The organism is Kitasatospora sp. NPDC015121 (assembly GCF_055562955.1).
On sequence record NZ_JBVHEH010000019.1, the window covers coordinates 1 to 115343 of the forward strand.

The 115343-nt window shown below is 62.1% G+C and carries 105 protein-coding genes (1 of these 105 running past the window's edge); 58 read left to right on the top strand and 47 right to left on the bottom strand.

Annotation, left to right across the window (positions count from 1 at the left end; all coding sequences use genetic code 11):
* The coding region (locus ACZ3J7_RS26795) for an HNH endonuclease signature motif containing protein (RefSeq protein WP_353799012.1) at positions 1 to 312 on the top strand (312 nt) is incomplete at its 5' end.
* Positions 313 to 404: 92 nt separating this feature from the next.
* Here ACZ3J7_RS26795 and ACZ3J7_RS26800 read toward each other — a convergent pair.
* The 5 genes from ACZ3J7_RS26800 to ACZ3J7_RS26820 form a co-directional block, all read right to left on the bottom strand.
* Positions 405 to 1694, bottom strand: coding sequence for a PucR family transcriptional regulator (locus tag ACZ3J7_RS26800; protein ID WP_124568158.1), 1290 nt, complete (start codon positions 1692 to 1694; stop codon positions 405 to 407).
* Between the two features lie 35 nt (positions 1695 to 1729).
* Positions 1730 to 3163, bottom strand: a complete 1434-nt coding sequence (locus ACZ3J7_RS26805; protein ID WP_298781903.1) for a phytoene desaturase family protein — start codon at positions 3161 to 3163, stop codon at positions 1730 to 1732.
* Positions 3160 to 5007: a DUF3556 domain-containing protein gene (locus ACZ3J7_RS26810; RefSeq protein ID WP_298781900.1), complete on the bottom strand. Its 1848-nt coding sequence runs from the start codon at positions 5005 to 5007 to the stop codon at positions 3160 to 3162. The genes ACZ3J7_RS26805 and ACZ3J7_RS26810 overlap by 4 nt, the downstream gene beginning before the upstream one ends.
* An 85-nt stretch (positions 5008 to 5092) precedes the next feature.
* Positions 5093 to 6565, bottom strand: a complete 1473-nt coding sequence (locus tag ACZ3J7_RS26815) for a class I adenylate-forming enzyme family protein (protein WP_298781897.1) — start codon at positions 6563 to 6565, stop codon at positions 5093 to 5095.
* A gap of 132 nt (positions 6566 to 6697) precedes the next feature.
* Positions 6698 to 7591, bottom strand: a complete 894-nt coding sequence (locus ACZ3J7_RS26820; protein WP_298781894.1) for a LysR family transcriptional regulator ArgP — start codon at positions 7589 to 7591, stop codon at positions 6698 to 6700.
* 75 nt (positions 7592 to 7666) lie between these two features.
* On the opposite strand from ACZ3J7_RS26820, the gene ACZ3J7_RS26825 reads away from it, so the two are divergent.
* From ACZ3J7_RS26825 to ACZ3J7_RS26835, 3 genes are all read left to right on the top strand, one after another.
* Positions 7667 to 8287: a LysE/ArgO family amino acid transporter gene (locus ACZ3J7_RS26825; protein WP_235170550.1), complete on the top strand. Its 621-nt coding sequence runs from the start codon at positions 7667 to 7669 to the stop codon at positions 8285 to 8287.
* A gap of 115 nt (positions 8288 to 8402) precedes the next feature.
* Entirely contained in the window at positions 8403 to 9725 is a 1323-nt protein-coding gene (locus ACZ3J7_RS26830) for a ClC family H(+)/Cl(-) exchange transporter (protein ID WP_298781889.1), read from the top strand.
* Positions 9722 to 10126, top strand: a complete 405-nt coding sequence (locus ACZ3J7_RS26835; protein WP_465625516.1) for a nuclear transport factor 2 family protein — start codon at positions 9722 to 9724, stop codon at positions 10124 to 10126. Before ACZ3J7_RS26830 ends, ACZ3J7_RS26835 begins: the two co-directional genes overlap by 4 nt.
* A 30-nt stretch (positions 10127 to 10156) precedes the next feature.
* Here ACZ3J7_RS26835 and ACZ3J7_RS26840 read toward each other — a convergent pair whose 3' ends face one another.
* The 3 genes from ACZ3J7_RS26840 to ACZ3J7_RS26850 form a co-directional block, all read right to left on the bottom strand.
* A complete protein-coding gene (locus tag ACZ3J7_RS26840) occupies positions 10157 to 11344 on the bottom strand; it encodes a 4-hydroxybenzoate 3-monooxygenase (protein WP_298781885.1) in 1188 nt (395 codons plus the stop codon).
* Between the two features lie 99 nt (positions 11345 to 11443).
* Positions 11444 to 12196, bottom strand: a complete 753-nt coding sequence (locus tag ACZ3J7_RS26845; RefSeq protein ID WP_095972373.1) for an IclR family transcriptional regulator — start codon at positions 12194 to 12196, stop codon at positions 11444 to 11446.
* A 79-nt stretch (positions 12197 to 12275) separates the two neighbouring features.
* A complete protein-coding gene (locus ACZ3J7_RS26850; RefSeq protein WP_465625518.1) occupies positions 12276 to 13580 on the bottom strand; it encodes an NAD(P)/FAD-dependent oxidoreductase in 1305 nt (434 codons plus the stop codon).
* 186 nt (positions 13581 to 13766) lie between these two features.
* Between ACZ3J7_RS26850 and ACZ3J7_RS26855 the strand changes: the two genes are divergently transcribed.
* From ACZ3J7_RS26855 to ACZ3J7_RS26875, 5 genes are all read left to right on the top strand, one after another.
* On the top strand, positions 13767 to 14657 hold the full coding sequence (locus ACZ3J7_RS26855) for a LysR family transcriptional regulator (RefSeq protein WP_095972371.1): 891 nt from the start codon (positions 13767 to 13769) through the stop codon (positions 14655 to 14657).
* Positions 14658 to 14749: 92 nt separating this feature from the next.
* On the top strand, positions 14750 to 16213 hold the full coding sequence (locus ACZ3J7_RS26860; protein ID WP_298781879.1) for a benzaldehyde dehydrogenase: 1464 nt from the start codon (positions 14750 to 14752) through the stop codon (positions 16211 to 16213).
* Between the two features lie 250 nt (positions 16214 to 16463).
* Entirely contained in the window at positions 16464 to 17873 is a 1410-nt protein-coding gene (locus ACZ3J7_RS26865) for an MFS transporter (RefSeq protein ID WP_465625567.1), read from the top strand.
* A 45-nt stretch (positions 17874 to 17918) separates the two neighbouring features.
* The gene (locus ACZ3J7_RS26870; RefSeq protein WP_235170555.1) at positions 17919 to 18266 is read left to right on the top strand and encodes a hypothetical protein; all 348 of its coding nucleotides are present in this window, start codon (positions 17919 to 17921) and stop codon (positions 18264 to 18266) included.
* Between the two features lie 10 nt (positions 18267 to 18276).
* Complete coding sequence (locus ACZ3J7_RS26875) at positions 18277 to 18930, top strand: Dabb family protein (protein ID WP_465625519.1); 654 nt, start codon at positions 18277 to 18279, stop codon at positions 18928 to 18930.
* On the opposite strand, the gene ACZ3J7_RS26880 is transcribed toward ACZ3J7_RS26875, so the two are convergent.
* Together ACZ3J7_RS26880 and ACZ3J7_RS26885 are read right to left on the bottom strand one after the other, a co-directional pair.
* Positions 18913 to 19842 (bottom strand): alpha/beta hydrolase, encoded by a 930-nt coding sequence (locus tag ACZ3J7_RS26880; RefSeq protein WP_298781865.1) that lies wholly within the window; start codon positions 19840 to 19842, stop codon positions 18913 to 18915. The two genes, ACZ3J7_RS26875 and ACZ3J7_RS26880, sit on opposite strands and share 18 nt — an antisense overlap.
* Before the next feature lie 175 nt (positions 19843 to 20017).
* Entirely contained in the window at positions 20018 to 21103 is a 1086-nt protein-coding gene (locus ACZ3J7_RS26885; protein ID WP_166809843.1) for a TerC family protein, read from the bottom strand.
* 225 nt (positions 21104 to 21328) lie between these two features.
* On the opposite strand from ACZ3J7_RS26885, the gene ACZ3J7_RS26890 reads away from it, so the two are divergent.
* Entirely contained in the window at positions 21329 to 21676 is a 348-nt protein-coding gene (locus tag ACZ3J7_RS26890) for a hypothetical protein (RefSeq protein ID WP_298781861.1), read from the top strand.
* A 4-nt stretch (positions 21677 to 21680) separates the two neighbouring features.
* On the opposite strand, the gene ACZ3J7_RS26895 is transcribed toward ACZ3J7_RS26890, so the two are convergent.
* Positions 21681 to 22913, bottom strand: coding sequence for a PucR family transcriptional regulator (locus ACZ3J7_RS26895; protein ID WP_095972364.1), 1233 nt, complete (start codon positions 22911 to 22913; stop codon positions 21681 to 21683).
* Positions 22914 to 23107: 194 nt separating this feature from the next.
* Here ACZ3J7_RS26895 and ACZ3J7_RS26900 point away from each other — a divergent pair, with 194 nt between their 5' ends.
* Positions 23108 to 23935, top strand: coding sequence for an SDR family oxidoreductase (locus ACZ3J7_RS26900; RefSeq protein WP_298781855.1), 828 nt, complete (start codon positions 23108 to 23110; stop codon positions 23933 to 23935).
* Here the strand turns inward: ACZ3J7_RS26900 and ACZ3J7_RS26905 are convergent, their stop codons facing one another.
* The 5 genes from ACZ3J7_RS26905 to ACZ3J7_RS26925 all read right to left on the bottom strand — a co-directional run bounded on the left by ACZ3J7_RS26905 (position 23936) and on the right by ACZ3J7_RS26925 (position 29996).
* On the bottom strand, positions 23936 to 25147 hold the full coding sequence (locus tag ACZ3J7_RS26905) for a PucR family transcriptional regulator (RefSeq protein WP_298781852.1): 1212 nt from the start codon (positions 25145 to 25147) through the stop codon (positions 23936 to 23938).
* A 37-nt stretch (positions 25148 to 25184) separates the two neighbouring features.
* Positions 25185 to 26738, bottom strand: a complete 1554-nt coding sequence (locus ACZ3J7_RS26910; protein WP_298781848.1) for an acetyl-CoA hydrolase/transferase family protein — start codon at positions 26736 to 26738, stop codon at positions 25185 to 25187.
* Between the two features lie 82 nt (positions 26739 to 26820).
* On the bottom strand, positions 26821 to 28464 hold the full coding sequence (locus ACZ3J7_RS26915; RefSeq protein WP_353799014.1) for an AMP-binding protein: 1644 nt from the start codon (positions 28462 to 28464) through the stop codon (positions 26821 to 26823).
* 14 nt (positions 28465 to 28478) lie between these two features.
* Entirely contained in the window at positions 28479 to 29357 is an 879-nt protein-coding gene (locus ACZ3J7_RS26920) for a crotonase/enoyl-CoA hydratase family protein (RefSeq protein WP_298781843.1), read from the bottom strand.
* A 45-nt stretch (positions 29358 to 29402) separates the two neighbouring features.
* Entirely contained in the window at positions 29403 to 29996 is a 594-nt protein-coding gene (locus ACZ3J7_RS26925) for a TetR/AcrR family transcriptional regulator (protein WP_095972387.1), read from the bottom strand.
* A 123-nt stretch (positions 29997 to 30119) separates the two neighbouring features.
* On the opposite strand from ACZ3J7_RS26925, the gene ACZ3J7_RS26930 reads away from it, so the two are divergent.
* Complete coding sequence (locus ACZ3J7_RS26930) at positions 30120 to 30761, top strand: nucleoside/nucleotide kinase family protein (protein WP_235170562.1); 642 nt, start codon at positions 30120 to 30122, stop codon at positions 30759 to 30761.
* Between the two features lie 178 nt (positions 30762 to 30939).
* On the opposite strand, the gene ACZ3J7_RS26935 is transcribed toward ACZ3J7_RS26930, so the two are convergent.
* Positions 30940 to 32574: a N,N-dimethylformamidase beta subunit family domain-containing protein gene (locus ACZ3J7_RS26935; RefSeq protein ID WP_298781839.1), complete on the bottom strand. Its 1635-nt coding sequence runs from the start codon at positions 32572 to 32574 to the stop codon at positions 30940 to 30942.
* A gap of 255 nt (positions 32575 to 32829) precedes the next feature.
* Between ACZ3J7_RS26935 and ACZ3J7_RS26940 the strand changes: the two genes are divergently transcribed.
* The 3 genes from ACZ3J7_RS26940 to ACZ3J7_RS26950 all read left to right on the top strand — a co-directional run bounded on the left by ACZ3J7_RS26940 (position 32830) and on the right by ACZ3J7_RS26950 (position 35535).
* Positions 32830 to 33876 (top strand): LacI family DNA-binding transcriptional regulator, encoded by a 1047-nt coding sequence (locus ACZ3J7_RS26940; protein WP_235170564.1) that lies wholly within the window; start codon positions 32830 to 32832, stop codon positions 33874 to 33876.
* Positions 33877 to 34059: 183 nt separating this feature from the next.
* On the top strand, positions 34060 to 34833 hold the full coding sequence (locus tag ACZ3J7_RS26945) for an alpha/beta hydrolase family protein (RefSeq protein ID WP_465625524.1): 774 nt from the start codon (positions 34060 to 34062) through the stop codon (positions 34831 to 34833).
* A 168-nt stretch (positions 34834 to 35001) separates the two neighbouring features.
* Positions 35002 to 35535 carry an ANTAR domain-containing protein gene (locus tag ACZ3J7_RS26950; RefSeq protein WP_232508961.1) on the top strand — a complete coding sequence of 178 codons (534 nt, stop codon included), beginning with the start codon at positions 35002 to 35004 and terminating at the stop codon, positions 35533 to 35535.
* 86 nt (positions 35536 to 35621) lie between these two features.
* Here ACZ3J7_RS26950 and ACZ3J7_RS26955 read toward each other — a convergent pair whose 3' ends face one another.
* Both ACZ3J7_RS26955 and ACZ3J7_RS26960 read right to left on the bottom strand, forming a co-directional pair.
* Positions 35622 to 36971: an MFS transporter gene (locus tag ACZ3J7_RS26955; protein ID WP_166809855.1), complete on the bottom strand. Its 1350-nt coding sequence runs from the start codon at positions 36969 to 36971 to the stop codon at positions 35622 to 35624.
* Positions 36971 to 38686: an amidohydrolase gene (locus tag ACZ3J7_RS26960; protein WP_298781811.1), complete on the bottom strand. Its 1716-nt coding sequence runs from the start codon at positions 38684 to 38686 to the stop codon at positions 36971 to 36973. Before ACZ3J7_RS26960 ends, ACZ3J7_RS26955 begins: the two co-directional genes overlap by 1 nt.
* Before the next feature lie 224 nt (positions 38687 to 38910).
* Between ACZ3J7_RS26960 and ACZ3J7_RS26965 the strand changes: the two genes are divergently transcribed.
* The 7 genes from ACZ3J7_RS26965 to ACZ3J7_RS26995 all read left to right on the top strand — a co-directional run bounded on the left by ACZ3J7_RS26965 (position 38911) and on the right by ACZ3J7_RS26995 (position 45178).
* Positions 38911 to 39813, top strand: a complete 903-nt coding sequence (locus tag ACZ3J7_RS26965; RefSeq protein WP_095972349.1) for an Lrp/AsnC family transcriptional regulator — start codon at positions 38911 to 38913, stop codon at positions 39811 to 39813.
* 78 nt (positions 39814 to 39891) lie between these two features.
* Entirely contained in the window at positions 39892 to 40548 is a 657-nt protein-coding gene (locus ACZ3J7_RS26970; protein ID WP_298781807.1) for a FadR/GntR family transcriptional regulator, read from the top strand.
* Entirely contained in the window at positions 40545 to 41348 is an 804-nt protein-coding gene (locus ACZ3J7_RS26975; protein ID WP_298781804.1) for a class I SAM-dependent methyltransferase, read from the top strand. The genes ACZ3J7_RS26970 and ACZ3J7_RS26975 overlap by 4 nt, the downstream gene beginning before the upstream one ends.
* A 56-nt stretch (positions 41349 to 41404) precedes the next feature.
* Entirely contained in the window at positions 41405 to 41956 is a 552-nt protein-coding gene (locus ACZ3J7_RS26980; protein WP_095972346.1) for an acyl-CoA thioesterase, read from the top strand.
* A gap of 46 nt (positions 41957 to 42002) precedes the next feature.
* On the top strand, positions 42003 to 43283 hold the full coding sequence (locus ACZ3J7_RS26985) for an NAD(P)/FAD-dependent oxidoreductase (protein ID WP_298781798.1): 1281 nt from the start codon (positions 42003 to 42005) through the stop codon (positions 43281 to 43283).
* A gap of 69 nt (positions 43284 to 43352) precedes the next feature.
* The gene (locus ACZ3J7_RS26990; protein WP_095972344.1) at positions 43353 to 43676 is read left to right on the top strand and encodes a DUF6292 family protein; all 324 of its coding nucleotides are present in this window, start codon (positions 43353 to 43355) and stop codon (positions 43674 to 43676) included.
* 80 nt (positions 43677 to 43756) lie between these two features.
* Positions 43757 to 45178, top strand: a complete 1422-nt coding sequence (locus tag ACZ3J7_RS26995) for a DUF2252 domain-containing protein (protein ID WP_298781794.1) — start codon at positions 43757 to 43759, stop codon at positions 45176 to 45178.
* 4 nt (positions 45179 to 45182) lie between these two features.
* Here ACZ3J7_RS26995 and ACZ3J7_RS27000 read toward each other — a convergent pair whose 3' ends face one another.
* Positions 45183 to 45440, bottom strand: a complete 258-nt coding sequence (locus ACZ3J7_RS27000; RefSeq protein ID WP_298781791.1) for a WhiB family transcriptional regulator — start codon at positions 45438 to 45440, stop codon at positions 45183 to 45185.
* 19 nt (positions 45441 to 45459) lie between these two features.
* Complete coding sequence (locus ACZ3J7_RS27005) at positions 45460 to 45954, bottom strand: HNH endonuclease (protein WP_366054718.1); 495 nt, start codon at positions 45952 to 45954, stop codon at positions 45460 to 45462.
* A gap of 380 nt (positions 45955 to 46334) precedes the next feature.
* On the opposite strand from ACZ3J7_RS27005, the gene ACZ3J7_RS27010 reads away from it, so the two are divergent.
* A complete protein-coding gene (locus tag ACZ3J7_RS27010; RefSeq protein WP_095972340.1) occupies positions 46335 to 47345 on the top strand; it encodes a threonine aldolase family protein in 1011 nt (336 codons plus the stop codon).
* 1 nt (position 47346) lies between these two features.
* On the opposite strand, the gene ACZ3J7_RS27015 is transcribed toward ACZ3J7_RS27010, so the two are convergent.
* Together ACZ3J7_RS27015 and ACZ3J7_RS27020 are read right to left on the bottom strand one after the other, a co-directional pair.
* The gene (locus ACZ3J7_RS27015) at positions 47347 to 48201 is read right to left on the bottom strand and encodes an LLM class flavin-dependent oxidoreductase (RefSeq protein WP_200313184.1); all 855 of its coding nucleotides are present in this window, start codon (positions 48199 to 48201) and stop codon (positions 47347 to 47349) included.
* Positions 48198 to 49061 (bottom strand): patatin-like phospholipase family protein, encoded by an 864-nt coding sequence (locus ACZ3J7_RS27020; protein ID WP_298781778.1) that lies wholly within the window; start codon positions 49059 to 49061, stop codon positions 48198 to 48200. Before ACZ3J7_RS27020 ends, ACZ3J7_RS27015 begins: the two co-directional genes overlap by 4 nt.
* A 54-nt stretch (positions 49062 to 49115) precedes the next feature.
* Here ACZ3J7_RS27020 and dhaL point away from each other — a divergent pair, with 54 nt between their 5' ends.
* Together dhaL and ACZ3J7_RS27030 are read left to right on the top strand one after the other, a co-directional pair.
* Positions 49116 to 50801, top strand: a complete 1686-nt coding sequence (gene dhaL, locus ACZ3J7_RS27025; protein ID WP_298781775.1) for a dihydroxyacetone kinase subunit DhaL — start codon at positions 49116 to 49118, stop codon at positions 50799 to 50801.
* Between the two features lie 101 nt (positions 50802 to 50902).
* Positions 50903 to 52525 (top strand): long-chain fatty acid--CoA ligase, encoded by a 1623-nt coding sequence (locus tag ACZ3J7_RS27030; protein WP_095972336.1) that lies wholly within the window; start codon positions 50903 to 50905, stop codon positions 52523 to 52525.
* Positions 52526 to 52611: 86 nt separating this feature from the next.
* Here ACZ3J7_RS27030 and ACZ3J7_RS27035 read toward each other — a convergent pair whose 3' ends face one another.
* From ACZ3J7_RS27035 to ACZ3J7_RS27050, 4 genes are all read right to left on the bottom strand, one after another.
* Positions 52612 to 53238, bottom strand: coding sequence for a TetR/AcrR family transcriptional regulator (locus ACZ3J7_RS27035; RefSeq protein WP_298781771.1), 627 nt, complete (start codon positions 53236 to 53238; stop codon positions 52612 to 52614).
* Positions 53239 to 53251: 13 nt separating this feature from the next.
* On the bottom strand, positions 53252 to 54013 hold the full coding sequence (locus ACZ3J7_RS27040; protein WP_095972334.1) for a 3-hydroxyacyl-CoA dehydrogenase: 762 nt from the start codon (positions 54011 to 54013) through the stop codon (positions 53252 to 53254).
* Between the two features lie 29 nt (positions 54014 to 54042).
* Positions 54043 to 55236, bottom strand: coding sequence for a thiolase family protein (locus tag ACZ3J7_RS27045; RefSeq protein WP_298781767.1), 1194 nt, complete (start codon positions 55234 to 55236; stop codon positions 54043 to 54045).
* A 308-nt stretch (positions 55237 to 55544) separates the two neighbouring features.
* The gene (locus ACZ3J7_RS27050; RefSeq protein ID WP_465625531.1) at positions 55545 to 56195 is read right to left on the bottom strand and encodes a hypothetical protein; all 651 of its coding nucleotides are present in this window, start codon (positions 56193 to 56195) and stop codon (positions 55545 to 55547) included.
* Positions 56196 to 57054: 859 nt separating this feature from the next.
* Between ACZ3J7_RS27050 and lanKC the strand changes: the two genes are divergently transcribed.
* From lanKC to ACZ3J7_RS27070, 4 genes are all read left to right on the top strand, one after another.
* A complete protein-coding gene (lanKC, locus tag ACZ3J7_RS27055) occupies positions 57055 to 59637 on the top strand; it encodes a class III lanthionine synthetase LanKC (protein WP_353799015.1) in 2583 nt (860 codons plus the stop codon).
* A gap of 62 nt (positions 59638 to 59699) precedes the next feature.
* The gene (locus tag ACZ3J7_RS27060) at positions 59700 to 59888 is read left to right on the top strand and encodes a hypothetical protein (RefSeq protein ID WP_366054867.1); all 189 of its coding nucleotides are present in this window, start codon (positions 59700 to 59702) and stop codon (positions 59886 to 59888) included.
* A 176-nt stretch (positions 59889 to 60064) separates the two neighbouring features.
* Positions 60065 to 61045, top strand: a complete 981-nt coding sequence (locus ACZ3J7_RS27065; RefSeq protein ID WP_298781758.1) for a hypothetical protein — start codon at positions 60065 to 60067, stop codon at positions 61043 to 61045.
* A gap of 62 nt (positions 61046 to 61107) precedes the next feature.
* Positions 61108 to 62346, top strand: coding sequence for an HNH endonuclease signature motif containing protein (locus tag ACZ3J7_RS27070; RefSeq protein ID WP_353799016.1), 1239 nt, complete (start codon positions 61108 to 61110; stop codon positions 62344 to 62346).
* An 81-nt stretch (positions 62347 to 62427) separates the two neighbouring features.
* Here ACZ3J7_RS27070 and ACZ3J7_RS27075 read toward each other — a convergent pair whose 3' ends face one another.
* The gene (locus ACZ3J7_RS27075; RefSeq protein WP_465625534.1) at positions 62428 to 63270 is read right to left on the bottom strand and encodes an SDR family oxidoreductase; all 843 of its coding nucleotides are present in this window, start codon (positions 63268 to 63270) and stop codon (positions 62428 to 62430) included.
* Between the two features lie 277 nt (positions 63271 to 63547).
* Here ACZ3J7_RS27075 and ACZ3J7_RS27080 point away from each other — a divergent pair, with 277 nt between their 5' ends.
* The 4 genes from ACZ3J7_RS27080 (at position 63548) to ACZ3J7_RS27095 (ending at position 68187) form a co-directional block, all read left to right on the top strand.
* Complete coding sequence (locus ACZ3J7_RS27080; RefSeq protein ID WP_124568020.1) at positions 63548 to 64555, top strand: AurF N-oxygenase family protein; 1008 nt, start codon at positions 63548 to 63550, stop codon at positions 64553 to 64555.
* Between the two features lie 33 nt (positions 64556 to 64588).
* Positions 64589 to 66316: an FAD-dependent oxidoreductase gene (locus tag ACZ3J7_RS27085; protein WP_298781747.1), complete on the top strand. Its 1728-nt coding sequence runs from the start codon at positions 64589 to 64591 to the stop codon at positions 66314 to 66316.
* Positions 66317 to 66526: 210 nt separating this feature from the next.
* Entirely contained in the window at positions 66527 to 67000 is a 474-nt protein-coding gene (locus ACZ3J7_RS27090; RefSeq protein ID WP_095972327.1) for a Zn-ribbon domain-containing OB-fold protein, read from the top strand.
* A complete protein-coding gene (locus ACZ3J7_RS27095) occupies positions 66997 to 68187 on the top strand; it encodes a lipid-transfer protein (RefSeq protein ID WP_095972326.1) in 1191 nt (396 codons plus the stop codon). The genes ACZ3J7_RS27090 and ACZ3J7_RS27095 overlap by 4 nt, the downstream gene beginning before the upstream one ends.
* A 31-nt stretch (positions 68188 to 68218) precedes the next feature.
* Here the strand turns inward: ACZ3J7_RS27095 and ACZ3J7_RS27100 are convergent, their stop codons facing one another.
* Positions 68219 to 69025 carry an alpha/beta fold hydrolase gene (locus tag ACZ3J7_RS27100; protein ID WP_095972325.1) on the bottom strand — a complete coding sequence of 269 codons (807 nt, stop codon included), beginning with the start codon at positions 69023 to 69025 and terminating at the stop codon, positions 68219 to 68221.
* A 168-nt stretch (positions 69026 to 69193) separates the two neighbouring features.
* Here ACZ3J7_RS27100 and ACZ3J7_RS27105 point away from each other — a divergent pair, with 168 nt between their 5' ends.
* Complete coding sequence (locus tag ACZ3J7_RS27105; RefSeq protein ID WP_298781735.1) at positions 69194 to 70141, top strand: helix-turn-helix domain-containing protein; 948 nt, start codon at positions 69194 to 69196, stop codon at positions 70139 to 70141.
* Here ACZ3J7_RS27105 and ACZ3J7_RS27110 read toward each other — a convergent pair.
* The 4 genes from ACZ3J7_RS27110 to ACZ3J7_RS27125 are packed head-to-tail and all read right to left on the bottom strand — an operon-like array spanning position 70126 to position 73743.
* On the bottom strand, positions 70126 to 70989 hold the full coding sequence (locus ACZ3J7_RS27110) for an ankyrin repeat domain-containing protein (protein WP_465625537.1): 864 nt from the start codon (positions 70987 to 70989) through the stop codon (positions 70126 to 70128). The two genes, ACZ3J7_RS27105 and ACZ3J7_RS27110, sit on opposite strands and share 16 nt — an antisense overlap.
* Positions 70923 to 71858, bottom strand: a complete 936-nt coding sequence (locus ACZ3J7_RS27115; protein ID WP_298781729.1) for an NAD-dependent epimerase/dehydratase family protein — start codon at positions 71856 to 71858, stop codon at positions 70923 to 70925. The genes ACZ3J7_RS27110 and ACZ3J7_RS27115 overlap by 67 nt, the downstream gene beginning before the upstream one ends.
* Positions 71855 to 72922, bottom strand: a complete 1068-nt coding sequence (locus ACZ3J7_RS27120; protein WP_124568012.1) for an NAD(P)H-dependent amine dehydrogenase family protein — start codon at positions 72920 to 72922, stop codon at positions 71855 to 71857. The genes ACZ3J7_RS27115 and ACZ3J7_RS27120 overlap by 4 nt, the downstream gene beginning before the upstream one ends.
* Positions 72923 to 72960: 38 nt before the next feature.
* Positions 72961 to 73743, bottom strand: a complete 783-nt coding sequence (locus tag ACZ3J7_RS27125; protein ID WP_298781720.1) for an SDR family oxidoreductase — start codon at positions 73741 to 73743, stop codon at positions 72961 to 72963.
* An 88-nt stretch (positions 73744 to 73831) separates the two neighbouring features.
* Between ACZ3J7_RS27125 and ACZ3J7_RS27130 the strand changes: the two genes are divergently transcribed.
* The 4 genes from ACZ3J7_RS27130 to ACZ3J7_RS27145 all read left to right on the top strand — a co-directional run bounded on the left by ACZ3J7_RS27130 (position 73832) and on the right by ACZ3J7_RS27145 (position 78457).
* A complete protein-coding gene (locus tag ACZ3J7_RS27130; protein ID WP_124568010.1) occupies positions 73832 to 74500 on the top strand; it encodes a TetR/AcrR family transcriptional regulator in 669 nt (222 codons plus the stop codon).
* On the top strand, positions 74497 to 74787 hold the full coding sequence (locus ACZ3J7_RS27135; RefSeq protein WP_298781715.1) for a cupin domain-containing protein: 291 nt from the start codon (positions 74497 to 74499) through the stop codon (positions 74785 to 74787). The genes ACZ3J7_RS27130 and ACZ3J7_RS27135 overlap by 4 nt, the downstream gene beginning before the upstream one ends.
* 134 nt (positions 74788 to 74921) lie before the next feature.
* Positions 74922 to 77621, top strand: coding sequence for a winged helix-turn-helix domain-containing protein (locus ACZ3J7_RS27140; RefSeq protein ID WP_298781712.1), 2700 nt, complete (start codon positions 74922 to 74924; stop codon positions 77619 to 77621).
* 14 nt (positions 77622 to 77635) lie between these two features.
* Positions 77636 to 78457, top strand: a complete 822-nt coding sequence (locus ACZ3J7_RS27145; protein WP_124568007.1) for a hypothetical protein — start codon at positions 77636 to 77638, stop codon at positions 78455 to 78457.
* Here ACZ3J7_RS27145 and ACZ3J7_RS27150 read toward each other — a convergent pair.
* The 3 genes from ACZ3J7_RS27150 to ACZ3J7_RS27160 are packed head-to-tail and all read right to left on the bottom strand — an operon-like array spanning position 78449 to position 81534.
* On the bottom strand, positions 78449 to 80149 hold the full coding sequence (locus tag ACZ3J7_RS27150) for a SulP family inorganic anion transporter (protein ID WP_298781708.1): 1701 nt from the start codon (positions 80147 to 80149) through the stop codon (positions 78449 to 78451). The two genes, ACZ3J7_RS27145 and ACZ3J7_RS27150, sit on opposite strands and share 9 nt — an antisense overlap.
* Positions 80146 to 80859, bottom strand: coding sequence for a GAP family protein (locus ACZ3J7_RS27155; protein ID WP_298781705.1), 714 nt, complete (start codon positions 80857 to 80859; stop codon positions 80146 to 80148). The genes ACZ3J7_RS27150 and ACZ3J7_RS27155 overlap by 4 nt, the downstream gene beginning before the upstream one ends.
* A gap of 15 nt (positions 80860 to 80874) precedes the next feature.
* Positions 80875 to 81534: a GAP family protein gene (locus ACZ3J7_RS27160; protein WP_095972315.1), complete on the bottom strand. Its 660-nt coding sequence runs from the start codon at positions 81532 to 81534 to the stop codon at positions 80875 to 80877.
* A 258-nt stretch (positions 81535 to 81792) separates the two neighbouring features.
* Between ACZ3J7_RS27160 and ACZ3J7_RS27165 the strand changes: the two genes are divergently transcribed.
* On the top strand, positions 81793 to 82005 hold the full coding sequence (locus tag ACZ3J7_RS27165; protein ID WP_095972384.1) for a hypothetical protein: 213 nt from the start codon (positions 81793 to 81795) through the stop codon (positions 82003 to 82005).
* A gap of 97 nt (positions 82006 to 82102) precedes the next feature.
* On the opposite strand, the gene ACZ3J7_RS27170 is transcribed toward ACZ3J7_RS27165, so the two are convergent.
* Positions 82103 to 82519, bottom strand: coding sequence for a DUF7144 family membrane protein (locus ACZ3J7_RS27170; RefSeq protein WP_166809873.1), 417 nt, complete (start codon positions 82517 to 82519; stop codon positions 82103 to 82105).
* 145 nt (positions 82520 to 82664) lie between these two features.
* On the opposite strand from ACZ3J7_RS27170, the gene ACZ3J7_RS27175 reads away from it, so the two are divergent.
* Positions 82665 to 83138, top strand: a complete 474-nt coding sequence (locus tag ACZ3J7_RS27175; RefSeq protein ID WP_298781697.1) for an SRPBCC family protein — start codon at positions 82665 to 82667, stop codon at positions 83136 to 83138.
* Positions 83139 to 83192: 54 nt separating this feature from the next.
* Here the strand turns inward: ACZ3J7_RS27175 and ACZ3J7_RS27180 are convergent, their stop codons facing one another.
* Both ACZ3J7_RS27180 and ACZ3J7_RS27185 read right to left on the bottom strand, forming a co-directional pair.
* Positions 83193 to 83864: a cation efflux transmembrane domain-containing protein gene (locus tag ACZ3J7_RS27180; RefSeq protein WP_298781694.1), complete on the bottom strand. Its 672-nt coding sequence runs from the start codon at positions 83862 to 83864 to the stop codon at positions 83193 to 83195.
* Positions 83864 to 84208, bottom strand: coding sequence for an ArsR/SmtB family transcription factor (locus ACZ3J7_RS27185; protein ID WP_235170590.1), 345 nt, complete (start codon positions 84206 to 84208; stop codon positions 83864 to 83866). The genes ACZ3J7_RS27180 and ACZ3J7_RS27185 overlap by 1 nt, the downstream gene beginning before the upstream one ends.
* 128 nt (positions 84209 to 84336) lie before the next feature.
* Between ACZ3J7_RS27185 and ACZ3J7_RS27190 the strand changes: the two genes are divergently transcribed.
* The gene (locus ACZ3J7_RS27190) at positions 84337 to 85107 is read left to right on the top strand and encodes an acyl-[acyl-carrier-protein] thioesterase (protein ID WP_298781686.1); all 771 of its coding nucleotides are present in this window, start codon (positions 84337 to 84339) and stop codon (positions 85105 to 85107) included.
* Here ACZ3J7_RS27190 and ACZ3J7_RS27195 read toward each other — a convergent pair.
* Complete coding sequence (locus tag ACZ3J7_RS27195) at positions 85098 to 85694, bottom strand: CHAP domain-containing protein (protein WP_298781683.1); 597 nt, start codon at positions 85692 to 85694, stop codon at positions 85098 to 85100. The two genes, ACZ3J7_RS27190 and ACZ3J7_RS27195, sit on opposite strands and share 10 nt — an antisense overlap.
* A 131-nt stretch (positions 85695 to 85825) precedes the next feature.
* Between ACZ3J7_RS27195 and ACZ3J7_RS27200 the strand changes: the two genes are divergently transcribed.
* From ACZ3J7_RS27200 to ACZ3J7_RS27215, 4 genes are all read left to right on the top strand, one after another.
* Positions 85826 to 86341: a toxin-antitoxin system HicB family antitoxin gene (locus ACZ3J7_RS27200; RefSeq protein ID WP_298781680.1), complete on the top strand. Its 516-nt coding sequence runs from the start codon at positions 85826 to 85828 to the stop codon at positions 86339 to 86341.
* 64 nt (positions 86342 to 86405) lie between these two features.
* Positions 86406 to 87281 carry a DUF4097 family beta strand repeat-containing protein gene (locus ACZ3J7_RS27205; RefSeq protein WP_298781677.1) on the top strand — a complete coding sequence of 292 codons (876 nt, stop codon included), beginning with the start codon at positions 86406 to 86408 and terminating at the stop codon, positions 87279 to 87281.
* Positions 87282 to 87295: 14 nt separating this feature from the next.
* On the top strand, positions 87296 to 88237 hold the full coding sequence (locus ACZ3J7_RS27210) for an ATP-binding cassette domain-containing protein (RefSeq protein ID WP_298781674.1): 942 nt from the start codon (positions 87296 to 87298) through the stop codon (positions 88235 to 88237).
* Positions 88234 to 89025, top strand: coding sequence for an ABC transporter permease (locus tag ACZ3J7_RS27215; RefSeq protein ID WP_124567998.1), 792 nt, complete (start codon positions 88234 to 88236; stop codon positions 89023 to 89025). The genes ACZ3J7_RS27210 and ACZ3J7_RS27215 overlap by 4 nt, the downstream gene beginning before the upstream one ends.
* Here the strand turns inward: ACZ3J7_RS27215 and ACZ3J7_RS27220 are convergent.
* Both ACZ3J7_RS27220 and ACZ3J7_RS27225 read right to left on the bottom strand, forming a co-directional pair.
* The gene (locus ACZ3J7_RS27220) at positions 88980 to 89774 is read right to left on the bottom strand and encodes a 2-phosphosulfolactate phosphatase (RefSeq protein ID WP_298781670.1); all 795 of its coding nucleotides are present in this window, start codon (positions 89772 to 89774) and stop codon (positions 88980 to 88982) included. The two genes, ACZ3J7_RS27215 and ACZ3J7_RS27220, sit on opposite strands and share 46 nt — an antisense overlap.
* A 13-nt stretch (positions 89775 to 89787) precedes the next feature.
* Positions 89788 to 90615: a transglutaminase domain-containing protein gene (locus ACZ3J7_RS27225; RefSeq protein ID WP_095972304.1), complete on the bottom strand. Its 828-nt coding sequence runs from the start codon at positions 90613 to 90615 to the stop codon at positions 89788 to 89790.
* 61 nt (positions 90616 to 90676) lie between these two features.
* Between ACZ3J7_RS27225 and ACZ3J7_RS27230 the strand changes: the two genes are divergently transcribed.
* Positions 90677 to 91717 (top strand): ABC transporter substrate-binding protein, encoded by a 1041-nt coding sequence (locus ACZ3J7_RS27230; RefSeq protein ID WP_166809881.1) that lies wholly within the window; start codon positions 90677 to 90679, stop codon positions 91715 to 91717.
* Here the strand turns inward: ACZ3J7_RS27230 and ACZ3J7_RS27235 are convergent.
* A complete protein-coding gene (locus ACZ3J7_RS27235; RefSeq protein ID WP_298781665.1) occupies positions 91692 to 92984 on the bottom strand; it encodes an MFS transporter in 1293 nt (430 codons plus the stop codon). The genes ACZ3J7_RS27230 and ACZ3J7_RS27235 overlap by 26 nt on opposite strands.
* A 132-nt stretch (positions 92985 to 93116) precedes the next feature.
* Between ACZ3J7_RS27235 and ACZ3J7_RS27240 the strand changes: the two genes are divergently transcribed.
* Positions 93117 to 94238 (top strand): endonuclease/exonuclease/phosphatase family protein, encoded by a 1122-nt coding sequence (locus ACZ3J7_RS27240; RefSeq protein ID WP_298781662.1) that lies wholly within the window; start codon positions 93117 to 93119, stop codon positions 94236 to 94238.
* Here ACZ3J7_RS27240 and ACZ3J7_RS27245 read toward each other — a convergent pair.
* Positions 94209 to 95288 (bottom strand): alpha/beta fold hydrolase, encoded by a 1080-nt coding sequence (locus tag ACZ3J7_RS27245; protein WP_298781659.1) that lies wholly within the window; start codon positions 95286 to 95288, stop codon positions 94209 to 94211. The genes ACZ3J7_RS27240 and ACZ3J7_RS27245 overlap by 30 nt on opposite strands.
* A gap of 106 nt (positions 95289 to 95394) precedes the next feature.
* Between ACZ3J7_RS27245 and ACZ3J7_RS27250 the strand changes: the two genes are divergently transcribed.
* On the top strand, positions 95395 to 95997 hold the full coding sequence (locus ACZ3J7_RS27250; protein ID WP_298781655.1) for a TetR/AcrR family transcriptional regulator: 603 nt from the start codon (positions 95395 to 95397) through the stop codon (positions 95995 to 95997).
* Here the strand turns inward: ACZ3J7_RS27250 and pip are convergent.
* On the bottom strand, positions 95985 to 96944 hold the full coding sequence (gene pip / locus ACZ3J7_RS27255; RefSeq protein WP_235170597.1) for a prolyl aminopeptidase: 960 nt from the start codon (positions 96942 to 96944) through the stop codon (positions 95985 to 95987). The genes ACZ3J7_RS27250 and pip overlap by 13 nt on opposite strands.
* Positions 96945 to 97044: 100 nt before the next feature.
* On the opposite strand from pip, the gene ACZ3J7_RS27260 reads away from it, so the two are divergent.
* The 10 genes from ACZ3J7_RS27260 (at position 97045) to ACZ3J7_RS27305 (ending at position 112586) form a co-directional block, all read left to right on the top strand.
* A complete protein-coding gene (locus tag ACZ3J7_RS27260) occupies positions 97045 to 97503 on the top strand; it encodes a hypothetical protein (protein WP_019745870.1) in 459 nt (152 codons plus the stop codon).
* A gap of 4 nt (positions 97504 to 97507) precedes the next feature.
* A complete protein-coding gene (locus ACZ3J7_RS27265; RefSeq protein WP_296554028.1) occupies positions 97508 to 98104 on the top strand; it encodes a hypothetical protein in 597 nt (198 codons plus the stop codon).
* Between the two features lie 84 nt (positions 98105 to 98188).
* Positions 98189 to 98803 (top strand): TetR/AcrR family transcriptional regulator, encoded by a 615-nt coding sequence (locus ACZ3J7_RS27270; protein ID WP_095972295.1) that lies wholly within the window; start codon positions 98189 to 98191, stop codon positions 98801 to 98803.
* Positions 98804 to 98818: 15 nt separating this feature from the next.
* On the top strand, positions 98819 to 99679 hold the full coding sequence (locus ACZ3J7_RS27275; RefSeq protein WP_095972294.1) for a 3-hydroxyacyl-CoA dehydrogenase: 861 nt from the start codon (positions 98819 to 98821) through the stop codon (positions 99677 to 99679).
* Positions 99680 to 99831: 152 nt separating this feature from the next.
* Positions 99832 to 100875, top strand: a complete 1044-nt coding sequence (locus tag ACZ3J7_RS27280) for a ParB/Srx family N-terminal domain-containing protein (RefSeq protein ID WP_124567988.1) — start codon at positions 99832 to 99834, stop codon at positions 100873 to 100875.
* Positions 100876 to 101058: 183 nt separating this feature from the next.
* Entirely contained in the window at positions 101059 to 106527 is a 5469-nt protein-coding gene (locus ACZ3J7_RS27285; RefSeq protein ID WP_298775789.1) for a glutamate synthase-related protein, read from the top strand.
* Between the two features lie 35 nt (positions 106528 to 106562).
* Positions 106563 to 108353 carry a sulfite reductase subunit alpha gene (locus ACZ3J7_RS27290; protein WP_298775787.1) on the top strand — a complete coding sequence of 597 codons (1791 nt, stop codon included), beginning with the start codon at positions 106563 to 106565 and terminating at the stop codon, positions 108351 to 108353.
* Between the two features lie 46 nt (positions 108354 to 108399).
* Positions 108400 to 109293: a ChuX/HutX family heme-like substrate-binding protein gene (locus tag ACZ3J7_RS27295; protein ID WP_298775785.1), complete on the top strand. Its 894-nt coding sequence runs from the start codon at positions 108400 to 108402 to the stop codon at positions 109291 to 109293.
* Positions 109294 to 109422: 129 nt separating this feature from the next.
* A complete protein-coding gene (locus ACZ3J7_RS27300) occupies positions 109423 to 111042 on the top strand; it encodes an ATP-binding cassette domain-containing protein (RefSeq protein WP_298775783.1) in 1620 nt (539 codons plus the stop codon).
* Positions 111039 to 112586 (top strand): ATP-binding cassette domain-containing protein, encoded by a 1548-nt coding sequence (locus tag ACZ3J7_RS27305; protein ID WP_298775781.1) that lies wholly within the window; start codon positions 111039 to 111041, stop codon positions 112584 to 112586. Before ACZ3J7_RS27300 ends, ACZ3J7_RS27305 begins: the two co-directional genes overlap by 4 nt.
* A gap of 60 nt (positions 112587 to 112646) precedes the next feature.
* Here ACZ3J7_RS27305 and ACZ3J7_RS27310 read toward each other — a convergent pair whose 3' ends face one another.
* Entirely contained in the window at positions 112647 to 113804 is a 1158-nt protein-coding gene (locus tag ACZ3J7_RS27310; RefSeq protein WP_298775779.1) for an acetyl-CoA C-acetyltransferase, read from the bottom strand.
* A gap of 1182 nt (positions 113805 to 114986) precedes the next feature.
* Positions 114987 to 115343, bottom strand: partial view of an ABC transporter substrate-binding protein gene (locus ACZ3J7_RS27315; RefSeq protein WP_298775774.1) — the end only. The gene runs 729 nt beyond the window's last position; the window shows 357 of its 1086 coding nt (coding positions 730–1086); its start codon lies beyond the right edge, outside the window; its stop codon occupies positions 114987 to 114989.

The window sequence follows — 115343 nt, forward strand, 5'->3', positions numbered from 1 at the left end:
CGGTTGCTCACCGCCGAACAACGCGTCGCGCTGATCGCGAGAGATAAAGGCTGTGCGTTCCCCGGATGCACGTGTGTGCCCGCCTGGACCGATGCACACCATATCCGGCACTGGGCCAACGGCGGCCCGACCGTGATGAACAACCTCGTCCTGCTGTGCCGTTCACATCACCGGCTGATGCACCGCAAATCCGGGTTCGTCGGCAAATGGGAAATCCGGATCGGCGTCGACAACAAACCCTGGTTCATCCCACCGCCCTCGATCGACCCGCAGCGGCACCCGCGGCCGGCGAACACCACATTCACAACCTGAGGACGAACCTCAGGCACAACAGAACACGGCCAGGCTCCGCATCGGACATCAAAACCCGATACGGAGCCCAGAGGCCGTGGAGCGTCCACAACTCACGACGTTCGGGCGGGGCGCAAGACCGATCTGCCCAACAACTCACAAACCTGCAGGGCCAGAGCGAGATCCAACTTGTCTCGGCCCGCAGCGACCGGATCGCCGAGCGCCTTGTTGATGCGATACTTCACCGTATTCCGGTGCAGATTCATATGATTGGCAGTGTGCAGATGGCTTTCTCCGTGGGCGAAGTACACACTCAACGTCGTCCTCAAGGACGCAGCAGAAGGCGTATCGTCCGCCAACGGGCCTAGCACCTCCCAGACCCATGACTTCGTAGAATCGATGTTCTCCGACAGAAGCGAAACCACGGCGACGCCGCGGTCCCCGAAACTCACCACGGGTCGCTGTGGCGTATCCGGGACGGCAGCAACTGAATAGGCGGCAGTGGCTTGTTCGTGAGATCGTTTGAAACCGTCGACCCCCGACCCCGGCAGTCCGATGGCCACCCGCGCTCCACCGTCCAACGGCACTGCGGCCGCGAGAACGTCCGCATCCGGCGCTGGAATCCGGCGACCGAAGGGCAGCCACGCCCACACCGTGCGTCGATCGATGGCGGTGATGATCGGCGGCTTGTCCGCTCCCGCCGCTGCGCCGAGATCACGTACGAGTCGATCCAGCGTGTTGATGCCCATGACGTCCGCATCCCACGTCGACCAGACCACCAAGGCGACGTGGTTTTGACCAAGGCGGTATCCGGTCTCCGCTTCGAAAGCAGCGGTATCTGCGTTGGTACCGGACAGAAGGGCATGGATCGCGGCCGAATGGAGGTTTCCCTGCGCTGCCATCCATCGACTGCGCTCCCGCTCGTACGCGTCGAAGACGTAGAGCGTGATCCAGTCGATGTAGCTGTAGACCACGTCCGAAGTGTGTTTCAGGACAGCCAAAGTCAGTCGCGCCGGAATATCCAGTGTGCTGATCTCGTCGTGACAGATCCGCATCAGATCGCCTTGGCCCATGTGATAGGCCCGAACGAGAGAGTTGGACGGAACGTCTCGCTGCGCCAGACGCAAAGCGTATTCAACTGCGGCAGTAGTCGGTTGGAGATGATCGATCGGAATGTCGTTGGCCAATACGTGGATGATCGTCGTGATGTTTCCCTGCACGCTGGCCTCGAGCATTTCGAGCAATTTGGCGTCTGCATCCAATTGGTCGATTTCGTGAGCCATCATGAAGGCCATCTCACGCGCGATATCGGCGCTGCGCTCGTCGAGTCGTCGCGCCAACTCGGCAACCACGGCAAGCACTTCCGGCTCTGCAGCTGCAGGCACTCGGGCGAGACGCCGCATTGCTCCGGCGCCTCGCTCCTTGTGCGATGGACTACTCACAGAACCTCTGCACCCTTCCGCCGCAGGTACTTCAGTGCCGATTCTGCCGCGTTGTACCCGCACATTCCATGTGCTCCGGCACCCGGCGGGGTCGAGGCCGAGCACAGGTAAGTGCCCTCGATCCCAGTGCTGTACGGATCGACTGCGACGCGCGGACGCAAGACAACCTGCAGTTCGGTGTTCGCACCTCCGATGATGTCGCCTCCTACCTGATTCGGATTGTCTTGTGCCAGATCAGCTGTACCACTGCTCGACGTCGCGACGATCTGATCCCGGAATCCTGGCGCAAACCTCTCGATCTGACGAATGACCGCCTCCGTCGCGTCGCCGCTGTAGCCGTGAGGCACGTGCGCATAGGCGTACAACGGATGGACGTTCCCGGCCGAGCGGGTGGGATCAGCCAGGTATTGCTGACCGAGGAGCACGAACGGTCGGTCCGGCATACGGCCTGAATTCGTCTCACGCTCAGCTGCCACGATTTCGTCGAAACCACCTGCCAGATGGACAGTTCCGGCCCGAGCGCAATCCTGATTGGTCCACGGTACATGACCTTCGATCGCAAAATCGACCTTGAATGCTCCGGGAGCCTGCTTGAACTTTCGATAGGCCTTCGCCACTCGGCCCGGGAGTCGATCGCCCAGGATTTCGAGCGCACCCCCCGGATTGACATCCAGCAGAACAACATCGGCGTCAGGAATCTCGGAGGCCGTACGTATCCGAACGCCGGTGTCGATCTTGCCGCCGTGATCGAGGAGCATCGCGGCCATGGCGTCGGTGATCGAACGCGAACCTCCCTCGGCAACCGGCCAACCGTAGCGGTGACCAGCCGCGGTGATCATCAATCCCACCGCCGATGTAGCCGGACGGTTGAGCGGATAGAAGGCGTGCGCGGCAACCCCGCCGAAGAGAGCCTTTCCTTTGTCGGTCTTCCACAACTTCGCGGTCACCGTAGCCGGAAGCAGCGCTCGCGGACCGAAAGCCGCAAGCCGCAGCGGATGGCGTGGAACGTTGACGATCGGACGCATCAGGTCGGACGCCAGAGCGTCGAACCCCGTCGACAAATCCTCGAACATGCGTTGCCATCGGGGTCCGTCCGCGCCGAGTCCCGCCGCCGTCTGCTCCAGCGAGCGGTACAGAACGCCGGCATCGCCGTTGTCGAGCGGATGCGCACAGTCCACCTCTGCCCAGCGCCAGATCAGCCCGTACCGCTCGAGGTCCAGTTTGGACAGGTACGGCGAGCCGATACCCATCGGGTGAAACGCCGAGCAGTGATCGTGGATCAACCCCGGCACGTCGAGCGGACCGGATCGGGTGCCTCCGCCGATCTGGTCGGCGGCCTCGAGTACCTGCACGTCAACACCACTACGTGCAAGGTGTACCGCGGCAGCGAGCCCATTGGGCCCGCTGCCGACGACTACGGCCTTTGTCACTTACTCACCTCTTGCTCGCTACCGCTGACCCTCGTACGCATCTTCGGCTCGGAGACAACCTGCGGATCTGTTGCCGCGCGGTCGGCCCGTACGTCCAGTGTCCACTGAACGTCGAACGGAATGGGCCCGTTCGGCAACCATGGCTGTTCGGCGACTGCGTCGGCGACCTTGAAAGTACCCCGTTCGATGACACCGAGAGCCGCATCGATCACCTGGTACTCCTGTGTTCCCTTGTGGATGGGCTGCGATTCGATCCAGGTCACCAGGAACTCACCGGGTGCGAAATTGCAGCGACGCTGAATAGCGGCGATCAGTTTCACGTCGTGCAAGTGGCCGTCACCGAAGTTGAATGCGACGATGGAGTTGCACATGAACTCGGCTTCGCGCAGCGAATACGTGTTGATGTCGTCGCCGAGGTGTCTGATCATCAGAGAGAACAGCGCACGCCCTTGGCTGTGCATGGAACGCCAGCCCAACAGCTGATGCAGAACGACGTCGGACACGTCCTCGGGGTACATCGTCATCAACTGATTGCGCGTATCCGGCGACGGACGCTTGATGTACTGGTCGATCTTGGCTTCGGCGCCCGGAGCGAATGCCCACGTCGCGGATGCCCAGTTGCCGGCGTACTGACGCATCGACGGCAGGAAGGACACCAGATCTGGTCGGAGGTTTCCGAGGATCGGGAAGAAGGCAAGGGCTGCAATGATTCCCGCGGTGATCCACGGAGAGGACATAGCGCCGAGGCCGTAGCCGTCCCACGCAGGGAAGCCCAGGAACAGGAAGACCGAGGCGTAGGCGAACAGAAGATTCCATTCGAGCGGAACGGCCAACGGGAAGGTCGACGCGATGAACAGGTGGAATCCGACCATGAGGATCACGGCAAGAATGGTGAGAGTCTTGTTCGTCGAGAACAGCAGTATCAACGGGGTGACGATTTCGACCATCGTTCCGGCCACGTGTGCGACGCCGCCGCCCAGGTGCGAGGGCCGAAGATCTTCCGGGAAGTTCCGGTAATGCGCGCGCTTGATCTTCTTCGACGGGATCCACGGTGTATTGCTGAGCATCGGGGGAACCACCAGCGAGAAATGGCGACCGAACTTCGAGACACCGGCTCCGATCCACACCATGACGATCAGCAGTTTGAGCGCCAGGATCATGTCGACGAAAGGCAGGAACGTGAAGAAGAAGATTGCCGGCAGGTACTGCTCGCTACGTGCAGCGATGAAGGGCACCTTGTCACGCAACCCGAGAATCACCATGAGCACCAGGAAGGAGTACAAGACCGTCGGACGTACGAGTCCGGCACTGTCAGCGAAGGCCGAATCGAGTCCTGTGGTGTGAACTCCCGGAAGAACCGCGGCAACAAGTAGATTGGCGACTGCGGCGACATAGATGAAAACGTCGAACACCGAGCGGGAGTCACCCGAGGTGAGCGGCACTTTGCCCGGCCACGGTGGCAGGCGAATCGTGCCGGGGCGAATCCAGTAGAGAACTCCACCGGTCATCGGCTTGAAGTGGCCGGCGAGCGGTCCCCAGGATCCTGCCAAGCCCAGCATCTCGAGCATCATCGTCCAGATGATGAGTTTCTGGTAGACGATCGGCTGGTTCCACCACGAACCGACGTCGAACCACGAGAGGCCGGAAGTCAAAGTGGCAACGGCTGTTCCAGCTGCCAGGTAGAGGAACAACAATTTCATGATGTAGACGGTGTGGACCATTTTCGGCGTACCGAAGCCGTAATCCACCCAGTGCGTGGACATGTCACGCAGACGCTCGAGAAACGGCTTGTCCATGAACGTTGCCGGATCGACGGGAGGGAAGTTTCCTTCTTTGAATCCCATGATGTGCTCCTGAAATACGGAATGTGGGCATGACGGATCGACTCGACGGACGTCGTCGAGTTGTGCTGGTACTACGGGGAAGTGACTAGTGAGCGGGAGTTGCGCTCAACGCTCGTCTCATTCCGGGTTTGTCGATCTTGCCCACCGGGTTTCGGGGAAGCGCATCGACGACGTAGATCGCCACTGGCACCTTTACTCGGGTGAGCAAGGCCGTGACATGTTCGAGCAGTTCGTCTTCGGTGACGGGTGCATCGGGGTAGGCAACGACATAGGCAACTGGCACCTCTCCGTAGACCTGGTGCGGAGCGCCGATGACGGCGGCCTCGAGCACGGAAGGATGTGTAGCGAGCGAGTTTTCGATCTCCTTCGGGTAGATGTTCTCTCCCCCACGGATGATCATGTCCTTGATGCGGTCGACGAGGGTCAGGTAGCCGTCCTCGTCGAGGACTCCGACGTCACCGGTGTACAACCAACCGTCCCTGACCGCCTTCGCGGTCTCGTCCGGCTTGCCGAGGTAGCCACGCATCACGTTGTCGCCCTTGATGACCACCTCTCCGGCAGTACCGACGGGAGCAAAGGTTCCGTCCTCGGCAAGAATGGCAATCTGCTGGCCCGGCAACGCCGGTCCGACCGTACCGAGTTTGCGCACGCCGTCCACAGGATTGCAGGCCGAAGCGCAAGTCCCCTCGGTAAGTCCGTAACCCTCCACGATCACGAAACCGAAGCGCTGCTCCGCGCGGTCGAGGAGTTCCTTGCTGATCGGCGCCGCACCGCACACGGCAAACCTCAAGGATGACGTGTCGATGGAGGAGTCTTCCGGCTGTGAGGTCAGCATCGCGTAGATTGCCGGCACTGCCGAGAAATACGTGGGGCGAAGCCTCGCAACGTCGTCGAAGAATCTCGAAACCGAGAACTTCCCGGTGACACTGACCTGTCCGCCGACAAGCAAGGGCGTCAAGACGCTGACGCAGATCGCGTTGACGTGGAACAGCGGCAGAATCAACAGACAGTGATCCGCGCCCGTGACTCCGATGTTCTTGCCCATCGACGAAGCCATGAACTGCAGGTTGGCGTGCGTGAGCATCACTCCCTTGGGCCGTCCGGTGGAGCCGCTGGTGTAGATGAGGAGAGCCAGATCGTCTGCTGCAACATCGATTCCGGGCCGAGGGTCCGTCGGCGGCGCTGTCGCAAGATCGTCGACGACCAACACCGCACGGCCACCCGAGGGCGCGTCGGCAGTGGCGGTGATGACCAACTCGGCCCCGGAGTCCGCGATCTGGTAATCCGCTTCGTTCGCGGTGAACATCGGATTGATGGGGGTAGCGGCAGCACCGATACGCCAGGCGGCCATGATCGCGATCAGCAACTCGACGCGATTGGGCAGCATGACCGCCACCACGTCGCCGAGTCCGATTCCGAGTCCGGCCAATTGCGCAGCAACAGCTTCCGTGCGATCTGCGAACTCCTCATACGTGAGTTCGACGTGGTCGTCCCGCAGGCACGGCTTCTTCCCGTACTTCTCTGCAAGATCCCAAGCCAGATATCCGATGTCCGCCACGAGAGTCAGCACCTTTCATTCGTGTGTGACTCAAAACACTATCGGCGTCCTGTGGCCGAAGAAACGGTCCCAGGGGATCAACTTATCCAGGTTCTTTGTTCCCCGAGCACAACACGGCAGGTGCGGTGCTCATCAGCTCGAGGGCTGATGCAACACCTCGTGGGCGCGGCGGGTCACCACCTCGGAGATCCGGCGCAAGACCGGTGACGACAGTTTCCACTGCTGCCAGTACAGCGGAACGTCGTCCACGAAGTCCGGATCGAATCCGATCAGCACCCCGGATCGATCGTCGTCGCCGCGCTGCAGGTCCGGTATCAATCCCCAGCCGTATCCCCGCCTGACGGCGTCCGCGAAGTCTGCCGATGACGGAACAAGATGGCGAGGCGGATCTGCCGGGTGGCCGATCTTTTGATCGAGGTACCGATCCTGCAGCAGATCCTTGCGATTGAACACAACCAGCGGTGCCTCCGAAAGGGATTCGGCCGTAACACCATCTGCGAACCAACGACGGCAGAACTCTGCGCTCGCCATCGGCCGATACCGCATGATGCCCAACCGACTGGAGGTACACCCTTGAATCGGTGACGCGACAGACGTGACGGCAGCCATGACCGAACCGTCGCGTAGCAGTTCGGTGGTGTGGTCTTGATCGTCGAGATGAAAATCGAAACTGACTTCTTGCGTGAACTCCGCGAGGGCCCCGAGAACCCACGTGGACAGCGAATCGGCATTGACCGCGATCGAGACGCGGGCGAAGCTGTTCGAACCGTTTTCCAAACCGAGTTCTCGCACGGTGTCACGCGACAGGGCGTCTATCTGACGGGCAAGCCGCAGGACTTCTCTCCCTGAATCTGTGACCTGGATGGGTTTGGTGCGCTGCACCAGGATCCGGCCAACCGAGGTCTCGAGAGATTTGATTCGTTGACTGACCGCCGAAGGCGTGATGTGTAACTTCCGCGCCGCCGCCTCGAAGGTTCCCTCGTCGACCGCAGCGTGCAATGCCCTCAACTGCTCGAAATCCAACATAATCTGAAGCTACTCTGATGCATCCTAAGAATCATTAGCTGGACTGATTGAAATCTGAGCGGCAGGCTCGACACCATGCTCAGCACCAACGACCCTGCGTCGGCCCTCGTCGGTTTCGGGGTCGGACTGTCCTTGATCGTCGCAATCGGCGCCCAGAATGCGTTTGTTCTTCGCCAAGGCCTGACTCGATCGCATCTACTCCCGATCGTCGCAGTGTGCGCGTTGTCAGACGCAATTCTGATTCTTGCAGGCATCAGCGGAATCGGGACCCTCCTCGAACACGCACCGTCGCTGATCACGTTCGTTCGTATCGCCGGCGCCGTTTTCCTCCTGAGCTATGCGATCTTCGCCGCCAAACGGGCGCTTCGACCCCAGACGTTGGCACCGGATCAACATGGAAACGGGTCGAGGCTTACCGCCGTCACGATGGCATTGGCCCTCACCTGGCTCAATCCACACGTGTACCTGGACACCGTGGTGCTCATGGGTTCAATTGCCAACGGTCGCGGCGAAATCGGACGTTGGTGGTTTGCGGCCGGTGCCATCACGGCAAGTGTGGTCTGGTTCGGCGCCCTCGGTTACGGCGCACGTCTACTCACGCCGCTCTTTGCGAAACCCAACGCCTGGCGGATTCTCGATGCTCTGATCGCCCTGATGATGGCAGTTCTCGGAATCAGCCTGCTTATCGAATTGTGACTCGGCCGCACAACCTCGATCCGACACTGCGGGTAGCGGGATGGGTTACCGTCCAACGTGAGGGAGGCTCAATTCACCTGTCGAGAGTTGTGACCATCAGGTAGGGCTGATCACGATGACCGAGGACGATGTCGGCACCGAACCGCGCGACTCCAACCGCGGACTGGGATTGCTGTGTCTACTCGCTGCGGTCGCCGGTGTCGGGGTCGGATTTGTCGGCGGCGCGTTCCGTTGGTGCCTGATCAGGGCCGACGAACTCCGTCGGACGATCGTCGACTGGGCGCATCACGTTCCGTACGTCGGGTGGCTCGTGCCGGTACTCCTGGTGGCCCTGTGCACCGTGCTTGCCGTACTGATCGTCAGACGAGTTCCCCTCGCGAAGGGAAGCGGTATCCAGCATGTCGAGGCGGTGTCCCGTGGCGAAGCGAAACCTCCGGGTATCAATCTCGTGCCTGCAAGATTCATCGGCGGTCTCTTGGCGATCGGCTCCGGTCTGGTTCTCGGCCGTGAAGGCCCCACCGTCCACATGGGCGCGGCGATCGGTGCAGAAGCGGGACGACGGGCCCGCCTTTCCGAACCGGATGTCGCCATGTTGCAAACATCCGCGGCCGGAGCAGGACTCGCTGTCGCATTCAACGCGCCGATCGCCGGCGCACTGTTCGTCTGCGAGGAAGTGACGCACTCGTTCCGGCTACGCACCGTGCTGCCAACGCTTTTCGGTGTTTCGGTCGCGGTGGGCTGTGCACGAATCGTCATCGGCGATCAGCCTGATTTCGAGGTCGGCACCGTGCCCACACCTCAACTCGCACTACTGCCGCTGTTCGTCGTCTTCGGAATACTGACGGGGTTGCTGGGCATCGCGTACAACCGCTTGATTCTGGGACTACTCGACGTCGTAGCGCGACTCGACAGGATCCCGCCGACCGTCATCGCCGCAACGATCGGCGCGGTCATCGGCCTGACGCTGTTCCTCGACCCGCTGGCCAGTGGAGGCGGCGACGTCCTTGCACAGATGATCGTCGGCGGAAGGACCTTCGTTCTGCCGATTCTGCTGCTGTACTTGGTGGTTCGGTTCTTCACCGGCCCGCTGTCGTACGCCGCCGGGACTCCCGGTGGACTGTTCGCTCCTCTACTCGCACTCGGTGCACTCTGGGGGTCGATCTTCACCGGGCTGTCGAGCTTCGTGCCCGGAGTGGACGCCGGACTCACGATCACCATGGCTACCGTCGGCATGGCTGCCTTCTTCGGCGCCGTAGTACGCGCTCCGTTCACCGGAATCGTGATCGTGGTCGAGATGACTGCGGTGACGTCGACGCTGGTTCCGATGCTCGCGGCCACTGCAGCAGCGGTTTTCGTAGCCACCTTGGCAGGTTCGGCTCCTATCTACGACAGCCTTCGAGAACGAATGTTGGGAACTCGACGTCCACCTCTGCGATGATCACGATCGACATCGTCCCCGACATGTGTGTACGCAGAGGAGCATTCATGACCCCAGGAACCGACGTCGGGGAGGTCCTCGCCCTGGAGCGGGAATTGCAAACTGTCGAATGCAGGCGCAGCAGTGCACGTGTACTTGCATTGCTTGCCGAGGACTTCGTCGAGATAGGCGCGTCGGGTAGCGTCTGGAATGTCGCGTCCACAGTTGAATCACTGCGGAACGAACCCATAGACGAGGGCATCGAAGTTCATAATCTGACCGGTCGAATCATCGACGACGGCTACGTCCTCACCCAGTGGGATTCAGTCCGAGGTAGGCGTCGCGCGCGGCGAACATCTTTGTGGCGTCGAACACCGATCGGATGGCAATTGGTACATCATCAAGGCACCCCGCTCCCCTGATTTCATCCAACTCGACCTGCGAACACCCCTCTACGCCAAGGGCGTTCCGACGTAGTTCTCGGCGATCAACGTTCGCCCGGCGACCGAACGCGTGACCATGTCCAGTTCGGCCAGCTGACGGCGATGCCCGAAACCGGTGTCGTCTGGCAAGCGATGGAGCATCGACGACATCCACCACGAAAAGTGCTGCGTCCGCCACACGCGCGGCAACACCGTTTCGGTATACCGGTCCAACATCTTTCGGTCGGACGAGGTGAAGAATTTGTCCATGGCGTTCGACAGCGCGTAGACGTCGGCGATCGCGAGATTCATACCCTTCGCGCCGGTCGGCGGCACGGTGTGCGCCGCATCGCCTGCAAGAAACAGGTTGCCGTGCTGCATCGGCTCGCACACGAAGCTGCGGAACTGGAGGATCGACTTCTGAAAGATCTTGCCGTCCTTGATCTCCGCCCCCTCACCGTCGACGCGCATGTGCAGCTCGTCCCAGATCCGATCGTCGGACCAGTTGTCCACGGAGTCGTTCGGATCGACCTGGAGGTAGTGACGCTGCACCTGGGGTGTCCGCGTGCTGATCAGCGCAAAGCCACGCTCGTGGTTGGCGTAGATCAATTCTTCCGATGACGGCGGCGCCTCGGCCAGGATGCCGAACCATGCAAAGGGGTACTGCCGGAAATGATCCGTGCGGATCGACGGTTCGGGAATCAGCTTTCGCGTTTCGGTACGTGATCCGTCGCAACCGGCCACCAGGGCGCACTCGAGCTTCTGCTCGGCTCCGTCCGAGTCGACGAAAGTAATACTCGGGCGATCCGATTCGTGATCGTGTACTTGTGCGCCGGACACTCCGAATCGAATGTCCCCGCCGTCAGCGAGGCGTCGCGCAATCAGATCCTTGAGCACCTCGTGTTGCGGATACACCGTGACTGCGCGCCCGTCGGTCAGTTCGTCGAAGGCGATGCGGTGCCCTCGCCCACCGAATCGCAACTCGATTCCGTGATGTTCGAGGCCCTCCCGCTTCAGTCGGTCACCGAGTCCTGTCTCGACCATGAGATCAACGGTGTTCTGTTCGAGCACACCGGCACGAATGGTGCCCTCTACCTCTTCGCGAGTGCGGCATTCCAGGACTACCGAATCGATTCCCTTCAGATGCAACAGATGCGAGAGCATCAACCCGGCGGGACCACCACCGACGATTCCGACCTGGGTGCGCGAAGAAGACATACAGTGAACTCCTGAGGTGAGTGACGATTGAGACCACCCTCGACCACGACCACTCCTCTGAACAGCTGCAATTTCACTCAGTGAAAGACCGAATACGAGCTATCCAAGTCCGCCGCCGCCAAGCCCGCGTGATATTCCACGGGCGGCCGCGACCAAAGCCGGCAGTAAAGGGGCCGGATCCTGCTCCACCGGAACAACTGTCGAGACCGCGGCGACGACATTGCCGCCGGATTCGCGGACCGGAGCGGCAACAGCAAGGGTCCCGACGTTCAGATACTCACGACAGACCACGAATCCGGTGCGTCTGATCTCGTCGAGAGTTGCTCGCAAGATTCGCTCGGAAGTAATGGTTTTGGGAGTGAACGACTCGAGACCGGCACGGAGGACGTCGTCGAGAAGCTCGGTTCCGCCGTGTGCGAGGAGAATCAATCCACCGCTCGACGCGTGCAGCGGCAATCTTCCGCCGGCGCGACCTACAACGGTGACAGCGCTACGCGAGGACAAGCGCTCGAGGTACAGAGCCTCGGTACCTTCACGAACGACCAACTGCACGTTCTCTCGGGTGACTTCGTAGAGGTCTTCGAGAAACGGCAACGCCACCTGCCTGAGCCCATGTGCCCCGGGCGCAAGAGCGCCGATCTCCCACAACCGCACTCCCACCTGGTACTTGCCGTCACTCCGACGCTCGAGTGCGCCCTCAGCCACCAACTGCCCACACAGTCGATGGACGGTGGGCAGTGGCAGATCGGTGCGACGACTGATCTCCGATTGCGTCAACCGCGGCGACGTCGCGTCGAAGGCACCGAGCACGATGAATGCCCGGCCGATCAACGAACGGTCGCCTGATGCCATTCACACAGTGTGACAGGGCAGTGCCACCAAGAATCCACTGTGACTGACATCAGGCGAAACGTGTTCAGGCGGTGCGGAGCTACGCGGAGTGCGCCAATTCCGGTTCGCGTTCGACCGCCGGCGGCGCGGCCTCGATCTTCATCGGCTCCTGCGCGTAGTGGAAGTGCGGACGACGGTGCCCGATGAACGAACCGAACCACGACATCACAGCGACGTACCGGTTGCGGAAGCCCACCAGATACATCACGTGGACGGCCAACCACATGAACCAGGCGATCGTGCCCTTGAACTCGACCTTGCGGACGCGACACACAGCGCTGAATCGGCTGATGATCGACATGCTGCCCTTGTCGAAGTACTTGAAAGGCGTTCCGGCCTTGACCTTTCCGTTCACGATCTTCGCGGCGTGACGGCCACCCTGCATCGCGACGGGCGACTGACCCGGCAGACCGTTCAGCGACGTCATGTCACCGATGGCAAAGACGTTGGCGAATCCGCCGACAGTCAAGTCCGGATTGATGAGCAGACGACCCGCGCGGTCGGTGTCACAACCGGTTGCCTCGCCGAGCACCGCGGCGAAGTCGTTGGCGCGAACACCGGCCGACCAGATGACGGTCTCGGCGTCGATGCGCTTCTCTTCCTTGGTCTTTGCCGAGGACACGGTGACACCGTGCTCGTCGATGGCGGTGACCATGGTGTTGAGGACAACCTCGACACCCGACTTCTCGAGCGAAGCCTGCGTGTACTCACTGAGCTTTCCACCGAAGGCCGGAAGGGCGACGCCGGCGCCTTCGACCATGGTGACCGTGACCTCGTCGGCGCTGATGTTGTTGATGGACTTGGCGAAGTAGCGACGCGCCAGTTCCTTGATCTGTCCGGCGAGCTCGACGCCGGTTGCGCCGGCACCGACGACAACGAAGCTGAGCAGGTTGCGACGAACCAGCGCGTCGTTGGTGGTGTGGGCCTCTTCGAAGCAACGCAGGATCTGCTTACGCAGGACCTCGGCATCCTCGACGGTCTTGAGCTTGTAGGTGACCTTCTCGAACTCGTCATGACCGAAGTACGCCTGCGTGGCACCGGTGGCTGCGATGAGCGAGCGGTACCCGAGCGTATGGCGGGTACCCGAGGCTTCGTAGACGACGGTGTTCTCTTCGGCGTTGACCTCGACGACGCGGCCGAGCCGGACGTCGGCGTTGGGGTACTTCTGCAGGATCGTGCGGATGGGCGGAGCCACCTCGCCTGCCGACAGAACACCCGTCGCCACCTGGTAGAGCAGCGGCTGGAAGAGGTGCTCGGTGGTGGCGGAGATGAGAACGAACGGCGTCTTGGACTTCGCGAGAGTCTTGGCCGCGGCGAGGGCTCCGAAGCCCGAACCGACGATCACTACCTGAGTCTTCTCGTGTCCAGTCGCGTCGATGTCGGCGCGACCCGCAGCTGTTCTATCCACAACAAACTCCTCAACCAAATTGAAAGTATGACTATTACGGTATGGACTGATCATGGGTCGGGTCCAGCTAGCTGGAGTATTCGCAAGACTGTTATCTCGATTGCTCATAAGTAAGCTGTCTTCATGGACTTCCGCCAACTCAAGTACTTCCTCGTCGTGAGCGAGGAACTGAGCTTCAGTCGCGCCGCCGAGCGCTGCTTCATCTCGCAGTCGGCGATCAGCCATCAGGTTGCACGGCTGGAGAAGGAGCTCGGGGCGACGCTCTTCGAACGCTCGACCCGAGCCGTCCGCCTGGCCCCGGCAGGATCGCGTCTGGTGCCCATCGCGCAGCAAGTCCTCAGCCTCGAAACGATGGCGTACTCGGTCGCCCGCGACCCGCGCGCCCGGATCCGGATCACCGGAAACATGAGCTTCGCCGCTCAGACGCTGGACGCCATCGCACACGTGCGCGAACGTCACCCCGACCTGGACGTCGAGTTCGTCATCAAGAGTTTTGCCCACCGCATGGACGCCGTGGCCTCCGGCGACGCGGACATCGCACTGATTCGCGGCGGCGTCGACCGCCCGGGGCTCGAACCACTGGACCTCGGCGTCGAGGACCTGCTGGTCGTCATGTCGAGCCGGCACCCCCTCGCCGGCCAGCAGAGCGTCGACCTCAACGACCTGGCTGCCTATCCCCTGCTCCTGCCGCCGCGCCAAAGCCAGGTGCTCATTCACAAGGTGGTCGAGGACGCGTTCCGCGAGATCGATCGACGCGTACAACTTGGCCCGGCAATTCCGAGCGATCACACCGCCACGCTGGACGTGATCACCAACCCTCGCGCCTGGACCCTGCTGTATTCGATCACCGCCGGCGAATCTCCACGCGCCGGAATCAGCTTCATGCGAGAATCGCACGGCCGCTTGCGAATTCCCGTCTCGGGGGTGACCCGCAGCGGCGCTACTCACTCCACCGAGTTCGCCGATCTGATTCAAGCACTCAAGGACGCCATGAACCCGTCTTTCACTGAGTGAAAGTGTGATGGCGGTCAGCCTCCTCACCGAGCAACGTGGTGGGCAACCATGTGATGCGGCGGGCAGTTGCATCCCTTTATCGAGGAGCGGCCATGACGAGTTTGCTGAACGAACCGGTGTGGGAATCGAAGATCTTCGACGGCGAATGGGTCCCGGGCAGCGCCGAAGATCGTTTGGTCGTCGAGCCGGCCACCGGCAAGCAGTTGACGACGGTCGGCATGGCAACTCCCGAAGACGTGGCCGCCGCTGCAACAAAAGCTACTGCAGCTCAGAAAGATTGGGCGGCACGCCCCTACACCGAACGGGCCGCCGTTCTACGCCGGGCCGGTCAACTGTTCGAGCAGTACGCCGACGAAATCGGCGAATGGGTGATCCGCGAGGCGGGCAGCATCCCCGCCAAGGCCGGGCTGGAAACACATACCGCAGCCGAAGAGTGCTACAACGCTTCGGCATTGGCCGCACACCCCGTCGGTGAGGTACTGCGCTCGGAGCAACCTCGGCTGAGCTTCTCTCGTCGCGTGCCCGTCGGAACCGTCGGCGTCATCGCACCGTTCAACTTCCCGATCATCCTGTCGATTCGTGCAGTCGCTCCCGCACTGGCACTGGGTAATTCGGTAATCCTCAAGCCTGATCCGCGGACGGCGATCTGTGGCGGCGTGGTTCTTGCCCGCATCTTCGAAGAAGCCGGCTTGCCCGCCGGAGTGTTCAGCATGCTCCCGGGTGGCGCTGACGCCGGTGAGGCGCTCGTGGTTCATCCGAGCGTTCGCGTCATCGCATTCACCGGGTCGACACGCGCAGGACGCGCTGTCGGCGAACTGGCAGGTCGCCACCTCAAGCGCGCGCACCTGGAACTCGGCGGCAACAACGCGCTGATCGTCATGGATGACGTCGATCTCGAAAAAGCCGCATCTGTCGGCGCTTTCGGCTCGTTCATGCACCAGGGACAGATCTGCATGACCACCGGCCGTCAACTGGTGCACGAAAGTATTGCCGCCGACTACACCGCACTCCTTGCCGAACACGCCGACAAGCTTCCGGTAGGTGACCCGTTCACCGGTCAGGTGGCACTCGGTCCCATCATCGACGCCAAGCAACGCGACCACATCCACTCGCTGGTCACCGGAAGCATCGCGGCCGGAGCGAAACTGGCTGCCGGTGGCACCTACGAGGATCTCTTCTACCGGCCCACCGTGCTGGCCGACACCCCGCTCACCGCGCCGGCCTTCGCCGACGAGGTCTTCGGGCCGGTCGCGCCGGTGACCTCGTTCGCCACCGTCGAACAAGCCGTCGCCATAGCCAACGATTCCGAGTACGGATTGTCGCTGGGCATTCTCACCTCCGATGCCATGCGCGGACTCGAGCTCGCTCAACAGATCCCCACCGGCCTGGTACACATCAACGACCAGACTGTCGGCGACGAAGCCGTCATCCCGTTCGGCGGCATGGCGTCTTCGGGTAACGGTGGCCGCGTCGGCGGCATCGGCGCAAACCTCGATGCCTTCACCGAAACACAGTGGGTGACCGCGCAGAGCGCACTCCCGGTCTACCCCTTCTAGTCCGAGACTCACCGAACTGGCCCGAACTACACCAAGCACGCTTCAGGGGCTCACTGACCAGCATTGACGGGATCGATCTCGCGGACTTACCATCCAGAGAAAATTACTTCGCCACATTAAGCATTTTCTCTTGTAATTCCCGAGAAGGACCCCCTTGACGAATTCAGTGACGACCGACAGTGCTGCGCAGCCAACCGTCTGCGACACCCCGGATACATCAGTCGTAGTATCACCGCGCCGCGAGGCCGTCATCATCGCGGCCCTCAGCCTGGCCGCGATGATCGTCTCGATGATGCAGACGTTGCCCGTTCCGATTTTGGGACGCATTCAGTCCGATCTGGGCGCATCCTCGGCCGGTATCAGCTGGGTGACCACGGCGACCCTGCTGTCGGCGGCCGTCTTCACTCCCCTGCTCGGCCGCTACGGTGATCAGCACGGCAAGAAGCGCACGCTGGTGGGCGTTCTGATCGTCATGGTGATCGGTTCTGTCGTCGCCGCGGTGGCACACAATCTGCCGCTACTCGTTCTCGGACGCGTCCTGCAAGGAACGGCCACCGCCATCTTCCCGCTGGCTCTGTCGGTACTGCGCGAAGAGGTCCGCCCACACAAGCTTCCCGGCGCGATGGCCTTGGTCAGCGGAACCCTTGCCTTCGGCAGCGGCCTCGCCCTCGTGGCCACCGGGCTGCTCACATCGGCTCCGGATGCCGACTACCGCAACGCCTTCTGGATGGCGACCGGATTCGCGTTGCTTGCCCTCGTCGCGGTCATCACGCTGGTGCCCGCAACCAAACACAAGAGCGGCGGCCGCGTCGACGTCATCGGTGCACTGAGCCTGGGCGCTGCACTCCTTCTACTCCTGTTGTCGATTTCTCAAGGCCACCAATGGGGTTGGTTCTCACCCTTGACCATCGGTGTTTTCCTTGCCTCGATCGTGATGTTCGCAGTGTGGGTCTGGATCGAGAAGATCGTCGACGAACCGCTGGTCGACATGCGGATGTTCGTCCACCGGCCCGTGATGATGGCGAACCTGGCCGGTGTCATGGTGGGCTTCGGGATGTTCGCCAACTTTCTCGGCATCTCCTACCTCGTGCAACTTCCGCGCTCTCTCACGGGATACGGATTCGACGCGAGCATTCTGCGCGCGTCGGTGGAATTCCTCCTGCCGGGAGCGATTGCCTCGCTGATCGCCGCACCGATCGCTGGGCGCCTCATCAGAGTGCGCGGACCACGCTTCGTTCTGGGACTCACCGCGATCTGTGGTGCGGTCCCGTTCGCCTGGCTCGCATACGACCACACGCATACCGCGTCCGTCATCGGTGCGGGCATCGTGATCGGCGCCGCCGTCAGCCTGGGTTACGCGGCCATGCCCGCGATCATCATGTCGAGTGTTCCGCATCGGCAGAGTGGAATAGCCAACGGAATCAACTCGATCTCCCGTTCCACCGGTAGCGCCATGGGCAGTGCCGTGGTGACCACGATTCTCGCCTCGATGACCATCGCCAACCTGCCCGAGGGCACACCCACGTTGCCCAGCGAGTCCGCCTTCACCGTCACGTTCGTCACCGCCGCAGTGGCCTTCGCCCTCGTCGGTTTGGTCGGCTGGCTGGGTCTGCGCCCCGTACCGTCCCCGGCCACCTCGGAACAATCTCCCGCTGCGTGAGATCGAAAGTACCGCAGAGACTTAAGCGCACCGTAGCCTGCGCAGATGGCAGGTGAGACGCTCTACGTGGTCGATCGGATAGTCACGAAACCCGGGTGCGGGAAGAAGTTCGTCGACGAATGGCGCACGGGCTACCTGCCCAACGCCGGCCGTCGAAACCTGACTCTCGACAATGTACTTGTCAGTCCGCCGCTGTGGTCCGAGGACGAGTCGAACGTCGTGACGATCACGTGGGCCGTCGAGGGTACCGCCGGTTGGTGGGCGATGACGCGTTCCAGTCGAGGCGACTCCGCCCTCGGACAATGGTGGGACGCAATGAATCCGCTCATTGCCGAACGAACGCGCACCATGGCTGCCACTGCCGATGACGTCGAGAGTCTTGCCGATGTATAACGTCACACGGGTGGTCTTCACTGCCGATGACACAGAATCGGACGGCTGGGCCGATGCGATGAACACCATTGCAGCAGCGGCGGAATCGTCGGGCGCAGTTCGCCATCTCGTCACCGCCACACTGCCCGGCGTCATCAACGGCGGAGATCTGATCGTGCATCTCCAGTTCGAGGACGAAGCTGCGTGGCAGGCCTCTCGAGGTGCCGTTGACGCCGGGCTTCACCACGCCGCCGTCGGACAAGTTCACGGCGCCGAGTACACGTCCGGGACCGCAGGTCGCTCGCGCGCCACCGGGCCGAACGGGGTGTACCGGGCGCTGCTGATCCGCGTCGCGCCCGATACTCCCGAGGACACGATCGAACGCTTCGAAAGCGACTTGCTGAAGATGCCCGGTCATATCTCCTCGATCGCGGCCTGGCGACTCAGTCGAGTGAGTGCGGCGACGGACGAGTGCCACGCATCCGACGAAGCACCGTGGACCCACGTGTGGGAGCAGGAATTCACCGACCTCGCGTCACTGCAGACCCAGTACCTCGACCATCCGATCCACTGGGGCGTCGTTGATCGATGGTTCGACCCCGAATGCACCGAAGTCATTGCGCGGGACAGGGTCTGCCACACCTTCGGCAAACTGGGCGACGAAGTCCTACCGAGCGGCGGCTGACGCCTCACGGATCATCGCCCAGGCTTTCCGGCGTGCCGGTTCTGTGAGTGACAACGACGGAATGGTGAGGAATCCGTGAAACAGCCCGTCGAAGCGATGATGCTGCACAGGGACGCCGGCCGAGGCAAGCAGTTTCGCGTACTCGTCGCCGGACGAGCACGGCGGGTCCAGCTCGGCTGTCAGAACGACGGCCGCTGGTAGATCCGCGAATGACTCTGCCCGAGTGGGTATCACCCGCGCGTCATCTCGGCGTTCGGGGGCATACTGGTCCCAGTACCACTTCATGGCCGTAGTCGTGTTGTAGTGATCGGTCCCGTAACGGCGGTAGGACTCGGTGTCGAAATCGTCGTCGATCACGGGATAGATGAGAACTTGCGCCGCGACCGCCGGGCCTCCACGATCGCGGGCTGCGATCGCAACTGTCGCAGCAAGATTGCCACCCGCACTGTCGCCGGCAAGCACGATCCGGTTCGGGTCTGCGCCGTACTCTTGCGCGTGCTTCGCCGCCCACTCCAATGCGACATAGACGTCGTCGTGTGCTGCCGGCGCGGGATGCTCAGGGGCCAGACGATAGTCGACGGAGACCACCACAGCGCCGACACCTTCCGCCATGGATCGGCAGAATTCGTCATGGCTGTCCAGGTCACAGAACACGAAGCCTCCGCCATGAGCGAAGACGACCAGCGGCACAGCGTCGGAGGACGTGTGCGGGCGGTAGACGCGGATCGACAGATCTCCCCCGGGTCCGTCGATTGCGAGATCTTCGACAGCACGCATATCGGGAAGCCGTTCCAGCGGGGCTCGTCGATTTCGAAGCAGAGCGCGCAGCTCCGACGGCTCGAAGCTGGTGACGTCCGGGAAAGCAGCGTTGAGCGTGGCCAGCATCGTGATGACTTCCGCGTGAATTGTCATGTGCACTCCTGATCTCGGACGTCGGGCATCCGCCAAGGTAGATCGCCTGCGGTCGAGTGAGAACACACCTTCCCGATCAGTGGTCTGTTTGGCCGCGAGAAGACGCGAGAAACGAAAAGGGAGACCACACCTCGTTGTGTGGTCTCCCTTTCGATTCGGTTCAGCCGATCAGGCGTCAGCCCCTAGTGCGAGCATCGACCTTGTCGTCATCGTCGTCGCGCTCACCGGCCGCGAGCTCGATTCCCGATTTCTCGCCGTCGGCGTCAGTGCCCGCCTTCTCGAGTTCCACCGGTGTGTCACCGGACGCAACCTCTTCGGCGTCAGGTTCCTCCGGTAGTGGTTTCTTGAGGCTCAGGATGATCGAGCCCGCCAACACCACGATGATCACTGCGAGGCTGACCAGCGAGGGGATCTCGGGGATCGACGTGCTGATCACCTTGTGGCTGGCCTGCATGATCAGCTTCACGCCGATGAAGGCGAGAATGATCGACAGACCCTTGGACAGGTAGTGGAACTTCTCGAGCAGACCCGAGAGCAGGAAGTACAGGGCACGCAGACCCAGGATCGCAAACGCGTTGCTGGAGTACACGATGAACGGATCGTCACTCACTGCGAGCACTGCCGGGACACTGTCGACTGCGAACACGAGGTCGGCGGCCTCGATGGCGACGACGACGGCGAACAGCGGTGTTGCGACGCGCTTTCCGGCTTCCTTGACGAAGAACTTGGTTCCTGCGTATTCCTCGCGGACCGGCATGATCTTGCGCAGCAGGCGAACTGCCAGCGAGGTTCCCGGATCGAAGCTCTCGTCGTCGTCCTTGAGCAGCTTGTAAGCGCTGTAGAGCAGGATGGCGGCGAAGACGAACAGTACGGCCGTGAACTTGCTGACCACTGCAACGCCCGCGGCGAGGAAGATACCGCGGAAGATCAGGGCGCCGATGACACCGAAGAACAACACGCGGTGCTGGTACTCACGGGGCACCTTGAAGTATCCGAAGATCAGGGCGAACACGAAGAGGTTGTCGACGGACAGACTCTTCTCCAACAGCCAGGCTGTTGTGAATTCGACGCCCGAGTTCACCCCCAAGGTCAGGGTGACGACCACCGCGAACACGAGAGACAAACCGACCCAGAGCGCACTCCACCAGGCCGCTTCCTTGAAGCCGATGACGTGCGCGCCGCGGTGGGCGAGCAGGTCGATGAGCAACATGACGACGATGACTGCGGCGAACGCGGCCCACGCCCACATGGGAACGTTCATCGCTGACCACCTACCCGAATGGCACTGATGACTGCGGTCACGGGGAGCTCCTTCACTGAGTTCGGACGGCCGTCTCGCCGTCTTCTCCAGTGTTCCTTGCCGACTTATCTCCATCCCGGTCGAAATATCGACGACTTTTGACCATAAAGTTGCCGAAACTCGGCAGTTTGGGCGGTTTGCAGCCGAAACCACTCTTGGAGGGCATCTTGTTCTAGCCTGGCAAGCATGAGCACCTCGTTGTACTACTCCGCCGTCCGCACCACACCGCTGACCGACGACGAGAAGGCCGAAGTCGACCGACTCATCGCCGTTCACAACGAAGAATTTCCGTTCGACGCCGAGGTCCTCGACCTCTACCCGTCGGATATCCCCGACACTCTGCTCAACGGTTCGACGAAGATCTCGAGCGATCCGACCGAGGTGATCCCTTCGCTCGTCTACTGGTTCAACGCTCTGACCGAACTCCGGCGAGCGGTGCCTGACGCCGACTGGGACGTTTCACTCGACGACACCCCCGCCGATTGGGATGACAACTCCGGCTACTCGCTCCCCGGGCTCGACGACATGCAGTAGCGAGTCATGGGTTCGGTAGGACGGCGGCTCCGTAGCTCTCCAGAGCGATGAGGGCCAACTCCGTCGGCAGTCGACGCTGGTCCACGCTGCGGCCTAGTAGTGTTTCGGCCTGATCGAGTCGATACCGCACGGTGTTCTTGTGCAGACCGAGGGCTGCGGCCGTAGCGGCTGCGGTGCAATTGTTCTCGTAGTAGACCCGGACCGTGTTCCGGATCCGCGACGTGACGCCGTCCGTGCCGGCCAAGCCCTTCAGTTCCCGAGCCACCAGCGCACGGAGTTCGTCCAGATCGTCGGTGAGCAGACAGGGAACCTGAACGTCCTCGTAGACGGTGACGCCCGGCGAACCCGTGGAACGGACCGCGACGCGCTGGGCGGCGAGCGCCTCGCGATGACTGCGAGCGAATCCCTCCATCCCGTACCCGCCGGCCCCCACTGCGACACGAAGGTCCGAAATCCGAGCACGATCGAGCGACGCCCACTCACGGCTGTCGAAATGCGCGACCCACGACCACAGCTCGCGTGCGCCCGAAGGCAGAGTGAGAACACGCTCCCCTTTGGATTCGTCCACGAAGGAACGTGCGTACGAGTCCAACCTGGCCAATACGTCCGCGGCCGGGTCGGTGTCGTCCGTCCAGAGAACAAACGCGGTGTGGTGGCGCCGCATCGGGTAGTCCAGAATCCGGGAGGCTTCGTCGGAGTGAAGTGCTTCGCCGGCGACAATCGCGTGCACCGTCTCGGACCGACGTGCAAAAGCGCCGCGCGCCAGGCTCTCCCGCTCCTGCGCATACGTCGCCACCAACAGTTCGGTGGTCACCTCCAGCCACCTCATCGCCGAGCCCCAGACCCGAACCAGAAGGGCGCGTTTGAGTTCGGGACCGATCGGCAGCGCCTCGATCGACTCGTCGACGAAACCCAGCATCGCGAGGCGTCCGGCACCGTAGATCTTGAGAAGGACCCGAAGATCCATACCGCGTCGAGCGACGGTGAGTGCAAGCGCAATCGACTCCGCCGGCGGAGTGACCTCCTCGGAACCGCCCGCGATCGCGGCCACGATGACGCGGAGCTGCGCCGTGGTGCTTGCATCCACATCGCGTCGTAGCTCCCGATCAGCCGCCACCTCGGGATTTGCCGCGGCAATGGCGTCGTCGATGCGTTGGACGAAACCGTCGATCACCTCGGGTTGGAGATAGATGGGCGCGAGATTCGCAATCCAACCATCCAACTCCGAGGTGTCCATGGGCGCCTTTCCGACTGGGATCCAATTTGTGACTTTGTCACAAATCTACCGCTTCGGTTCAGCCAAGGAGCCCTAGCAACCCAGTTTCGGCTGGTCCACAATCACATCTCACCGCAGTTTCGTCACCGCAGTTTCGTCACCGCAGTTTCACGTCACTGCAATCCCATCCCCCTAGTTCTGGAGACCTTCGCGACATGAACAAGCCTTTCGACGGTCAGGTAGTGGTCATCACCGGCGGCGCCCGGGGCATCGGATTCGCCACCGCGAAACGGCTCGTCAGCCTGGGCGCGACAGTCACGATCGGCGATATCGATGAAGCCACTCTCGCGCAGGCGGCGAAGGATTTGGATATCCGGACGTTCGGGCGTCTCGACGTCACCGACCCTGCCTCGTTCTTCGACTTCCTCGACACCGTCGAAGGTGAACTCGGCCCGATCGACGTACTGGTCAACAATGCAGGCATCATGCCGGTGGGCCGGATCGTCGACGAAGACGACACCGTCACCAGACGCATCATCGAGATCGACGTCCTCGGCGTGATCACGGGAACCAAGCTCGCACTGCGCCGGATGCTGCCGCGGGGGCGCGGGCACGTCATCAACATCGCTTCGCTTGCAGGCGAACTCCCGTGCCCCGGTTTGTCGACGTACTGCGGCGCCAAGCATGCGGTCTTGGGATTCACCGATTCGGTTCGCAAGGAAGTTCGTGGCACCGGTGTACACGTCTCGTCCGTACTGCCGACGCTCACCAACACCCAACTCACCTCGGGCACTTCGGGAATGAAGGGATTCCGCGAGGTTCAGCCGGAGGAAATCGCCGAAGCCATAGTCGGATTGATGACCAAACCCCGACCACGCGTGCGCATTACACGAGTGTCCGGGCTACTGGTGCAGGCCCAGGGGTTCTTCCCCCGGCGGCCGTACGAGGCATTGAGTCGACTGTTCGGCGTCGAGACACAGTTTCTCGGCGACGTCGACACCGCAGCCCGCGCTGCCTACGAGGAACGGGCCCGCGCCAGCTGATCAGGTCAGCTCGGTGGCAGGCCAGTCGAGCAGCTTGGCGCCCAGTACCGCCGCGTGGAGGGCGAAGCTGTCATTGGGGTCGTTGACGTTCTGGCCGGTGAGTTCACGGATACGGTCCAAGCGGTACGTCACCGCGCGGACCGACAGATGCAGATCACGGGCGGTCTTCGCGGTATTGCCGCCGGCGGAGAAGTACGCGAGCAATGTGTCGATCATCGGCCCTGCGCCGCCGCGCGCCTCGAGCAGCGGTGTGAGCAGGGTGTGGATCAGATCGGTGACCGCCGGCCTGTCGTTGACCAGAACCCGGTAGACCAGCAGGTCACGAGCATCGATGACCCGCGCGTCCAACGACAGGCGTTGCGCCAGGTCGAGTGCGTCGAGCGCTTCCCGGTACGACGCCACCACGCCGGAAGCAGTGGCGCGCGGACGCCCGACCGCGATCTGCCAGGTGCCGTTCAGCGCGCGTCGCTGCAACTGCACGCGGCCGTCGTCGTCGGTTCCGGGTCCGAGAGCCGATCGAATGCCCGCCAGCACGTGATCGACTGCATCGCGATCCGGCGCCGCGAAAACGACGACAAGTTTTCCGCTCTTGCTGGCAACCAACGCGTCGGCATCGCCTTTGCTGCCCAGGACAGCACGTTCGACGGCCCGCACCAAGGGGTTGTCGTCGGTGAATTCGCGGGCAGCGGTTACCACGGCCACAGCATGCGGCCCGCTGAGGTGGAGTCCGAATCCTGAAGCACGACCCAACAATCCGACGACGTCAGCGCCGCCGGTCAACAGGTCGTCGACGAACTCGCGGCGTGCCGATACCTGCGAGCGGACCAGTGATCGCCTGGCCAACTGAAATCCTTCGGCCAGTTCGGCCACGGCATCGTCGACGGCGCGCAGCATGACTTCACCGGCAGCGACTACGGCAGTCGGATCCGATTGCGCCGCAACAACAGCGGGGAGTTCACGCCACAGGCGCCAGGCCGAGGAGAGATACAGATCGAGCAGGGCTCGCAGGGCGACACCCTGCTGCGCTGCTTCTTCACCGCGGGCGCGGAAACGATGCAGCTGACGACGCTGCAGCGGTTTTCCTTCACAAACCGCGTCGCTGAGCACGTCGAGGAAGTCACCCAGCAGTTCGACGGGTAGGCCACCGGCGTCGTCCGCACCTGCCGCTGCGACCCGGCGTATGGCGTCGTCAGGTACCCCGGTTCGGCTCACGTTCGCATTCTCTCACTGTCAGCGGCATTGCCCGGCGTCAGGAAAGCCGCATCGAACCCGTGTCGATGTACCGCTGATGGAACGAGAATGCCTCGCACAGGAGGTGCGGAGTCTGCCCCGCACCCGGCTGAGCGTCGGCGCGAGCGATGTAATCGTGGAGCAGCGGCCGGAACTCCGGGTGAGCACAGTTGTCGACGATCAGGCGTGCGCGTCGCCGCGGAGACAGACCTCGCAGATCCGCCAATCCCTGCTCGGTCACCAACACCTGAGTGTCGTGCTCGGTGTGATCGACGTGCGGGACCATCGGCACGATCGCCGAGATCTCACCGCCGCGGGCCGTCGACGGGCTCAGGAACATGGACACGTAGCCGTTGCGGGCGAAGTCTCCCGAGCCGCCGATTCCGTTCATGATCTTCGTCCCCATGACGTGCGTCGAGTTCACATTGCCGTAGATGTCGGCCTCGAGCATGCCGTTCATGGCGATGATTCCGAGTCTGCGCACCACCTCGGGGTGGTTGCTGATCTCCTGCGGTCGCAGCGTGATGTGATTGCGATAGAAGTCGATGTTCGCAGTCAGTTCCTCGATGCCTTCTTCGGTGAGCGCCAAAGCCGTCGACGACGCATGCGCGACGGTTCCGTCTTTGATGAGCTTCAGCATCCCGTCCTGGATGACCTCGGAGTAGCAGGTCAACCCTCGGTACGGCCCGCGATCGAGACCTCCGAGCACCGCGTTGGCGACATTGCCGATGCCCGCCTGCAGCGGAAGCAACGTATCGGCAGGCATCCGTCCGGCACGAACCTCGAAGTCGAAGAATTCCAGGACGTGGCCGGCGATCGCCTCGCTGACGGCGTCAGGCGCGGTGAGTGGGCTCGCACTGTCACGGCAGTTGGTCTCGACAACGGCCACAACCTTCGCGGGATCCACCCGGAACGTGGTCTGGCCGATCCGGTCCTCGACACGAATAATCTCGAGCGGCTTGCGATGCGGCGGCAACGCGGTGCCGTAATAGACGTCGTGAATACCTTCCATCGCCTCGGGGACCCATGAGTTGACTTCGAGGATGACCCTGTCGGCTACGTCGAGCCACGTCTTGTTGTTGCCGATCGACGCGGAGGGAATCAGTTCACCCGATTCGGTGATACCCGCGACCTCGACCACAGCGACGTCGACATTGCCGTAGTAGCCCTCCCACACCTGCTGAGCCACGTGGGAGAGATGGATGTCCACGTAGTCCATGCGCCCGTCGTTGATCCGGCGACGTGCGGTGGCCTCGGACTGATACGGCATGCGCAGCGCGATTCCGTCGACCTCCGCGAGCAGTCTCTCGGTCTCGGTGGACACCGAAGCGCCGGTGAGGAGATTGATCGTGAAGTTCGATCCGTTGCCGCGGGTCTGGTGAATGCGCTCGGCGAGAGCCGGGATCACAACCTTGGGTGTACCGGCACTGGCGAAACCACTGATCGCGACGGTGTCACCCGGATGAATGAACTTCACCGCGTCGGCCGCGGACATCACCTTCGACGCAAAGGCTGTGGCGCGAATGCGGTTGGAGTTGGCTTTGTGTCCGGTCTCACCGAGGGATGAACTCACGCCACCAGGATAAACAGGGCACGTCGAAGCGATTTACGGGGATAAGCCAGACAGAATCGCTTCGACGTGCTATGCGCTGAGATCAGCTGACGACCCCGTAAGCGCCTTCGCCTACCAAGCTCGCGATCCGATACTTCTGGATCTTGCCCGACCCTGTCAGTGGAAACGCCTCCGCACTGAACCACTCCTTGGGTGCCTTGTGGCGAGCCAGTCGTTCGGTGCAGAATTCGACCAGTTCAGCGGCGGTCGGTTGGTCGGACTCGTCCTTCCACCGGATCACGGCGACGACCCGCTCACCCCACACCTCGTCGGGGACACCGACAACCGCGACGTCCAGAATCTTCGGGTGCGTGAAGATCACGGACTCGACCTCACGCGGATAGATGTTCTCCCCGCCGCGGATGATCATGTCCTTGAGGCGGCCGGTCACCCGGACGTATCCACGTTGATCCATCGTCCCCAGGTCACCGGTATGCAACCAACCGTCCTCGTCGACAGTGGCGGCCGAGGCCTCCGGATTGCGGAAGTACTCGGTCATGACGAGGTACCCGCGAGCACAGATCTCGCCTTGTTCGCCGAGCGGGACGCTGTCCCCGGTCACGACGTCGGAGATCTTCACCTCGACCTGAGGCAACGCGAGGCCGACCGTCTCCGACTTGTCTTCGGGCGTGTCCGCCGGACTGGTTTGTGTGATCACGGGGCTGGCCTCGGTTTGTCCGTAGACGATGCTGAATCCCGCACCGAGGGCCGACTCCACCGTGCTGACGAGTTCGGGCGGCACCGACGATCCACCGGATACGACCACCGAGCAGGCCGAGAAATCGCGGCCGGCGAAGGTGGCGTCGTTGATCATGGCGATCAGCATCGTCGGCACTCCACTGACCACGTCGGCGTGAAAGCGTTCCGCCGCATCGAGAACCGCAGTCGGATCGAAGTACTGGATCAGGCCGATGGACATTCTTCGCTGTGCCGCGCCGAGAACCAGGATGCCGCACCCGGCGGTGTGGAACAGCGGCATGGCCGAAACCACCGAACCGCGTTCGGGGAATTTGCCTCGCCGACTGACGAAATCGGCATTGTTGACCAAACCTCGGTGGTGCAGCAGCGCCCCCTTGGGCGCGCCGGTGGTCCCCGACGTGTACTGAATCTGCGCATTGTCGTCAGGAGAGACTTCGGGCAGTACGCCCCGTTCGCCCGCCCAACCTCGAACCTGACGATCCCAATCCTCGAAGTTGACTGCGAGAACTTCCTCTCCCGAAATCGAAATCGCCTCGGATGCAACGGCCGCCATATCGCCGCCGCGGAACTTTCCGGTGTGGAAGAGCCCGCGAGACTGGGATTGCGACAAGACGTACGCCAGCTCCTCCGCACCCAACGCAGGATTGGCGGTCACCAGAACCATCCCGGCGAGCCCAGCGCCGTATTGCAGAATCATCCATTCCGGAACGTTCGGTGCCCAAACGGTGATCCGGTCGCCGCGGTCGAACTGCGACAAGAGGTAGTGCGCACATCCCTCCGCTTCCGCCAGAAGTTCGGCGAAGGTCCAGGTGCGATCTGTTTCAGCGGCCCCGGACAGCGAATGCGATTGCGCCGGAACCACTTCTCTGATTGCTGTCAGGTTCGGCGAGTCCGCGGCGCACTCTCGCAGCAGCCCACCCACCGTTTGTTCCGCAATCGGGTCCGACACGTCAGCAGGGAAGTACGACGTTTCGAGAACACTGCTCATCTCACATCCACTTTCTATCGAGGAGGGGTGTCGGATGCGGGGAGCGGCCCGCCTCCGTCTGGAATCTTGCGGCCGGAATCGCGGTACTGCACCGCGGCATGGAATCCGTCACGTTCGGCAAAATCCTTGAACCAGCGCCCTTCTGGAGAGTGACGCGTGATTCCGTCGAACAGAGTTGCCAGCACCTGGGTGCCCTGCAATCCCATGTTGTCGTACGCCTGATTGATCATCATCTTCTGCATTGCCAATTGATTGAGCGGGACACCGGCGATGCGATCCGCCAAGGCCTCCACCGCAGCGTCCAATTCGTCGGCGGGCACCGATTCGAGTGCCAACCCCCAATCGGCGGCGGTGACACCGTCAATGGTGTCTCCCGTCAACAACATTCGCTTGGCACGTTGGGCCCCGAGGCGGTACACCCACATCGCTGTTGTCGGGCAACCCCAGACACGCGCGGGTGGATACCCGATGCGGGCGTCGTCGGCCATGATCAGCATGTCGCAAGACAGCGCGATGTCACTCCCGCCGGCGATCGCGTATCCCTGGACCTTGCAGATCGTCGGCTTGAGCGATCGCCAGAGCGTGAAGAAGTCGTCGGTATTCTGCTTCATCCCGCGAAAGTCCTTGATGGGATCCCACACCGGGCCCTGGTTCCACTTTCCGTCGAGATCGCCCTCGGCAAACTTCTTGAGATCGTATCCGGCACAAAACGCAGTACCCGCACCTTGCAAGATGATCACGCGAACATCGTCGTCGTCATTGGCCGCTGCCACCGCATGCCGAATCTCCGACGGCATGCGGTCGTCGATCGCGTTGAGCCGGTCGGGGCGGTTGAGCGTGATATATGCCTTACCGCTCGAGGTCTCGTATTTCAGAGTCGCAAAATCCGTCATCTTCGGTCCTGTCGACAGAGCGCACCTCGATCGAAACGAGTTGCGCTAGTTCTGGGTGAGGAGCAGGCGAACGACGCCTGCCCATTGACTGATCGAACGACGCGCAGATGCGTCGCTCTTCTGCACTGCCCGGGACAGCGCCAAACCACGGAGCATCAGCACCGTCAGATCTGCAATCTGGGAATAGTTCTCGGAAGCAACAATTTCGGGACCGAAAGCGTCGTGGACAACTCGCCGTAGATCCCGTCCGGCGATTCGCTCCGATTCCCGGAGTACCTCCGCCAAGACCGGATCCGTGCGAGCCGCCGACCACAGTTCGAGTTCCGCTTGAAACGGCGGCTGAGTCAACGCCGAATACAGAGCGGAGATCGAGTTCTCGATCGTGTCCACCGACGAATCCTGCCGAGACATGGCAACTCGTACCGCCGCCTCGTTTCGCACGACGATGTTCGACACCAACGCCGCAGTGAGCTCCTGCATGTTCGGAAAGTGGTGCAGCAGAGCGCCCCGACTGACTCCGGCAGCGGTTTGCACCGACTGCGTCGTCAGCGACGAATACCCGTCCGCTATCAATAAATCCGTTGCCGCATCGAGAATCCGGTGGCGCGTCGCTTCGCGCTGCGCATCGCGCAGGGTCACGGTCTCACCTCCAACTTTCCGAGCGGCATGGCTCACAGTTTCACAGTCCATTCAGACTGTCAATGGTCGAAACCTCCGGCGTACTCTCGATGCACCCGCCCCTCGGATTGATCGGAGCAACAAGTGAGGACCTCACCGCCGACCGTCTCGCTGACGCTCGATCAACTTGCCTCACACGCCGCTTCACTGATCGCCGACGACAGTCGATACATTCTCGGCATCGCGGGAGCCCCTGGAGCCGGGAAATCGACAGCTTCACAGGCAATTTCGCAGAAACTGGACTCACGCTGCACCGTCGTCGAGATGGACGGCTTTCACCTTGCCAATCGGGAACTCGACCGACTCGGCAGGCGTGAACAAAAAGGCGCTCCGGAAACTTTCGACGCCGACGGATACGCGGCGCTTCTACACCGCCTCCGATCGGCAGATTCCATTGTGTACGCGCCCGTCTTCGATCGCGAGATCGACGAATCAATCGGCAGCGCAACCGCTGTCGAGCCTCGAACACCGCTGATCGTCACCGAGGGAAACTATCTCCTCCTACCAAACGGCAGCTGGCCACAAGTACGAGCGGCGATCGACACCGTCTGGTACCTCGAGGTTCCGGAGGCGACACGCACGCAGCGGTTGATGAAACGCCACAGCCGCTTCGGGAGGAGTTCCGAAGCGGCCGCGGACTGGGTGAGACGGGTGGATCAACCGAACGCCGACATGATCGCAGCGGCCAGGTCACGTGCGGATCTGATCGTGGAAATCCGCACGTGACTGCCGAAGTTCGGCAGCTCCCCGTACCCACCCGTCATCCAACTGAACGGCGAAGACTACGGCAGTTTGGATTAAAAGCCCTGTTCAAGTCGAATTCATATCTCCATACATACGTACGTACGGATTATCTTTCGACCATCATCCTCGGGGCAACAAACTCTACCGCTGGTCGCCGCCGTCAGTTTGTCTCCTCAGTGAAACTCGACAGTTGCGCAGCAAACAGATTCAGTACGTTTGCGGTTATTCGTTCAGTGAAAGGATCCCGGTGAATCAGTCCACTGACCCACTCGGTCGTCCCGGCATTGAAAACGGTTCCGAGACCGCGCTGATATGTCGCCACCATTCCCGAACCGTATTCGAACTCGCGCAGATGCTCGGGGAGTTCTCTCCCATAAGCACTTTCGAAGATTCCCGACAACTCGGCGAAGGGCGCAGCAATCGGAACGGTGCCGTTCCAGCTGTCCCGTGACCCCGATACTGCCGGCGCCATTGCGATGATTTCCAGATTCGCTGGTGCACCGTCGGCGCCGGTGGCGTACGGCAGACCCTTCCTGAACGTGTAGTCCGCACCGTCCATTGCGAAGGCAGCAATACAGACCGGCGCGATTCCGAAGTTGTCACCGTAATACAGGTCGGTTCCGTTCAATGCCCAATGATCGGGCCGGTATACAGTAAAGCCGCCGGATGACCTCGGAGTTGTTGCACCGTAACGGTTGTACACCCCCGCCATCGCGGTCAAACCCATCGTCCACGCGCCCGGCCGATCAATCTCGGGGGAATCCCATGCCGTGGTGACGCGGGTGGGATCTACTTCTCGTATGGGATCGTCGAAGGGGTTCTTGTAACAAATCTGCGCGTCACCTTCGATGCGTACCTGCCACAGGAAGTTCCCGCCGAATCGCGCCAGGCCGCCTCCTCCTTCGACAAATACGTCGAGACGATCACGCATTTCCCACGACCAGTACTCGTCGTGACCGACGACGACGGCACACGAATATCCGCGCAGCGCTGAAGGATCCTCATGTAGGTCGTGCTGGGTGATGTGGTGTACGAGAAACGCTTGCTCCTCCGCCCACACCGTGAACGGGCGTTCGTACGTCGCCCAGAATGCGTCGGCGTGATGACGCGAGTATCCGTTCACCCAGGCCCATTCGTACGGCGGGTGCCGTGGAGCCCATCCGATTCCCGGCATATCGGTGTGAATGTTTCGCGCTGCACCTTCGGGTTTGCGCAACATCCCGCGCGCAACGGGACGCTGCGTCGACGAAATCGGTGTCGCCACGTCGCCCACACCGTCCGGGGCACCACGGAAATTGTTGGCTCCGCCCCAGTCGTTGTAGGCCAACATCGTGCTCGTGGTGTGGATGAGGACCATGTCAGCGTGCCCGGGTTCGCGTGCCTTGACAATGAAGAAGCCCTCACGTTCGACGACCACACCTTCGTGGCGCATTCGAACCAGGATCAGGTACATCCCCGAAGCCCAATTCGGTGCAACGGTGAAGGCAACGGATTCCGACCAATCACACCCGGTCGCATAGGCGTCGTCGGGCGTCGACTGTTGTTTGCCTGGTAGCCCGATGTACTTGACGATGCTCTGTGGGCGCGCGCCGTCACGGACCACCTCGATGTCGTATTCGTCAGCGGTGGTGTGAACCCGCACCGAGACGGTGTCGCCGGCGAAGTAGGAGAACTTGTCTGCGTAGACCCAGATCTCAGGTGCTCCCGGAATCGATCCCGGCCGTTCGACCAAACCACCAGTGGCCGACCACGCTGCAGCAGCACCCGCGCGACGTGGACGGGTTTTCTCTCTCATGGGGTAACTCCGTGGATCGTCGTATTTAGGCGCATGGACCGGGAATGAGGGTGCCCGAGGTCGACCGAATTTCACTCGAAGTTGTCCCGGTGTTCTACGAGAGTGCCGAAACGTTTCGGCATAGTCAATAGCTCTGATGAAACGATTCGGCGCAATTTCTTCAACTGAACAATCGTCCGCCAGGTTCCCACTGCCGAAACGATTGGGCGTTACTCTTGAGTAGAAATCGCCCAGCAACTAGAGGACGCGACCCCGATGATCACGCCGAACGTCCCGACGCTTCGCGATGTCGCGAGCGCCGCCGGCGTCGCGGTGTCGACGGTCTCCTATGCGCTCAACGGCAAGGGCCGAGTCGACGCGGCCACGCGAGCTCGAGTTCAAGAGGTTGCCGACCGCCTGGGATACCGGGCCAATCGCTCGGCACAGAATCTTCGAACCGGCCGTACCGCCACCCTGGGGCTCATGCTCCCCGCTCCCGACCAACTGTCATCGGCCGAGTACCTCAATTTCGACTGGTACGGGCGCGTGGCTACCGCCGCGACCCAGGCCGCATTCCACGGCGATCACTCGCTCCTGCTGCTGCCGTCGATGAAAGATCCGAATGGACTACGCCGCATCGAGATGGACGGCGTGCTGATCGTGGACCCGATGACGCACGACCCACGTGTCGACGTCTTGAAGAAAATCGGAATCCCCGCTGTCGCAGTCGGTCCCGGAAACCCCGACCAGTTCGAATGGAGCATCTCACCCGATCTCGTCGCCACTACCGAAACGCTCTTGAACCACCTCACCGAACAGGGTGCGACGGACATACTCATCCTCAACCCCGGCATGGGTTCGGCATGGACCCGGGCAACGAACACCGCATACCTCGAGTGGTGCCGGACCCACGGAGTGACGCCCCGCGCCGCCGATGAACCGACGCCGTTCGAGGGCGTCGATACCGTCGAAAAAATGGTCGCCACGGCGTACGCATTGACCCACGAAGCCTTGACGTCCGAAAATCCACCCGACGCGATCCTGTCGGTCATCCTCGGTTGCGCCCCCGCAGCCGCGAGGGCAGCACTCGACCTCGGGCTGTCGATCCCCGGAAATGTCTTGATTGCGCAGGACAGCGACGAACCCGCTCTGCTGACCGCCGACCCCCCGATCACTGCGGTCGATTTCTTCCCGGAAGAGCAAGCTACATTGGCTGTCAGTGCGCTACTGGCCCTGATCGACGGCGACGTACCCGCTGTTCAGAGCCACACTCGCAGTGAACTACGCGTACGAGCAAGTACGGCCCGTTCGCTCACACCATAAATTCATCTGGCACCGATAGACTGATTTCCGAACAATCATCCGTCGCTCGCCGAGAGGAATCAGGTCATCGCGCACCGCTCCCGCGACCGCTTGGCCGGGTATCTCGCCGTAGTGCTCGTCTGTGTACTCGCCCTCCTCGCATCCGTCAGCAGCGCAACCGGCCTCGACCGCAACGTCGCTCCGGTGCGCATCGCATACGCCGCCGCCGCAGACACTTTCGGCGATCTGTATCTTCCAGCCGGGTCGGAGGACGATCTGCCGGTCGTCGTATTGATCCACGGCGGCGGCTGGGCGCAGAAGAGCAATCTCGAGTACGCGGGTGCGTGGGCAAAAACGCTGACCCCCTACGGAATTGCGGTCTGGAACATCGAATACAGACGCGTGGGTGGACAGGGCGGTTGGCCGACGACGCTGTCCGATACCGTTGCGGCTACCAACGCTCTGGCCGACATCGTGCAGGAAAAGGCTTCCGGGCGACTGGATTTGAGCCGTGTACATATCGCCGGATACTCCGCGGGTGGGCAACTGGCCGCCTGGGTGGCGTCGCGTTCACAACAGGGTGCAGATGCTCCGGAACCCGACCTGACCGTGCCGGTTCGCTCGGCGACGATCATGGCCGGCGTCTTCGACATGACGCTCGCCGCAACCGCGGGCAAAGATCGTTTTGTTCGAAATCTTCTGGACGGCATGCCTACCGATCATCCTGATCGCTACCGCATCGCATCACCGATCGAACACCTCCCCACCGGCCTCCCTGTCACAGCGATCCACGGACTCGGAGACAAGGTCGTGTCGATCGAACAGAGTCGGCGCTACGCCCGTGCAGCCCGAGCAGCAGGCGACGTGGTCGACCTGATCGAACTACCCGGCGTCGGCCACGGCGAATTCGGCAACCCGACAAGCGACGCCTGGGCTATCACCAAGCAAGCAATAATCGACCACGTAAACACTCCTTGAGCAGGTGAAACCGCCTACTGTGAGCACGATCGCCCGCAAAAGGATTAGCTGAAACCAACTCCATGACGTACGGTGGGGTTATCAGAGGGCAGCCGTCAGTCAGGCAGCCGGTCGCTTCGCCCGGGACAACAGTTCCAGTATTCGTTCCAGGGGCAGACTTCCAGTTCGGTGCAAACCCGCGCCTTTGATCACTACGCACTTTCATCAGTCCCGCAGATTGTTGACCAGGCCGAAGACTCCGACGGAGTCCGCCGCCAATCGCGTACCGACTGCACCAGTATCAACATGCGCTACACACCGCACGGGCCCAAAACCCATGCGGTTCAAAGGAATACCTTGATCAACACCATGATTCACCCCAACGACACGAACAACCAGGCGAACGGCAACTCGACGAACGGTCTTCGGATCCCGACTACTTCGGGCCGGATCCGCGAGCGCGCCATCGAAATCGTCTGCACCCTCTACCGTTGCAGCACCGACGAAGCCGCCGAGCTGTTGGTCCGACATTCTCAGACCAACAACCTCAAGGTCACCAGCCTGATCAAAGCGCTTGTCGCCCTGATCGACGAGGACACGTCCGGCACCGGCTATGGAAGCAACAACGCGCTGGCGTCTCACTTCTGGCTGCGTGAGATCAGAAATCTCAGCCAGGCGCACCGCCGCAGCGATCATTTTCATCGCCATCTCGTCGGCGCGTAACAGGCACTGAACGACAACTGACCTGAAACGACAGCTGGGGCAGCACACGGAAATCGTGTACTGCCCCAGCTTCGTGTTCTCAGTTGTCAGGCAGAAGCGGATTCCTTGTTCAGGCCCTGCGGGTTCTGGTTCTGCGGAACGCCGTCGGTATCGGTCGCTTCGTCCACGTGCTGCGGAGCGAAGAGCAGGCAGACGATGCTCAGGATGCACATGCCGATCAGCAGTGCGATGACCGGCCAGATGCTGCCGGTTGCCTTGTACATCAGCGTCGACACTAGCGGGGACAGTCCGCCGAAGATCGCGCCTGCACCCTGGTACGCCAACGAGATGCTCGTGTAACGAGCCTGCGGCTTGAACATCTGCGACAGTACGGCGGCGATCGGACCGTACGTGGCCGCCAGCACCAGTCGCATGACAGCGAAGGTCAGGAAGATCAGGAACACGGATCCGGACTTCAGCACCAGGAACTGCGGCGCTGCAAGTATTGCGACCGCAGCAAGACCCCAGATGACGACGCGGACGCGTCCCACCTTGTCGCCGAGCCACGCCACTCCGAGAGTCGCGATCAACTCGACCACGGCAGCAACACTGAGCGCGTTGAGAATCAACGTCTCGGACAAACCGACATCGGGATCGGTTGCGTACGCCGTGATGAACGTCGTCACGAGGTAGTAGCCGCCGACTGCGACGGGCAGAATGCCGATGCCCAGGATGATCGGGCGCCAGTTGGTCACCAGCGCGTACTTGAGCGGCAGCATTTCCGGTACGTCCGCGGACTTCACCTCGGACTCGAACACCGGAGACTCTTCGACCTTGAGGCGAACGACCAAGCCCACCAGAATCAGCAGCGCAGAGCAGAGGAACGGCAGACGCCAAGCCCACTCGCGCAGAGCGTCGTCGCCGAACGTGGAGAGAATGCTGAAGAAACCGGTGGCCAGAAGCGCACCCGCAGGATTGCCGAGCTGGGCGAAACCGCCGTAGAAAGTCTTCTTGTCCTCGGGAGCATGCTCGACGGCCATCAGGACCGCGCCGCCCCATTCGCCACCGACGGCGAAGCCCTGGACGAAACGGAGCAGAACCAGCAGCAGCGGCGCCCAGAACCCGATCGACGCGTAAGTGGGCAACATGCCGATGAGGAAGGTGCCTGCACCCATCAGCGTCAGCGTGACGACGAGTGCGGTGCGCCTGCCCATCTTGTCACCGACATGGCCGAACACGATTCCGCCGAGCGGGCGAGCGAAGAACCCGACGGCGTACGTCGCGAACGCCGCCGCAACACCGGTCAGGCGATCGGTTCCGGGCGGGAAGAAGATGTCACCGAACACCAGGGCGGCTGCCGTGGCATATACGTAGAAGTCGTACCACTCGATAGTTGTACCGACGAAGGCTGCGAATCCCGCCTTGCGGGCCTTCACGATCTGTTGCTCTCGGTTCATTACTTTTCCTCGGTGGTCGAAGTGCTCGACAATAGGTGGTTATGACCTGAATGTGCGAGTTCGCCGTCGATCCAGGTCTCCCTGACCTCGATCTGCGCAATCGCGTCGGCCGGAACCTCGAGGGGATCCGCGCCCAGAATGACGAAGTCGGCCCGCTTGCCGACCGAGATGCTGCCCAGCTCTGCTTCACGGCCCAGCGCACGCGCACCGTTGAGCGTGTGAGCCTGCAATGCCTGGTCGGCGGTGATGCGGAGTGCATCGGAGCCGAGCTGATGGCCCTGACGCGTCACACGAGTCACGGCTGCCTGAATTGCTTCGAGCGGCTTGGGCTCGGCGACGGGTGCGTCGGAGCTGATGGTCACCGGAACCTCGGCAGCGATGAACTCGCCGAGGGGGTTGAACCGCTCACCCGGAGTACCGATCGCAGCAGTGACGCCCTCGCCCCAGTTGTAGTAGTGCTGCGGCTGGTTCACCGGGTAGACGCCGGCCAGGTTCATCCGGGCGATCTGCTCGGCAGTCGGGAGACCGCAGTGCTCGATGCGGTGACGAGCGTCGGCGTCGGGGTGAGCCTTCTGCGCAGCTTCGATGGCATCGAGCACCATGTCGATGGCGGTCGGAGACTGAGCGTGCGTGGCGGTCTGCAGACCCACCGAGTGCGCCTTGGCAATCAGATCCGAGTAATCCGCCGGCTCGTGATAGAGCTGCCCGGTGCGGCACGGGTCGCCGACGTAACCGTCGGGGAAGTATGCGGTCCAGCCGCCGAGAGTGCCGTCGGCGTAGAACTTGATGCCGCCGAACGCGAGCCGCGAATTGCCGAAGGCGCCGTGCATTCCCGTGTCGATGACGTGATCGAGGAGGTGGCTGAGCATGTACATGCTGACGCGGGTCTTGAGTTGATCCTGCTCGGCCAGACGCAGGTACATGTCGAATTCACGACGGGTCACCTGGCAGTCGCCGATGGTGGTGACGCCGCCGGCCAGGAACTTGTCCTGAGCGACCGAGAGCTGACGAAGGTGTTCTACGGGCTCGTCCTCGAGATGGAAGTTGGGTCCGTGATGACCGACCTTCACTCCGTTGACGCCGGTGAGGATGTTGCACGCGGCATCGGAGAGCTCACCGGTGAGTTCACCGTCTGCATCTCGGAAGAACTCGCCACCGGCCGGATTCTCGGTGCTCGCGTCAATGCCGTGCTTGTCGAATGTGAAGGAGTTGACGACGCCGCCGTGACCGCTCGCGTTCATGAGGTAGACCTCGCGATCGGTGGCCACCTGATCGAGCTCTTCCTTGAGTGGATGGCGCCCTTCGATCAGGTTGCGGTGCTCGTAGCCGTAGCCACGAATCGGGACACCCGCAGGAGCTGTGAGCGCCGCTTCCTGAAGTAGCGCAATGATTCCGGGGATGGAATGTGCCTTCTCCGGCCCACAGTCCACCCAGCTGAGCATCTGCCCGTACATCAACGGGTGTGCATGCGGATCGACGAAACCGGGGACGACGGTGGCGCCGTCGAGTTCGACCACCGCGGTCGTGCGAGTGCTCAGCCGACGCGCCTCGGTGCGGCATTCCTCGAGTGTTCCCACCGCGGCAAAGCGGTTTCCGAACACCAGGAACGCTTCAGCGCCTGCCGTGTTGTCGTCAACGGTGTGGATCTTGGCACCGGTGAAGATCGTGCCGGTGGCGTCGAGAGGCGAGGCTTCGTGCGTGTGCAACTTGCGCATGGTGGTCCTTCGTCGAGATGGTGGTGCAGGTCACTGCGTGTTGAGCGAAAACTACGCCCTGACCTGGCGCTATGCAATGCATCAAAGTTTCAGACCATGCGGTACACAACTTTTTTGTGCGAGATTTCGAGCATTTCTGCACTTATCCGCATCATTCATAGCCACATGCGACTGTTCTAATAGGAAGCTCATACAGAAAAATCTCTGGAAAAGTTGGGGCAACCATGACGGTCGATCTCGATTCCAAGCTCATTGCCGCACTTCAGCGCAACGGGCGAGCGACGTACCGCGAACTGTCCGTGGCGGTCGACGCACCACGAGCGGCGGTGTCCACCAGAGTGCAGGCGCTACTCGACTCGGGAACGGTGTCCGTAGTGGCCGTCGCACACCCCGAACTTCTCGGACTGAAGGCGCTTGCGCACGTCTCGATCGCAGTGTCCGGACCGATGACTCCGGTGCTGGACGCGTTGATCGAATCCGAGGCCGCCGTCTACATCTCGGCAGTCAGCGGGCAGTACAACGTGATTGCGGAACTTCGGGTGCCCAGTCACGACGATCTGTACCGTGCCATCGCCGAACTCCGCTCACAACGTGGCGTTCGATCGGTGAGCACGCTGGTCTACGTCGACGTCATCAAGGGAATCTTCATGCCCGAGAGCGCTTTACAAGCCGATATCCGACTCGACTCGACGGATGTCGCGTTGATCGAACTACTCGAACGCAACGGGCGCATGCCGTTTCTCGAACTGGCCGAACACACCGGACTGTCACCGAGTGCCGTACGCAACCGGGTCAATCACCTGATCGCGAGCACGGCACTGCGCGTCGGCGCCGTCGTCAAGCGGCGAGGCGGTGGCCGGACGTTGGCGATGGGTATCGGCGTCAATCTGGGCTCACGGGACGACAACGCGGTATCGGAGATAGAATCCCTGCCCGGAATCGAATTCCTCGCCCGGACCCTGGGACGATACGACGTGATCGCGACGGTTGCTGCCAACTCCTCGAGCGACCTGCATGCGCTGTCCGAACGAATCCGCGGGATCGACGGCGTCAGCGGCTTGGAATCCTGGGCTCATCTCGAGGTGTTCAAGGAGCACTACGCCCGCAGCCTGGACGTACGCGGGTAACGTCCAAGTCATTGACCCACTTGGTCGGACGCGCTAACCTCGGTCAAGTCATTGACCCACTTACCTGAGGTGGCACACATGTCCGATTCCGGGCGCAAGGTAGACATCGTCGCTGCGGCGATCGAGGAGGCGATATCGACCGGTCGATGGCCCGTCGGATCAAAACTCCCGCCGGAGACCGCACTGGTCGAGGAATTGGGAGTTGCCCGGAACACCATGCGCGAAGCGGTACGGGCTCTTGCACACGCCGGAGTTCTGTCCGTCCGTCACGGTGGCGGCGTGTACGTCATGGCGGCGTCGCCGGTCGAAGGACTACTCGGGCGCCGACTCGCCAGAAGCGACGTTCTCGACGTACTGAGCTTGCGACGAGGACTCGAGGTCGAAGCCGCGCGCCTCGCAGCGCAGCACCGCACCCCCGAAGATCTCGCGCGGATACACGCCACCTGGAACGCCCACCCCGGACACGTCGGCGGCTTCACTGTCGAAGCCGGCATGGCCCTGCACCTTTCGATCGTCGAGGCGTCCCACAATTCCGCACTGATCGACGTCTACCGGGGAGTCCTTGCCGCCGTCACGGATTCACTGTCCACCGTGAGTATCGGTCCGGGATTCCACGTCGACGAGCACCGCGCCTTGATCGCAGCCATCGAGGAAGGCAACCCCGACGAGGCGGCGCGTGCGGCCGGCGCAGCGCTCGACACGGTCATCGACACAATTGAGAGGAGCTTGTCGTGAATCGGGGAAAATGGAACGGTGCAACGTATTCCCCTCTTGCCGAACAACTCTCACCGGCGTCGATGGAGGCACTGCGCGCGATCGGACACGTCAGCACGGTGTACGACGTCTGCGCCGGAACCGGGAACTTTGCGCTGCCGGCGGCCCGGTCCGGCATCACAGTCCACGCACTCGATCTCTCCGCCAGCCAGCTCGAGGTCGCGCGCGAACGCTGGATTCCCCACCCCGGCACCACCGAACCCACCTTCACGGTCGGCGATGCACAGTCTTTGCCATGGCCGGATTCGAGCGCCGACGCCTGTGTCAGCATCTTCGGGATCATCTTCTGTCCCGATCCCGCGATCGCCCTCTCGGAAATGGTGCGGGTGACCCGGCCGGGCGGAAGCATCTGTGTCGCAACGTGGTCGAAGAACGGGTGGGCAGCAGCACTCCGCAGGGAGGCCGCCTCTGCGTGGAATGGCATCACACCACTACCGACGACATGGTCGAACTCGAGCGAATTCGAGAAGGCGGCAGCGGGATTGGTATCGGTGCGTTCGACCTCTCACGTGCTCGAATGGCACCTCCCTGCCGGATCGGACCCCGTCGAGGAACTGTGCGACCAGGCACCGGCGTTGAAGGACTTTCGCGAGACCGTTCGACGCGCAGGGAATTGGGCTTCGATGTCAGCGCACCTCCGCTCGACGCTCGCGCCCTATCTCAGGTCGAGCGCGGCCAGCCCCGTCGCCACCAGCGAATACATCCTCCACGTGGGCACTGTCCCGAACGCTGATACCGCACCATTCCGAACGCGCGGGTAACCAGCTTTGCCGGATACGGTCTCCTCACCGTCCAACGACCCGAAGAGGCCCGCTCGATGTCTGAATCGACCTCCCTGCCCGAATCGACGCAAGCATCGAAGCGAGCGTCGAAACACACCCTGTCCATGACCGTCCTCATGACGCCGGACATGTCCAACTTCTCGGGCAACGTTCACGGCGGAACGATTCTGAAATTTCTCGACCAGGTTGCCTATGCGTGCGCGAGTCGATACGCCCAGACGTACGTCGTGACCCTGTCGGTGGATCGTGTGGTCTTCCGTGAACCGGTGCACGTCGGAGAACTCGTCACGTTCAGCGCCTCCGTCAATTACACCGGTCGCACGTCGATGGAAATCGGAATACGCGTCGAAACCGAAGACATTCTTCTCGGAAAATCTCGACACACCAATAGTTGCTACTTCACGATGGTCGCAATGGGAAGCGACGGAAAACCGGCTGAGGTCCCCCAACTCCGGCCGACCGAAACAATCGCGAGGCAGCGATTCGAGGCCGGGCGTCGGCGTCGTGAACTGCGCAGAGAGAACGAGCTTCGTGAACAGTCCATTCGCGCCGCAGTTCGGGACTTAACGCCCGAACACGATGACTAAATCCGGTCATATTTAAGTTATAACCTTATGCATTAAACTTGTCGGCGTGACTTCGAAGGCACGGGCAAAATATGACGTCGTGATTGTCGGCGCGAGCATCGCTGGATGCGCGGCCGCAATCATGTACGCGCAACAAGGTCTGCGGATAGCGCTTCTCGACGCTCGCTCCGACGTCCGGGCGCACAAGGTCCTGTGCACTCACCACCTACAACCGTGCGGTGCCCCGATCCTGCAACGACTGGGCGCCACGGAAAAACTGCTCGCCCTGGGAATGGTGGAAACCGTTCCGAAGTTCTGGACCCCATGGGGATGGATCACCCCTGACACCGCAGACGACTCGTCGCCACCTGGGTTCAACGTCCGAAGGGAAACGCTCGATCCCCTCCTGCGCCAACTCGCGAACGACTACCCGAACGTCGACCTTCTTCTCGGACATCGTGTTTCCGGGTTGCTGACCGAGAACGGCGCTACTGCAGGCGTCTACGGAACCGCACAGGGTTCGGCCTTCACTGTGGAAGCACGATTGACCGTCGGCGCAGACGGCAAGGATTCGACCGTCGCACGATCCGCGCGTTGCGACTCCGTGACTGCATCCAACGGACGTTTCAGCTACTTCGCCCAACTCTCCGGACTCGAACGACCCGACGGAGAATCTTCGCTGTCGTGGTTCATGGATCCCGACGTCGCCTATCTGCTCCCCAACGACGGCGGAATCAGCGTGCTGGTCGTCTTCCCCGCCCTCGACAAGCTCGGCTCGTTCACCGGCGACCTGTCTACCGCTTTCCTCGAATACGCCAACGCACTACCCGGCGCTCCACTGATTCGCCGCGAGCACATCGTCGGGAAGATCGTTGGTACCAAGCACTTCTCCACAACTCTCACGGAACCGGTAGGTAACGGGTTCGCACTCATCGGCGACGCCGCGGCAACCAACGACCCGTTGTGGGGCATCGGATGCTCGTGGGCACTCGAGACCGCACAGATGCTGGTCGACGCCACCGCGCACATGCTGACGGAGACGACGGCGCACACACTCGACTCACATCGGAACGTGAACGCTGCCTTGACCGAATACCGCAGTGCCAGAGCGAGTATGACGAGCCATATCGACTACATGAGCGGGTACGCCGGTGGGCGAAAGTTCACCGCGATCGAACGTCTGCTGATCTCCGCGGCCACCCATGACAAAGACGAAGCTCGAAGGTTCTACTTGTTCGGTTCCCGGTTGATACCGGCCGAGCAGTATCTCTCGGCTCGCTCGGTGGCGCGGGCAGCACAAAAACATCTCAGGCACCGTCTGCGTCGTAGATCTGTGGCCGGGACGTAATCTGCCAAGCGTTTTTTCGGCGCCGGCAACGGGGAACCCTCCGATCGCAACCGAGCCGGAGGAGCGACCATGCGTGCACACATCGCCATTCCGAATGAATCGACTTGTCACAGGTACGTAGTCGCGGTCGCCAGCTCCACCTTCGCCGAATCGGTCATCTGGTGCGACGGCCCCGCGTTCGACGCAGTACTCGTTCTGGGCAGCGAGATTCCGCAGCACAGTGGCCACCGAGCCGTACTTGCCTGGAACCACTACTTCGGGTGGGCGCTCGGCGTGGAAACCACACCGGATGCGTCGTTCGCCGTTGTCGAATGCCTCGGTATCGGGAGAATGCCGGATCCGGAACTGTGCGCCGACCGCGCTGTCGAGTTGATTGCCCAGGCGGGTAGTTAAGGAACTCGTCGCGCGGCGCACAATCCGGCGGGCATAAGATCGAGCGCGAGTTTCGCACGCCCGACGAAAGAGAGCCCGACATGGACCCGCTGAGCAGGCCTGCCGGTCAGTTGGCTCTCGAGAACGAACCGGACAGCAGGGCGACGCTGCGGGCGCGTCAGACGCCTCGCAGTGAGCGTCGCAAGATCGGGAAAGGTCTGCGTAAGCGAGTAGCGCGCTCGTCGCTCGGTGACTGGACGCCCCCACCCGACCGACGTGACCCGGTCGATCAGGTCAACACGGCACACGAGGGAAGACTCGACTGGTTGGTTCCGATTCGGGTGGGACGCATGGTCGCTTCACCGTACGGATTTCTGCGCGGTACTGCCGGATTGATGGCCGAGGACATGGCGCAGCTCCCGTCCACCGGCATCACACCCGTCATCTGTGGGGATGCGCACGTCGGAAACTTCGGGTTCTACGGATCCCCGGAACGCGAACTTGTCATAGACCTCAACGATTTCGACGAAGCACATCCCGGCCCCTGGGAATGGGATCTGCGAAGGCTGGCCGCGAGTATCTGGGTGGCCGGGCGGCAGAACGGTCTCACCGAAGCTCAATGCGAAACAGCAACAACCTCGTGTGTGTCCGCGTATCGCCTCCACCTGGCAAAGCTGTCCGAACGTCCACTGTTCGATCGCTCCTTCGACCGGGTCGATCTCGACGGACTCACCGACCACGTCACTGATCCCGGATTGCTGGCGGAGATCCGACGCGCCGCGGAGCGCGCACGACGACGGACGAGCGATCACGCAGTGCCACGGTTCACCATCGAGGATCACGGGCGACGCCAGCTACTCGAGAACCCGCCGCTCACAACACGACTCACGCCGCAGGACACCGACTTCCTCCTGGAAGGCCTGGACGAGTATCTCGAAACCCTTGCACCGCACTGGCGCCGAGTGGTCTCGGGATACAACGTCATCGACGTCGCGCACCGGGTCGTCGGAGTCGGAAGCGTCGCTCTGCGTGCCTATGTCGCACTGTGCGAAGGGAGCATCCCGGACGACGTCATCTTCTTACAGCTCAAACAGGCACGCCGATCCGTGGTTGCGCCCTTCGTGCACGGCGACTCCGCCTGGCACGATCACCAAGGACGACGCGTCGCGGAATACCAGCAGGCTCTCCAGACGGTCAGCGATCCACTGCTCGGTTGGTGCACCGTCGACGACCGCCAGTACTACGTCCGTCAGTTCCGGAACATGAAAGGTTCTGTGGACCTGAACAATATCGACGCAGCAGCGCTGACCGACTACGTCGCGATCTGTGGTCGTCTGTTGGCGAAAGGGCACGCCCGAACCAGTGGTGCGTCACTGATTTCCGGTTACCTGGGAAGCTCGGACGCGGTCGATACCGCCCTCACCCGGTTCGCTCGGCTCTATGCCGATCAGACCGAACGTGACCACGACGCTCTGTGTCGGGCGGTATCGGCCGGCACGATCGCCGCGGAGCCCGGAATCTGATCTCTCACGCCGCGACGATCCTGCCCTGCTCGAATTTCACTCCACCCCAGATTCCGGTCTGACCAGTGACAGAGGCGAATTCACGACACGAAGTCACGATCGGGCATCTGTTGCACACGTCGGTCGCGTAGTCGTATCCCTCGGACGGGAAGGGAAACCAACGGTCCGGCTCGGGGTCACCTCGGCATTCCGCCTGCCACCAGACCCGTCCGTCCGAGATCGGCAGAAGCTCAGCCAGATTCGAGATTTCGTCAGTGCTCATTCCTTACTCCCTTCGACCGTCACATCCGACTCAGTTCACGCCAGATCTTCTGCTGCACCTTCTCGATGCGTCGAGGTGCCTTCGGTTCCCACAGCAGCCGCATACCGGCCTCAGCCGGTGTGCGGTCCGCTTTGCGCTGATTGCAGGAATTGCAGCAGGCCACCAGATTTCCCCACGTGTTCGGCCCGTTGCGGCTTCGCGGCTGGACGTGGTCGATGGTCGTTGCCCGGTCGGCGCAGTACGCACATTGACGACCGTCCCGGTCGAAGATGCCGGCGAACGTCGCCCTGCTGGAATCGGTGACCGTGACCCGGTGGGCGACATACACGTACTCGGCGAGCAGGATTGTGCGCGGCAGTGGGATCTCGACGTGCTTGGAGCGCACCGGAAATATCGGAATCACGTCTTCGGTGGACTGCGCGGAACCGGTGGCGATGAGGACCACCGCACGATCGGCGCTCACTTCACCGAGGTACTCGTACGTGGCGTTGAGTACACGGACGGGTCGGTTCATCCAGCTGTGAGAAGCGCCGGTAGATGCGCGGTTCGGGTTCCGCATCGGAAGTCTCAGTTCATGTCGAGGAGTGGAACTCCTGGACACGAAGACTGGTCAGGAGCAAGTGCGATAACTGGGGAACGGCATATATCCAGCGCCACTCTGTTCCCCGAATGCGGGACGGGAAATGCCGCGGGGTGAGTGCCCGCGCAGGTGCAACGCTTGCTTCCAGTCGCGCATGCCTGTCCCCTTCCACTTCTTGTTCGCTTCACCGGCGAATGCCGGCGCCCATCATCACACGGGAGATGCCCTTCGCGGTATCGATTTATCAGGTCGGAACAGTCGTCCTGAAAACATCGCGGTTTGACGCCGGATCGCGCAACTTGATCGAATGAGCCATGACTTCGTCGTACATCGACCTACGTTCGGACACCGTCACCAAGCCTGATGCGGAAATGCGCAAGGCCATGGCCGACGCCGAGGTCGGTGACGACGTCCTCGACCACGACCCCACCATGGCGGCGCTCGAGGAAGAAGTGGCGCACACTCTGGGGTTTCCGGCGGCGCTGTGGGTGCCGAGCGGATCGATGGGCAACTTGATCGCGCTGATGTTGCACCTTCGCCGCGGCGATCAGTTCCTGGCACCGGAACACTCTCACGTCTTGGGTTCCGAGTTGGGCACCGCCGCCTGGCTCGCCCAGGGAATGCCGGTGGCGCTGCCGCACGACGGCGGACCGGGACGTCCCAGCCCGGAGACGGTCGTGAAGGCGGCAGGCTCCCCCGGCCCGTACTTCACGTTGAACACCACGCTGCTCTGCCTGGAAAACACGCACAACTTCGCCGGTGGCGCCGTCATGAATCCAACCGAATGGACGACGCTGGTCGACGCGGCGCGATCACGCGACTTGAAGGTTCACCTCGACGGCGCCCGTCTCTGGAATGCCGCTGCTGCACTGGACGTTTCGCCTACCGAGTTGACTTCCGGCGCCGATACCGTCCAGGTGTGCCTGAGCAAGGGACTCGGTGCGCCCGTCGGCTCGATACTGGCCGCATCACCCGAATTGATCACCGAAGCCCGAAGGATCCGCAAGATGCTCGGCGGCGGCGTTCGCCAGGGTGGCGTGCTGGCCGCGGCCGGCATAGTCGCGCTTCGCTCACAAGCTCGATTGTCGGACGATCACGACAATGCGCAGCGCCTCGCGTCGGGCCTTCGTGAGCGCGGCTGGGCTGTCGACGAACCCGCCACCAACATCGTTCTCGCTGCCACAGCCGATCCGTCGGCCACCGTCGCTCAGCTGGCCGCTGTCGACGTCGGCGCGGTCACCGTTGCCGGGAAGGTTCGGTTCGTGACACATCGAGACGTGAGCACTGCCGACATCGACGCCGTTCTGTCCCGAATAGCCTCCTGAACTACGCCAGAAACGGTTGAACCTCCTGCGCGACAAGGCGAATGAACTCTCGGACGTCCGGCTCGTCAACGGTCGGTTGGAGTACCACGGTGGTCGCACCCGCGTCCGCCCATCGCTGCGCTGCTGCCGCAACGTCGGCCGCAGTGCCCACGGCAATCGCTTCCTCCGGCGACTCGCACCCGGACCCCAAGGCTTCGGCAAGGGCGCGCTCACGACCGCCAGAACCAAACGCACAGATGACGTAAACGACCACCTCGTGATCCTGCGTTCCGATGTGAGCGATCGCTCGGCGCACGCCGTCCGGGGTCGTCCCTCCCGAGAGCACGGTGCCCTGAGCCAACTCGCCACTGAGCGCCAAAGTCTTTGGCCCCGTGGCACCGACGAGCAACTGCGGCACCTTCTCCGGGGGCCACGCCAGCTCGACGTCCGTGAGATTGACGTATCGACCGGAAACCGTCACCGACTCACCGCGCAGTAGCCGCTCGACTGCTCCGAACTGCTCCCGGAGGAGGGTCAACGGCGATTCGGCCTTGGCGCCGATCTGCCGCATCCAACTCTGCACGCCGTGACCGAAGCCGACCCGCAGTCGATCCGGATGAGCTCTGGCCAGCGCCGAAACCTCCATCGCCGTGATCGCAGTGTTGCGCATCGGGGTCGGCAGCACACCGATCGCCACTCCCAGACGTTCGGTTGAAGCCAATACAGTTGCAGCAGTGGCAATTCCTCCGCCGAAGAAGCAGTCCTCCCACAGCCAGACCTCCTCGATACCCACTTCGTCGGCATACCTCGCATGCCGAACCAGATCCTCCGGGGACTGCTCCGGGCGCACGACGACGGCGATCCGTGGGGCGCTCATGCCGTCACCAGAAACGCGGCGATCTCGTCGGCTGTTCGACGGCCCTGTTCGCGGCCGAGTTCAGCTGCCGGACGTCTGGTTGTCGGCGAGAGGGAGTTGGTTCCGATCGCTTCGACGACGGCGTCGTCGGCGAAGATCGGCAGCACGCGCTTGGGCGCCATCGCATCGATTTCCTCTCGTAGACTGCCGCCCAGAAGATTCGGGGCGGGGTCGGCTGCAGGTGAAAGAACCACGACCACATCGCAGTCGGCAGCCAACTGAACATTCGAGCCACTTGCCATTCCGCCGTCCATGTACCGCTCGCCGTCGATCGTGACTACCGGCCACACCCCGGGGACGGCGCAACTCGCTCCGACTGCGTCGACCAGGTCTACGCCGTCGGCATTGCCGAACACCCTCAACTCACCGGTCCGTGTGTTGATCGCCGGGATGCGCAACTCGCGATCGGGCCACACGCGATTGCGCAGCCTCGCCTCGATGACCGCACGACGCACGGCGGGTTCGACGGTGTCGGCGTCCGTCGCCGCCTCGCCGAGCGCACGGAGTTGCTCGGCCCGGTCCTGCGATCCTGCAATCGCGTCGACGAACATCTGGCCGAGAATCTCGACATCGACCTTCGGGTCGAGCTCCCCGGTCGCCTCCGCTGTTTGAGCGTCGAAAAGTTCCTGCAGTGTTGCACCGCCCGCAATCTGAGCGCTCACCGTGGAGCCTGCTGATGTGCCGATCAACACGTCCGCCGTCAGCAACGCTGCGGCAGCGTCCGGAGATTTTTCCTGAACGCCCAACAGAAAACCTGTTTCCCAGGCAATTCCTGCTACGCCGCCACCGGCAAGTACCAACCCCAATTTCACGCCGTCCACCTCTCGTCGATCGTGATCCGTGCCCGAAGTCGACGTTAGACCTACTCTGAAGTGATGTTCATGCGCAGCGCAAAGACATTTGTTCCCGACGCACTCCGCGGGTTGATCGCATCCACCGACGACATCGCGTGGAATCCCGACCCGGGATACCTCACTCGCGCGACACCACTTCCCCGCGGACGTGTCGCACTCGTCTCCGGTGGCGGTTCCGGTCACGAACCCATGCACGCCGGATTCATCGGCGAAGGAATGCTCACGGCCGTCTGCCCCGGTTTGGTCTTCAGTTCACCCAATGCACTTCAGATCCACGAGGGATCCAAGGCTGCCGATGCGGGCGGCGGCGTTCTGCACATCGTGAAGAACTACACCGGCGACGTGATGAACTTCGGCATCGCGCGAGAGTTGCTACGCGAGGACAAGATCGACACAGACGTCGTGCTGGTGGACGACGACGTCGCGACGGAACGCGCGGACGGCAGCGGCCCGGGGCGACGCGGTACTGCGGCAACCATCGTGGTGGAGAAGGTCTGCGGCGCTTCCGCCGCCCGCGGCGACGACCTGGCCGAGGTGACCCGGATCGGACAACACGTCGCGCACTCCGCACGAAGCATGGCCGTCGCTCTGCGCCCGTGTACTTTGCCGGGGGCTGACGAGCCGTCCTTCGACCTACCGGACGGCCAGATGGAACTCGGTATCGGAATCCACGGCGAACGCGGCACAGAACGCGTGGACGCCCTGCCCGCACCGGAATTGGTGCAGCGGCTTACGGACCCGATCATCAAGTCCCTGAGTCTCGCCGAAGGTGATCGCGTCATCGCCGTCGTCAACGGTCTCGGTGCAACCCACCCGCTGGAGTTGCAAATACTGTTCGCCGAACTCGGAGAATATCTGGACGAACAGGGAATTCACATCGAGCGGACATTGATCGGAACGTTCGTCACTGCATTGAACATGGCCGGGGCGTCCATCACCCTTGTTCGCACAGACAAAGAAATCCTCGAATTATGGGACGCACCAACAAAAGCGCCCGCCTGGCCGAATGCTATGGCGCGTGAGTACACCGGTGTCGGCAAGCGCGAATCATTCGGTCCCACATTCACACCCGACACCTCACGCACGGCCGAAAGCAGCTTCGTCGGCAGCTGGATTGCGGACTGGGCCGAAAAGGTACTGGAGCAGGAGCCGGCACTGACCGATCTCGACCGACGAGCGGGCGACGGCGATTTCGGAACCAACATGGTGGCCGCACTGGATCAGCTCGACATCTCGGCGATCCGTGACACATATTCCACCGCAACGATATTCGATGCAGTCTCACAGGCGTACCTCGGCCATGCCGGTGGTACGTCCGGCGCGTTGTTCGGCATCTGGTTCCGGCATTTCTTCCGCGTCGCCGCAGACTCGGCGGACTCCGAACTCGACCTCGGTGCGATCGCGGCTGCAGCGCGGGCGGGGCTCGACAACATCACCTCGCTCGGCGGCGCACGCGTCGGCGACAAGACGATGGTCGACGCGATAGTTCCGGCGGTCGAGTCGTTGGAACAATCCGTGACCGCAGAAGCGGATCGGGACACTGCTCTGGCGAGCGCAGCGGACGCGGCAGCGGCCGGGGCTGAGTCGACCGAAACCATGCTCGCGAACCGCGGACGTGCAAGTTATGTGGGCGAAGCCGCTCGCGGAGTGGTCGATCCGGGGGCGCTACTCATAGCGTGGTTCTTCGCCAGTGCAGTGGGTCACTAGCGAGCACTTCGGAGCTGTGACTAATCTGGCAGCCACAGCACATCGTTTGTGACGGCCCGTGGGCAAAAGCACCGGTCTCACTCACCACACAGGAGCAGCCCATGCTGAGCACCATGCAAGACGCCCCCCTCTCCATTGCTCAACTTCTGCGCCACGGCGCCTCCGTTCACGGCGCCTCCGAAGTTGTCACGTGGACCGAGTCAGGCCCGCGCCGTGTGTCCTACGCTGACGTCGGCAAGCGCTGCGCACAGCTCGCACACGCACTGCGCGGACTCGGGGTCGAGGGTGACGAGCGAGTCGCCACGTTCATGTGGAACAACTCCGAGCACCTCGAGGCGTACCTGGCGATCCCCTCGATGGGCGCCGTGCTCCACACGCTGAACATTCGCCTGTTCCCGGAGCAGTTGATCCACGTCGCCAATCACGCCGAGGACCGCGTGATCATCGTCGATCCGTCTCTGATTCCGCTTCTCTCCCCGCAGCTTCCGTCACTGACGACCGTCAAGCACATCATCGTCACCGGCTCCTCCACTGCAGGGCTCGAAGCTCCCGAGGGCGTGCAGGTTCACACCTACGAGGGCTTGATCGCCGATCAGCCCACCGAGTTCGACTGGCCAGAGGTCGACGAACTCAGCGCTGCCGCAATGTGTTACACGTCCGGTACCACGGGCGACCCCAAGGGCGTCGTTTACTCCCACCGTTCGATCTACCTGCACTCCATGCAGGTCTGCATGAGCGACGGCCCCAACCTCGCACAGGGCGATCGTGCACTCGCCGTGGTACCTCAGTTCCACGCCATGTCGTGGGGACTCCCCTACGCCGCATTCATGATCGGTGCTTCGCTGATCATGCCCGACCGCTTCCTCCAGCCTGCCCCGTTGGCAGCGATCATCGCCAGCGAGAAGCCGACGTTCGCCGCAGCCGTACCCACCATCTGGCAGGGGCTGCACCTCTACCTCGAGCAGAACCCGCAGGACATCTCCTCGATGCGCGAGGTTCTGATCGGCGGGTCCGCGGTACCGCCGGCCCTCATGCACGCATTCGAAGCCGATCACAACGTCTCGGTCCTGCACGCCTGGGGCATGACCGAAACCTCCCCGCTCGGATCCGTTGCCCGCCCGCCGGCCGGTGTCACCGGCGACGCGATGTGGAAGTACCGCTACTCACAGGGCCGCTTCCCGGCATCGGTCCAGGCACGTCTCATCGACGACGACGGTAAAGTTGTTGCACACGACGGTGTTTCCGTCGGCGAACTCGAAGTGCGCGGACCCTGGATCACCGGGTCGTACTACGGCGTCGATGCGGAAGACAAGTTCAACGACGGCTGGCTCAAGACCGGCGACGTCGGATCCATCACGGCCGACGGCTTCCTGAGCTTGTCCGACCGCTCCAAGGACATCATCAAGTCCGGCGGCGAATGGATCTCATCGGTCGACCTCGAGAACGCCGTGATGGGTCACCCCGACGTCACCGAAGCTGCCGTCATCGGCGTGCCGGACGAGAAGTGGGACGAGCGCCCGTTGGTCGCGGTTGTTCTTCGCGCCGGTTCCGAGACCACGATGTCCGAACTGCAGCAGTACCTTTCGGACAAGGTCGCCAAGTGGCAGCTCCCCGAGAACTGGGCTGTGGTTCAGGAAGTCCCGAAGACGAGCGTCGGCAAGTTCGACAAGAAGCGCTTGAGGGCCGACTACCACGAGGGCGGACTCGAAGTCACGCGACTCTGACCCGGAGTGGATTCTGAGGTACGAATACCGAAGGTGGGCAACAGGTTTTCGACCTGTTGCCCACCTTCGTTCAGGTCGAGACACTTTTACGGACGATACCCGACCGTGTGAAATGCGATGTCGACGTACTTCTGTGCCAATTGGGACGGTGACATCGGGCCACCGGTCTGAAACCAACGCGGTAGGGACTGGGCCATGCCGAGTATGGCCCGGACAGTCTCTTCGGTGTCGGTGACCGAGAAATCTCCAGATGCCACACCGTCGTCGACGATCCTGCGCATGAGCAACTCGAGCCGCTTACGACTGGCGGCGTATCGGCTTCGACTTTCCGGTGAGACATGCCGGATCTCGGTGTCCAACGCAGCATGCCGCGATCGGTGGGTCATGTAGAGAACAATCGCCTCCACCACCAGGGCGAAGCGTCGTACCGGGTTTTCGCCGGCTTCCGCCTCTGCCGCTTCGGTTCTGGTATTCAGCTCACTCATCGAGATCTCGAACAGAGCGACGAGGACTGCCTCTTTGTTCGCGTGGTGATAGTAGAGCGCGGGAACGGTTACCCCGACACGATTGGCGATCTGCCGCACCGTCGTGCCGTGGTAACCGTTCTCGTCGAACAGCTCGAGCGAAGCCGTCAGGATGTCGGTCATCACCAGCGGCGGGAAGGACCTCCAGTCCACGGCCACCGAATTCACCGACTCCACCTCGCCAGTCATGTATTGGCCGAAATTACCGCGGTGCCATACGGATTGCACCGTCGAGGCGAATCGTCTCACCGTTGAGCATCGGATTGGAGACGATGTGCGCGGCGAGCGCGCCGTACTCGCTGGGATCGCCCAGACGAGAGGGGTGGGGCACCTGCTGCCCCAGCGATGCCTGGGCGGCTTCAGGCAGTCCTGCCAGCAACGGGGTCTTGAACAGGCCGGGAGCGATGGTGTTGACGCGGATCAGCAGCGACGCGAGGTCACGGGCGATGGGGAGCGTCATACCGACGACGCCACCCTTCGATGCGGAGTACGCAGCCTGTCCGATCTGACCGTCGTACGCTGCGACCGAGGCGGTGTTGATGATGACGCCGCGTTCGCCGTCGATGGGTTCGGTCTTCGAAATACGTTCCGCAGCAAGACGAAGGACGTTGAAGGTGCCGATCAGGTTGACGTCGACGACCTTCTTGAACGCGTCGAGCGGGAAGGCGCCCTTCTTGCTGACCGTCTTGACTGCGTTGCCGATTCCCGCGCAGTTGACTGCCACGCGCAGGGGCCCGAGTGACTCGGCCACGTCGAGTGCAGCGGTGACCGCGGCCTCGTCGGTGACGTCTGCCGCCGCGAAGCGGACTCGGTCACCGAGTTCCTTGGCGATGGCTTCACCGTTCGACGACGGAAGGTCGATGATGACGACGCTGGCGCCGTCGGCAAGAAGAGCTTTGGTGGTGGCCAGGCCGAGGCCGGATGCTCCACCGGTGACGACGGCGACGCTGTCGTTGACGATCATGAGAGTTCCCTTTCGAAAGGTTATGTGTTTCAGATGCGTTCGATGATGGTGGCGTTGGCCATGCCGGCGCCCTCGCACATGGTCTGCAGTCCGTAGCGTCCGCCGGTGGCCTCGAGATGGTTGACCATCGTGGTCAGCAGACGAGTACCCGAGGACCCCAGGGCGTGTCCGAGGGCAATGGCGCCGCCCCACGGATTGAGCTTTGCCGGGTCGGCGCCGAACTCGTGAGCCCAGGCGAGCGGCACCGGGGCAAATGCCTCGTTGACCTCGTAGGTATCGATGTCGTCGATGCTCAGACCGGCGCGAGCGAGCACCTTGTGGGTGGCCGGGATGGGCGCGGTGAGCATGAAGATCGGGTCGTCGCCCGCGACGGAGAAGGAGTGGAAGCGTGCTCGCGGGGTCAGCCCCAGCTTCGACGCCATTTCTTCGCTCATGATCAGTGCCGCGGATGCGCCGTCGGTGAGCGGCGACGAGTTGCCGGGAGTGATCGACCATTGCGCATCGGGGAAGCGCTGCGCGTACTTCTCCGAGTAGAACGACGGCTTCAAGCCGGCGAGGCCCTCGGCGGTGGTGGACGCGCGAACCGTCTCGTCGACGGTGTGCGAGACGGTCTCACCGGCGGCGTTGGTCACCGAGATCGGCAGGATTTCCTTGTCGAAGCGTCCCTTCGCCGCTGCCTCCGCTGCCCGCTGGTGAGACTGCGCGGCGAATGCGTCGAGAGCCTCGCGGTCGAACTTCCACTTCGCGGTGATCAACTCCGCGGAGATGCCCTGATTGACCAGGCCTTCGGGGTACCGAGCCGCGATGCCCGGACCGGACGCGTCCTTCCCCATCGTCGTGGTGCCCATCGGGACACGACTCATCGATTCGACGCCCGCCGCGATCACGATGTCGTAGGCTCCGGCGATCACGCCTTGCGCCGCAAAGTGCGCAGCTTGCTGACTTGATCCGCACTGGCGATCGATCGTGGTGGCGGGTACCGACTCGGGGAACCCTGCCGAGAGGACCGCGCTGCGGGTGATGTTGAGCGCCTGCTCACCGGCCTGGCCGACGCAACCGCCGATCACGTCGTCCACCAGGGCGGGGTCGAGGCCGTTTCGGGAAGTGATGGAACGCAGAACGTGGGCCATCAGTTCGACAGGGTGCGTCCCGGACAGTGCTCCGCCCGGCTTCCCCTTGCCGGACGCGATCCGGACTACATCGACGATCACTGCCTTGGTCATCTTCGTTCCCTTCGAGGACGTGCATTGCTGGGGCGGTCCGGCACCCGAGTTTCGTGGCGCCGGGCACCGGACCGAGATCGAGGGAGCACCCTGACTTAGCGCTCGCTAAACAACTACCATCCTGCCAACACGCCCGTCAAGGGAAACCACAGCCACGAGGTCACGAAACGGCAATAAAGTCACGAAATGAAGAAGTCGCCCCACACCCGGACAGGCGTGGGGCGACTTCTCACCGAGCATTACGACGCTTCATGTTCAGCGCACGCTGGGGGTCACATCGACTCGGTGTGCGGTACCAGCGCCGCCAATCACGGGTGCAGGTTGGCCGCTCCGCCGTTCGGCGTCAGAACGGAACCGATATTCGAGTCGGTCCGCGGAGTGACATCCGTTGCCAAGCACATCGTCGGGGCGTACTGAGTTCCGAACAGTGTCGCCTTCGACAGGAACGTCATGTAGTTCTTCGGGTTTGCGTACTTCCCGGCATCACCGTCGGTGTTGATGTAAACCGCCGGGTTGGAGGAAGTCGTGACAACTTGGACCGAAGGCAGCGTGAAGGCGGCGCCGGCAAGCGCGGTCAAACCCGCATCAGAGGTATTCGAGCCGCCCGGACTCGCACCCGCAATCGTTGTTCCGACTCCCCCGTTGAGGGAAAGGTAGGATCCTGCAGCGTCCGCGGCACCACTTGCGTTCACTCGAGTGACCACCGGAGTGCCACTGAATCCACTACCCGTCCCGGAGACGATGGACGCCGACGTGAAGGTCACCGGATCGATCTTGAATACGAGGTTCAATCGATTCAAGTTGACAACCGTGGCACCACCGCCACTGGTCGGAACAGTCTGCGCCCCTGGCTGAATCGTGTAGGTGCCCGGCGTCGACGACGAGTGCGCAACCGACATGGAATGAGCCTGAAGCGGCTGATGAACATTGCCCGCAATGGATGAATTGGGGTCACCCATGCAAGCATTGTTGTAATTCGTCGTCACGTTATGGGCGGACGCCGGCACCGTTGCCGCAAACACCAATCCAAATGCTGCCGCAGAGATCGCAGCAGTAGTTCCGGCACGCCGAGCGAGAGATACAGTCATTTTGAACCTTTTCTTTCGTTGAGAAACGATTGACGTTCAACAAGATGAAATGTCGCAATCGATTTCGAATCGCGACATCATCGCAAAGAAAATCTCCTCCTCCCTGCACGTTGTCAGAACGAAAACTCGGATACAGCGCCATGCCGGGGAGACACATCCCGAAGGCAAGACAAATTCGAATACCGTTGCAGGACAGCCTGAGAGCAGATTTCAGCTCTGCAAAGTCCACACATGGCCGGCGGTAGACATCGATATAGGGGTAAGCCTTCGCAGCAATGCAGAAGAATCGCATCCTGCGTCCAGTGCCGGCGAGAAGAGTTCTCGCATCCCGAAACCCTAGAACAGGTACCAGTTTTCCCGCTTTGTCGAAAAAGTCAAGAAAAGGCAGATAGTTCGTACTTTAGACGCAACGCCAGGGCGATTTACCTCCACTGGAAGTCGGAAAACCGGTCGAGCAGTCGAATAATATTGACAGACAACGTAAACAAATTGGATCAACGAGGCTGCGACGCTCCCAACGCTCGTGCGCTGCACGCGACTATTGGTTCGACCGCGCGACACAACCTGGCCGTCCGGACATCCCTTAGTACTTTTGGATGATAGTTTGCAAATCTCGCCCGAAATGTCCGAAATCGGATAATCTTCCGCCACAAGCAATTCAAGCCACAGGGGATTCGGGGCGTGGCACCAATCGATGACAACCGCAGGGGGACTGACCGGGAGGTTGAGCGTGGACCTGCGATACGTTGCCTTCACACGTGCCGACTCGCATTTCTACGACCGAATCAGAACGGTCACCCGAGCTGATACACCGACTGACCAGCACTTTATCCCCGCAAAGTCGGTTGATTGGTCGCTCTGGCGGCGCGGCCCCCAAAGCGGGCCGTGGAACTACTTCCAACCGCCCGACGGTCTGCTGCCAGAACAAGGATGGAAGATTCACTGCTCCGCTACCCAAGCCAACGCGCAAGAGCTGCTCGACACCGTTTCCGTGTATTGCGGCCGCAATCATGTGCCGTTCAAATTTCTTCGGACGGCAACAGACCTCATGTTGTCCAACAGCAAGCAGGCCAATCGAACATCCAGCGGAAAATTCATCACGATTTATCCGACGGATGGCGTTGCCACACAACGTGTCATCATCGAACTGGACGAGCTTGTCACCGGTGCCGACGGGCCGTACATCCTCAGCGATGTGCGATGGAACCGGGGACCGCTCTACTTACGGTACGGCGCATATCTGCCCATGCAGACCTACGATTCATTCGGCGATAGCGTCCCGGCAATTCGGCGTCCTGACGGATCGCTCGAACCCGATGTGCGCGGCACTTCCTTCAGAACTCCGGACTGGGTACAAATCCCGGACTTCGTTCGCGCACAGCAAGACAAGCTGAAATCACGCGACGCCTTCCCCTATTCGATCAGTGAAGCCCTGCACTTCAGCAACAGCGGAGGGATCTACTCCGCACAGGGTGACGCCGGCATCGATCTGGTCATCAAAGAAGGCCGACCCTTTACCGCCCCGGACGCCAGCGGTCGATACGCAATCGACCGCCTTCGTAACGAGTACGACAAGCTGACTCACCTTGCCGACAACCCGTACTCACCTTCTGCGATCAGCCTGTTCGAGCGCGAAGGCCACCACTTTCTTGTCACCGAGCGCGCTCCCGGTACACCCCTGAATCAGGAAATCGCGATCCGCTATCCGCTCATCCGTGCCGACCAGACACTCAGTTCCCGAACGGAATACAGGACCTGGGCGCTCGACATCGCACTCCAGTTGACCACCGCGGTCGAGAGCTTCCACAGCGCCGGAATCGTTCATGCCGACCTTCACCCCGGCAACGTCCTGTCCTCACCCTCGGGTATTCGGATAGTCGACTTCGAGATGGCACACAACATCGACGAGTATCCGCCCCGGTCCACCGGAGCACCCGGATACACCGCACCGCCACAGCTGAAAGGTGTCGATGCGGACCGCTACTCCTTGGGATGCATCGAGCTGGGACTCTTTGTCCCGCTTACTACATTGTTCCCTCTCGATCACAACAAGATTCCCGAACTCATCGACTACGCGGTGTCTCGATTCGATCTACCTCGCACCTTCCGGGCCTCGCTCTACTCGATGCTCGACGTACACACGCCGGAACCGGAGAACCGCCGGCATCGTTGGGACACGTCGTCGAGGGAATCTCTGCAGCGTACGGACGCTCGATTGCGTTGCGGCATCCTCGCCTCGCTCGATCTCTCCCGCTCTGATCGACTCTTTCCCGGAGACATCGCCCAATTCGAAGTGAACGGCTACGGCATTGCGCACGGCTCGTGCGGAAATCTGCTCGCCGATGATCTACCCACCGACACCTTGGAGTCAGTTCTGGAATGGACTGAACACCAGGTTGATTCGGATGCGCAGCCACAGTTCGGATTCTTCGACGGACTCGCGGGTGCGGTGCACACCTTTCGGCAACTAGGACGACACTCGACTGCCGACAGATGGGTCGAGACTTTGTGTAAAGCTCCACTCGACGAGCTCGATTCCATCCTCTTCCAAGGCCTTTCCGGAATCGGCTGCCTTCTACTCGAGGAATCGGAGTCATGTCCGGCGGCGTCGTCAGCGCTCGCTCTCGTCACCGAGACTCTGCGGGATCGCCTTCCGGAGGCTCGCGCACATGTTCGCTCCGACGACGGAATAGCCTGGGCGACAGCGGGTCGCGGCGGCTTGATGAGAGGGCCGAGCGGGCAAGCGTTGTTCTGGACTCGCCACTACGAACGGACCGGAGATCCTCGATCACTGGAACACGCACGACAGCTTGTCGACATCGACCTGTCCGTGATGCAGATGTGCCCTGACGGTTCGATGCAACTGAGAGAAGAGCGCCGGACAATGCCGTATCTGGGATCGGGATCCGTCGGTGTGGGCCTGGTGCTTCTACAACTTGTGCGACATGTCGACGAACCGCGCTATGCGTCTGCCCTACATGCCATAGCCCGCGCTGCCGCCGTCGAATTCACTGCCCAAGCCGGACTGCTCAACGGGCGAGCCGGGCTGATTCTCTTCCTCGGCGAACTCTCCAAGACTCCATATGCCGGCGCCGATTGCGAACAGACGCTTGCGCAGCAGTTCCAGCTTCTGGGCTTGCACAGCCTCGATCACGCAGGAGGCCTTTACTTTCCAGGTGAGCAGAATTTGAGGCTCTCGACAGACTGGGCAACCGGATCTGCGGGAATTCTCGCATTGCTCCGAGATACCGGATCGGCACCTCGCCGACCGTCGTTCCCACTGATGTGTGCGTCGAACTGCCACATCACCTGATTGTTCGACAGTTATCACCCACGGCAGATTGGAGCACAGGAGTATCAGGCCAAGAACCTGAAATGGAAGCAGCACCGCAAGACAATTCGATCGATGACATCCATCGGCAAGAACGCCGATCAACAAAGGAAATGACAATGGACGCTATTCTCTCGCTTCAAGATCTGTCAGTCGCCGCCGGCAATGTCGGAGACGCCGGCCAACTCGAGCAGAACGCGGCAATCAGTTCGCTCAGTTTCTTCTGCCTCTGACCTCAGGCCGATACCTCGGAGCAGGTCCGGGGTATCGGCTTTCGAAATCCATGTGGATCACCAAACGAACAGTATTGTTTCATCATGAGACGCATCCACACGTCACCGAGCTGCATTCGCCGATGATCTACGCGACCTGGAGGCAATGTCGAGGGCAGATCCTATGGTCGTTGGCGGTGATATTCCTCCTGATCTTGACAGCCGCCGTTTCAGGCTGGTTCGTTCAGCGTTCGGGCGAGAGTTGGGACTTCGGGGGCATCTGCTCGCGCTGGTACGACGGAGGTGGCGGTTGCCGCGCCGACACCGCTCTTACCTTGACGGCGCTTCTTGTTCTTCTTCCGTTTACCTCAGGAATGCTGGTGGGTGTCACCACTTTCTCCCGAGACTTCGAGCAGGGCCCCGAGAATCTCGACCTTCGCGAGTCCACCGGCCTTGTTCGATGGTATTTCCTGCGAGTCCTGGTGGCCTTCGTTCCCATCACCCTTGCGATGACAGTCCTGGGCCTGGTGCTCGGCTGGACCCATACACTGGGCCGGGGACAGGCAACAGATGAAGCCACCTCGTTTTCCTTGATGGAGTTCCCCAATTTTCAAACGACGGGAATCGCCGTCGGCGCCTACGCCTTTCTGGCGATGAGTACCGGCAGCGCAGCCGCATTGCTCATCCGCAACACCGTCGTCTCAATGGTCACGACTCTCCTCGTGTTCTTCATCGTGCCCGTCGCACTGAGCGCGATGGTCCGCGAGCATTACACGGCCCCGGACATTGACGTCCAACCCATCGACGGACTGGCCCGTGCAGCGGAATACGCACCGTCGCCGTATAGAAATCTCGACTCGAGATGGGTTATCGGAGCCGGCTTCGCCGATACGGACGGCAACATGATCGACGCCGACTACACAATGTGCTGGGGCTCAGACAATTCCGATCGCCAGCAGCAAGCCCTCGAAGTCGACAACTGCCTTCGAGAACAGGGAATCGATCACTATGCCGTGGTCTATCACCCGCAGAGCCGGTACTGGCATTTTCAGTTCATCGAGACCGCCGTGATGCTGTTGTGCTCCGGGTTGATGATGGCGCTCGCACTCGTCGGCGCACACGGACTGCGTCGGCAGCCCGCCGAGAACCGAATGTCCGAAATGCCGAAATCGGTTTAACATCAGCAATTTTCGATCAATTTCCTCTTGTGTTCGAATCTTTGTTCGAATATGATTGCTGCATGGACAGTCGGGATGCGTGGCAACTGGATGGTGAGGACCTCAAGGGTGAGGTTCTGGATCTGGTGCGTGTCCGGCACGAGTTGCAGTCGCGGATGGTGTTGCTGATCGTGGAGATGTTTTCCCGGGATGTTCTCGGTGGGAAGGGTTTTCGGGCGATCGCGCAGTGGTTGCACGGTTCGACGAATTTGGAGATCGGTGAGTGCAGCCTGCTGGTGGGCCTGGCGCGGTTGCTGATGCTCGAACCTGTGGTGGGCGATGCGTTTCATCGCGGTGATGTGGATGCGTTGAAAGCCCGTCAGGTGGCGTCGTTTTGTCAGCATCCGCCCAAGAACATGACCCCGGCCGATGTGGACAAGGCGCGCGAGATCCTGCTCGGCCTGGCGTCGAAGAACATTGCCGATTGTGATGCGGTGCGGGCGGCGATCCACCGAATCGAGAAGCAGTACGGCAAGCGCGAGGACGGTGTTCCGGTCGGGGAAGACTCTGAGCGCAATGAGTTCTACGCCTCGAAGGGCCTTTACGGGCGGGTCACAGTCAAGGGTGATTTGGATGCGGTGAACGGGGCCCGTCTGATCACGTTGTTGTCGAGCCTGTCCGCTCCGACGCCGGAGAAGGACGGTGTCAAGGACACCCGCACGCCGGCATTACGACGGGCGGACGGGTTTTGCGAGTTGTTGCGCCGGTACGAGCGGGCGGGGTTGGGTCCGATCGAAGGCGGCGTGAAACCACACATCACGGTCACCGCGTCCGCGAAAGACATGACGGACCTGCAGGCGTTGAAAGACCTGTTGCCGTCCACTGAGGAGTTGGGGTTTGCGTGGACGGATTGGGTGGGCCCGATCAGTATCGATACTGCCCGGATGTTGGCCTGCGACTGCACCGTCACCCGAATTTTGTTGGATGAAAATGGTGTTCCGCTCGACTGCGGTAAGGAAGCGAGAACGGCGACCGTTCCGCAGCGGCGGGCGTTGGCAGTTCGTGATGGCGGGTGTGCGTTTCCGGGGTGCGGGACACCATCGGGATGGTGCGACGCCCACCATATCGTTCACTGGAACGATGGTGGCCCAACAGATCTCGACAATTTGATCTTGTTGTGCGGCCACCATCACCGGACGCTGCACCACACGCAGTGGCGGGTGGAGATCGGCCCGGATCGGAAGTCGGTGTTCTATCCGCCGATGTCGATCGACCCGTATCAACAGCCGATCGGCGGGAACAGCCCACCCACAGCGGCGTGAATCGCGACAATTGAATACATCAGTACCGGGGACGAACCATGCCCCGGTACTGACGCGCGTTTTTGGTCAGATCCCAACCCTTCAAATCCCAGCTCTACGCACGAGTGCATCTGTAGCCGAGGGAGATACGACGTCGATCGCTCGTAACAGCCCCGCGTACCGCGGATACAGCTCGACGGGACGCGTATTGATCGCCCGCAAGATCCACGATGCAGCTTGATCGGCCGTCAGCGCCGGCTGGCTCACGTAATCCGCCGTCGGCGCGATCATCGGTGTTCGTATGAGCGGGAATTGCACTGTGGTGACGTCGACGCCAGTGCCGTGACATTCCGCGCCGAGGCTTCGGCCGAAGGCACTGAGCGCAGACTTCGACGCGTGGTAGGCGCTGAACCTCGGCATCACCCCGGCGGTGACTCCCCAGGTTCCGACGTTGATGATGTGCCCGGCCTTCGCCTCGAGCATCGCGGGCAGCAGACGCAACGTCAGTCGTGTAGGTCCGAAGTAATTCAGCGCCATGGTGCGCTCGTAGTCGTGGAATCGGTCGACCGAATCCAACGCAGTACGCCGGATCGAGCGCCCCGCATTGTTGACGAGGATGTCGATCGACCCGAATCGATCCGCGATCGTCTCCGCGAGTTCGTCGACAGCTTCCCCACGGGATAGGTCCGCAGGCACGATGTGCGCCCATCCGCCCTTGCGGTGGATCTCGTCGCGTACGTGTTCGAGGTTTTCCTCACCGCGCGCAACCAGGATCATCTCGGCCCCTCGGCGGGCCAAGAGATGAGCAGTCGCCTCACCGATCCCCGAGGAAGCTCCTGTCAGAACGATCGTCTTGTCGGAGAGTGTGACGCCACGCGACGGAACAAGAGAGCGCAAACGCGTCGGCGGACTCAAGGCAATATTGCTGAGCAGCGTTCTGATCACATCGGCCTCGGTTCGATCTTCACGTGCGTTTCGGTGCGAACCCATCCCTGAACAGCCAACTTCGAGCGCACCGCGGAAATTACTCAAAAGTAAGTTATGGCTCCGTTTCGACCGTGTCAAGAATTCGTCGAGATCCAGGAGTATCTGCCACTAGCTTTTCCTGATACCTCGGGTTACATTAAATCCAGACCGAGTGCCAGCGATCACACAACCGGCCCTCGATTCCACCGAACACCGCGAGAAATACCAGCGGTGACCGAAACGAAGAGGAGACGCCATGACGCTCACATCGCCGCTCGACAAGCGCGGAGAAGCATCCGACGACTCGTACAACGAGACGCTTCGACTCCTGTCCGAGGGCTCGGTGCACAAGCACTTCGACCCGTACCTCGACATCGACTGGGACTCCCCCGAGTTTGCCGTCGTTCCGAACGATCGCCGCTGGATCCTCCCGGCCGAGACTGACCCGTTGGGTGCACACCCCTGGTACCAGTCGCAGTCCGAGGCCAAGCAGATCGAAATCGGCATGTGGCGCCAGGCCAACGTCGCGAAGGTCGGTCTCCAGTTCGAGAACATCCTGATCCGCGGCATGATGCAGTACGTCTTCTCGCTGCCCAACGATTCGGCCGAGGCGCGCTACTGCACGCACGAGTCCGTCGAAGAGTGCAACCACACGATGATGTTCCAGGAGATGGTCAACCGCATCGGTGCCGACGCTCCCGGCATGAGCCGTCCGATGAAGATGCTTGCACCCTTCATCCCCCTTGCTGCGGGTCCGTTCCCCGAACTGTTCTTCGTCGGTGTCCTCGCCGGTGAAGAGCCGATCGACCACATTCAGAAGAGCATCCTGCGCGCCGGCGGCCAGATCCACCCGATCATGCAGTCGGTCATGGCCATCCACGTAGCCGAGGAAGCACGTCACATCTCGTTCGCTCACAAGCTTCTGAGCCGTCGCATCCCGCTGATGTCACGCCCGAACCGGTTCGTCCTCTCGCTGCTGTTCCCGATCGTCATGCGCATTCTCTGTGACGCCATCGTCATCCCGCCGAAGTCCTTCTGGAAGCAGTTCGACATCCCGAAGTCCGTGAAGAAGGACCTGTTCTGGGATCTGCCCGAATCGCGTCAGACCCTGCGCAACTACTTCGGTGACGTCCGCATGCTGGCCACCGACACCGGCCTGATGAACCGTGCCTCGCGCCTGGTGTGGAAGGCATGCAAGATGGACGGCCGCGCATCGCGCTTCCGCAGCGAACCTCACCGCAGCTCGCACAACGCCGCCGCGTAGCTCCCGGACAGTCGAGATCGGACTCATAGCGCCATGCCACACGTAGTCACGCAGTCCTGTTGCAGCGACGCCTCGTGCGTCTACGCCTGCCCGGTCAACTGCATCCATCCGACGCCGGACGAGCCGGACTTCCTCACCGCCGAGATGCTGCATATCGATCCGCAGGCCTGCGTCGACTGCGGCGCATGTGTCTCGGCCTGCCCGGTCGATGCCATCGTCCCCGAATCGAAGCTGACCGACCCTCAGCGGGTATTCCTGTCCATCAATGCGGACTTCTACAAGGAAGAGCGGCCTCGGCCGCTTCTCGCCAAGGTCATCCCGGCAGCGCACGTCGACAAGGGCCGACCGCCGTTGCGAGTTGCGATCGTCGGTTCCGGCCCGTCCGCGATGTATGCCGCGGACGAGTTGCTGACGCAGCCCGACGTGCAGGTCAACGTTTTCGATCGCCTTCCCGTGCCCTACGGCCTGGTCAGAGCCGGAGTTGCTCCGGATCATCAGAAGACCAAGCAGGTCACTCGCTTGTTCGACAAGATCGCCGCACAAAAGGGTTTCGAGTTCTACCTCAACGTCGAGATCGGCAAGCACATCTCGCACAGCGAACTGCTCGAAAATCACCATGCGGTGCTCTACGCAGTCGGCGCATCGTCCGACCGTGGTCTCGGCATTCCGGGTGCTGATCTGCCTGGCACGGCATCGGCCACCGACTTCGTGGCCTGGTACAACGGCCACCCCGATCACGCCGACGACGTCTTCGACCTCTCGCATCGCCGCGCGGTCATCATCGGAAACGGAAACGTCGCGCTCGACGTCGCTCGCATTCTCACGGCCGATCCCGAGAAGTTGGCGCGCACTGACATCTCCGCTCACGCACTCGCCGCTCTGCGGAAGAGTCGCGTCGAAGAAGTTGTCATCGTGGGTCGACGCGGAATCGCGCAGTCCGCGTTCACAGTCCCCGAGTTCACCGGCCTGATGGCACTGCCGGACATCGAACTCTCTGTCGGACCCGACGACATGGTTCTCGACTCGGCCACCGAAGAACTGGCAAAACGCGGCGAGCTTCCGCATGCCGTCGAGCAGAAGTTGCGTCTACTCGAAGCACTGAAGAACCGCGATCACGTCGACGTCGGCAACAAGCGCATCACGTTGCGCTACCTGCTCACGCCGACGTCGATCACCGGCGACGATCAGGTCAGTGGAATCGAGTTCGCTCGCAACGCCCTGGTCGACGCCAACGGAACCGTGCAGATCGAGGCGACCGGCGATACCGAGACCATCGATGCCGGCTTGGTCCTCACCTCGATCGGCTACCGCGGAGTGCCCATCGCAGGCGTCCCGTTCGACGAGCGTGCTTCGGTCATTCCGAATGAGAACGGCCGCGTCCTCGAAGCTCCGAACGGCGATCCCGCCACCGGCGTCTACGCGACCGGTTGGATCAAGCGCGGACCGAGTGGGTTCATCGGCACCAACAAGTCCTGCGCGCAGGAAACGATCAGGATGCTCGTCGACGACTTCAACGACGGCCGCCTGACCAACCCGGTCGCCGACGACTCCGCAGTCGATCGTCTGGTCCGGGCGCGACAGTCCGACGTAGTCGACCGCGAGGGCTGGCACGCCATCGACAAGGCGGAACTGGAACGCGGCGCTGCGCACGACCGTGTCCGCGAAAAGGTTCTGGATCAGGTCGAGATCACCTCCATCCTCGACGCTGCGGCCCGGGTGAAGCCGACTCGTCGATTCGGTCGACCCGTTCGCGCTCGCTGATCCACCACAGGTAAACAGCTACTTTCACGCACACGGCCCCGCCTGCAGACTCGTCTGCCCGGCGGGGCCGTCTGCGTTCCGGCAGCGTCCCACTCAGCGAAAATTTATGCCCGTCATCGGCCGAAATCGTGTAATACTGCAACCTGTTCCAGTAAGCGGCACAGCGGGCCCCGATCCCAGGATCAGGCTCGCCAACCAGATGAGGATTGCATGAGCGAGACTGCAACGCCGGCGCCGAACGGGAGTGTGACACCTGCAGTAGAGGGTTGGTTCACCACCGGCGACGAACCTGCACTGATCGGCACGAAGTGCCAATCCTGCGGCACCATTTCCTTCCCTCGTGAGGCGACGTTCTGCAAGAACCCGAGCTGCTTCAGCGAGGAGTTCGACGACGTGGAACTCTCCCGCCGCGGCACCGTCTGGTCGTACACCGACGCGCAGTACCAGCCCCCGCCGCCGTACATCCCGCGCTCGGATCCGTACGAGCCCTTTGCTCTCGCAGCAGTCGAACTACCCGAGGGCATCGTCATCCTCGGCCAGGTGGCCGACGGCTTCGGCGTCGACGATCTCAAGGTCGGCAATACCGTCGAGTTGGTAGTCGAGCCGCTGTACACGGATGAAACCGGAGTTCGTACGACGTGGCGCTGGAAGCCTGTCGCCGCCGATCAGGAGTCGAAGTCATGAGCAAGGACGTCGCAGTACTCGGTGTGGGCATGCATCCGTGGGGCAAGTGGGGACAGTCGTTCGTGAAGTACGGTGTTGCCGCCGCTCGCGCCGCGCTCGCCGATTCGGGCGTTGACTGGCAGGACGTCGACTTCATCGTCGGCGGTGAGACCGTCCGCAACGGTTACGGCGGATACGTCGCCGGAGCCACTTTCGCGCAGGCACTCGGCTGGAACGGCGCTCGCGTCGCCACGTCGTACGCCGCCTGTGCGACGGGAGCCCAGGCACTCGACACAGCTCGCGCACGAATCCTGGCCGGCCTCAGCGAAGTTGCCCTGGTCGTCGGTGCCGACACCACCCCCAAAGGTTTCCTCGCCCCCGTTGCCGGTGAGCGTTGGGACGACCCGGACTGGCTGCGCTTCCGCCTCATGGGTATGACCAACCCGGCGTACTTCGCGCTCAACGCGCGTCGTCGCATCGACCTCTACGGCGCCACCGCGGAGGACTTCGCCAACGTGAAGGTCAAGAACGCCAAGCACGGGCTCAATAATCCGAATGCGCGCTACCGCAAGGAAGTCACCGTCGAGAACGTGTTGGCCTCCCCCGTGGTGTCCAATCCTCTGCATTTGCTCGACATCTGCGCGACCTCCGACGGCGGCGCAGCAATCTTGCTGACGTCGATGGAATACGCCCGCAAGATGGGCATCGCGGAACCTGTTCGCATCAAGGCTATTTCGACGGTCACGCCGACGTTCCCGCAGACGATCATGGACATGCCGAACTTCTCCACCGATTCCAGCTCTGCCGTCCCCGCTCCGGAGCGCACGTTCAAGGAATCCATCGGCTACGCCGCGTACGAGGAAGCCGGGATCTCTCCCGAGGACGTCGACGTCGCCGAGGTCTACGACCTCGCCACCTCGGTGGAACTGGACTGGATCGAAGACCTCGCCCTGTGCAAGCGGGGCGAGGCGGAGCACCTTCTGCGTGCGGGTGACACCAGCATCGGTGGCCGCATCCCGGTCAATCCGTCCGGTGGACTCGCGTGCTTCGGCGAAGCCGTTCCCGCACAGGCACTTGCGCAGGTCTGCGAGCTCACCTGGCAGCTTCGTGGACAGGCCGAAGGCCGCCAGGTCGAAGGTGCTCGCATCGGAATCACCGCCAACCAGGGCCTGTTCGGCCACGGCTCCTCGGTGATCGTTTCCGCCTGACCCTAGTTCTTCTTTCGTGGCGGTCGCTCACTCATCCGTGAGCGGCCGCCACGATCACGTCTGCCACTGCCCCCGGCTGTGAAACCAGCGATGCATGCGACGTCGGGAGTTCGCTCGTGTTCGCTCCCATCCGATTTGCCATGAACCGCTGCGCCGTCGCAGGGATCACTCGGTCTTCACCGGCGACCAGATACCAACTCGGTGTGTTCGCCCACGACGGAGGCCCGCCGAGCTCGAGGTTCGCCCACAGAGCCGCGGACTTCTGATGCGCCAACATCGTTGCCGCTGTCTCGTCGGAAACGTCCTGAGCGAAGACGGAATGGAAATACTCGTCCGTGACATAGCCGTCGACGTTCTTACCGCCGATCGCGTGAGGATCGTCCACGATCTTCAATCCCAGAGCCGGCGGCAGCAATTGGCTGCCCGGGAATCGAATCGGATCGATCGTGATCTGTACCGGTTCTCCCTGAACCGGAGCAAACGCCGCGATGTACACCAACGACTGCACCTTCGGATCGTGGACGTTGGTGATCACCGCTCCGCCGTACGAGTGGCCCACGAGCACGACGGGTCCGTCGATGTCCGCAACCGTCTTCTCGATCACGGACGCATCGTAAGCGGGTCCACGCAGAGGATTGTCCGGTACCACGACTCGATAGCCGCGCGAACGTAAGTCGGCGGCGACGCCGTCCCAACTGGTCGCGTCGGCAAAGGCGCCGTGAACCAGAACGACAGTCGGCTTGGGGCTTGCCACCGCGGCACCAGAGCCGAAGATCAGTCCGGCCGCGACTGTCATGAGCATTGCCAGAACTGCTGTGAATACACGTGAGATCTTCATGCGTTTCCTTCACTCTCGTCGAAAAGCGAGAAACTGCGGCAAGCCGGGACATGCCCGTTTCGATCCTAGAAACACCGGGTGCGACGGACATGACTGTCCGTGCAGACTTCTGGGCTCACACTGCACAGCTTCTGGTTGAGCGTCCGCATCGCGGGGTATCAAGCCTGCATGGCTTTGCTCCTGGATACCTCCGTGTTGGAGCCTGACCAACGCACGGACGCCTTTGTCGACGCGATGGGTCGCGCCTCGGTTCCGTGCGCAATCCACGTGGAGAACCCGGATCGGGTGAGCGCACGAATGAACGTGTGGAATCTGGGCGCCGCATCACTGTTCCGCTCCGAGTCGACCGGGATGCGATTGACCCGTGCCCCACACCACGTCCGGTCCACATCGATGCCCGTTCTTGCGATTGCTCTGCAGGAGAGTGGAATCGGCCATCTCGACCAGTACCAATCACAGCGCAGGGTCCCGGCCGGTGAACTCCTCATGACGGACCTGACCTCGACCTACGATTTCTCCTGGTCGGGAACGGGCGCTTCCCAGTGCCTCTACGTTCCGATGGATCGGCTGGGATTGCCGATCGACACCGTCCGCGACGCAGCTACCCGGCCTCATCACAGCAACCTGTACCCCTTGATGATTGCGCACGTTCGCGAATTGTTCCGTGGCGCCGACCTACTGGACACCGATCCTGCGGCCGAACAACTGGGTGAGGCTTCGATCGAACTCGCGCGCGCGTTGGTCACCTCGATCGCGCATGCGAATCCCCACGTGTCGACCCCGAGATCGGCACTCGCCATGACCTCGATCCGTCGATACATCCGCGAACACCTTCACGATCCGGCGCTGCATCCCGCACGAATTGCCCACGCCCACAACATCTCACTGCGACAGCTGTACAAGACCTGCTCGGACAACGACTTTCGGATCGAACAGTGGATCATCACCCAGCGTCTGCGGAAGGCTCGTGAAGAACTTCGTGGACCGGCCACCGCCGACCTGCCGATCGCGGCCATCGCCCACCGGGCAGGCTTCGTCGACGCCGGCCACTTCAGCCGACGCTTTCGGCAGGCCTACGGAGTCAGCCCGACTCGTTGGCGTCAGCCCCGCGATTGAAGCAGCGCCACAACGTCTGTTTGACCACGACTTTCGGCATTGCCCAACGCCGTCTTTCCCGACGCATCCCGGATCGAGGGATCTGCCCCTGCGTCGAGTAGCTGGGTGATCACATCGACATAGCGCGCGGATCCGTCACCGTAGACGACAGCTTCGAGTAGGGCAGTCCACCCTGGATCATTGACGTGATCGACCGGGACCCCGGCAGCGATCAGCATCCGGACCGTCTCGACATGCGCGTGTTCACTCGCGGGAATCAGAGCCGTACCGCCGTAACGGTTCACGCTGTCGACGTCCGCGCCGTGGGTGAGCGTGAGCGCCAGAATCTCGTTCAATCCCTCGGCTCCGGAATACAGGAAAGCCGAATCCTGCATGGAGTCCTTCGCATTCACGTCTGCCCCGGCAAGAATCAACGTCGACGCCGCGGCGACGGCGTTGTTCTTGGTGGCCTCGACGAGCGGAGTACGTTCATCTTCGCCGCGAGCTTCGATGTTCGCGCCGGCGCCCAAGGCAGCGGTGATCGCTGCCGGATCATTGCGGTCCACAGCGTCGAAGAGGGCGCGTTCGGTTTCCGGCGTCGATGGTGGCAAGGCACTCGTAGGCGGTACGGCTGCCGTGGTAGTCACAGACGACGAGGTAGTCGGCACCACCGAGGTGTCGGAAGAACTGCAGCTCGTCACAGCTCCGGTCACTGATACCGCGAAGATTCCGCAAGAAAGGACAGTTCTCGACATCCGCTTCATGGAACCAGTCTTCCACAGCCGGCCGAATGGACTGACGATCAAAGATAGGGCGACATCTTCAGCATCGATCGTCTCACCAACGGTTTGAACGCCGGAATGATCCACCGTTTCCAGCCGAGCGTGGCTGCGATGTCGGCGGTGATGTCGTCGAAACTTCGGCTCTGATACCGCAACAACCGCTGACTTTCCTCGGTGTCCACCCAGTCGGTCACGTACTCCTTGCCACTGAAGGCACTATCGGGCAACGGTTCCAACCCCATTGCCCGCAGCATTCTCGCCAGATATTCGCGATAGGTCACCTGACAAGACTCACCACCACCGACGAAGAGCACCCGGCCCCACACCTGCGGCGTCTCCAGCGCGTTGGCAAGTGCGACAGCAGCGTCGTCGGGGTGCAGCACTTCGATCCTGTTGTCCAAACCGATCTCGAACATGATGGGATCGGCTCCACGCGCGCCGATGATCGGAACGTCGGCGAACCGCGGTATGAACCACGTCAGACCGGACTCTCGCACTATGCGTTCACCCTCGATTTTGTGGGCGGTGTACCCATCCGTCGCCTCGAGTGGATCATCCACTCTACGAGGAGGTTTCCGATGCATCGTTCGGCCGTGAACATCGAATGTCGATGCAAAGACAAGTTTGGGCGGATCACTCTGCGACAGCGCTGCCGTGACGACGTTACGGGTTCCCTCGACGTTGACCTTCGCCGCACCAGCAACATCGAGCTCGCTGACGGGCGGAATGACTGCAGCCAAGTGAACTACGACCTCGATACCCGCCACTGCAGCCTCGACCGTCTGGTAGTCACGAATATCTCCCCAGACCGTTTCGACGGCGCGAAAGGCACTCGCCCGCTTGCGATCCTCGGGAGTTGCCAGCGCAAGACAACGAACATCATGGCCTCGGCGCACGAGCTCCGCCAGAACGTGCGAACCGATGTTCCCGAAGGCTCCGGTCAAGAGCACCTTCATGATCGGATGGTGCCTCGCCCGGCGACAAGGGGGAGATCCAGCGCAGAAACGAGCCCGGCCTCGATCCCGTCGAGCATCGGAATGGCATTGATCGCTCGCATTCCCGTCGCCAGGCACCCTCCGGTGATCGGATCCCCGTCGAGCGCTCCACGGAACGCCGTTTCCTGCGTGATGTCCGGACTACCTTTGATGATGACGCGATAGACGTCGTTCTCCACGGAAGTTGCTCTGGGCCAGTGCGTTGCTGCGTCGTTGGTGATGCGGTTGACGTGCTCGATCACGATCTTCGCGTCGTCTCCCACCCAACCGCGGATCTCGAATCGGACTGCGGCACATTGGCCAGGCTCGATGACTCCGAACGGATACGTGATCGGTTCGGTAGCCGCCCACTTCTCGTACACGGTGTCGATGCGGTCCAACTTGACCCCGACGGCGTCGGCGATCATCGGAATGGTGTGACCCCATGCGAAGATCAGCACCTCGGGAATCTCGAGTACCGCCGGCGTATCCACCGAGACGCCGATTCCCATCGTCGAACTGTAGTCACCTGCGTAGTTCGCATAGTCCAACAGTTCCTGCACCCGTACGCTGTCTACGCGGCCACACACCCCCATGAGCGTCAGCGGGAAGAGATCGTTGGCAAATCCCGGATCGATTCCCGTGGTGAAGCACGACTTTCCGCTTTCGCGACACGCCTTTTCGAGGTCCACGAGCATTTCTTCGGGGCAGGCCTTCGGGTAGACCAACGGCGTCATCGACGTCGACACCACGTGCTTACCCGACAGCAGGGAGCGCGACATGTTCGCGATGTTCTCGACGGCGAACTCCGCAGTCGGACCGAAGTATGCAACGGCGTCGGCATCGACGGCCAGGGCTGCCTCACTGTCGATCGTGGCTGCCAGCCCCACCGGCTCGACTCCGATGAGCGTGCCGACGTCGACGCCGTCCTTGTCGGGGTTGTGCACGATCACGCCGACCAGTTCGAATTCGGGATGATCGAGCAGTTCGCGGATGACCAACTTACCCACGACGCCCGTACCCCACACGATGACCTTGTGTTTCATTGCAGTGCAGTCCTTTCCGGAACAGAGCCGATAGACGGTCAGCGAAAGAACTCGCCGCCGTTGACGAAAAGCGTCTGCCCGGTCAACATCCGGGCGCGGTTGGAGGCGAAGAAGACCACGGCGTCCGCTACGTCGTCGTCTGCCGGGATTTCACCGAGCGGCATGTTCTTGCTGATCTCGGCGATGATGTCTTCTTCGGGGACCCGACGGTCGGCGGCCGCGAGCCCGACGTACAGCTGTACCGGCGGTCCCCACATCCAGGTCGGGACCACGGTGTTGACTCGGATTCGATACTGTCCCAGTTCTTTTGCCAGCGACCACATCGCTGCATACAGCGCACCTTTGGACGTCGCGTATGCCGATTGCGGCAACTGAGGATGAAACATGGCCTGCGAGCCGATCATGACGACGGCGCCGCCACGCTTCTTCAATTCCGGTAGCGCCGCCTGCGTCAAAGTGAGAGTTCCGATGACGTTGACGTCCGACATGGCCTTCCAGGCACTCAGATCGGCACCTTCGAGCCCACCGAACACGTCCTCCTTGGCTGCGACGTTGACCAACGCGTCCACTCGCCCGAAACATTCTGTGGCGGTGGCGATCAACCGTGAGCACGACTCCGGATCGGCGATGTCCGTCACCGAGTAGGCGACGTGAGCACCGGTCGGATCTATCTCCTCGCAGACGGATTTCAAATTCTCTTCGGTTCTCGCGCCGAGTACTACGTTGGCCCCGTCACGGACTGCAGCCAATGCGATTTCACGCCCCAGGCCGGTTCCGACGCCGGAAATCACCACGGTCGAATCTTCGAGCAATTGAGTCATGACGCGCACCTCCACAGGGCACCCGATGGATAACGTAACGCCGTGTTACGAATATGAAGAAACGTAACACTGCGTTACGCTATTCACAATGGATTTCGAAGAAGTCGCCCCAGACAACCTCACCCCGGACAACGTCACCCCAGACAACGTCACCCCGGACGAGGACACCGAACGGCTACGCGGAAGGCCCCGCGATCCCGCCATCGGTGATTCAGCCCTGGCCGCGGCACGCGAGTTGCTCGCCGAGGTCGGCTGGGACAAGACGACGATGGTGGCGATCTCCGAGCGCGCAGGCGTCGGCAAGCCCGCTCTGTACCGTCGGTGGCCGTCCAAGACTCACCTGGTTTTCGAAGCAGTCTTCGGCTGGGTCGACGAGTCTCCGCCCGTCGCAGACGCCACAGATCCCGAAGAATGGGTACGGGCCTCGTGTAACTACACCCTGGAACTCTTTGCAAAGCCCGAGGTGAAGGCTGCACTACCCGGCCTGCTTTCCGCATTCGCGGAGCGCGGCGACCTGCCGTCGACATTGTGGTCGGAGTTCGGTGGCCCCGGCATCGCCATGCTCGCGCAGATGCTGAACCGTGGCGGCGGTGATGCCGACGCGATGCGGGACGCTCAGGCAACGATGCTGTTCATCGTGGGCGGCACGATGGTCCTGAGAATGCTGATGCCCGAAAACGACTCCGCTCCCCTCGTCGAACGGATGCCGGACATACTTCTGCACGGCGTCACACCGAAGGAGCAGAAGGACACATGAGCGCAGCAGAACCGACCATCGGTCTCGACGACGATCGTGTGCGCGTCACCTCGTGGCGCTTTCCGGCCGACGGCAGTGCCACCGGACGCCATCGACACGAGTACGACTACATCGTCGTGCCGGTCACCGGCGGCCGATTCGTCGTGTCCGATGCCGATGGTTCCACCCGCGAGATGACTCAAACTCCTGGCCTGTCGTACCAGGGAACCGCGGGCACGGTGCACGACGTCACCAACGCGTCGGGTACGGAAGCCGTCTTCGTGGAGATCGAACTCAAGACTCGCTAAATCAGGGACTTTGGTCCGAATTTCTTACTTGGGCGCTTATTTGGTGTCCGAATTGGGTAGTTTCACATCATCTAACTCGTTCAAAATTTCGATCCAGCGGTCACGTCCAGTGGAGCCAGTCGAACAGGAGTCGGATGAGCAGCCCATTTCGTGATGCCGCTGCAGTGACGCTCGACGCGTCTTCGCGCGGTGAGCGTGCGCGCGTGCCCGGCGCCCCGATCAACGGTCGCTTTCACCCGCCGTCGGCCGTCAAAGGACTGGTCCCGCGTCCGCGCCTGCATCGCAAACTCACCGCGTCCACCGCTGCCGATGGCGTCGGCCCTGGACCCGTGGGGTTGCTGTCCGCCCCGGCCGGTGCCGGGAAGACCTTGCTGCTGGCGGATTGGGCGCGCGAGTATTCTCGCGCTTCCCCCGATGCGGACCTGGCCTGGTTGACTCTCGCCGAGCGCGACAACAATGTTTCGGTGCTGTGTGAATCCCTGGCCGAAGCAATCGCCACGCCTATCGATCCGACCGGCCGGAGGCTTCCCGCGCAAACGGGATCCAGGCGACCGGTGGAGCAATGGCTCGCGCATTTCGCCGAAACTCTCGAAACGCACGATCGTCGAACGACGCTGATCCTCGACGACGTTCACACACTTCACGATCCACTGTCGATCAGTCTTCTCGATCGGATACTCACTCACACCCCAGGCAATCTGTCGATCATCGTCGCCGCACGATACGAACCACCTCTCACGTGGCATCGTTTGGCTCTGGACGGCCGACTCACCCGCTTCGCATCCACCGATCTCGCTTTCGACCGGTCCGAGATCACTACGATGTTCGGTGAATACGACATCATGTTGGGCGAAGACGAGTTGGCAATCGTCGAAGACTTCACCAAGGGGTGGGGTGCTGTCGTTCGCCTCACCGCAGCGTTTCTGGCCGGCCGCAATGACATCGCCGACGCGCTGGACGAATTCACGCACACACCACGGCCGATCGCCGATTTCCTGGTCGACGAAGTGCTGACATCCTTACCCGAACACATCACCTCGTTCATGCTGCGGACATCGATAGTCGATTCGTTCTCCGCTCCACTGGCGGAAACTCTGACCGATTCGAACGCACGATCCGAGATCGACTCTCTGATTCAGTTCAACTTTCCGGTGACCCGTACCGATTCCGCCGACCACACGACCTGGTTCAGCTATCACCCGCTACTGCGCGAACACCTTCGGGCAGAGTTCCGCCGCGTCGATCACGTCGAGAGGAAGCGCGCACACGTGCGCGCAGCAACCTGGTACGAAAGCCATCATCTCGAACTCGAGGCGCTCGAACTCGAGATATCGATCGGCGACCCGTGCCGCATTCTCGCGTTTCTCGAACGCTGCGGGCTGGGGCTCGTGCTCGACGGTCACAGCGGTGACGTCGTGCGAGTCCTCGAATCCGCCCCGACGCAGGTCTCGGAATCCCCGATCACCCGACTGATTCTGGCAGCGGCCGCCCTCCATTCCGGTGACGTGACCTCGGCTACGACATGTCTCGACCTCCTCGAGGCAACTCATCCCCCCATTGCAGACGATCCGCTGTTCCTGGCGATGAGCCTGGAAATCTCCTGCGTTTCGGCAACTTCCGACAACCAACCATTGGTGTCACGCCTGCAGCGACGCCCGAACAGCACCCACTCCGACGTCGAGGCGTACGTGCACCTCGAATTGGCGACGGCGCACTTGCTCCGGCGCGAGTTCGAAAAGGCGACTGTCGAGTACACCCAGGCCGCAGCCCTCGGGGCACTACGGGGCCGGTCGCGATTCGTCCTGAAGTCACTGACCGGATTGGGGTATGTCGCTTCCCTCAGCGGCGACATCGGGGCGATGAGAGCGCATTCCACCTACGCTCTCGACTACGCGATCGAACACCGAATCACGACGACAGCGGAATACGAGTTGTCCGCGTCGGTGGTCGCCTTCGCGGCGTACCTCTGCGCCACGGGTGATCTTCCGTACCGCATCCCCACCATCGGAAACTACCGGAGCACAGACGTTCTCGGCGCCAGCGCGCCAGTGTTCGGTTGGCATACCGTCGTAACCTTCGGGCTTCACGGCCTCGACGACGCGGCCGACCGACGGTCGACTGCCGCCGACATTCGCGACGCCATGCTCAGTGCTGTCGAACTACGCACCTTCGCGATGGCGACCCTCGCTCTCCTACCGCCCGTCGTCAACGCCTGCTTGTCGGTCGGCGAAGTGGAATGGGCCGGCCGACTCGTACGCGATGCGGCCGAGCGGTTCGGCGAGACCTCCGAAATACATCTCGCACGAGGTGCCGTCGCGTTCTCTGCCAACAAGTTCGCAGAAGCCCTCGCCGAAGTCTCCGAAGCTCTCGCAACCTCCGAAGCGCCGCTGCTTGCGCATCACGTCTACGCCTGGACGCTCGAGGCGGGGATCCACGCCGCAACAGGTCACGAACGCAAGTCTTTTCGCTCTCTTCACAAAGCTCTCCACGCCGCAGAAACCGGTGGCCTCCTGCGGCCCTTCCTCGACTACGGAACAGCCCTGCGGCCGATATTCGACGAGTTCAGTGGACATTTCGGAGATCAGGAAGTTTTTGCCGAACAGGTACGCAATCGAGTACGCCCACAGGAGCTGGTGAGTGCGCCGATCCTCACCCCGGGTGAGTACACCGTGCTACGCGAACTGGCTTCGGGAGACACCACGGAGTCGATCGCCGACACGCTGTTCCTCTCGGTCAACACGATCAAGACGCACCTTCGCGGGATCTATCGCAAGTTGGAAGTGAGCAACCGACGCGACGCGCTCAAGGCTGCGCGACGCGGCGGTCTCATCTGAGCAAGACTGCTTCCATGCTCCCGAAGCTGTACTCCGACTCGCGCGATCGCTTGATGGTGTGGGCAAGACGCACACCGAGCCGTCGCCTGGCGACCGATGCAACCGTCGATGTTTTCGAAGTCGGTCTCGTCGACAGCGCCATGACTCTGGCAGCTCAAGCCTTCACGTCCTTGCTCCCGGTCATGATCGCGGCGTCCACCCTGGAGAAACTGAAGCCGTTGGCCGACGCCGCCAAGGACGACCTCGGGGTCCAACTACCCGACGCCCAAATCATCAACACCTCCACTGCGGCCGCGTTCGGAATCGTCGGTTTGCTCATGCTGCTGATCAGTTCCACGTCCTACGCTCGCGCTCTCGGCCGGATGTACGGGCGCATCTGGAGCGTGCCGACTGCGACGCTTCGTCAGGCGTGGCGTTGGATAGCGGTCGTGTTCGTCGTGGCGACATCGGTGGTCGGGGCGGCCCTCTGCCGAGAACTGAACGGTGTGCCGGGGGTGGGCAGACTCCTGGAATTTGTTGCGGTCTACGTGGTGTGGGCGCTCGTCTGGACTGCCGTGCCGATGCTGTTGACCGCTAATCGCATGACCACTCGTATGTGCGTCGGGTCCGGGTTGCTCACCGCGACGGGTCTGAGCGGACTGCACGTGGCAGGCACCCTTTTCCTGCCCCGTATGACCAAGACCTCTCAGGACGAGTTCGGCCTCCTGGGCGTGATGTTCACCGTCATCGGCTGGCTGTTCGTCTTCTCGGCCATCGTGGTTGTCGCGTCGTCGATCGTCGGATCGGTGGCCAAAGATTCCGGCCCGCTGGGCATCTGGCTGCGAACCTCACGCTGACGTGCCGCCTCCACCGGCAAGCGCCTGCGACACCGTCGGATAGACGTCGACCTTCAGCGCGCCCCGGTCAGCACCGGACAGAACGTCGCGGAACTGTCCGATGTCTCGGGCTACACGGAAGCTCACGTTCTTGCGAGCCAACGAGTCTCGAAGCTGAGCCAACATCTGGGCCGCGCTGACGTCGATGAACGGTGACGTTTCGGCGTCGAGCACCACCATCGTGGTCCCCGCGGTCACCAGGCCGGTGATCTGATCACGCACGTGATCGGCATTGGCGAAGAACAGCCCGGATTCCACCCTGACCACCACGATGCCGTCGAGTGTCCTCAGATCGGGGTGACCGCTGGCGTCGACCCAGCGCGTGCCGTCCTTGGCCAGAGCTGCCACATGCGGTTTGGAGACTCGATAGAGGAGCAGCAACATCGAGACGGCAATTCCGATGATCAAACCGGGCAAGGTGTCGAACAGGAGAACTCCGAACATCGCCGCGATCGCTGCGGCGAAATCGGCCCGCGCGGCGTGGCCGTAGATGCTGCCCAACCTCTTCGTCCAGACCCGGTACAGCGCTGCGAGAGAGGAGAAATCGACCAGCTCGATCACGGCGGCGATGACCACGGCGGAGAGCGTCGCCTCCGGCAACTTCTCGAACAAGCCGGTCAGAAACAGCAGTGTCAACAGTGTCAGTGCAGCGACCACCAGTCCGCTGACCTGAGATTTGGCGCCCGCGCCCCCGTTGACAGCGGTCTTCGAGAGGCTGCCGTTGACCACCATTCCGGAGCACAGACCCGATCCGAGATTGGCCGCACCCAGTCCAGCGAGTTCACGATTGGCGTCGATCGTGTACCCCGCCTTGGCCGCGTATGTCTTTGCAGCACCCAGACCTTCGGCGAATCCGATGAGCAGAACGCCGACTGCCGGTCCGACCAGATCGAGATAGTCCTCGGCTCCCACACCACTCGGCAGACCCATCGACGGCAGTCCCGAGTCGATGTGCCCGACGATGTCGATGCCGCGATCGTCGAGGCCGAACAACGCGACTGCGGTAATGCCCAGCAGCACGACGAGGAGCGAACCCGGTACCAGCGGAAGCCATCGCTTGACGCCCAGGACCATTGCCAGGCTGAGCAATCCGATGATCACCGTCGGTCCGTCGACCTCACCCAGTTCCTTCACCACTGTCCACGCCTGGACGAAGAAGTTTCCCTCCCCCTTCTCCACGCCCAGGAGTTTGGGTACTTGACCGATGATGATCGTGAGCGCGAGACCCACGATGAATCCCTTCAGAACCGGCTCGGAGATGAAGGAGGCGATGAAGCCGAGGCGCATGAATCCTGCCAGCAGACCCACGAGCCCGGTCACGATTGCCAATGCGGCCGACAGCGCGATGAATCGGCCGTCGTTTCCCGAAGCCAGTGGCGCGATCATCGCCGCGGACAACGCTGCGGTCGCCGACATCGGCCCGACGATCAGGTGTCGCGAACTACCTGCTGCTGCATACAGAATCAGTGACGGAACTGCAGCATAGAGCCCGACTACCGGCGGAACTCCGGCGATGGTGGCGTACGCGAGCGCTTCGGGAACGAGGACGGCCCACACGGTGAGGCCGGCAATGATGTCGGGGCGGAGCCAGCCGCGCTGGTAGTCGGAGAGCGATCCGAAGACCCACCACGTCCGTGTTTGCGGAGCACTCATAGTCCTTGCACCCCTTTACTGATCTGCATCGCCGCGATCAGGACGAGAAGCCCGACGTTCAGCAAGTGCGTGTTGGTGGCTATCCAGGTGCGGATCTTCTGCAACGGTTCGGTTGCCTCGTCCTTCTTGATCAGAAGGAGGGCGACGGGCACCGCAACCGAGGTCACGGACACCAGCGAGAAGATCACGGCCGAGACGATCTGCGACGTGGGTTCCACAGTGCTGAGCCGCAGATTCATGGCGGCGGCGATGGCACATGACATGTCGATGGGGTTGAAGACGAACAGCGCGAAACCTAACGCCCCTGATCGCATCGGCCGGAAATGCTCTACCGACTGGAGCATTTTCGGCAGCTGCGGGGCGGCGGCGACCACGTCGCCGGGTGCGACGGCCGCCGCCATGGCCTGGACTCCGCGGCGGCTGCGTGTATAGACGAACCAGGCTCCCGCCAGCAGAGTCGCGCCGAGAACGAGATGGAGGATGGGCACCCACAACGGGGGGTGAGTTCGCTGGTGCACTTGAAGGGCCGTCAAAATGAGGTACGCACCGGCCAGCGCGACAACTATTCCGAGATACCACCCGATCAGGTACGCAATGCTGTTGATTCGCGCTCGTTCGGAAAAGAGCACGGCAACAACGGCAACCACCGCCAGCGGGCTCATGATGATCCCGAGCGCCAGCGGGATCTGTTGCAGTAGCAACGATCCCATAACTACCTCCAGTTGTCAGAGACCGCCGATGCCCTTACCGATGAGAACAACACCGATAACCAGGATCAACACACTCATCACCGTCGCGTTGTTGTCCTGCAACCACACCTTCAGCTTGGCCAGCGGACCGCGCAGTCGCTCCGCGGCAACGAGGTAACCGATCACAGGCACGCACACTGTCGAGGCCGCGATGATCGTGAAAACCAGAATGGCGACAACAACTTCTCCGGATCCAAGCGAGGCGGATCCGATCGAGATTCCGGCCGCGATACACATCATCAGATTCTTCGGATTGATCGCAGCCAGAGCGAAGCCCAAGCCGAGGCCTTTGGCAGCGGTCATGTCGTCGATGGCTTGCATCCACTTCGGGGTTTCGTGTTCGCCTCCGCGTCCGCGCCATTGCTTTGCTCCGAACGCAAGAAGTAACACTCCCAACGCCAGCTTGATCCACGAGACCGTCGCCGACGGATCACCTTCGGAGTCGCCGAGCTTGCTGGACAAGAGCACGAAGATCACAGTGGCGACAACGATTCCGAGTATCCAGCCCAGAGCGAACCCGACGCTCGTACTGCCGGCTCGCTTGGACAACAACATCAAGATTGCAGCGATGATCGGGATCGGCGATACCGCGACGCCGACCGCGAGGGGTAACAGATCCCCGATGACAGATCCCATGCCGACCTCTTCTCTCTCCCGGTCGACACTAGGGGCGGGGGACCTGCGCAGCCTCACACGAAAAGGATGAACAGAACCGTGGCGACATTCACCCGTAGGGGATGAAGCCCGAGGAGCATGCGCGAGTAAGACTGGATCTCACGGATGCGGAGTCCTGGATCGAGCAGCGACGCCGATTGCACTTGACGACACCTGATTTCGAGACTCGGCGCGGGGCGGGTCCGAACCTCACGGCCCTACGAAATGGAGCGGACACTGATGAATGCTCCCACTCGGTATCAATTCCTCATCGACGGCGAAGTGTCGGACCGTGTCAAGGCCGCATTTCCCGACCTCAGTGTTGCCAGTGCGGCCGGCGGATTCACCAGTTTGTACGGACCCGTCGCGGACCACACGGCCATGCGAAGCATCATGGCCCGCCTCGATTCCCTCGGGTTGACCGTCGCCGAACTGCGAAGGCTCCCGGACTGATCCGAGCCGACCGTCCATCGGATCGTTTCCGGGCACGAGCGATGGTCCCGACCGAGTCGATTCGGTCGGGACCAACTGCCCTCGAGTTGTTCGGTGCCTAGACTCTGTCTGTATCCCAAGTAGCGACGGCCCAGATCACAACGACATCGAGTGCGATGACCAGGATCGACCACAACGGGTAGTACGGCATCCACAAGAAGTTGGCGATGATCGAGAGCGACGCAATGACTATTGCCGCCGCCCTGGCCCACACTGCACCCGTGAAGAGGCCCAGAGCCACCGCGATCCCGATGATGCCCAAGATGATGTGGATCCAACCCCACGTCGTGATGTCGAACTTGTACGTGTAGTTGATACCCACGACAAACAGATTGTTGTCTGCGACGGCCGCGATGCCCTGAAGCAGAGCGACAATGCCTGCGGTGAGCAGCAGAATCGCTGCTGCAAACGTCGTACCTACCGCGAAACCCTGCCGGACAGGGTGATTCGCGGGTTCCCGCGGTGGAGCAGTCATCAGCGTTCCTTTCGACAGAATGCACTTCCCTTACTCAGTCTCGAGGGGCTGGAAAGCGAAAGCATCACCCGTCGCGGATGAACCGCAGGTCATCGGCCCGTACCCGCTTGCCGGCGTCGCAAACCAACATTGGCAGACTGGCACTGTGCAGCACACCGTAGTCGTGATCACCGATATCCACGCTCCACCTGCGGTGATCTTCGATCTCGAACTCGACATGGACGAACACTCGGCCTCGCTCCGAAAAACGGACGAGGTGGCCGTGACGAGTACGGGTAGACCAGCGCTGGAAGAGGGCGACGAGGTGTCCTTCACCGCTCGGCATTTCGGGTGGAGATTCTCGATGACAAGCCGGATCACGCAGTACAACCGCCCGTATTCGTTCACCGACGAGCAGGTTCGCGGCCCGTTTACCGCAATGCAGCACGAGCACGTCTTCGACATTCAGCCGGGCGGGTGGACGCGGATGCACGACCGCTTCACGGTCACGGCCCCCTTCGGCGTGCTCGGACACCTGGCTTTGAGGTTGGCTGTCGGCCCGTATCTGCGACGCCTTCTCGAGCAACGCGCCGCGCACATCAAAGATCGCGCAGAAGCTGACACCTCATTTGTCGAGTGAGAACCCTCTGCTGAAGCAGCGCAGAGTGTGTTGACTCGACAGAACCGTGCTCACTCAGCAGCAGTCGCACTCGTCACCTTTCTCGGCCGCAGCCACGACCGGGCAGCACGGATCGCCCTTCCACGCGTTGATGCCTTCTTTCACCGCGATGACGGCGATCACCAGTGCCGCAATCGGATCCGCCCACGACCAGCCGAGCACCGAGTTGAGCAGCAAACCGACCAGCAAGACCGCAGAGAGGTACGTGCAGAGCAGAGTCTGCTTCGAGTCCGCGACCGCCGAAAGGGAACCCAGCTCCCGACCGGCTCGGCGCTGCGCGTAGGACAGGGCCGGCATGATCGCCAAACTGACTGCAGCCAAAACTATTCCGACGGTGGTGTGCTGGGCCTCCCCCAGACCGAACAGCGACCGAATCGCGTCGAACGAGACATACGCAGCGAGCCCGAAGAACGAGAATGCGATCACGCGTAGCGCCGTCTTCTCCCGGCTCGCAGGATCCGGGGCCGAAAACTGCCAGGCAACCGCTGCCGCCGAGGATACTTCGATCACGGAATCAAGACCGAACCCGAACAGGGCCGCAGACGACACCCGCGTGCCCTCCGCCAGCGCAATGATCGCCTCGACGACGTTGTAGCTGATCGTGATCGCCACGAAGATGCGGATTCTTCTCGACAACAGCGCTCGTCGGGCAGTCGAGAAACCGACACCGTCAACGGGAGCAACCATCAGCAGCACCCCTCTGATTCGCTGTCCGGACAGTACGACGGATCCACGGCGAGTACGACCCCGAGTAGGTCGTCGAGCGCCTGACCGATATGTGCGTCGGCGAGTTCGTATCGCGTGCGACGCCCTTCCGGTACGGCCACCACCAAGCCACAACCGCGCAGACAGGCCAGATGGTTGGACAGCTTCTGCCTGGTCACCTCCAGCGTGTCGGCGAGGTCCGACGGATACCGGGGCGCGGTCTTCAGCTCGAGCAGTATCCGTGTTCGAGTCTCGTCGGACAGTGCATGCCCGAACCTCGCAAGCACCGCCACATTGGTCACCACATTCATGCCCTCGACATCCATACGAACGACAGTACATCGAAATCTGTATTCATAAAACAGTGAACTCCAATGGTTCAAGATCCAGCCATCGGGTAACGCAAGCCTGGAACGACACCGACCAGACTTCGACCAGCGGGAGCCCGCATCCGATGAACCGTACAAAAGCCGACGATCACACAGCGATGCCGGAGCTGCCGGAAACCGGCAGCGTCTTCCAAGTCTCGTGGCCGGTGCGAACAGGAGACATTCACACCGACAGAAGCCTGCGCCTCGACGCGATCGCGCGTTACCTCCAAGACGCAGGCTTCGACAACCTCGTCGACCGCGGCGCCATGGATACCCATCCGCTCTGGATGGTACGAAGAACGGTGATCGACGTATTCGAACCGGTCGTCTGGCCGGATCGAGTTCATTTGCAGCGTTGGTGCTCCGGCCTGTCGAGCAAGTGGTGTTCGATGCGAGTTCGCATCAGGTCCGACGGCGGCGGATTGATCGAAACGGAGGCGTTCTGGATCAACATCGATCCGAAGACGGGAATGCCGGCCACCATCAGTGAAAAGTTCACCGCCGCTCTTGCGTCGACGGCCGTGGACCAGCATCTCCACTGGCGTCGGTGGATCGACCCGGAATCCACAACGACACCTTCGACGGAGACGCCATTCCCGTTACGCTCCAGCGATTTCGACCCCTTCGATCACGTGAACAACGCGATCTACTGGCAACCCGTCGAAGATGTGCTGCCCGACGAATTACGAAGCGGACCCTTTCGCGCAATCCTCGAGTACACCCAGCCAATCAAGAGCGGCGAGCAGGTGAGCGTGCAAACCGGCACGAACACGCTGCACATCGACGCCGGCGGCGAGGCACGTGCATCAGCTCGATGGTTCGCGCTGGCCCCGAACCGCAACGATCAGGGGTGAAGTTTTCCGAATCCCACGACGGCAGAGTCGGATTGCCAGTCCAGATCATGCACCCGCACCTTGCCGAACTCGTTGCCGCCGACCGTGATCGCCGAGTCACCATCCACTGCCACAACGATATTGGTGTGCTGGCCGACCCATCTCGAACTGTCGTAGATCACCACATCACCCACGTTCGGTGTGTACCCACTGCCGTTCTCGGCGTACGCGCCGATCCCCTGGTAGTACTCCTGCAACGTGTACACCCCCGGGATGCGCCAACTTCCGGAGTTCGGGTTCGACAACGGTCGACCCGCTTCCCTCATGATCCAGCTGACGAAGTCTGCGCACCACTCTTCGTCGATACCGTCGGAATAGAAGGTGCCCGGCCGGTCATTCTCGTGCTCGGATCGGAGTAGGTCGAGCACACGAGCCTGATCCGAAGTCACCACACCGGCATCGACCGTCGGGAACTCGGCGGTGTCCCAGGGCAGATACCGCGAAGGCGCGACTGCGACGGCAACCGCACCGACCACGATGACGAAGCCGAGCACCCCGGCAATCCAAAGCACGATACGGCGGCGACGTTTGGTTTCGGCAGGACTCACCCTTACAAGTGTGCCAGTCTGCCGAGAATCGATCCGCAAACCACCTCGATGACCTGCCACTTCTCATCAAATCCACACGAATGTGCCATCAAACTATTGTCATGGCACCAAAGTGGTGCCATAGTGGTGCCATGGACTTGACACCGTACGTAGACAACCTTCGCCACGAACTCGCGGTGGCGGCCGAAGCGGGCGGGGAAGACGCAAAGGCACTCGCCGATCGTCTGACCGCACCGTTGGAATCAGCAGTGCGCCTCACCCTCCTCGACGCATTGTCCGCAGCGGCTGCCGAGATCACGCGTGACCTCGCACCGGGCTCGGTGGACCTGCGCCTGCGGGGACGCGAACCCGAATTCGTCGTGGCACCGGCCATCAGTGAACCGGCTCCGGCCCCCGTCGAAGAGGAACCGACTCCGGCACCGCGCCCCGTCGCGGAGTCCGACGACGCCTCGATGACTCGAATCAACCTGCGGCTGGGGCAAGACCTCAAAGACCGGATCGAGGCGGCGGCCCGGGAAGCCGGGATCTCCGTCAACGCGTGGCTGGTTCGCTCGGCCGCGACGGCTCTGGAAGGCGGCACACACAGAAGCTCTCCGCGACAACGCGCATCCCAAGGTTCCGAGAGCTTCACCGGCTGGGTGCACTGACACCGGATCCAACTTTCGCTCGACCCCTTTCATCAACCGAGACAACCTCATCGGGAGTATCACCATGCCCACATACAGCACACCTGACCCCATCACCTTGAACTTCGACGTAGCAGTCGGACACATCCGGATCGCAGCGAGCGACCGCAACGACACTGTCGTGGAAGTGTTGCCCAGCAACTCGTCTCGCGAGGTCGACATTCGAGTCGCCGAACAAACGCGCGTCGAATTCGCAGTTGGCCGGCTGCAGATCAAGACTCCGAAACAGCGTGGCCTCGGAATTTTCGGGAAGACCGGATCTGTCGACATCTCCGTTCAGCTCCCCTCCGGCTCGGGACTCGAAGGTACTGCCGCAGTTGCCAGCCTGCGTACCGACGGCACCCTCGGCCGCTCACGCGTGAAGGTCTCGGCCGGCGATTGCACCCTGGACACCACCGGACCGCTCAACGTCAGCACCGGGGCCGGGGCGATCACCGTCGAGCACGTCGCCGGTGACATCGACACGAGCACCGGGTCCGGAAGCATCCGCATCGGCCGCGTCGACGGCAACGCGGAGGTCAAGAACTCCAACGGCGACATCAACATCGGCACGATCACCGGCGCGCTGAAGGCCAAGACCGCCAACGGCAGCGTCGCCGTGGAACACGCAGAGTCCGACGCGAGCGCCGCAACTGCCAACGGCGACATTCGTTTCGAGAGCATCGAGAGTGGAGTCGTATCCGCCAAGACGGCCGCCGGACGAATCCATATCGGTGTTCGATCCGGAACGGCCGCGCGATTCGACGCTCATACATCCTTCGGTCGTGTCGACAACCAGATGAATGCCACACACGGTCCGGCGTCGTCCGAACGCCGAGTGGACGTCCGGGCACAAACCAGCTACGGCGACATCGTCATTCGACGTTCGGAGCCTCGAGAAGAATCCAACAAGAAGATCTAGCGAAAGGAACGCTGATGTCCCGCAAACCAGCCATCACCGCGACGGGCCTGAAGAAGGCCTACGACGACAAGACGGTACTGGACGGAATCGACATCTCCGTCGACCGCGGAACCGTCTTTGCGCTCCTCGGACCCAACGGCGCCGGCAAGACCACCATCGTGGAAATCCTCTCGACCCTCGTTCCCGCCGACGGCGGCGACATTCGCATCGCCGGGTACAACCCTTCCGACGATCCCGACGCGGTGCGTTCACGCATCGGCGTCACCGGACAGTTCTCGGCGGTCGACGACTACCTGTCCGGCGAGGAAAACCTTCTCCTCATGGCCGACCTTCACCATCTCGGCAAGGATGAACGCCGAACGCGCACTGACGAACTCCTGAAGAAGTTCGACCTGGTCGAATCCGCGGAGAAGCTGGCCTCGACCTACTCGGGCGGAATGCGCCGACGGCTCGACCTGGCAATGACCTTGATCGGACGACCGGAGATCATCTTCCTGGACGAACCCACCACCGGCCTCGATCCCCGGAGTCGACGCACCATGTGGCAGATCATCCGGGAGTTGGTCAAGGGCGGTGTCACCATCTTCCTCACGACGCAGTATCTCGAGGAAGCCGATCAGCTGGCAGACCACATCGCCGTCCTCGACCAGGGACGGATAGTCGCCCAAGGCACTGCTGCGGAACTCAAACGACGCATCCCTGGCGGCCACATTCGTCTTCACTTCTTCGATCGAGACCAACTCGATTCTGCTGCTGCTGTTTTCGACGGGTCTTCACGTGACGATGCCGCCTATGTCCTCCAGGTCCCCAGCGACGGGGGTGTCCGCTCACTACGTTCTCTTCTCGACCAACTCGACGCTCACTCGATCGACGTCAAGGAACTCTCGGTGCACACACCCGACCTGGACGACGTGTTCCTGACTCTGACCGCCACCGAAAGGACCGACGCGCGATGACCACCATGACGCTTGCCTATCAGGACTCGAAAACCATGCTGCGTCGCAGCATTCGACACATCCTTCGATATCCGTCGATGACGGTGATGCTTGTCGGGATGCCAGTCGTCTTTCTGTTGCTGTTCGTCTACGTACTCGGCGGGACACTCGGGAACGGACTCGGACCAGGCGGTGGTGGCCGAGCCGAGTACGTCAACTACGTTGCACCGGCGATCATTCTGATGACTGTGGCATCAGCGGCACAGGGTACCGCCATCTCTGTCGCAACCGATATGACCGCGGGGATCATTGCACGATTCCGCACGATGGCGATCACGCGTACGTCCGTCCTGACGGGTCATGTTCTCGGCAGTCTCCTTCAGACGATCGTGAGCCTGGTAGTCGTCATCGCCGTGGCGATAGCCGTCGGATTCCGGCCTACGGCAGGCTTCGTGGAGTGGGTCGCGACGTTTGCCCTCCTCGTCCTGGTCTCCATTGCCATGATCTGGTTGTCCGTTGCCTTCGGTCTCGTCAGCAAGAGCGTCGAGACGGCAAGCAATCTCCCGATGGTGTTGATCCTCTTACCGTTCCTGGGAAGCGGATTCGTCCCCACCGACTCGATGCCGACCGTGTTGCGATGGTTCGCCGAGTATCAGCCGTTCACTCCGATCATCGAGACCCTTCGAGGACTGCTTCTCGGCGAAGCGATCGGGAACAACGCGCTCCTCGCGATCGGATGGTGCGTCGCGATCACTCTCCTCTCCTACCTCTGGGCGCGGAGTTTGTTCAACCGACGCCCGGTGCGCTGACCTCGAAACACACGATCTTCGATAACAGGTACGGTGTCGCTGTCGTCGAGTTCCGAGGCGATGGCGACGTCGTGTGGAAACCCGAGGACAATCAATTCGCGTCCTGAGGCACAGTCCCGCAGGTGGTCCTCGTACGAATCCGACACCGCCGCCCAGGCATCCGCCGCCATCCGCGCCTCGGGCGATACGTGGCCGTCCCAGCCGGCCGCGGTCAGTGCGGCCACGACAGCACCAGCGCCCCACAGATCTTCAACCGCAGGACGCAACTCTCCACCGGGCCACTTCTCCCCGGAAGCGACAATGGCCACTCGGGATCGCGGACCATGCTCGTGCACAATCCAATCGGCGACGGCGGAAGCGTTCCTCAACGAAGCGCCGACACACACCGCAACCTGGGACGCCAACGCAAACGCGATAGTCGACCCGTTCGGCGAAGGCAGTACCAGCCGACTCGGCGCCTCGGCCTCGCGAATCGTCTTGGGAGACAGACTGATCTGCCCTTCCCTGGCCACACTTCGTCGTACTGCCAGGACCGCATCGGCATCACGCGCGTAGTCGACTGCACTCTCGTCGTTCCAGGAATAGGGAAGTACGTCGATTCCCGCGTCGGCCGCGACGCTCAGCGTCGTCGTGAACGAGAGGACGTCGATCACGACGGCGGTATCGACTCCCGCAGCGATCGCCTCGGCGCCACGCAGGCCCCAGTCGAATCGAAGTCCGTACTCGAGTTGGCGGTGCTCCTGATTCATGCAGGCCAGTCTCTCAGAAAGTAAGCAGCTTCTCCGGCACGCGTAAATCCTCGTGCTCGTACAACGCTCGCACGGCCACGGGATCGTCAGTGGCGCAGACGTCGGCGATGTCGTCGAGCAGTACGTCGTACTCCGCACCGGTTTTTCCGTCGTAGGCGTCGGTCATGCGGCCCCACTCGTCCCATGGCAGGGTTTCGACTTTGTTCATCGCGGCAAGGTCTTTCACGGCGTTGCCGCGGATCTCGGCGGCTCCCCAGTTCTGGGTTCCGTACACCCCGAACTGGGAGGCGTCGATCTCGCCGCGTCGATACGCCAACCACGCCTCGCCGCCACTGAGGAATTCTCCCGGCCGTAGATCGTGGGCGTGAGGAAGCACGTTCTGTCCGAGGATCTCCGAGTCGATGCGGATCCAGCGCTTGCCGGCGTCGTCCCAGTACTCGGTGATCCAGTGGTCGACGCCCTGTCCCGATTGAAAGTAGGTGGCAAAACCACAGCGGACCCGCGCGGCAAAACCGCGATAGCGCAGAAACGCACAACTCAAAACGGCAAAGTGCCGACAGGTTCCGACGACCCTCTTGTCGGGCTCTCGGGCGGAGGTCACCGGTGCGGGATCGAGCGAGAGCAGCCTTTCGAGCAGAACACTTGCCGGCCGGATCTGGTTTTCGTCGAATCGGTCGGTGGTCAGATTCAGCGACTGCGCATCGGCGGGTTGAACGACCAGGTACGGGACCACCCGGCAAATGTCCACGGGATCGGCGGAGAGCGGCTCGATGGCGAGCAGATCCACCCCGTCGACGCGGGTGAACGGTCCTGCTGATGTGTAGTCGAGAACCGCCGTCATGAGCGGAGACTAACAAACACTGCGGACACAACCACTCCACTATGGTTAGGGTCCCATAACCATGAAACCCGAGGTTGCCGTGAACCCCATGTTGAGCCGCCGTGCCATGCTGTCCGTCACCTTCGCCACGGCAGCAGGTTTTGCCCTTGCTGCCTGCGGCGACAGCGCGGAAGACGAATCCACTCCCGGCACAGAAGGTGGTCACGCCGAGGCCAACGCCTTCCCGGTGACCATCGACCACAAGTTCGGTTCCACCACCGTCGAGCAAGCACCCAGCCGCATCGCCGCGGTCGGTATCGGCGACGCAGACGTACTGCTCTCCCTCGGGCTGACACCTGTCCTGGTCCCGGTGTGGAAGGGATCGACCGACGACGGAATCGGCGTCTGGGCCGACTCGGCAGTTCAAGGCGCCGAGCCGACGCCGTTGGCCAACGCCACCACCGATTTCGACATCGAAACGATCGTGGCCGCAGCGCCTGACCTGATCATCGCCGTCAACAATGCGATCGACGAGGATCTGTACAAGCAGCTCAGCGCCATCGCGCCGACGGTGCTTCACGCGGCCGATCAGACGGATTGGGTTCTGCCCTGGCAGGAGGTCACGACCCGCATCGGTACCGCTGTGGGTGTTCCCGCGCAGGCACGGCAGGAGGTCCAGCAAGTGGAGGACCTCATCGTTCGTACCCGCGCGGAGAACCCCCAGTTCGAGGGCAAGACAGCAGCTCTCGTCATTCGCTGGAGTGACGGGAATCTTCGAGCGTTCAGCCCCGAGGCAGCGCGCGCTCAGCTGCTCACGCAACTGGGGTTCACGGCGCCTGCCGCACTGAAGGATCGGTTCGCGGGCAAACTGAACTACGAGATCTCCGCCGAGAACTACGACCTCCTCGAGTGCGACTACCTGCTATTCGACAACTACGAGAAGGCTCGTCCCGAGATGGAGACGCAGCCGGCGTTCACCAATCTGAACGTGGTCAAGACCGGCGGCCTGATCAGCTTGGACCCCATCGTCAGTGACGCGGTGTCCATGCCCAATCCGCTCACCATTCCGTTCGTGCTGGAAGATTTCGTAGCAAAGATCAATCAGACGATCGCGGGTCGATAACCTTCGTTCGACCGGACCACACCCACAACACCACAGCCGACACGGCCACGCAGACCGCAACGATCACCCATGGTGACGCCGGCGCTGCGTGGCCGTTGTCGACGAGGTCGTATACGAATCCGACTCCCACGGTTCCCAGGAGTGCGAGCAGACCGCCGATCGTGTTGAGCATGCCGAAGTGCGCTCCGAGATTGCTTTCGCGACCGAGGATCGCGATGGTGTCTCGCATCGGCGGCACCATCAACATCTGTCCCAGGTGCAGCAGCCCGATCCACACCGCAAGACCGACTATCTGGGTCGGCGCGGAAGCTGCGGCGCTGACGCCGGTGGCCAGCGGAACCAGGAACGATACCGAAATCAGCACGAGCCCGAAGGTGATCGCGCGTCGATGCCCGATGCGGTGGGCGACCGCGACCGTCGGCCCCTGCCCGACGATCACCAAGACCGCTGCACCCACGTAGAACCACCCCAGCGCCGACTGTGAACCTATGCCGCGCTCGAGCTGTTCCGGAAGCATCAGGTACAGCTGGCTGTACGCAACCAATTGAAAACTGCAGAGCGTCGCGAAGAGTAGAAAGTTGTTGTTGGTCAGCACGCTTCGCCAGACGTCACGCAGCGTATAGGTCGAGACCTGACCCTCGTGTGCATCACCGGGCCGGGGGAACCAGATGAAGAACCCGACCCACATGATCGCGAAGAGCAACGCCGCACTCGACGCCGTCCACGAGAACGGAAACATCAGGAGTGCGGCACCCAGCGCCGGGCCGATCACGGTTCCCAGTCGGCTGCACATCTGTTCCACCGCAAACAAATCGGTACGACGCATAACTCCGGCGGACTCGAGTTCGCGTCCGTAATCCGCGTTGGCCGACTCCACCGCGGGCGCGAAGAGTGCGGCAGCAAAACCGACCAGAAGCACGCCGACGATGACGGCGGCCATACTCTCGGCCAGTCCGAGCATCAGGAAACCGACCACCCGAACGGCTATACCCAGCAGGATGATCGGGCGCTTGCCGAACCTGTCGGCGAGGCTTCCACCGATGAAGAACATGCCCTGTTGGCTGAACATCCGGAGCCCGAGGACCAGGCCGACAACCCAGGCCGCGAATCCGAGATCCTCCGAAAGATGCACCGCGAGAAAGGGGACAACCAGGTAGAACCCGATGTTGAACAGCACCATCGAGAGCAGGAGCAGTTTCACCACCGGCGGCAGGACACGAACCTTTGCAAAGGTCTTGTTACCGGGGAAACGCTCACTGAGTACCACGATCAGAAGACTATTGCCCGCACGGCGTTCTGTGGAAATCTGCCATTTTGCAATTGGTTAACTGTCCGTTTAGGTAGCGATGGTAATCATCTTCCGGGGGTTCGAGCACACAACAACGAGAGCCGGGATTTGATGAATGGATTGACGCGCCGCCAAATGGTCAAGGCGATGGCGGTAGCCGCGGGCACAGTCACCGCGGGCGCATTTACATTGGGTGCCAATACTTCCGTCGCGGGGGCGAGTCCCGCGCAGGAAATCAAAGTGCTCTCGCTCAATACCTGGCACGGCGGAACCAAGATCAACGGTGGCTTGCAGCTGATCGCCGACATGATCATTTCGACCCAGGCGTCGATAGTTCTCCTGTCGGAAGCCGGCACTGCTACAACTGCATTGGCCGACATGCTGACCAAATCAGGAACAACCTTCTACGGAGCTGCGTCCTCCGACGTGGGGATTCTCTCCAAGTTTCCGATCGAGGAAACAGCCGAGCTGAACTCGATGATCAAGGCAGTCGTGACGGTCGACGGCAAACAAATCGCTGCTTACTCGGCTCATCTGGCGTACACGTCCTACGCGACCTACCTACCCCGCGGATACGGCGCGGGCGTTCCCAAACCTGGCGAGTTCTCCGAGTTCGGCTGGAACAAGATGCCGTCCGGCCCCGTCACGGATCCCGAGACGGTTCAGCGCGTGAACGTCAATTCGGGACGCCCCAAGGCAATTTCGACGTTTATCGACGATGCAGCACAAGAACGGGCCAAGGGCAGATCCGTCATACTCGGCGGCGATTTCAACGAACCGTCGGCCCTGGACTGGACCGACGGCACGCGAAATCTGTTCGACCACAACGGTGTCGTCATTCCGTGGGAATCCACCCGCCTGCTCGACCGAGCCGGATTCGTCGATGCATACCGCAGTAAGTACCCGAACCCGGCCACACACCCGGGCTTCACCTGGCCGTCCGACAATCCCGACGTCGACACCTCACAGCTCACCTGGGCACCCGAGGCAGACGAACGCGATCGGATCGACTACATCTTCGCCGACCGCGCGTCGGACCTGAAGCTGGGGGCCGTCGGAATCGTCGGTCCACGAAAGACCATCGTGCACAACAAAAGAGTGGAAGAGAACTCCCAGGACAACTTCATCGCTTCGCCGACGCCGTGGCCGACCGATCACAAGGCCGTTCTCGCGACGTATCGGTTTGCCGGCTTCGGCGGCGGGTCATCGACCGGTTCGTGGAGCGGTTCCTGACAGGGCATCTCGTAGCCAGTCGATCATCATCGGCGTCAACTCGGGCAGCTTGGTCACTGCGCAGTGCCCCGCATCCGGGATGACGTGTACCTGCGTGTTCGGACGCTCTTCGAAGAGTGTCGTGTCCGAGAGCGGAATGTGAACGTCGTCGGCCCCGTTGACCACAAGCATCGGGGTCCGGCCGTCGTCGGCGGCCATCAAGTCACTGCGATCGAAGGCCCGGAGACCCTGCACCAGCGCCTCTTTGGTTGCCGGTGCATCGAAACCCAGTGCGTTACCGACGATGTCGCCCATACCGTAGACCAGGCGCTCCGCGTTCGCGGTCTCGAACGCACCCTTGACCGGTGCACCGATGTTGATCACCGCATCGACCGCGCCGGTCAGTCCCGACCGCACGGCGAAGTTGCCACCGAAGGAGACTCCCAGGTGCGCCACCTGCCCGTTGCCGAGAGCGCGAGCCGTCGATACGAGCCCGTCGATCACCTCGTCGCCGAAAGCATCGAGAGGAACGGGTGATTCACCGGTTCCCGGCTGATCGAAAGCAACTACCGTCACTCCGGCATTCTTCGCGAACGCACTGGCCAACGGATGCATGTCCATCTTCCAGCCGTCGACGCCGCCGCTGAGCAACAGGACGGGTGCGTCTTCGTACCTTCCGTCCACGGAGAGGATGTGTACCGGTAGCTCGATCTCGCCGGATCGGTAGGGCAGGGAGAGGATTCGACGCTCGAATTCGAGCCCGAATCCCGGTGCTGCCTTGACGTATTCGTCCACCTGATTCTGCAGGGCCCGACGTCGCGACTCGTTGGCCAGGACGGGGAACTTGGCGATTCCGTAGATCATCGCCGCGAGTGAATGATTGCCGTCGGCGGAGTACTTTGCTGCCAGCGCGGACCATTCGTACGACCAACCACCCGGCGCGTCGGCCCACGTCGAGTTGATGGACGCGCGCAGTTCCTCGAGATCCGAGACGGGGAGCCCGAAGCTCAGAAACTGACCTGTGCGTTCTTCGAAGAGGCCTCGGTGATCGACAGAAAATTCGTATGACATGGGAAAACACCCCTCAATTCATCTCTAATGCAACGACAAGTTGCATTAGCTCAGTGAACCATGCGGCCACAACTAACACAACACCTTGTTGCGATAAGGTTGGCCCATGACCTCGACACCACAACGGCCCGGAGGGCGCAGCGCCAGGGTGCGCAAGGCAGTTCTGGCGGCCACCGCGGCCGAACTGTCCGAACGCGGATTCGCGGCGATGACCATCGAGGACATAGCCGCCCGTTCCGGAGTCCACAAGACCACGATCTACCGGCGATGGAGCACCTTGTCTCAACTCGTAGCCGACGCGGCCGTCGAAATATCGGCAACCACCGTTCCCATCCCGGACACCGGCTCCATCGAATCCGACCTGCGCGAGATGGCCAGATCGATAGTCGCACTGGTGACCAGCGAGTCGGGCGGCGCATTGGTGGCCGCACTGTTCTCGGACGCAGTCCGCACACCCGAGGTGGCGAGACTCAAGCGCGAGTTCTACTCCGCACGTTACGAACTGGCAGACATCGTGGTCCGCCGAGCAGTCGAACGCGGGGAGATCTCCGAGAAGGTCTCAGCCGCTGATCTTCTGGCGGCCGTAGCCGCGCCCATCTACTATCGCCTGTTGGTCGCCGATCTACCCGTCGACCGGTCGGTTGCCGATCGTGCTGCTGCCGGCGCGCTCGCCGCGGCCCACGCCGGAGCACTCGATCAGACCGAATGAGCCAGTGAATTCAGCGCTTCCACGATTGCCTCGTTGAATCCACCGCCGCCATGCCCGGCGCCGTCGAGTACCACCAATTCACTGCCCGGCCACCGCTGGTGGATCGCCCAGGCAGTGTCGAGTGGCCCGGAAATGTCATACAGTCCGTGCACGAGAATCGCGGGAATCTCGGCAAGACGGTCCATGCCGTCCAGGATCTGATTCGGCGCCAGGAAACAATCGTTGGCCCAGTAGTGCGTGACCAGCCTGGTCATCACTCGGCGGAAGTCGGGATTCTGGTATCGAACACTCGGAGTCCACCCCGGCATCAGCGACACATGCACGTCTTCCCAACGGCACCACTGCAACGCAGCGTTTTCCCGCACAACAGGATCCGGATCGGCGAGCAGTCGCGCGTAGGCCGCGGGGAGGTTTCCGTCACGCTCTTCCACCGGAAGCGGCGCGACGAACTCCTCCCATTCACGCGGAAATATTCTGCCCATGGCACGGGTGATCCACTCGATTTCGAGTCTCGTCCCGCCGGTGACCGCGCCCAATGCCATCGCGATCACCCGCCCGGGAAACGCTTGGGCGTACACCAGACCCAAACTGACGCCCCACGAAAGGCCGGAAACGAGCCATCGTTCGATACCGAGATGTTCACGAAGACGCTCGATGTCGTCGAGGATGTGCGCCGTCGTGTTCACGGTGAGATCGACGTCCGGGCCACTCGCGAGAGGAAGGCTGCGCCCACAGCCTCGTTGATCGAACAGAACTGCGCGAAAGGTTTCGGGATCGAAAAAACGCCTGGCACCGACAGTGCATCCGGAACCAGGGCCACCGTGGAGATAGAGAACCGGGATGCCGGCCGGATTCCCGACGGTCTCCCAGTAGAGGCTCTGACCATCCGACACTTCCAACAACCCCGACTCGTATGGTTCGACGGCCGGGTACAGGACAGCGCTCATAGGCGGTAATTCTTCCATCAACCGACGTGTCCGGTAAGCAGCACGCGTGCGGGCTATGGCCTAGCGTGGACAGGACACCTCTGCGACGGGAGTACACCAGATGCGTGACGGGTTCAGGTTGCCGGGGTACGGCGGCGCCGCGGTCTTCCTTCGCAGTCATGCGGTTCCTGCCGCTGTCTTCGAATCCGACGTACCCACACTCGTTTTCGACGTAGGCCTGCTCAGCCCCGATCGATTCAATCAGTATCTCAGCAGACACACCGACGAAGGATTTGTCGAACGGCTGGCGGCGTTCTTCTTTCACGCGGCCGCAGACTTTCATCCCGAGAAATCTCTGCCGGCGTTCACCGACGAACGACTCGGACTGATGATCTCGGTCTGTTCCAGCACCGATCGGGAGGTGGAACTCGACTTCTCACTCGCCGAGGATCCCGAATCGGAGGACACCGAACGCGACGAGATGACCTTCGAGACAAGCCGAGTCGTCCTCGCGACCTCGGCGCAAACAGTTTCTCGACTCACCGGTGGAGTAACCACCCACTTCGACGGAGAGTGGTGACGACATGGGTTTCCTCTTCGAGGTTCTCGATTTTCCCGACGGCAGTCGGATGACCGACCTGTGGAACAACACGTGGGCCGAACCGGCAACCGGAGAGGAGATCGCTTCCGGTCACTTCATTCACCTGGGAGACGATCAGCACGTCGACGTGGAGACCGATTTTCTCAGTAGCCACCTCCCCTTCAACGTGGCAGGCTTCGGCGGAGTCTTTCCCGACGGCAAACCCTGGATGTTCGTCATGCAGAAGGCACCGGCCGACCTCGCGACCAGGCTGCGCGGCGAGGACGATCCACACTCACTTCTGCGCGGATCACTCGACCGCGCCATGTCTTTCAACCCCGATGCACTGGTGGCCGAGGAATTGTCCTGGAGGCATGACGATCTGATGAAGGTGTACGAGGAAGAGGGAATCCCGGCGGTATCCGTTGCCGGTTGGTCGGCTGCAGATCTCCTGCGCGGTCTCTTGGCGCAGTGTTGCAACGTCGAACTCGCCGCCGTCGTCGCTGGATACCCCGAATGCGCCTACCCCCAATCGGTGCACGCATGCGAAGCCGACGTGTTCGCCGACGTGTTTGCCGGTTGGGTCAGCGGACTGCGGTGATGTGACGGAGGAGACGTCATCCTCCCGTAATTTCGGAGTAGACTCATTTATGAGCGTGATCCGAAATGAGACGAGGTGAGCGGGATGACGAAGCCGGACCAAGGGCTGGGCCGTCGCGAACGCAACAAGCTCGAAAAGCAGACACGCATCTTCGACGCCGCGGCCGAACTGTTCGCGGAAAAGGGCTACAGCGCGGTCACCACTCAAGAGATTGCCGACCGCGCCGATGTAGCCGGCGGAACCCTCTTTCGTTACGCCGCAAGCAAAGCCGAGCTGCTGCTCATGGTGTACAACGCGGAGTACCGTAAGCAGATCGAACTGGGAGAAGAGCGTGAAGCCAAGTCGACGGACACAGAAGCTCGTGTGCTCGAGCTGGTTTCACCCCTGCTGATCGCAAGTCGCCGAAACGACGAGAACACCGGCATCTACCAACGCGAGGTGTTGTTCGGCGAGCCCAGCGAATGCTTCCGGGCCGAAGGCCTGGAGCTCTCGCAACGCCTGCAAACGCGGATTGCACAAATCCTGCACGAGGGTCACCCCCACCACACCACACGAACCACCACTGCAGCGCGAACGATTTCCAACGTGCTGCACTTCGAAATAGCCCGCGCGGCATTGGACCGGATCACGGCTGACGAACTCACGAACATCGTTGCAGCACAGGTCCGATTGACGCTTGCCGGACTACCCACCGAATAGGATTGAGGATCGAAAATGACTGAATTGAAGCAGATCACCGTTCTGGGTACCGGAGTCCTCGGCTCACAGATCGCCTATCAGAGCGCCTATCACGGCTTCGACGTCGTCGCGTACGACATCAACGCCGAGGTCATCGAGAAGGCCAAGGCTCGGTTCGACTCGTTGGCCGCGGCCTACAAGGCCGAGAACGTCGAGGGCGCCAAGGAAGGCAAGGCCGACGAAGCACTGCAACGTATTACGTACTCGTACGATCTCGCCGAAGCCGTCGCCAAGGCCGATCTTGTCATCGAGGCAATTCCCGAGGACATCGCCATCAAGCGCGACACCTACGAGAAGCTTGCCACGGTAGCTCCTGAGCACACGGTGTTCGCAACCAACTCGTCGACGCTTCTCCCGAGCGACCTCAAGGAGTTCACCGGTCGACCCGAGAAGTTCCTCGCACTGCACTTCGCAAATCACGTGTGGGTCAACAACACTGCCGAGGTGATGGGCACCGAGTCCACCGACCCCGCCGTGTACCGCGAGGTCGTCGAGTTCGCGAAGAACATCGGCATGGTGCCGATCGAGCTCAAGAAGGAGAAGGCGGGCTACGTACTCAACTCGCTACTGGTCCCGCTCCTCAATGCAGCATCCGATCTGCTGATCGACGGCATCGCCGATCCCGACATGGTCGACAAGACTTGGCGTATCGGCACCGGAGCCCCGTTCGGTCCCTTCCAGATCATGGACGTCGTCGGGTTGACCACCGTCTACAACATTTCCTCCCAGGGCGGCGAGAAGCAGCGCGAATTCGCCGACTACATCAAGAAGAACTACATCGACGAGGGCAAGCTCGGCGTCGCTGTCGGCGAGGGCTTCTACAACTACAAGAGCTGATCAACCAACCGGCTCACCGCGCGGTGGCTACGACGTGAATTCACGTGGTAGCCACCGCGCGGACGTCTGTTGTCAGTAAGTCTGAAACCACCCTGAGCGATTGTGACGCAAGCTTCCTCACGTGCGAACCCACCCTCAGGAGAGATCCCCACATGCGTCGTTCCGCCATCTCGGCACTCACAACACTGGCACTGCTCGGCGCCGGAACATTGGCGGGCACACCCGCCGTCGCCGCTCCCCTCGCGTGTGGCGGCATCTCCACCGGTTCGTTCTCAGGCTCCGCCGGCGGCTCGGAGTACCTGTGCGCCAAAGAAGGTGACCTTCTGGACGTGCGCATCGGAGACGTTCATGCGACGCAGCCTTCCCTCGGCTACGACGAGGTGTACTACAAGCTCGGGCGATACACGCTCGGAAAAGACACGATCAACAAGAAGTTCGACGACTGGTGCGAGGCGAACGGCCAGATCCAGGCCGCGACCGCTACTGCGGCGTCGACACTGAAGGACCCGTCGTCCTTCACCTGCCAGATCCCGGTGGGTCAGGAAACCGCCGAGAGCATCGCGCCCATGAAGACCGTGGTCGTCGGCCCCCGCGGCGATCTCTACCTGACCGACGGTCACCACACCCTCACGTCCTTCATCGAGACGGCCGACGGAGGTCCTGACCTGCACGTGCGACTCCGAGTTCTCGGCAACCTCAGCGGCCTGACCGAAGGCGCCTTCTGGACGGAGATGGAAAAGAACAAGTGGGTCTGGTCGCGTGACGTCGACGGAAACCAGGTGCCGGTCCAGTCCCTGCCGAAAAGCGTCGGCCTGGCGAACTTCGCCGACGACAAGTACCGCAGCCTGATGTATTTCTCCCGCGACATCGGATTCGCTGCAGGCTCGATCCCGTTCCAGGAGTTCTACTGGGGCGCGTGGGTCCGCGACACCGCGCCCGTCGACCTCACCAACTGGAATCGCGATGATCTCTCCAGCTACCTGAGTACGGTGAAGTCGGTGACCAAAGCGCAGACCGCGTTGGCGGGCGATGCGGTCGTCGACAGCGGATTCACTGCCACCGATCTTGGTGTCCTGCCGGCCTGGAACGATGGCAAAGCGGAGTCCAAGGGCGAGTTCGCAAAGCTCTCGAAGCCGTACACAGACGACAAGCCGGGCAAGATCGCTTACGCCCTCGCCTACAAAGCAACCCTCTGACCTGCTCAGATCCAAGTCACACCCAGCAGACTTGACTAAGGTAAGCCTCTACTCAGTAGTCTGATCCCATTCGGGTGCCGCTTCATCGAAGCAGCGACGCCCTGCCCTGACGGAATACATGCCGTCGTATCTGCCCGGTCGAACAAATCTCCGGGCAACCAGGACAGGGAGAAGGTTGCTGCAGTGAGTACGTCCATCGTCGGTTTGTACGACCCCGCAGATGACAAGAGCAGTTGCGGGGTCGGGTTCATCACGCGCAAGGACGGCGTGCAGACCCACGATGTCCTGATCAAGGGCCGCGAAGCACTCTGCTCGGTCCCGCACCGCGGCGGTATGTCCTCCGAGGGTGTCGGCGACGGTGGCGGCGTCTCGGTGGACCTCTCCCTCCGGTTCTTCCGCAAGGTCACCGGGCGCTCCGACCTCCGTGCCGGCCGCTTCTGCGTCGGCAACTTCTTCCTTCCCGACGACGACGCCCAGCATGCTCGTGCAGCGGCTCTGGTGGAACGCGAACTTCTCGACAGAGGCTTCACCACCCTCGCTGTGCGCGACATCCCGGTCGACAACTCGTCGATTCGGCCGGCCGCGATCGCGCATCAGCTTCCGATCAGGCAGTGGATCTTCGAGGTCCCCACTCCGCGTCCCGAGCCCGCGGTAGTCGATCGCCTCGTGCACGAGGCGCTGCTCGCCATCGAAGCCATCGCGTACAACACGCCTGCGCTGCGCGGGTTGTACCCACTCTCGCTCAGCGCGAGAACACAGGTTCTCAAGGGCCGCTTGAACTCCGACGAAGTGATCCCGTACTTCCGCGACCTGGTCGACCCCGATCACGCCGTACACACGATGTACTTCCACACGCGGTTCTCGACCAACACGGACCCGCATCCCACGATGGCGCAGCCTTTCCGGTTCATGGCTCACAACGGAGAACTGAACACGGACAAGAAGAATCGGCTCTCCGAAGCTGCCGTCGCCAGTGCGAAACGACGTGCGATCGTCCGTCCGCCCGGCCAGTCCGACAGTTGCCGACTGGATCAGACCCTGGAAGCTCGCGTCATCGAGGACAGTGTCGACCTGGTGACGGCTGTGGTCTCGATGATGCCGCCTGCCTGGGAAAACGACACCACCCTCTCCCCTGCGGTGCGGGCGATGTTCGAGTACTTCTCGCTGTACGAGGAGAAAAACGACGGACCGGCAGCGCTGGTCTTCGGCGACGGCACCATCATCGGTGCACGCCTCGATCGCCTCGGCCTGCGTCCACTACGCACGATCGAGACCCACGACTACGTGTGCGCATTCTCCGAAGCCGGACAGATCGCGTTCCCACCCGAGACGGTGATTCACCGTGGCCGCGTCGAAGCCGGCGGAATGCTCTACTTCGATCATCGAGATCGCCACACCTACACTGCCCGCGAGGCCCTGGAAAAGATTGCTGCACAGCGTGATTACCAGTCTCTGGTGGAGCAGTCACGAATCCTGATCGAGGACATTGCCTCCGTACCTGCGGAGAAGGTGAGCTCACCGACGCGCTACAACGGAACCTTCGAGGTTCATCAGCGCTACATGGCGTACTCCCTGGATCAGGAGAGCTTCAAATTCCTGATGGATCCGATGCTCACGCACGGAGCCGAGAAGGTCTCCGCCATGGGCTACGGCAACGCCATCAACGCGTTCAGCGATCGCGAAGGCGGTGTGGCACGCTACTTCTCGCAGCGATTCGCCCAGGTAACCAACCCTCCGCTGGACAGCATCCGTGAAGCGGACGGTATGACTCTCCGGGTCGCGTTGGGCGCGAAGACGACTGCCGGAGAGGGCAAACAGATCGTCATCGCGTCGCCGATCCTCGGGCATCTGGACATGCTCAAGATCCGCGAACAGAACCACACACCGCACCGCCGCTTCGAAATGCTCTACCCCGCCGGGGGTGACGCGCAAGCGATGGTCGACGCGATGACCGCACTCGGCGACGCTGTTGTGGCCTTCGCAGCTGAACAGGGCGGGATCGCAGTCCTGACCGACCGTCACGTATCTCACGAGCGTGCAACACTTCCCGCGATCATGGTCGTCGGAGCACTGAACCAGCGACTCATCGACGCAGGCCTGCGACTGCGTGTCTCTCTCATCGTGGAGAGCGGCCAGATCGAGTCCTCGCACCACGTTGCTGCCGCACTCGGCTTCGGCGCTTCGGCCGTCTACCCGTTGTCTGTGCAACTTCGCGCCGAGGAGAAGTTCGGGGCCGACCCGGACGCCGCGTTCCGGCGCTTCGCGAAGGCCGCCGAGAAGTCGCTCATGAAGACGATGGGACGCGTCGGTCTGTGCACCGTCGAGAGCTACATCGGCGGAGAATTCTTCGAACCCAACTTCCTCGATACGTCCGACCCTGTACTGCGTCAGTGGTTCCCCAACATGAAATCCCCGGTCGGCGGCGTCGGTTTCGACACCGTCGCGGCGACCTCGAAGCAGTGGCACGAGCGGGCGAGCGAAGTCGGGGGTGAGAAGGACCTGCCACTGCTCGGTCTGTTCAAGGAGCGCGCTGACGGCGCAGGGCATTCGTTCGGTACCACCGCGGTCCGCAAGTACGTCGAACTCACCGAGGAGAAAATCGCGTTCGACAGCCCCTCGGGAACAGAACAATTCGAGGCTCTGCGTCTCCTTCCCCTCGGACGGCTCGACGACGCCTTCCGCCTCGACGCCGGGGCATACCGGGCGACGAGCTTCGACCGGTTGACCACCGAACAGATCGACGACTTCGACATCACCGCCGGGTACCGGGACTTTTCTACTGTCATGGCTGCGGAACGATCGCGTCGTCCCGCTGCGCTGCGCGACGTCATCTCCGTTCCCGGCGATGTCACGTTTGCGGTGACGACAGCCGAGTTCGCCGAGCAGATCAGCCGATTCTCGGTACACGGCAATACGACGATCGTGATGCGTGGAATCCAGTGTGAATCCGCCGCAGACCGCGGGTACACACTTCGCCTGGACGGACCACTGGCCGACGACGCCGCACGCCGGGCAGCACTCGGAAACGCTCTCAACGCTATCTTCTCGGGCGAAATCTCCATCGAAGCGACTGAACCGGATCTGGTTCTGAAGGCAACAGGTATCGGGGCACAGTTCCTGTCCAAGTTGCGGGTCGCACCGGCAGGTGTTCCTCTTTCCGAGGTGCAGAGCGCCAGCGACATCACTCCGAAGTTGGCGTCGGGAGCCATGAGCCACGGCGCGCTCAATGCTCCGGCACACGAAGCCGTCGCGCATGGCACGAACATGGTCGGCGCGATGTCCAACAGCGGTGAAGGTGGTGAACACCTGTCCCGTTACAACACAATTCGAGCATCGCGTATCAAGCAGTTTGCATCCGGTCGATTCGGAATCTGGGCGGGATACCTCGCCGACCCGATGCTCAAAGAGATCGAGATCAAACTCGGCCAAGGTGCAAAACCCGGTGAGGGCGGCCAGCTTCCGGCAGCCAAGGTCACCATCGACATCGCTGCGGCCCGCGGTGGAACCCCCGGTGTCGAACTGGTTTCACCGCCGCCTCACCATGACACGTACTCCATCGAGGACCTCGCTCAGCTCATCCACGACTGCAAGGCAGCGCGTATCCGGGTGATCGTGAAGTTGGTGTCCTCGGAAGGTATCGGCACCATCGCCGTCGGAGTCGCCAAGGCAGGCGCTGACGTCATCAACGTCGCCGGAAACACCGGTGGCACCGGCGCCGCTTCCGTGACCAGCCTCAAGTACGCGGGCCGCGCGGCCGAGGTCGGTATCGCAGAGGTCCATCAAGCTCTGTGCGCCAACGGTCTTCGTCAGAAGGTCGTTCTTCGATGCTCGGGCGCACATCAGACCGGCAGCGACATCATCACCTCGGCACTACTCGGCGCAGACAGCTTCGAGTTCGGCACATCGGCTCTGATGATGATGGGCTGCGTCATGGCCAAGAACTGCAACATCAAGTGCCCCGCAGGACTGACCACCAACCCGGAACTGTTCGACGGCGATCCCCGCGCCATGGCGCAGTACCTTCTCAACATCGCTCACGAAACTCGGGAACTGTTGGCAAATCTGGGAATGCGATCCCTCCAGGAAGCGCGAGGACGAACCGACCTCCTGCATCTGATCGATCACCCGTCCATCGTCGGCAATCTGAACCTGGGCGCGATGTTCGCGTCGGCGCCGGACATCACCGTCGACAATCCCGTGTACCTCGAGCGCGAGTACGCGCTCGACGAGAAGATCATGGACGAGGTTCGCACGGCACTCTTCGACCGTGGCGAGGCCTCGGTCACCGTGTCCGGACCCGAATTCGCCGAAGGTGCACTGCACCTGGGTAACCGGAACAAGAGCGTCGGCGGGCAGTTGGCGGTCGATCTCGAACGTGAACTCAACTACGGAGCGGCCGGGCTTCTCACTCCGGGAGTGCTGACCGACGAACGTGGGCGACGGTACTTCGCTCCGGGCAGCGTACGCGTCCTGACGACCGGATCTGCGGGCCTGTCGTTCGGCGCATTCTGCAACGACGGCATGCACCTGGAGCACACCGGGACATGCAACGACGGCGTGGGAAAGAGCATGAGCGGCGGCGTGATCGCCGTGCGCAGCCCTGGCGGCGGCTCCAGTGACGCCGGCGGAAACGTGTTGATCGGCAACTTCGCTCTCTTCGGCGCCACCGGTGGGCGAGTGTTCGTCGAAGGTGAAGCAGGCGATCGCTTTGCGGTTCGCAACTCCGGAGCCAGCGCTGTCGTCGAAGGCGTCGGCGACTTCGCCGGTGAGTACATGACAAACGGTGCCGTCCTGAATCTCGGCGAGTTCGGTAAAGGCGTCGGCAACGGCATGAGTGGTGGGTTCTTCTACCAGTACGACCCTCGCGGCGAGATTGCACTGCGAGCGAGCACCGATTCCGTGCTGTTGGGGTCGATCACCGCTGCGACCGACCCTCTTGCCGCCGTCCACAACCACGCAGTGCAACTCCTTCTCGAACTGCATGTGGAGGCAACGGGATCCGCGCTCGGAACCCGATTGCTCGAGAACTGGGAAGTCGAACAGCACTCGTTTGTCTACGCGATGCCCAAGGCGCTGATGCTCTACCAGGACAGCGACGCCATCCTTGCCGCCAAAACGCACAAAGAACTTCTCGATGAGTTGGCTTCCGCCATCGCGGCGCGGCAGGTACGCACCTTCAAACTCGCGGTACGAGACGAGCGTCCCGCACTCGGCGGCGCAGTCCCCGGTTACGGAGAAACCGATACCGCAACGATGTACGCACTCCTCAGCGAGTACACCGTGCTTCACTTCGCCCAACAACTCGCCGCGGCCCGCACCCCGAATGCGTCGGGACCCGACGATCCAGCAGTTCAGAAGGCAGCTCGCAATCTGGTGCTGACCGAGGACTTCGCCCTCGTCCAGCACCTGGTGAAGTACTCGAAAGAGATTCTGGCCGGCTACGACGACGAACAGTTGGCCGCGCTGATTGCAGCCAAGCGGGTCGACGACTACAAGCAGGCGTTGAGTCTGCGCAACGTGCTGGCGATGGACAGTCCCGCGACGTACGGGTGGATTCTTTTTCAAGACAACAAGAACCGGGACAAACTCGGATCCCTGCCGAACTTCGACGAGTTGTTCGCTTCACGTGCGATCCCCGACCTGGTGTCCTGACCTCTCTCCCCCCGAACGTAGGTGAGCTTCAAATCATGGAAATTCCGTACATTCCCGAATACGCACCGTTCACCGGCGACCAGCGAGCGTGGCTTTCCGGATTCCTGGCCGGTCTTCACTCACGAACCGTCATGCCCGGTCAAACCGGTACTGCAACAGCAACTGTGGAAAGAACTGCCGGGGCAGCCGTGCACATCCTCTTCGGAAGCCAGACCGGCAACGCGGAGTCCGTGGCCGAAGACGCGGCCGCTGCTGCTCGTGCCCACGGTCTCGAACCACTTGTCGCGGGTCTTGACACCGTGGATATCAACGCACTTTCCGCCATGCGCCGGGTACTCGTGATCACCTCGACCTACGGCGAGGGCGAGATGCCTGACAACGCGCAGCTGTTCTGGGACGCAGTCGAATCCGAGAGCGCCCCCAGATTGGACGGTCTCTACTTCGGCGTGCTTGCACTCGGTGACACCAGCTACGACGGCTACTGCCAGTCCGGCAAGAACATCGACGCTCGCTTCGAAGCGCTCGGCGGGACCCGCGTTGTCGACCGCACCGATTGCGACGTCGACTACGAGGATGACGCGGCCGAGTGGATCGTTCGTGCCGTCGCTGCGGTGGCGGGCGTGGACGGTGATGCCGGTCCGGGCGGCGACACAGGCGCTGCGGTGGTGCCGGTTGCATCCGGTTCACTGAAGACCAAATCCCAATGGACGCGCAAGAACCCCTATCCTGCAACTGTTCTCGCCAATCGACTGTTGTCCGGTGAGGGCTCCGCCAAGGAAGTCCGCCACTTCACCTTTGCACTCGGCGAGGATGGTCTGGACTACGAGGCCGGAGATGGATTGGGAATCCGCCCGATCAACGACCCCGCTCTCGTCGACGCCATCATCCGTCAACTCGGGGTGAGCGGCGATTGCGTCGTCACGGCGAAGGACGGCTCGTCCGTGCCGCTGGACCAGGTGTTGACCAGCGATTACGAGATCTCGATTCCCTCTCGCGATCTGATCGACGACATCGCCCGACGCAGCGGAGACGCCGAACTGCAGCATATTCTCGACACCGAAGATCGGGAAGCGCTCGACGCGTGGCTGTGGGGCAAAGATGTGCTCGATCTTCTGCAGCTGGGCACCACAGTTCGCCTGAATCCCGAAGAGTTGCTTGGTCTTCTGCGCCCTCTTCAGCATCGGGTCTACTCGATCTCGTCCAGCCCGCTGGCCCATGACGGCACCGTGCATCTGACGGTTGCGAGTGTGCGCTACCGCTCGGGCGAGCGGGATCGCGGCGGCGTCTGCTCGACGTATCTTGCGGATCGGGTAGGCGAGGGAGACCGGGTCGGAGTTTTTGTCTCCAAGAACAATTCGTTCCGTCTGCCCGCCGATGATGCTGCTCCCGTCGTGATGATCGGACCCGGAACCGGCATCGCACCCTTCCGCGCTTTCCTGCACGAGCGTCGGGCGCGGAACGCGTCGGGGCAGAATTGGCTCTTCTTCGGCGATCAGCATCAGTCGAGCGATTTCATCTACGAGGACGAGCTCAACGGCCTGACCCGTGACGGTGTCCTGACGCGTCTCGACCTCGCCTTCTCTCGTGATCAGTCCGAGAAGATCTACGTCCAGACACGTATGCGCGAGCAGGGCCGAGAGTTGTTCGCCTGGCTCGAGAAGGGCGCGCACGTGTACGTCTGCGGCGACGCCACCCGGATGGCGAAGGACGTCGACGACGCATTGCACGAGTTGGTCGCCGAGCACGGCGGGTTGGATGCGGATACCGCTGAGGACTACGTCAACAACCTCAAACGATCGAAGCGGTACCTACGGGATGTCTACTGAGATGTGTCCCCACCGTGGTGAATGCCGTTGCGCAGCTGTGGCGCGCATGTCGGACCTGGACGCGCTGCTTGCGCGTCCAGGATTCCGCGGTGGACTGATCGACACGGTACCCGGGGTAGTCGGCGAAATGTTGTCCCTCTTGGGCGATGTCGTCGCGATCACCGTTGCGGGGCCAGTGGCTGTCAACGACTCGGGAAAGTACGCCGTTCCCACCGTTCCCGGTGATCCGCTGGTCTGCACGCCAGGACTCGTCTCTCTGCGTTTGAACCCTTCCGCCCTCGGTTCGGTGGTGACCACTGATGCAGAGCAGCACCTTCCGCCGACGCTCCGGATGTTCGACACTCACGGATCGAGTTCGCACACCACCTATTTGACCCCGGCCTCGGATCGTCTCGCCTTCGAAGCGATACGAAACGCGGCCGACGCTTCGAGGGAAGCCAACCCTCCCATCCAGACGTCGAATACGCCCGCATTCTGGGCCGAAGCCGATCAGCTGACACAACTCGACTTCATCCTCGCGGACAGGGGCAGCGAACGCCGCAACGGTTTGGTCGCTCTGGGCGCCCTCGGCTACCGGAGAATCGATCCTCACCTCATGGCTGCCGGGATGGAGCACCTGTCCTACCAACAACTGCCCGTCACGACGGTTGTCGCCGGGAACGGCTGCCTGCAGATTCATCGCGGTGATCTCGACGCGGCAGCCATGTTCGGCGGAACGCTGACTCTAGCCTCGGACACCTGCCGGACGATGATCGACCTGAACGGCGTCGCGGAGTGCTGGCTGACCCGCACGCACGGCGTTCACGGACTGACCAGCTCGATCGAGATGTACGACTTCCGCCGAAAATGCGTGGCAGTCTTCACCCAAACAGGTCCAGCCGAACCCGCAGTCATGGACATGTGGGAAGACGTGTTGACTTCCATTTCGGCCGCATCCTGACGCCGACGGCTGCCAATCGAGTGTAAGAAATCGGCGTACTGCGATAACCAAGAGTGGCAACCGAAGCCTAACCTCAGGTTTCGGTCACTTGTCGTGCCCGCACCCTGACGCTGATTCAAGGAGTTATCCATGCCCCGCCCTCTCGTCGAACCATCGCTGGTCCCGGCCTTGCGCCCGGCGCTGCCTGCATTGGCCGCCGGGGTGGTCGCGGCGGCTGCGTCGGGGGTCGCGATGCTCGGAGCGCTCTGGTGCGTCGTGCAACTCATCGGTGAACCGTCCATGAGTTGGGCCGAATGGGCATGCGGGCTCTGGCTCGTCGGCGTCACGCTCGCCGCCACGTCGTCGTGGCTCTCGCACCACGCCGAGGCGCTGTTCGAGGCCAGGCTCAGGCGCCAGCTCGCTGCCCACGTCGTCCGGTTGCCGGCAAGCACGCTGTCCCGCTACAGCGGGGACGCGCTGAGAAGGCTCGTCTCCGAAGACATCTCGGCGCTGCACCATATGACTGCGCACCTACCTGCCGAGTTCGCGACGCTCGTGGTGGTCCCGGCGCTCACGATCGCGGCGCTGGCCGTCTCAGCCGGCCCGGTGGCGCTTCTCGCTCTGGCTCCCGGCATCGTGGCAGCACTGTTCTATGTGATCGTGATCCCTCGAATGGCTGCGCGGTACAGCGCTGAACGTGCGGATGTCATGGGCGACATCGTGACCGCCGTGGACGACTATGCCCGCGGCATCCGCGTCTGCCGGATCTACGGCGCGCAGACCGGTGCTGCCGCTGACTATGCAGAATCGACAGCACGGTTCACTCGGGGAATGCAGGAGCGCGTTCGACTCGTGGCGACCCCTGCGGCCGTCGCCGTTTCCCTCATGCAGGCGACGGCAACGTTTGCGATCGCCTATGCCGTCGGATTTCGCTGGGATGCACCGACATTGGCCGCCACCATTCTCTTCAGTCTCGCAATCGTGACACCGGCCCTGCGGCTCGGGCACGGCCTCGACTACGTCGCGGCTGGACGCTCTGCTGCAGTCCGACTCGCCGCAGCGCTGGAGGAAGCCACCCTCCCGGCTGGTGAAGCATCAACCGTTCCGGCCGCCAGTCCCTCCGATCGACTGGAGATCCTCGGCCTGACTGTCACGATCGCGGACCGCAGAGTCATCGACGGCGTCACGCATGCATTCCGCCCGTCCGCAATCACTGCGATCACGGGACCGAGTGGAGCGGGCAAGTCGACGCTGCTGAAAGCACTGGCCGGCTTCGAAATCCCGGATCTGGGTACCGTCCGCTACGCGGGCCAGAGCGTCGACACTATCGACGAGAACCTGCGGCCACGGTCCATTCTGCTCACGCCTCAGGGCGCAGACGTATTGCCTGCCACGGTGCGCGAGAACATCGCGCTGGCCGCCCCCGACGCAACAGACGCGGAATACGCCGCAGCGCTTCGCCGGGCACAGATCGACGTCAGCCTCGATGTCGATGCCGCTTCACTCTCCGGCGGAGAACGTCAGAGAGTCGGGCTTGCTCGGGTATTCCTTTCGCCCGCAACAGTACTGCTGCTCGACGAGCCGACCAGCGCACTCGACGATCGGACAGCGGCCGAACTGTTGAAAGAACTACGACATCTCGCACACGACGAAGGAAAGACGATCGTGATCGTCACCCACGACCCCGCTCTTGCAGACGACGCCGACGATCGGCTCGACCTCCGGAGTCTCATCGCATCCGATGCTGCCCTGACTGGAGCCGAACAATGAACAGCACCACTGCAGCCCGTCGACGCTTGATCACCATCGGACTCGGTTGGGTGTCCGTCGCGGTCCTCGAGGCGATCGCGTACACCACTCTCGCGCTCTCGATCGCCGATCACCGGCCGCCGGTTCTCGTCCTGGCCACGGCCGCAATCGCCCTCTTCGTGACCGTCCTGGTCTCGCGGGGCGGATATTTCACCGGGGCTCGACTCGTCGGCGATCTCTACGACGCGCTCGGGGATGCCTTCGCCCGCGCGAAGCTGTCCTGGTTCACCGACGACAACCGGGCTCTGCTCGCCACCGTCACCGGGCGCGGGATCCCGTCGCTGATGAGTGTTCCCGCACACCAACTTCAGACCTTCCTCGTTGCACCGCTGATCCCGCTGCTCCTGCTTCCTGGAATCGCGGTCGTCGCGGGACCCGGAGTCATGCTGCTCGTCGGGGGACTTCTCGCGGTGTCGCTCGCAGCTCAGACGCTGGCCCAACGCGCTCTCAGCCGAGCGGACGAGCGCCGGCACGAGGTTGAACTCGCTGCGACGCAGTCAACTCTCGAGCTCACCGACCATCTCGAATTACTGCGTACAGCAGCGGGTCCCACTCGTTCCGTCGAACGGATCGAGCGAAGCTGGCGGGATCAGGAAACCGCGCTTGCACGGACCAATCTCGCCGCGGCGCCAGCGACATTCATCTCGGCGATCGCGGCGATCGTGCCGCTGGCAGGTGCAGTAATCTTCCTCGCCGCCACCGGATTCGACGATCCTGCAGCCGCTCTCGCGCTCGTCGTCCTCACCGCCCGCGCCGCCGCCCCGCTCGACGAACTCGCACTGGCCGGAATCGGAGTCAATGAACTTCGCGCGACGGTTCGCGACTACCGCACCGCGACTTCAGCTCCCGCGCTGCCCGAGCCTGAACCCCAGGACGCAGGTCGCCCGGCAGGAACCGACATCAAGATCGTCGACGTGGATCACGCGCCAGTTCTGCGCGGCATCAACGCGCAGATCCCCGCTGGTGATCGCGTGCTCGTAGCGGGACGCTCCGGTACCGGGAAGAGCACACTTCTCGGGCTGCTCATGCGCTTCGACGACCCGGACGAAGGCAGCGTCACTCTGGGCGGAGTTTCATTGCGCGACTTGCCCTACGACGACCTGGCCGCGCACATCGGCTACGTGTCGCAGGATCCACTCATGTTCTCCGGCACCCTCGGGGAAAACATCGGACTGGGAAGACCTGGGGCTAACGAAACCGAGATCGAGGACGCCGCCAGGCGCGCTGCCCTCGGCGCCGTTCTCGACCGCTCGACGCTCGGCATTCATCAGGACGTCGGACACCAAGGGTCCGCTCTCTCCGGTGGCGAACGTCAGCGAGTGGCGATCGCTCGCGCCTTCCTCAAAAACGCACCCGTGCTTGTGCTCGATGAGGCCACTTCGGCTCTCGACGAGGGCACCGAGCGCCGCATCGCCGTCGCTGTGCAGGAATTGGCGGCCACCGTCTTCGTCGTCACCCACCGCGACCCCTCCATCTGGGAGCCGACCCGCACGATCACGCTCTGATACCGCCTACCTGACGGAGCGCTGCAACAGTGCGGCTTCCATGCCGCCCGATTCTTCCTTTCAGCTCAGCCGCTCGATGACAGTGACGTTCGCGGTTCCGCCACCCTCACACATGGTTTGGAGTCCATACCGTCCGTCAATGCGTTCCAGCTCGTGCAGCATCGTGGCGAACAGCTTGGTTCCGGTGGCTCCAAGAGGGTGACCCAATGCGATTCCACCACCGTTGGGGTTTACTCGGGAGGGATCTGCACCCGTCTCGATCAGCCAGCTCAGAACTACCGAAGCGAATGCCTCGTTCATCTCTACGGTATCCATCTGGCCGATCGACATGCCTGACTTCGCGAGCGCAAACTTGGTCGCTGGTATGGGTGCCGACAGTTGCAGCATCGGATCGTCGCCGCGCACGCTCATATGATGAATACGCGCCCTCGGCTTCAATCCATGAACCTCGAGCGCCTTCTCGGAGACGATCAAGGCCGCTGACGCGCCGTCACAGATCTGCGAGGCCACAGCAGCTGTCAGTAGCGAGCCTTCCCTCAGCGCGGGCAATGCAGCCATCTGCTCCAAGGATGTCTCTCGTGGGCATTCGTCAACGACGCAGTGACCCAGTGACACGGTCTCACGCTCGAATCGCTCGTCGGCGATGGCAGCACGGGCACGCTGATGCGATTGCAGTGCCCATTCCTCCATGTCCTCACGGCTGATACCCCACTTCTTGGCAATCAGGTCGGCACCGACGAACTGTGAGATTTCGGCCTCGCCGAATCGAGCAGCCCACCCCCGTGACTTACTGAAGGGTGTGTCGAATCCGTATTCGTTGCCGGCACGCATCGCCGCAGAGATAGGAATCGCAGACATGTTCTGCACACCGCCGACAAGCACCACATCTTGGGTCCCACTCATGACTGCTTGTGCTGCGAAGTGGATGGCTTGCTGTGAAGATCCGCATTGTCTGTCGACTGTCGTTCCCGGGATATCCAGCGGTAAGCCTGCTGCAAGCCAGGCGGTACGGGCGATGTTGCCCGATTGCGGCCCGATAGCGTCGACACAACCGAAGATCACGTCGTCGACAGCCATCGGGTCCAGTTGGGTGCGGTCGAGAATCGAGGTGATGACATGGGCTCCCATGTCCGCCGGGTGTTCCCCGGCGAGCGAGCCGTTCCGTTTACCCACCGGAGTGCGGACTGCATCGACTACATAGGCCTGGGGTGCAACCATACGAACTCCTTCGAAATCGAGCTTTTGTCGGGCGTTTTGATGTCCACACTCTAGCGATCAAGCATTTGCTTGGTATGCGAAGCGTGATTTTGACACCCACCCTTACCCGCGGGCCAGAGGTCGCCGAGTCCGGGCATGCCCCTAGACGACCAACCCGGTGTCGACAGGCCTGATCTTCGTGATTCCATCCAACGAAACCCACTGCTGTCGAAAGTATTCGGCAGTCGACACTCGACCTCCCAATGTCACACGGCAGCCCACGCCGTATCAACCGCACGTAGATGTGAAGCAGCAGAAGTTGCGAGAACACCTGCGGGCGTTCAGCTTCTAGCGAAGCGAGTACACCATTCGCATCCATCGCCTCCACTGTAGAGACATTCAACCCGTCTCGCGAGCGGCACCAAGTTGCTCGAGCTACACCACCTGCCGGCCGGCCGAAGCATGAAAAGTTAGTACTTTCGGTGGAGCCCAATGAGATAGGGCAGTTCACCGCGCATTACAGGGTACATGTACCGATACTCGTTGCAGGACAACGATTCTACCGACAGCAGCGCACTCGGTGATTTGCAAACCGTCACTGATCTGAAACGTGGATCCCCTTGCGGCAATTGCACTCCGGGTACAGTATGAGCACCACACCGTCTTCGATTACCGGAGGTTACCGTGATGAGTCTCGTACGCCGATTGACCGCCTGCGCATCCGTAGTTGCCGTTTCGGTTCTGGCACCCGCAGCCATCGCCTCCGCGGCAGTCACAGTTCCGTTCCAAATCAACCCGGCACCGTTCGGGAACCCCAATGGCAGCTTCGACGCGCCTCCTGTCCGCTGCGTGGCGGTAGTCGGCGAACAACCTGGCACGGTGACGATCACCGGCGCCCCAGACGCCCGGTGGGGATGCATGCTGTCGACCGAAGTGCGTTGGCTGAACCTCTCGACAGGGACCTCCGGCACCGGTCGGCTTTCGGGCGACAACCAAGCAACCCCGGGTGAGACCACCCTGCAGACCGGGGCCGGGCAAGTTGCGGTCACCATATTGCCTGCCGCCGGACCGGTCACTCCAGGTTTCGCAACCTTTTTCGTGCCATAGGTAACCCCGAAACCCGGGGTTCTTGCTGTACGAACAACCCGCCGCCACACAATCATGTGGCGACGGGTGAGCGCTTTCCGTTCTCCAGTTGTCCGCCTACAGCTTCTCGCTGATGAGCGGAACGACATGCTCAGCCGCCCACATCGTTCCGATCGGACCACCACTCGTGATCGCCCACAGAACGTCCCCACCGTCGGCGGTACGAGGAGGCAGAGCGACCCAATGCCCGGATGACACGGCTCCCAGCGCCTGGAAGAGCTTTCCATCGGTCAGCTTGTCGAAATCCTCTTCGCTGCCGGCAGCGCTGCGGCCGATCAGCAGGAAGTCCGCATCGATGTTCTCGAGAAGTTCCTCGCCGACGGTGCTCTGGGTGACGAATTCCTTTGCGCGCGGGTTCTCGGCGAAGCCGAGCTCACCCAGGAATGTTGCCGGAGCCGAACCGGGTGCTGAAAG

Excerpts from the sequence above, each read along its gene's own strand:
- ACZ3J7_RS26800 (WP_124568158.1), bottom strand. The coding sequence starts at position 1,694 with ATGCGGCGTCTCGCCCGAGTGCCTGCAGCTGCAGAGCCGGAAGTGCTT.
- ACZ3J7_RS26810 (WP_298781900.1), bottom strand. The coding sequence starts at position 5,007 with ATGGGATTCAAAGAAGGAAACTTCCCTCCCGTCGATCCGGCAACGTTC.
- ACZ3J7_RS26820 (WP_298781894.1), bottom strand. The coding sequence starts at position 7,591 with ATGTTGGATTTCGAGCAGTTGAGGGCATTGCACGCTGCGGTCGACGAG.
- ACZ3J7_RS26825 (WP_235170550.1), top strand. The coding sequence starts at position 7,667 with ATGCTCAGCACCAACGACCCTGCGTCGGCCCTCGTCGGTTTCGGGGTC.
- ACZ3J7_RS26830 (WP_298781889.1), top strand. The coding sequence starts at position 8,403 with ATGACCGAGGACGATGTCGGCACCGAACCGCGCGACTCCAACCGCGGA.
- ACZ3J7_RS26835 (WP_465625516.1), top strand. The coding sequence starts at position 9,722 with ATGATCACGATCGACATCGTCCCCGACATGTGTGTACGCAGAGGAGCA.
- ACZ3J7_RS26840 (WP_298781885.1), bottom strand. The coding sequence starts at position 11,344 with ATGTCTTCTTCGCGCACCCAGGTCGGAATCGTCGGTGGTGGTCCCGCC.
- ACZ3J7_RS26845 (WP_095972373.1), bottom strand. The coding sequence starts at position 12,196 with ATGGCATCAGGCGACCGTTCGTTGATCGGCCGGGCATTCATCGTGCTC.
- ACZ3J7_RS26855 (WP_095972371.1), top strand. The coding sequence starts at position 13,767 with ATGGACTTCCGCCAACTCAAGTACTTCCTCGTCGTGAGCGAGGAACTG.
- ACZ3J7_RS26860 (WP_298781879.1), top strand. The coding sequence starts at position 14,750 with ATGACGAGTTTGCTGAACGAACCGGTGTGGGAATCGAAGATCTTCGAC.
- ACZ3J7_RS26870 (WP_235170555.1), top strand. The coding sequence starts at position 17,919 with ATGGCAGGTGAGACGCTCTACGTGGTCGATCGGATAGTCACGAAACCC.
- ACZ3J7_RS26880 (WP_298781865.1), bottom strand. The coding sequence starts at position 19,842 with ATGACAATTCACGCGGAAGTCATCACGATGCTGGCCACGCTCAACGCT.
- ACZ3J7_RS26885 (WP_166809843.1), bottom strand. The coding sequence starts at position 21,103 with ATGAACGTTCCCATGTGGGCGTGGGCCGCGTTCGCCGCAGTCATCGTC.
- ACZ3J7_RS26890 (WP_298781861.1), top strand. The coding sequence starts at position 21,329 with ATGAGCACCTCGTTGTACTACTCCGCCGTCCGCACCACACCGCTGACC.
- ACZ3J7_RS26895 (WP_095972364.1), bottom strand. The coding sequence starts at position 22,913 with ATGGACACCTCGGAGTTGGATGGTTGGATTGCGAATCTCGCGCCCATC.
- ACZ3J7_RS26900 (WP_298781855.1), top strand. The coding sequence starts at position 23,108 with ATGAACAAGCCTTTCGACGGTCAGGTAGTGGTCATCACCGGCGGCGCC.
- ACZ3J7_RS26915 (WP_353799014.1), bottom strand. The coding sequence starts at position 28,464 with ATGAGCAGTGTTCTCGAAACGTCGTACTTCCCTGCTGACGTGTCGGAC.
- ACZ3J7_RS26920 (WP_298781843.1), bottom strand. The coding sequence starts at position 29,357 with ATGACGGATTTTGCGACTCTGAAATACGAGACCTCGAGCGGTAAGGCA.
- ACZ3J7_RS26935 (WP_298781839.1), bottom strand. The coding sequence starts at position 32,574 with ATGAGAGAGAAAACCCGTCCACGTCGCGCGGGTGCTGCTGCAGCGTGG.
- ACZ3J7_RS26940 (WP_235170564.1), top strand. The coding sequence starts at position 32,830 with ATGATCACGCCGAACGTCCCGACGCTTCGCGATGTCGCGAGCGCCGCC.
- ACZ3J7_RS26955 (WP_166809855.1), bottom strand. The coding sequence starts at position 36,971 with ATGAACCGAGAGCAACAGATCGTGAAGGCCCGCAAGGCGGGATTCGCA.
- ACZ3J7_RS26960 (WP_298781811.1), bottom strand. The coding sequence starts at position 38,686 with ATGCGCAAGTTGCACACGCACGAAGCCTCGCCTCTCGACGCCACCGGC.
- ACZ3J7_RS26965 (WP_095972349.1), top strand. The coding sequence starts at position 38,911 with ATGACGGTCGATCTCGATTCCAAGCTCATTGCCGCACTTCAGCGCAAC.
- ACZ3J7_RS26970 (WP_298781807.1), top strand. The coding sequence starts at position 39,892 with ATGTCCGATTCCGGGCGCAAGGTAGACATCGTCGCTGCGGCGATCGAG.
- ACZ3J7_RS26980 (WP_095972346.1), top strand. The coding sequence starts at position 41,405 with ATGTCTGAATCGACCTCCCTGCCCGAATCGACGCAAGCATCGAAGCGA.
- ACZ3J7_RS26990 (WP_095972344.1), top strand. The coding sequence starts at position 43,353 with ATGCGTGCACACATCGCCATTCCGAATGAATCGACTTGTCACAGGTAC.
- ACZ3J7_RS26995 (WP_298781794.1), top strand. The coding sequence starts at position 43,757 with ATGGACCCGCTGAGCAGGCCTGCCGGTCAGTTGGCTCTCGAGAACGAA.
- ACZ3J7_RS27000 (WP_298781791.1), bottom strand. The coding sequence starts at position 45,440 with ATGAGCACTGACGAAATCTCGAATCTGGCTGAGCTTCTGCCGATCTCG.
- ACZ3J7_RS27005 (WP_366054718.1), bottom strand. The coding sequence starts at position 45,954 with ATGAACCGACCCGTCCGTGTACTCAACGCCACGTACGAGTACCTCGGT.
- ACZ3J7_RS27010 (WP_095972340.1), top strand. The coding sequence starts at position 46,335 with ATGACTTCGTCGTACATCGACCTACGTTCGGACACCGTCACCAAGCCT.
- ACZ3J7_RS27015 (WP_200313184.1), bottom strand. The coding sequence starts at position 48,201 with ATGAGCGCCCCACGGATCGCCGTCGTCGTGCGCCCGGAGCAGTCCCCG.
- dhaL (WP_298781775.1), top strand. The coding sequence starts at position 49,116 with ATGTTCATGCGCAGCGCAAAGACATTTGTTCCCGACGCACTCCGCGGG.
- ACZ3J7_RS27030 (WP_095972336.1), top strand. The coding sequence starts at position 50,903 with ATGCTGAGCACCATGCAAGACGCCCCCCTCTCCATTGCTCAACTTCTG.
- ACZ3J7_RS27035 (WP_298781771.1), bottom strand. The coding sequence starts at position 53,238 with ATGACTGGCGAGGTGGAGTCGGTGAATTCGGTGGCCGTGGACTGGAGG.
- ACZ3J7_RS27040 (WP_095972334.1), bottom strand. The coding sequence starts at position 54,013 with ATGATCGTCAACGACAGCGTCGCCGTCGTCACCGGTGGAGCATCCGGC.
- ACZ3J7_RS27045 (WP_298781767.1), bottom strand. The coding sequence starts at position 55,236 with ATGACCAAGGCAGTGATCGTCGATGTAGTCCGGATCGCGTCCGGCAAG.
- ACZ3J7_RS27050 (WP_465625531.1), bottom strand. The coding sequence starts at position 56,195 with ATGGGTGACCCCAATTCATCCATTGCGGGCAATGTTCATCAGCCGCTT.
- ACZ3J7_RS27060 (WP_366054867.1), top strand. The coding sequence starts at position 59,700 with ATGGAAGCAGCACCGCAAGACAATTCGATCGATGACATCCATCGGCAA.
- ACZ3J7_RS27070 (WP_353799016.1), top strand. The coding sequence starts at position 61,108 with ATGGACAGTCGGGATGCGTGGCAACTGGATGGTGAGGACCTCAAGGGT.
- ACZ3J7_RS27080 (WP_124568020.1), top strand. The coding sequence starts at position 63,548 with ATGACGCTCACATCGCCGCTCGACAAGCGCGGAGAAGCATCCGACGAC.
- ACZ3J7_RS27085 (WP_298781747.1), top strand. The coding sequence starts at position 64,589 with ATGCCACACGTAGTCACGCAGTCCTGTTGCAGCGACGCCTCGTGCGTC.
- ACZ3J7_RS27090 (WP_095972327.1), top strand. The coding sequence starts at position 66,527 with ATGAGCGAGACTGCAACGCCGGCGCCGAACGGGAGTGTGACACCTGCA.
- ACZ3J7_RS27095 (WP_095972326.1), top strand. The coding sequence starts at position 66,997 with ATGAGCAAGGACGTCGCAGTACTCGGTGTGGGCATGCATCCGTGGGGC.
- ACZ3J7_RS27100 (WP_095972325.1), bottom strand. The coding sequence starts at position 69,025 with ATGAAGATCTCACGTGTATTCACAGCAGTTCTGGCAATGCTCATGACA.
- ACZ3J7_RS27105 (WP_298781735.1), top strand. The coding sequence starts at position 69,194 with ATGGCTTTGCTCCTGGATACCTCCGTGTTGGAGCCTGACCAACGCACG.
- ACZ3J7_RS27115 (WP_298781729.1), bottom strand. The coding sequence starts at position 71,858 with ATGAAGGTGCTCTTGACCGGAGCCTTCGGGAACATCGGTTCGCACGTT.
- ACZ3J7_RS27120 (WP_124568012.1), bottom strand. The coding sequence starts at position 72,922 with ATGAAACACAAGGTCATCGTGTGGGGTACGGGCGTCGTGGGTAAGTTG.
- ACZ3J7_RS27125 (WP_298781720.1), bottom strand. The coding sequence starts at position 73,743 with ATGACTCAATTGCTCGAAGATTCGACCGTGGTGATTTCCGGCGTCGGA.
- ACZ3J7_RS27130 (WP_124568010.1), top strand. The coding sequence starts at position 73,832 with ATGGATTTCGAAGAAGTCGCCCCAGACAACCTCACCCCGGACAACGTC.
- ACZ3J7_RS27135 (WP_298781715.1), top strand. The coding sequence starts at position 74,497 with ATGAGCGCAGCAGAACCGACCATCGGTCTCGACGACGATCGTGTGCGC.
- ACZ3J7_RS27140 (WP_298781712.1), top strand. The coding sequence starts at position 74,922 with ATGAGCAGCCCATTTCGTGATGCCGCTGCAGTGACGCTCGACGCGTCT.
- ACZ3J7_RS27145 (WP_124568007.1), top strand. The coding sequence starts at position 77,636 with ATGCTCCCGAAGCTGTACTCCGACTCGCGCGATCGCTTGATGGTGTGG.
- ACZ3J7_RS27150 (WP_298781708.1), bottom strand. The coding sequence starts at position 80,149 with ATGAGTGCTCCGCAAACACGGACGTGGTGGGTCTTCGGATCGCTCTCC.
- ACZ3J7_RS27155 (WP_298781705.1), bottom strand. The coding sequence starts at position 80,859 with ATGGGATCGTTGCTACTGCAACAGATCCCGCTGGCGCTCGGGATCATC.
- ACZ3J7_RS27160 (WP_095972315.1), bottom strand. The coding sequence starts at position 81,534 with ATGGGATCTGTCATCGGGGATCTGTTACCCCTCGCGGTCGGCGTCGCG.
- ACZ3J7_RS27165 (WP_095972384.1), top strand. The coding sequence starts at position 81,793 with ATGAATGCTCCCACTCGGTATCAATTCCTCATCGACGGCGAAGTGTCG.
- ACZ3J7_RS27170 (WP_166809873.1), bottom strand. The coding sequence starts at position 82,519 with ATGACTGCTCCACCGCGGGAACCCGCGAATCACCCTGTCCGGCAGGGT.
- ACZ3J7_RS27180 (WP_298781694.1), bottom strand. The coding sequence starts at position 83,864 with ATGGTTGCTCCCGTTGACGGTGTCGGTTTCTCGACTGCCCGACGAGCG.
- ACZ3J7_RS27185 (WP_235170590.1), bottom strand. The coding sequence starts at position 84,208 with ATGGATGTCGAGGGCATGAATGTGGTGACCAATGTGGCGGTGCTTGCG.
- ACZ3J7_RS27190 (WP_298781686.1), top strand. The coding sequence starts at position 84,337 with ATGAACCGTACAAAAGCCGACGATCACACAGCGATGCCGGAGCTGCCG.
- ACZ3J7_RS27200 (WP_298781680.1), top strand. The coding sequence starts at position 85,826 with ATGGACTTGACACCGTACGTAGACAACCTTCGCCACGAACTCGCGGTG.
- ACZ3J7_RS27205 (WP_298781677.1), top strand. The coding sequence starts at position 86,406 with ATGCCCACATACAGCACACCTGACCCCATCACCTTGAACTTCGACGTA.
- ACZ3J7_RS27210 (WP_298781674.1), top strand. The coding sequence starts at position 87,296 with ATGTCCCGCAAACCAGCCATCACCGCGACGGGCCTGAAGAAGGCCTAC.
- ACZ3J7_RS27215 (WP_124567998.1), top strand. The coding sequence starts at position 88,234 with ATGACCACCATGACGCTTGCCTATCAGGACTCGAAAACCATGCTGCGT.
- ACZ3J7_RS27220 (WP_298781670.1), bottom strand. The coding sequence starts at position 89,774 with ATGAATCAGGAGCACCGCCAACTCGAGTACGGACTTCGATTCGACTGG.
- ACZ3J7_RS27225 (WP_095972304.1), bottom strand. The coding sequence starts at position 90,615 with ATGACGGCGGTTCTCGACTACACATCAGCAGGACCGTTCACCCGCGTC.
- ACZ3J7_RS27230 (WP_166809881.1), top strand. The coding sequence starts at position 90,677 with ATGAAACCCGAGGTTGCCGTGAACCCCATGTTGAGCCGCCGTGCCATG.
- ACZ3J7_RS27240 (WP_298781662.1), top strand. The coding sequence starts at position 93,117 with ATGAATGGATTGACGCGCCGCCAAATGGTCAAGGCGATGGCGGTAGCC.
- ACZ3J7_RS27245 (WP_298781659.1), bottom strand. The coding sequence starts at position 95,288 with ATGTCATACGAATTTTCTGTCGATCACCGAGGCCTCTTCGAAGAACGC.
- ACZ3J7_RS27250 (WP_298781655.1), top strand. The coding sequence starts at position 95,395 with ATGACCTCGACACCACAACGGCCCGGAGGGCGCAGCGCCAGGGTGCGC.
- pip (WP_235170597.1), bottom strand. The coding sequence starts at position 96,944 with ATGAGCGCTGTCCTGTACCCGGCCGTCGAACCATACGAGTCGGGGTTG.
- ACZ3J7_RS27260 (WP_019745870.1), top strand. The coding sequence starts at position 97,045 with ATGCGTGACGGGTTCAGGTTGCCGGGGTACGGCGGCGCCGCGGTCTTC.
- ACZ3J7_RS27265 (WP_296554028.1), top strand. The coding sequence starts at position 97,508 with ATGGGTTTCCTCTTCGAGGTTCTCGATTTTCCCGACGGCAGTCGGATG.
- ACZ3J7_RS27270 (WP_095972295.1), top strand. The coding sequence starts at position 98,189 with ATGACGAAGCCGGACCAAGGGCTGGGCCGTCGCGAACGCAACAAGCTC.
- ACZ3J7_RS27275 (WP_095972294.1), top strand. The coding sequence starts at position 98,819 with ATGACTGAATTGAAGCAGATCACCGTTCTGGGTACCGGAGTCCTCGGC.
- ACZ3J7_RS27280 (WP_124567988.1), top strand. The coding sequence starts at position 99,832 with ATGCGTCGTTCCGCCATCTCGGCACTCACAACACTGGCACTGCTCGGC.
- ACZ3J7_RS27290 (WP_298775787.1), top strand. The coding sequence starts at position 106,563 with ATGGAAATTCCGTACATTCCCGAATACGCACCGTTCACCGGCGACCAG.
- ACZ3J7_RS27295 (WP_298775785.1), top strand. The coding sequence starts at position 108,400 with ATGTCGGACCTGGACGCGCTGCTTGCGCGTCCAGGATTCCGCGGTGGA.
- ACZ3J7_RS27300 (WP_298775783.1), top strand. The coding sequence starts at position 109,423 with ATGCCCCGCCCTCTCGTCGAACCATCGCTGGTCCCGGCCTTGCGCCCG.
- ACZ3J7_RS27305 (WP_298775781.1), top strand. The coding sequence starts at position 111,039 with ATGAACAGCACCACTGCAGCCCGTCGACGCTTGATCACCATCGGACTC.
- ACZ3J7_RS27310 (WP_298775779.1), bottom strand. The coding sequence starts at position 113,804 with ATGGTTGCACCCCAGGCCTATGTAGTCGATGCAGTCCGCACTCCGGTG.